Genomic DNA, 91,911 nt, shown 5'->3' with positions numbered 1-91,911 from the left:
CATCCGGCCGCGTAGCGGCCCCCATATCCCCCCGGGGGAGAAGAGACTGGCGCCGGGGCGGACGACCACCAAACCCCACGGGGGGAGGTGGGGGTGGACCCCAAAGACATTTGAAATATGCGGGGGCAGCAGGGGGGGGGGGGGGGGACCCGACGCCCCCATTGTCCTGCTTCTCGGGGGCGGCTGGGCGGGGGCCCCCCCACTTCGACATCGGCCTCATCACCCTCAATCCACGAAAATCAGCGCCGGTGTTTCCAGCAGCGTCTTTATCCGCTGGATGAACACCGCCGCGTCCCAGCCGTCGATGACGCGATGGTCGAAGCTCGACGACAGGTTCATCATCTTGCGCGGCATGAACTGGGTGCCGTCCCACACCGGCCGCACCATCATCTTGTTGACGCCGATGATCGCCACTTCCGGATGGTTGATCACCGGCGTCGTCGCCACGCCGCCCATGGCGCCGAGCGAGGTGATGGTGATGGTCGAGCCGGACAGCTCGTCGCGTGTCGCGGTGCCGGACTTGGCAGCCTCGGCCAACCTGATGACCTCAGTGCCGCATTCCCAGATGTCGCGCGCCTCGGCATGCCTGACCACCGGCACCACCAGCCCCGACGGCGTCTGCGCGGCAATGCCGATATGGATGCCGCCATGCTGGTGGATGATGCCGGCCTCGTCGTCGAACAGCGAATTGAGGTTGGGCTGGTCCGCTATCGCCTTGACCATCGCCCGCATCAGGAACGGCAGCAGCGTCAGCTTCGGCCGCTCCACGCCCGGGCGCTTCTCCTTGTTGAGCGCGGCGCGCAATTCCTCGAGTGCTGTAACGTCGATCTCCTCGACATAGGTGATGTGCGGGATGCGCGATTTGGACAGCGTCATCTTCTCGGCGATCTTGCGCCGCAGCCCGACCACCTTGATGTCCTGTATCGTATCGTTGCGGGCGAGACCGGATGTCCTGGCGACCTGCGGGCCGCGCGCCAGGAACGCCTCGATATCCTCATGGCCGATGCGCACGGCAGGGCCGCTCCCCGCAACCTGCCGGAGATCGATGCCCGCCTCTTTTGCCCGCAGACGGACGGCCGGAGAGGCCAACGGTCTTTCGCCCTCGGGACGGGGTGCGCCGGCGGGCGCGACAACTCCGGACGTCGGCGCTGTACCCCCACCCCTAGCCCCTCCCCACAAGGGGGAGGGGGATTCTGTCTGCGCTGCTCGCACGCTTTTCGCGGAGGACTCTGATGATGGCGAAGTAGATTTTGCTCCGCCCTTGGAGGCCGTGGCGCGTCCCCCTCCCCCTTGTGAGGGGCTAGGGGTGGGGGTACTCTCAGCCGTGACTTTTGCCGGCGTCGCACCACCCGCAACATTGCCCTCGCCCGCCACCTTCAGCCGCACGATGGGCGAGCCGATCGCCACCGTGTCGCCGATCTCGGCGCCCAGCCACAGGATTTCGCCGTCGACAGGCGACGGGATTTCGACCGTCGCCTTGTCGGTCATGACGGCGGCAAGCACGGTGTCCTCGCGCACCATGTCGCCGATCTTGACGTGCCATTCGACGAGCTCGGCTTCGGCGACACCTTCGCCGATATCGGGCAGCTTGATGATGTGTTCGCCCATCTCAGGCCCCCATGGTTTCAAGCAAAGCACGGCCTACCCGGGCGGGACCGGGGAAATAGTCCCATTCCTGCGCATGCGGATAGGGCGTGTCCCAGCCGGCAACGCGAGCGACCGGCGCTTCGAGGTGATAGAAGCAGTTTTCCTGCACCAGGGCCGACAGTTCGGCGCCGAAGCCCGACGTCAGCGTCGCCTCGTGCACGATGACGCAGCGCCCGGTCTTCTTGACCGAGGCGACGATCGTGTCGAGATCGAGCGGCAAAAGGGTCCTGAGATCGATGATCTCGGCATCGATGCCGGTTTCCTCGACCGCGGCCTGCGCGACATAGACCATGGTGCCGTAGGCGAGCACGGTGAGGGCCGAGCCTGCCCGGCGGATCGCCGCCTTGCCGAGCGGCACGGTGTAGTGGCCGTCGGCGACCTCTCCGAGCTCATGTTTCGACCACGGCGTCACCGGCCGGTCGTGATGGCCGTCGAAAGGGCCGTTGTAGAGCCGCTTCGGCTCCAAAAAAATCACCGGATCGGGGTCTTCGATCGCCGCGATGAGTAGCCCTTTGGCGTCATGTGGGTTGGACGGCACCACGGTCTTCAGTCCCGACACATGGGTGAACAGCGCTTCCGGGCTCTGGCTGTGCGTCTGGCCGCCAAAAATGCCGCCGCCGGTCGGCATGCGCACCACGATCGGACAGGTGAAATCGCCGTTGGAGCGGTAACGCAGCCGTGCCGCTTCCTGCGTCAGCTGGTCGTAGGCCGGATACATGTAGTCGGCAAACTGAATCTCCACGCACGGCTTCAGGCCATAGGCGGCCATGCCGATGGCCGAGCCGACAATGCCGGATTCGTTGATCGGCGCATCGAAGCAGCGGCTCTTGCCGTATTTGGCCTGCAGGCCTTGCGTGCAGCGGAATACGCCGCCGAAGAAGCCGACATCTTCGCCGAACACGACGACTTTGTCGTCGCGCCCCATCGACACGTCCATGGCATCGCGAATGGCCTCGATCATGGTCCGTCTCGGCATGGCTCAAACCCCCGCCTGCTGGCGCTGGCGTCTGAGATGCGGCGGCATCTCGGCATAGAGCCCTTCAAACATGTCGCGCGTCGACGGCTTGCCGCCGGCATGCAGAGTGCCGTGGCTTTCGGCTTCCTTCTGCGCCGCGATCACCGTGTCGAGGATTTCCGCCTCGGCCTGCGCGTGCCGTTCGTCCGACCAGACATCGAGCGCGATGAGATGGTTCTTCAGCCGCACGATCGGGTCGCCGAGCGGCCAGGCGTCGGATTCGGTCTTCGGCCGGTAGGCGGACGGGTCGTCCGAGCTCGAATGCGCGCCGGCGCGGTAGGTGACATATTCGACCAGCGTCGGCCCGAGATTGCTGCGCGCCCGCTCCGCCGCCCATTTGGCGACCGCATGGACGGCGAGATAGTCATTGCCGTCGACGCGCAGCGACGGGATGCCGAAGCCGAGGCCGCGGGCGGCAAACGTGCCCGAGCCGCCGCGCGCGATGCCCTGGAAAGTCGAGATCGCCCACTGGTTGTTGACGACGTTGAGCACGACAGGCGCCTTGTAGGTGGAGGCGAACACCAGTGCCGAATGGAAGTCGGACTCGGCCGTCGAGCCGTCGCCGATCCAGGCGGCTGCGATCTTCGAATCATTGCTGATTGCCGACGCCATCGCCCAGCCGACCGCCTGGATGTACTGCGTCGCCAGATTGCCGGAGATCGAGAAGAAGCCGTGCTCCTTCGACGAATACATGATCGGCAATTGCCGGCCCTTCAGCGGGTCGGCCTCGTTGGAATAAATCTGGTTCATCATCGTGACCATCGGGTAGCCGTCGGCGATGAGCAGGCCGGCCTGGCGATAGGTCGGAAAGTTCATGTCGCCGGGTTCAAGCGCCTTGCGGAAGGCGCAAGCCACCGCCTCTTCGCCCAGATGCTGCATGTAGAACGAGGTTTTGCCCTGCCGCTGCGCCATCTGCATGCGCGCGTCGAAGGCCCGCAGCGTCATCATGTGGCGCAGCCCGGCCAGCAGCTCGTCGCTGGAAAGCAGGCCGGCCCAGGGACCGACGGCCTCGCCATTGCGGTTCAGCACACGGATGATCGAGAAGGCATGATCGCGGATTGTTCGCGGATCGACATCGATCTCGGGGCGCGGCACCGAGCCGGCCTTGGGGATCGGCACATTGGAAAAGTCAGGCGTCCCGCCCGGCCGCACTTCCGGTTCCGGAACGTGGAAACGCAACATCCCAGCATCGGCCATGACCTTTGTCCTCCAATGTTGCCTGGTGCCGATATTTGCATATCTGCGCCGCCAGGCCAGTGCGAATTCGTCGGGGTAGCCTGCGGACGTCGGTCCCGGCCGCGCCGGCCGATCCAGCCTCCCCAGCACCAAGATGAAGATATGTCGACGAAATTTCTTGTCGATGTTGGGGGATGGCGCGCAATTAGGGAGAAGGTTGGGCTGGGTTTGCCGGAAGATAAGGTGATTGGCGAAGGCGGCGAAGCGTAATCTCCCTCCTTGAGGGGGAGATGGCCGGCAGGCCAGAGGGGGTCGGTTCGACTGGATGCGACCTCCTTGCGGCAGACGAAGGTTAGCGCTCCACGCGCAACGACCCCCTCTGTCGCCTTCGGCGACATCTCCCCTCAAGGGGGGAGATTACTCGCTCCGCCGCTTTTGCCAATCTTCCACGCTGCGAGAAAATCACGCGCATCATCCTTTGCCCCAATCACCAACCTCCATTCACCCCGCCCCCGCATCATGCTAACCAACCCGCCATGGCACAGAAGAAAGCATATGAGGTCGATGGGTGGTTGGCGCGGCCTGATGCGCGCATTTCCATCGTCCTGCTTTACGGCCCCGATCGCGGCCTCGTCTCCGAGCGGGCGAAGGCCTTTGCCGGCAAGACCGGCCTGCCTCTCGACGATCCCTTCTCCGTGGTCCGGCTGGAGGGTTCGGAGGTCGACCGCGACGAGGGCCGGCTGCTCGACGAAGCCCGCACCGTGCCAATGTTTTCCGACCGGCGGCTGCTGTGGGTGCGCAATGCCAGCGGCCAGAAGGCATTGGCCGACGACGTCAAGGCGCTGACGGCGGAGCCCGCGCGAGACGCGATCATTCTCATCGAGGCCGGCGATCTCAAGAAGGGCGTCGGCCTGCGCGCCATCGTCGAGGCGGCGGACAACGCCATGGCGCTGCCGTGCTATGCCGATGAGGCGCGCGACATCGACGCCGTCATCGACCACGAACTGGGCAAGGCTGGCATGTCGATGACCATGGAAGCGAGGCAGGCGCTGCGCCGCAATCTCGGCGGCGACCGGCTGGCCTCGCGCGGCGAGATCGAGAAGCTCGTGCTCTATGCCCATGGCCAGACCGAGATTGGGCTGGAGGAGGTCAAGGCGATGTCGGGCGACGTCTCCGGCGCCTCCTTCGATGACGCGGTCGACGCGCTTCTCGAAGGCAAGATCGGCGACTTCGACACCGCCTTCAGCCGGCATTGCCAGTCCGGCGGCCAGCCCTTCCTGGTGCTGTCCTCGGCAATGCGGCAGTTGCAGCAGATCCAGGTCATGCGCGGCCAGATGGAGTCCGGCAGCCGCAACGCCGCCTCGGTCGTCGCCGCCGCTCGCCCGCCGGTGTTTTTTTCGCGGCGCAAGCTGGTCGAGAAGGCGCTGGAGCGCTGGAGCACCGACGCGCTCGGCCGCGCGCTGACGCGGCTGCAGACAGCGGTCCTGCAGACGCGGCGAAGGCCGGATCTTTCCGTCGCGCTGGCAAGGCAGGCGCTGCTTGGTATTGCCGTGGAGAGCAGCCGGCTGGCGCAAAGGTAGGAGATTGGCGATCTCCCCCCTCGTGGGGGAGATGGCTGGCAAGCCAGAGGGGGGCGCTGTCCCGCCGACGTCTCTATTGGCTAGAATGCGCCACCTGACAGCTTGTCAGCTATCTAGAAGTGACCAAAGCTGGCGTTCCTTCACGCCCCCTCTGCCCTACCGGCATCTCCCCACAAGTGGCAGGGCTATCGCATATGGAATTCCTGAGATGTCTGCCCGGCACGGACCCCCACCCCTAACCCCTCCCCACAAGGGGAGCCAAACACAGGCGCCGCAAAGAGAAGGGCCGGCTACCGCCAGCCCTTTATGCTCTCAAGCCCGTGCCAACCAGCTCAGCTGGACCTTAAGCCAGGAGTTAATTTGCCGGCTAACTACCGATCCTGCTTCAGCCTGCGGCACAGCTCATCAAGCTGTTCCAGCGACCGGTACGAAACCCGCAGCACGCCGCCTCTGCCCTTGTGATCCACCGACACGATCATGCCGATCGTGTCGGTCAACAGTTTTTCCAGCGCCAGCGTGTCGGCGTCCTTTTCGTCAGGACTTGGCGCCGGCTTGGCTTCCCTGGCGCTGCTGGTGCCGGCCGGCATCTGCGCCAGCGCTTCGGCCTGGCGCACCGAAAGGCCCTCTTCGACGATGCGCTTGGCAAGGCCGGCCGGATCTTCCGCCGTCACCAGCGTGCGGGCATGGCCGGCAGACAGGGCGCCGTCGACCAGCATGTCGCGGATCACGTCCGGCAGCTTCAAGAGCCTGAGCGTGTTGGCGACATGGCTGCGGCTCTTGCCGATCACCTGGCCGAGATCGGCCTGGGTGTAGCCGTGCTCGTCGATCAGTTGCTGATAACCAAGCGCCTCCTCGACTGCATTGAGATCGGTGCGCTGGACGTTCTCGATAATCGCCAGTTCGAGCGCGGTGCGGTCGTTGACCTCGCGGATGATGACCGGGATCTCGGACAGCCCGGCGCGCTGCGCCGCGCGCCAGCGCCGCTCGCCGGCGATGATTTCGTAGCGGCCGGCCTGTGTCGGCGAAGGCCGCGCCACCACCGGCTGGACGACGCCGTGTTCGCGGATCGACTGGGCAAGATCGGTCAGCTCGGCGTCGCCGAAATGCCGGCGCGGATTTTTCGGATTGGGGGTCAGGAACTCGATCGGCACCTTGCCGTCGGCGCTCATGCCGGGCTTCTCAGGCGCTGCGGGGCGATCGATCTCGCCGATAAGCGCAGCCAGTCCACGCCCCAGTCTCTTTCTTGAAAGGTCTTCGCTCATCTTTATTCCAGTTGGCTATTCCAAATCGTTTCGGTATCGAATCGGCTTTTAGCTATGCATCCGGCCTAATCAAGCGGCGCGTAACTTGCGCTCGCGGCGGATCACTTCCGACGCCAGTTGCAGATAGGCCTGGCTGCCGGAGCACTTCAAATCATAGAGGATCGCCGGCTTGCCGTAGGACGGCGCCTCGGACACCCGCACATTGCGCGGAATGACGGTCTCGTAGACCTTGTCGCCCATATGCGCCCGCACATCCTGCACCACCTGGTTGGCGAGATTGTTGCGGCCGTCATACATGGTCAGCACGATGCCCTGGATGGTGAGATCCGGATTGATCGAGCGGCGCACCTGCTCGACCGTCTCCAGCAACTGGCTGAGACCTTCGAGCGCGAAAAACTCGCATTGCAGCGGTACAAGAACAGAATCGGCCGCGGCCATTGAATTCAAAGTCAAAAGGTTGAGCGATGGTGGGCAGTCGATCAGCACATAGCCGAATGGTGCGCCGCGCTCGGTCGCAGCGCGCAGCGCATTGCGCAGCTTGAGCACCCGGTCGGGCGCGGAGGCGATCTCCATTTCGATGCCGAGCAGGTCGAGCGTCGACGGCACGATCGACAGGCCGGGCACGGCTGTGGGGATGGCCGCGGCCTCCAGCTCAAGCTCGCCGGTCAGCACGTCATAGGAGGACACCGTGCGGTCCTTGCGATCGATGCCGAGGCCGGTGCTGGCATTTCCCTGCGGATCGAGATCGACGATCAGCACCTTTTCGCCGATCGCGGCCAGCGCGGTCGCCAGATTGATGGCGGTCGTTGTCTTGCCGACACCGCCCTTCTGGTTGGCTACGGTGATGATTCGGGGGCCATTCTTCATCATGGGTCTATGCCAGAAGTTCATTTTGGGATCGCCAAAGCGTCTGACACGTCGCGGATCAGACAGGTCGCAGGTTGGACAGTTCAAGGATGACCCCATGCGGGTCGGTCACACTTGGATGTTCTACCAGATCGAAGGACCATCGGTGAACGCTTTCTTCCACTTCGGCGCGGTAATCCCGGCCTTTGTGGAACAGGCCGCGCGCGCCTGACGTCAGCCATGGCGCCGACAGGTCCAGCAAGGTCGAAAGCGACGCCAAAGCCCGCGCCGTGACAACTTGCGGTGTCGAAACAAGCGCATGGCTGTCATCGATGCGGCGCGCCACGACTCGCGCCGGCAGCCTGAACTGCCCGACGACGGTCTGCAGGAAGGACGCCTTTTTGCGATTGCTTTCAACCAGGTCGATGCTGGCGCCGTCGCGCTCGGCAAGCAGGAAAGCCATGACAAGGCCCGGAAATCCGCCGCCCGAGCCGAGATCCACCCAGCGCGTGGCAACCGGTTCTATGCGTCCGAGTTGGGCGCTGTCCAGGATATGGCGCTGCCAGACATCGCCCGACGTCGATTGCGCCACCAGATTGATGCTGCGATTCCATTTCTGGAACATCTGCTCGAAGGCCACCAGCCGATCGAATGTTTCACGTGAAACCGGGCCTGCCGCGTCCTGCAGGCTCTCTAGGGAAATAGAACTCACGCAACTTCCTTTTGTGGGCGCTGGGTGCTTTCCGCGTGACGGACATGCGCGACGATGATCGCCAGCGCCGCCGGCGTCATGCCTTCCATGCGCTGGGCATCAGCGATGGAGCGCGGCCGCCGCGCCTGCATCTTCTGCTTCAGCTCGTTCGACAGACCCGGCACTCCGGCGAAATCGACCGTCTCGGGGATAAGCCGGCTCTCCTCATGCCGGATTTGCGCCACGTCAGTTTTCTGACGATCCAGATAGACAGAATACTTCGCTTCCGTCTCGAGGCGCTCCGCCGTCTTGCCGTCGATCGCCGCAAAGCGCGGATCGACGCCGGCCAGCCAAGCGACATCGACGTCAGGATAGGACAGCAATTCATAGCCGGACCGGCGCACGCCATCCCGGTTGATGTCCAGCCCGTGTCGCGCCGCCTCGTTCGGCGTCAGGGCGAGCGACTTCGCCAAGTCCCGCGCCTCATCCAGGCTTTGCATGACCTGCCCGTAGCGTTGCATGCGCTGTGCCGAAGCGATGCCCAGCTTCGCAGCCAGAGGCGTCAGTCGTTCATCCGCATTGTCGGCACGCAGCGACAGCCGGAATTCGGCCCGAGAGGTGAACATCCGGTAGGGTTCGCTGATGCCGCGGCTGGTCAGGTCGTCGACCATCACCCCAATATAGGCTTCGGTGCGGCTGAGCACGATCTGCTCGCTCCCCGCCGCCCGCCGCGCCGCATTGAGGCCTGCGAGCAAGCCTTGCCCGGCTGCTTCCTCATAGCCGGTCGTGCCGTTGATCTGCCCGGCGAGGAAAAGACCCCTGATGCGCTTCGTCTCCAGCGTCTGATGCAGTTCGCGCGGATCGACGTGATCATACTCGATGGCATAGCCGGGCTGCAGCATGGTTGCGCGCTCCAGCCCCGGAATGGTTTTCAATATATCGAGCTGTACGTCTTCGGGCAGCGAGGTCGAAATCCCATTGGGATAAACCGTGTTGTCATCGAGCCCTTCCGGCTCGAGGAAGATCTGGTGCCCGTCCCTGTCGCCGAACTTGACGATCTTGTCCTCGATCGACGGGCAGTAGCGCGGCCCAACGCCCTCGATCGAGCCGGAATACATGGCCGACCGGTCAAGATTGGCGCGGATCAGCTCATGCGTGGCCGTCGTCGTGCGGGTGATGCCGCACTCGATCTGCGGCGTGGTGATGCGGTCGGTCATCAGCGAGAACGGCACAGGATTCTCATCCGCCGCTTGGCTTTCCAGCGACGCCCAGTCGATGGTCCGGCCGTCGAGCCGTGGCGGCGTGCCGGTCTTCAGACGGCCGAGCTTGAAGCCCGCGCGATCCATCGTCGCCGAGAGCCCAAGGCTGGCCTGCTCGTTCATGCGGCCGGCAACAATCTTCTTCTCGCCGATATGGATAAGTCCGCGCAGGAAAGTTCCGGTCGTCAAAACGACAGCGCCACAGGCAAGCCGCCTTCCATCGGCCAGGAGAACGGCCACGATCTGCCCATCGTCGATTTCGAAGTCCAGAACCTCGCCTTCGACCACGTCGAGATCTTTCTGCTGCCGAATCGCTTCCTGCATGGCGAGGCGATAGAGCTTTCGGTCGGCCTGCGTGCGCGGCCCGCGTACTGCTGGGCCCTTGCGGCGGTTGAGCAGGCGGAACTGGATACCGGCAGCATCCGCCACCCGCCCCATCAAGCCGTCCATGGCATCGATCTCGCGGACCAGGTGACCCTTGCCGAGCCCGCCGATCGCCGGATTGCACGACATGACCCCGATCGTGTCGAAACGCAGCGTCACCAAAGCGGTCTTCGCACCGGCGCGCGCTGCAGCGCTGGCCGCCTCGCACCCGGCGTGGCCACCGCCCACCACAACCACATCATAGTGATTGGTCATTTCCAAACGTCCTAGACTCAAATGAATCAGGGACACATGTCCCCGTGAGGCTTTGCTGTCAAGAAAACTCCGCGGGTCGTTTCACGTGAAACAACCTTGCGGGCTGTCAGCTCCATGTTTCACGTGAGTCACCAAGGCCGCCTGACGCGTTTCACGTGAGTCACACAGGCAGCGCAGCGCGGTGGCCCAGACGAAGCCTCCCCGCCTTCGTCATCCACGAGCGGAGCGTCCGCGAATCGGCGTCGCGGAGACCCGAGGATCCATGCCGTGACCTTGGCCAAAGAGTACAGCGGAGCAGAATTCTGCATCGTGGCCGCTGCTTTGATGTCGCGGCATGGATCCTCGGGTCTGCGCTGCGTCGCTGCGCTCCTTGCTTCGCCCGTGGATGACGAAGCGATACACCGCACTGTTTCACGTGAGTCATTTCCCAATACAGAACTGTGAGAAAATCACATCCAGCATCTCCTCGACGTCGATGGCGCCGACAATACGGCCCAGGCGATCCGCGGCAAGCCGCAACTCTTCGGCGCGCAATTCCTGCCCGACAGTCTGGCCGTCGGTTGCACGAAGCAGGTGCCTATTCGCTGCGCCAAGCAATTCGACGTGGCGCAGGCGCGATGGCAAAACATCACCGACGCTCCCGGCTGCTTCGGCAGCTCGCCGGCCGATTTCCGCCAGCAGTCTCTCCACGCCCGTCCCGTTTTTTACCGAAATGACAAGGTTGTAGTCTTCCATCGCCCCGCTCGCCGCGCGGTCTTCCAGCAGATCGCGCTTGGTGCCAACGCGCAAGGTCGGCGCCGCGGTCGGCAATGAACGAATATCCCCAGGATTCGTAACATCCTGCAGCAACAGCAAGAGATCGGCGCCATGCGCCTTGGCCCTCGCCTTCTCGATGCCGATCGCCTCGACCTTCCCCGGCGCATCGCGCAGCCCGGCCGTATCGGTAAGCCGGACCCGCAGCCCCTGGAGATCAAGTGTCACTTCAAGCAGATCCCGCGTCGTGCCGGGTTCATCCGTTACTATAGCGGCATCCCGCCGGGCCAGGGCATTGAACAGACTCGACTTACCGGCGTTGGGCGCGCCAAGGATCACGACCTCGAAGCCGTCGCGAATGATCTCGGCGGCGCGAAACCCGGCGATGTGGCGATCGATCTCGCCGATCATCGTCCTGACATCGGACCAGACCGTATCCGAAACGGAACCGGGGACATCGTCCTCATCGGCGAAATCGATTTCCGCCTCGATCATGGCGCGGGCATGGATTAGTCTGCGGCGCCAGCCGAGATAGAGTTCGCTCTGAACGCCTTCGGCATTTTGAACGGCAAAACGCCGCTGCGCCTCGGTCTCGGCGTTGACGAGATCCGCCAGTGCCTCCGTCTCGACAAGGTCGACCTTGCCGTTGAGAAAGGCCCGGCGCGTGAATTCGCCGGGTTCCGCGTGCCTGACGCCGTCAAGGCCTGCGATCGTCTCCAGCATTTTTGCCACAACGGCACGACCGCCGTGAACATGGAATTCCGCAACGTCCTCGCCGGTGAAACTGGCCGGACCGCGAAAGAAAACGACCAGGCCGGTGTCGAGCAAGGTCCCGTCGGGTGCCCTGAATCGGCGCAGAACTGCCGAGCGGTCCTTAACCATGCTGCCGGCAATCGTTTCGACTACGAATCGAGTCTGCGGGCCGGAAATGCGGATGACGCCAACCCCGGCCGGAAGCCGGCCGCTCGACAGCGCTACGATGGAACCGCCTGAAATCATTTGCCCGCTCTACCGAACCGCCCTAGCTTTACGCCTATCCGACCCATCCGAGTTTGCCCATCGTGACGTTGCCCGCGCAAAACCTGCTCGCTGAAGAAGCAAGCCCCTATCTGCAGCAGCACAGCGGCAATCCCGTGCACTGGCGCGCCTGGTCGCCGGCTTCGCTCGAGGAGGCGAAGGCGCTGGACAGGCCGATCCTGCTCTCGGTCGGCTATGCCGCCTGCCACTGGTGCCACGTCATGGCGCATGAAAGCTTCGAGAACGATGGTGTCGCCGCCGTCATGAACCGTCTGTTCGTCAATATCAAGGTCGACCGCGAGGAGCGTCCCGACATCGACCAGATCTATATGGCTGCACTCTCCGCCATGGGCGAGCAAGGCGGCTGGCCGCTGACCATGTTCCTGACGCCGGACGGCAAGCCGTTCTGGGGCGGCACCTATTTTCCGCGCGAGCCACGCTATGGCCGCCCCGGTTTCATCCAGGTGATGGAGGCGGTGGACAAGGCCTGGCGCGAGAAGCGGGCGAGCCTCAACCAGAGTGCCGACGGCCTGACCTTACATGTCGAGGCGCGGCTTGCCGGCTCGCATGCGAAAACAGGGCTCGATCGCGGCACGCTGGCTGAGCTTGCCAAGGGTATAGACGGCATGATCGACCGCGATCTCGGCGGCCTGCGCGGCGCGCCGAAATTCCCCAATGCGCCGTTCATGCAAACGCTGTGGCTGTCCTGGCTGCGCGACGGCAACGCCAGCCACCGCGACGACGTCCTACTCAGTCTTGAGCAGATGGTGAGCGGCGGCATCTACGACCATATCGGCGGCGGGCTCAGCCGTTACTCGACCGACGCCGAATGGCTGGTGCCGCATTTCGAAAAGATGCTTTACGACAATGCCCAGCTGATCCGCTTCTGCAACTGGGCCTATGCCGCAAGCGGCAACGAGTTGTTCCGGGTCCGAATCGAAGAGACGATCGACTGGCTGCTGCGCGAAATGCGCGTCGACGGCGGCGCATTTGCCGCCAGTCTCGACGCCGACAGCGACGGCGAGGAAGGGCTGTTCTACACTTGGAGCAAAGACGAGGTCGAGGCCGCACTCGGTGACGATTCCGCCTTGTTTGTCAATCACTTCACGCTCTCCAGCCCGCACGGCTGGGAAGGCAAGCCGGTTGTTCACCAAACCCTGTCCCAGCAATCGCAATATGTGATCGATCGCGAAGAGATCAGCCCGCTCAAGGGGAAACTCCTTGCAGTCCGGGAAGAGCGGGTCAGGCCCGGCCTTGACGCAAAGACCCTCACCGACTGGAACGGCCAGATGATCGCGGCGATTGCAGAAGCCGGCCGGTCGCTGGCGCGGCCTGACTGGATCGATGCGGCGGCAAAAGCCTTTGCCCATATCCGCGCTGCCAGCCGCGACGGCCGCTTGCCGCATTCGATGCTCGGCGCCAGAAAACTGTTTCCTGCTTTGTCCAGCGACTATGCCGCCATGACCAACGCAGCCATCTCGCTGTTCGAGGCCACTGGGGATTGGAGCTATGTCGACCAGGCCGGCCAGTTTGTCGAGCAGCTCGACCATTGGCACGCCGATACCGAAAAGGCAGGTTATTACCTGACTGCCTCGGACAGCACCGACGTGCCGATCCGCATCCGCGGCGATGTCGACGAGGCCATTCCGTCCGCCACCGGCCAAATCATCGAAGCACTGGTCCGGCTCGCCTCCGTCACCGGCGATCTCGAGCTGCACGAGAAAGCCTGGGAGGTCGCCGAACATGCCGCCGGCCGTGCCGCAAACCAAGCCTATGGCCAGGCCGGCATCGTCAACGCCTGCGCGCTGGCGATCGAGCCGCTCAAACTGGTCATCGTCGATACGCTGGGCGATCCAAAGCTCGTTCCGGTTGCGAATCAAAACCCGGATCCAAGGCGGGTGGACATCATCGTGCCGATCGGTACGGATACGAATCGACCCTTGCTACCCGGCGGGATGCTGCCGCCGACCGATAAAGCGGGCGCCTGGCTCTGCACCGGCCAGGTTTGTCTTCCCGCCGTCACGGATCCCGAAGAGCTGGAACGCCTTCTCAACCACCAATAGGTCAGGCGCCTTGCGCCGGCTCGGAGAACGCCTCGGTCGAAGAACCAGCCGGCCGGCGCTTGAACAGCAAATCCTTGGCGGCGATCACCGCACCGATGGTGATCAGCACGCAGGCGAGCGCCACCGACCAGTGAAACACACCAAAGCCTGCCAGCAACAGCACGATGACCGACAACAGCGGCGCGGCGTAGGACAGGGCGCCAAGGATCATGATGTCACCGTGCTTGCAGCCAAAATCCCAGGCGTAGAAGCCGGCTCCCAGAGGAATCGTGCCCAGAATGACGATAGCCGTCCACTGCGTCGGCGTCTGCGGCCAGACCGTGGTCTCAAGCATCAGGTGCAGCGAGAAAGCGACCGCCGCCGTGATGAAGCAATAACCGGCCACGACATCCGTCGGCACCTGGCCGAAGCGGCGTGACAGGACGGAATAGCCAGCCCAGATGAAGGCGCAGAAGAGCGCGATGACATGGCCCTTCATCACCCCATTGGCTAGGCCGACATTGCCGCCCTTGGTGATCACCACGATGGCGCCGGCAAGCCCTAGAACGACGCCGACGATGTGATGAACCCGGAGCCTTTCGCCAGGCAGGAAGGCGGCGAAAACAACGATCAGCAGTGGCCAGAGATAGGCGATCAAGCTGACCTCGACCGGCGGCGCCGACTGGATCGCGAAAAAATAGGCGCAGTGGTAGATGCACAGTCCCGCCGTGCCGACCGCCCAGACCGGCCATGGCTGCCGCAGCGATCGGATCGCGCCTGGGCGAAAGATCCAGCTGCCGGCGCCAACCAGCCCTCCGAGCAGGAAGGTCATGGCTGCCAGCTGAAACGGCGGGATCGAGCCAGCGGCGGTCGAAAGCAGCGCCAGGAAAGACCAGGTCAGGATGGCCGAAAAGCCGATCAGGGTCGGGATTGTCTTCTTCACGTCGCTGCTTCCAGTTTGCAGACACGAGCTTTGCATGAACGCGAAATCGTCTGCCGCCACATACAGCCGCCCGATATCGGGAAAGCGACCTGCCGCCGGACAATGAAAAACCCCATCCCGGTTTCGCGGAATGGGGCTTCAATACACAGACCGGATGATTTCGGCCTGACCTTTACGTGTTCATCGAATCGAAGAAATCCGCATTGGTCTTGGTCTGCTTGAGCTTATCGATCAGGAACTCGATCGCGTCGGTGGTTCCCATCGGCGCCAGGATGCGGCGCAGCACAAAAATCTTCTGCAGATCCTGCTTGGAAACCAGCAGGTCTTCCTTGCGGGTGCCGGACTTCAAGATGTCCATGGCCGGATAGATGCGCTTGTCGGCCACCTTGCGGTCGAGCTGGATTTCGCAGTTGCCGGTGCCCTTGAACTCTTCGAAGATGACTTCGTCCATGCGGCTGCCGGTATCGATCAGCGCGGTGGCGATGATGGTCAGCGAGCCGCCTTCCTCGATGTTGCGGGCGGCGCCGAAGAAGCGCTTCGGCCGCTGCAGCGCGTTGGCGTCGACACCGCCGGTCAGCACCTTGCCGGATGACGGCACAACGGTGTTGTAGGCGCGGCCGAGACGAGTGATCGAATCGAGCAGGATGACGACGTCGCGGCCATGTTCGACCAGGCGCTTGGCCTTCTCGATGACCATTTCGGCGACCTGCACGTGGCGCACGGCCGGCTCGTCGAAGGTCGAGGAGATCACCTCGCCCTTCACCGAGCGCTGCATGTCGGTCACTTCTTCCGGCCGCTCGTCGATCAGAAGCACGATCAGATAGCATTCCGGATGGTTGGCGGTGATCGAGTGGGCGATGTTCTGCATCAGAACCGTCTTGCCGGTACGCGGCTGCGCGTTGATCAAAGCGCGCTGTCCCTTGCCGATCGGCGCGACCAGGTCGATCACACGGGCCGAGATGTCCTTGGTGGTCACATTCTCGATCTCCATCTTCAGCCGCTTGGTCGGATAGAGTGGCGTCAGATTGTCGAAGTGGATCTTGTGACGGATCTTCTCGGGATCGTCGAAATTGATGGTGTTGACCTTGAGCAGCGCGAAATAGCGCTCGCCCTCTTTCGGGCTGCGGATCGGCCCTTCGACCGTATCGCCGGTCTTCAGCGAAAAGCGCCGGATCTGCGACGGCGAAATATAGATGTCGTCGGGACCTGGCAGATAATTGGCGTTGGCGGAGCGCAGGAAGCCGAAACCGTCCTGCAGCACCTCGACCACGCCATCACCGATGATCTCGATCTCCTGGGCGGCCAGCTTCTTCAGGATCGCAAACATCAGCTCCTGCTTGCGCATGACGCTGGCGTTTTCGACCTCGAGCGATTCGGCATAAGCGATCAGCTCTGGCGGTTTCTTGTTCTTGAACTCAGCGAGTTTCATTTCTTGCATAGACGGACCTTGGTAGATTGAGTCTGGGAATAGATGGAGTCTGGGTAGGCTTTGGGAAAATATCGGCGGGATGCGACAAATGCCGGGCGCGGCCGAAAACAACGAGGGGCGGCGCATGACGGGAAGGAAGACCCGTCTTTTATCGTCGGTCGGGTGAAAGAGCAAGCTGCGTTTTGCGTGACCTATGAAGGCTTAAAGCGCATCAATGCCTGTCGTTGTCTCCTGGGCGTTCTTGAGCGGCATGCATCAGAACGGCTTGACGACCACCAGGATGACGATTGCGATCATCAGCAATGTGGGGATCTCGTTGACCATCCGCCAGTGCCTGGCGGGTTTTTCGTTGCGGTCCTCGGCGAATTTGCGCACCGCGCCCGAGAGATAGCCATGCATGGCCGACAGCAAAAGCACGGCTCCTATCTTGGCATGCAGCCAGCCGCCCTGGAAACCAAAACCCTTCCAGGCGAGCCACAGGCCGAACACCCAGGTGACGATCATCGCCGGGTTGATGATGCCGCGCAGCAGGCGCCGCTCCATCACCTTGAAGGTCTCCGATTGCACCGAGCCCTTCTCGGCATCCGCATGATAGACCAGCAGCCGCGGCAGATAGAGCATGCCCGCCATCCATGAGATGACGGCGAGGATATGGATCGCCTTTGCCCAGGGATAGAAACTGTCGGGTGCGGCGAAATACAAAAGCGCGGTGAGAACGACCAGCACGGCGATACCTGATATCATGCGCATCATCGCCTGGCCGGTGCTGTTCGTGTTGTTCATCTGAGCCATTAGCGTGTCGCGCTCCGCACCTGTTTCACCATCGCCTCGACATGGGCGATCGGCGTCTCCGGCGTGATGCCGTGACCGAGGTTGAAGATCAGCGGCCCGTCTCCCAGCGCCTTCAGGATCGCCTCGACACCATCCGACAGCGCCTTGCCGCCAGCCACGAGCCGCAAGGGATCGAGATTGCCCTGAACCGCACCTGAGCGCTGCAATTCCTTCGCCGCGACCAAGGGCACCGTCCAGTCGATCCCCAGCGCCGTTACGCCGGTCTTTTGCCGATAGGTCCGGTAGCGCGAACCGGCGCCCTTGGGAAAACCGATGATCGGAACATCGGGATGAACCGCCCGCACCCGGCCAACGATCTCGGCCATTGGCTGAACGCAGAACAGGTCGAAAGTTTCATCGTCCAGCACGCCGGACCAGGAATCGAAAATCTGCACCACATCCGCACCCGCCTCGATCTGGCGGATGAGATAGGCGGCCGAATGTTCGGCAAGCACCTTCAGCAGTCGTTGAAACGCCACCGGCTCGCGATAGGCAAAAAGCCGCGCCGGCGCCTGGTCGGGTGTGCCATGGCCGGCGATCATGTAGGTCGCCACCGTCCACGGCGCGCCGCAGAAGCCTATCAGGGTTGTCTCTTCGGGCAGTTTGGCCCGCAACCGGCGAACCGTCTCGTAGACCGGTTCGAGATTCACGTGAAACACCTTGCCTTCCAGAGCCAAGATCTCCGGCGCGGTGATCGGCGTCAGCAGCGGCCCTCTGCCCTCTTCGAAGCGAACGTCACGGCCAAGCGCATGCGGAACGACAAGGATATCGGAAAACAGGATCGAGGCATCGAAGCCGAAGCGCTCGATCGGCTGCAAGGTGACTTCGACCGCAAGATCGGGATCGTAGCAGAGATCGAGGAACGACCCCGCGCGTCTGCGTGTCTCCCGATACTCCGGCAGATAGCGCCCGGCCTGACGCATCATCCAGAGCGGAGGCGGAAAATGAGCCTTGCCCCTGAGGACATCCAGCATGATCCGGTTCTGGGGCATCGGGCGCTCGCTTCTCCCAGCCTCTTCTATAATCAAAGATTCTTATATCTAAGATTCTTCTGATTCTAAGAGTCTGTTGGTTCTGGTGGTTGTCACCTGTCCCGCTTTGCCCCGGAAAACACCAGCCAACATATTGTCGCGTGCTTCTTTTTCCCAGATGTAGGGTTCTGGGGATAGCTCCGAATCGGCCAATCGAGTCAAAGTGTTAGGCACAGCGGTGAAAGGCGGGTCCTGTGGACGGACCGTAGTCGAAAAAAGCCGTCCCCAAACTTGTCCCCAGTCGCCCGACGAAGCTGACAGCGCATCGAATTGTGGACAAACTGCCATCTGATACAGTCGCCTCCGACAGGCCCGTCTTTTCATCCCGCTTTATCCACAGAAGCCCACAGCCCCAGGTGACCCCTGTGAACAAACCCCAGAGCTTCTTCCACCTGCACCTGATTTCCGACGCGACCGGCGAAACGCTGCTTGCCGCCGGCCGGGCAGCTTCCGCGCAGTACAAGGACGCGCGCGCCATAGAGCATATCTATCCGCTGATCCGCACCGAAAAGCAGGTGGCGAAGGTGTTCGACGACATCGAGGAAGAGCCGGGCATCATCCTCTATACGGTCGTCGACCAGAAGCTGGCACGCGGCATCGACGAGCGCTGCGCGGCCATGGGCCTGCCCTGTGTATCGGTGCTGGAGCCGGTGCTGACCGTGTTCCAGTCCTATCTAGGCACCCCGGCCGGCCGCCGCGTCGGCGCCCAGCATGTCCTCGACGCCGAATATTTCCGCCGCATCGATGCGCTCAATTTCACCATGGACCATGATGACGGCCAATTGCCGCTCAATATGGACGATGCCGATGTCGTGCTGATCGGCATTTCTCGCACGTCGAAGACGCCGACCAGCATCTATCTCGCCAACCGCGGCATCAAGACCGCCAACATCCCGATCGTGCTCGGCGTGCCGGTGCCGGAAAGCCTGGTTGCCGCCAGCAAGCCGCTGATCGTCGGGCTGATCGCCACCGCCGAGCGCATCTCGCATGTCCGGCAAAACCGCATCCTCGGCAACAGCAGCTCGTATGAGGCATCGGATTATGTCGACCGCGCCGCAATCGCCGAGGAGCTCGCCTATGCCCGCAAGATCTGCACGCGCCATGGCTGGCCGATGATCGACGTCAGCCGCCGCTCGATCGAGGAAACGGCGGCGGCCATCGTTGCCCTGCGGGGGAAGACGCGCTAGGGCGTCGATATTCAGGTGATGCCGGCCTGCAAATGGCGGCTTCCTGCGCTTCCGGTGCTCACGTACTTTAAGTACGCTCCGCTCCGGTTCTCGGAAGCCACCATTTTCGACTCGGCCTGACCTGAATCTCAACACCCTAGTCGGTGCCAGAAAACCAGGCGTAAAAACCATGACCGAGAAAATCATCCTCGCTTCAGGCAGCCCGTTCCGCAAGGCGATGCTGGTCAATGCCGGCGTCGATGTCGAGGCGGTTCCCGCCGATGTCGACGAGCGCGCGCTCGAGGGGCCTTTGCAGGACAGCGGCGTCTCGCCCGAGGACGTCGCCCTGGTGCTGGCCGAGGCCAAGGCCACCGAAGTCAGCGAGCGCAGGCCGGGCGCCCTGGTTCTGGGCTGCGACCAGACGCTGTCGCTCGGCGACGAGGTGTTCCACAAGCCGGCCGACATGGAAGGCGCACGCCGGCATCTGTTGGCGCTGTCGGGCAAGACCCATCAGCTCAACAGCGCCGCGGTGCTGGTTCGCGACGGCAAGGTCTTGTGGCGGCATGTCGGCATCGCCTCGATGACCATGCGCAAGCTCGACCCAGCCTTCATCGGCCGCCATCTCGCCCGCGTCGGCGCCAAGGCGCTGCCCAGCGTCGGCGCCTACCAGGTAGAAGGCGAAGGCATTCAATTGTTCGAGAAAATCGAAGGCGACCATTTCACGATTGTCGGCTTGCCGCTGTTGCCGCTGCTGGCCGAACTGCGCACGCTGGGAGCGATCGATGGCTGAGGTGTCAAAGAAGGCCTTCGTCACCGGCCATCCGGTCAAGCATTCGCGCTCGCCGAAGATCCATGGCTACTGGCTGGCCAAACATGGCATCGACGGCAGCTACCAGGCCATCGATGTCGCGCCGCAAGACTTTGCCGAGTTCGTGAAGACGCTGCCGGCAAACAATTATCGCGGCGGCAACGTCACCATCCCGCACAAGGAGGCGGTCTTCGCGCTGTCCGAGCGCCGCGACCAGGCCGCTGAAGAGATCGGCGCCGTCAACACGCTGTGGTTCGAGGACGGCGTCTTGTGGGGCGGCAACACCGACGCGCACGGCTTTGCCGCCAATCTCGACGATCATGCGCCGGGCTGGGCGGGCAAGGGTCCGGCGGTCGTGCTTGGCGCCGGCGGTGCGTCGCGCGCGGTCATCCATGCGCTGAAGGAGCGCGGCGTGACCGACATCCGCATCGTCAACCGCACTGTGGCCCGAGCGCAGGAATTGCGCGATCGCTTCGGCGCCGGCGTGTCGGCGCATGGCATGGCGGCTACGGATGAACTGCTCGGCGATGCCGGCCTGCTGGTCAACACCACTGCGCTCGGCATGCATGGCAATGAAGGCCTGTCGGCCGATCCCGCCCGGCTGCCGGACCACGCCATCGTCACCGACATCGTCTATGTACCGCTGGAGACGCCCCTGCTTGCGGCGGCGCGCGCCAGGGGCCTGAAGACGGTCGACGGTCTCGGCATGCTGCTGCATCAGGCCGTGCCCGGCTTCGAGCGCTGGTTCGGCATCAGGCCGCGGGTGACGGCCGAACTCCGGGCGCTGATCGTCGCCGATCTGGTGCCGAAGCCATGATCGTGCTCGGCCTCACCGGCTCGATCGGCATGGGCAAGTCGACGACGGCAAAGATGTTCACTGACGCCGGCGTGCCGGTCCATGATTCCGACGAGACGGTGCATCGCCTCTATGCCGGCAAGGCAGCCCCCCTGGTCGAGGCCGCCTTTCCCGGCACCACATCTGCCGGGGCGGTCGACCGGACAAAGCTTGGCGCGCGTGTGCTCGGCGACGCCGCCGCGCTGAAGCGGCTCGAGGCGATCATCCATCCGCTGGTTCGCGCTGATGCCGATGCCTTTCTGGCCAGGCATCGTAGATCAGGCGCGCCGATCGCCGTCCTCGATATTCCCCTGCTGTTCGAAACCGGCGGCCGCAACCGCGTCGACAAGGTCGTCGTCGTCACCGCATCGGCCGAGACCCAGCGCGAGCGTGTGCTGGCGCGGCCAGGCATGACCGAGGAAAAACTGGCGTCGATCCTGGCCAAGCAGGTGCCGGATACGGAAAAGCGTCGTCAGGCCGATTTCGTGGTCGACACCGGCCAGGGGCTGGACGCCGCGCGGACTCAGGTAAATGCGATCATTGCGGAACTGATCGGGGTCGGCGAGCCGGGCCATTGACACTGGCTGCCGTCTGTTAACGTCAGCGCCGCCCCTCATCTGCCTGCCGGCATCATCTTCTCCCCGTGTAGTGACGTGGAGAAGGAGCTGGCCGCGACCTCGGCTACTCTCTTGCAAACGCAGGAGATTGGCGAATCCTTTGCGAAGGCGTCCTTCTCCCCGTCACTATAGGGGGAGAAGTGCCCGGCAGTGCGATGAGGGGCAGCGCAAACCTGTAGTGATTGCCCTGATCAGCTCGTTTCCCATTGCCATTTTGTTCCGGTCTCATGATTCTGCTCCTTTGGAGCGACTGATTCGATGCGTGAGATCATCTTCGACACGGAAACCACCGGCCTCGATTCGCGCGACGACCGCGTGATCGAGCTGGGCGGCGTCGAGCTGGTCAACCGCTTCCCGACCGGAAAGACCTTCCACCACTACATCAACCCGCAAGGGCGCGCGATCCATGCCGAGGCACAGGCGGTGCACGGCATCAGCGCGGCGGACCTCGCGGGCAAGCCGACCTTTGCCGAGATTGTGCAGGAATGGCTGGACTTCACCGACGGCGCCAAGCTGGTCGCCCACAACGCAACCTTCGACATCGGCTTCCTGAACGTTGAATTCGGCCGGCTCGGTCATCCCGTCATCGACAACGGCCTCGTCGTCGATACGCTGGCGCTGGCGCGCCGCAAGCACCCGATGGGGCCGAATTCGCTCGATGCGCTCTGCCGGCGTTACGGCATCGACAACACCAGGCGCACCAAGCACGGCGCCCTGCTCGATTCCGAATTGCTGGCCGAGGTCTATATCGAGCTGATCGGCGGCAAGCAGGCGGCCCTTATCCTCGACAGCGCCACCGCGCCGGCGCAAGGCAAAAATGTCCGCCAGATCGAGATCATCATCAGCCAGCGCCCGGCACCCCTGCGGCCCCGCCTCACCGAAGCCGAACGCGCCGCGCACGCCGGCATGGTCGGGACGTTGGGTGAGAAGGCGTTGTGGCTGAAGGTTGCTGCTGGCAGTTAGAGAAGCGATGGCGGCAAGGCTGGAAGGGCCGACCCTCAAGATTGGCAGCGGACCCGATAACTTCGTCATCCTAGGGCGAAGCAAGGAGCGAATGACGCGGCGCAGACCCTAGGATCCATGCCGTGACGGTGATGATATGTTCCGGCGGTGCAAGAAACCGAGCGTTACCACCCCGTCCCGCGAAACAGCTCGAACCACTCTGGATTGGCCTTTTCGATCAATTCGATCTTCCATTGGCGCGGCCAGCGCTTCAGGGACTTCTCACGTTGGATCGCATCGGTGATGTCGAAAAACTCCTCCTACCAGACCAACCGCTGAACACCGTAGCGGCTGGTGAAATTAGAGCCTTGGCCCGACTTGTGCTCCGGCATGCGGCGACCGAGGTCGTTGGTGACACCGATATAGAGGGTGCCACCTTCCTGGCTCGCAGTCATGTAGACATAACCGGTCATGGTTTTAGCGTAGCGAGCACAGGCGCGGGGACAAGCGCCATTCTGATCCGTTGCATTCTAAGGCGAATGTCACGGCATGGATCCTAGGGTCTGCGCTGCGTCGCTACGCTCCTTGCTCCGCCCTAGGATGACGAAGACGCTAGGGGCCTTCAGCCAACCTCAAAGGCGCGCTGCCCCGCCAGCGTTCCAAACAGAAAACCCGGCACAAGGCCGGGTTCTCAGAAACAACAACGATGACAGCAGGCCTCAGCTCACCTTGACCTTGGACGCCTCGTCCTCGGCCAGCTTCTGCTGGAACATCTGGGCGAAGTCGATCGGGTCGAGCATCAGCGGCGGGAAGCCGCCATTGCGGGTTGCCTCGGCGATGATCTGCCGGGCGAACGGGAACAAAAGGCGCGGGCATTCGATGAACAGGATCGGCAGCATGTGCTCCTGCGGAAAGCCTGCGATGGCGAACACGCCGCCATAGACCAGCTCGACATTGAACAGCACTTCCTGGTCGAAGGACGCCTTGGCGTTCAGCGTCAGATTGACGTCGAACTGCTTGTCGGAGAGCGGGTTGGCGTTGACGTTGACGTTGATGGCGATGCCCGGCGCCTTGTCGCGGCCGCGCAGCGAATTCGGCGCGCCGGGGCTTTCGAACGACAGGTCCTTCACATATTGCGCCAGAACGTTGAGCGACGGCTGCGCCGCATTGCCGTTTCCGTTGGCTGCGCCGACCGGCGCGTCATCCTTGCTGGCCATAAGCCTTGTCCTCTTGCCTGGGCAGCGTCGCTGACCGAATTGAAATCGGGCGTTCGCTACCATGGCGGGGATGACAAGACAAGGTTTGCCGCCTTGCTTCTCGGCTGCGGATATAGATGGGACGGCGCCCTAATCGTCCTTCAGGCGGCGCCACGGCGAGTTGTGATCCGGGCCGCGCTTCAGATCGTCCTCGCGCGAATAGTCGCCGTCTTCGAGGTCGATGACCCTGTCGCGCTGGCGGCTGCGAAAACCGCCGGTCGAGAAATCGGTGGCGACGACAATACGGCCCTTGAACCGGTTCCAGGCAAAGTCGCGCAACGGCGGCAGGAACAGCAGCAGGCCGATAATGTCTGATATGAAGCCGGGGATGATCAGGAGGACCGCCGCAACCACGATCATGGCGCCGTGCGCAAGGTGGCGGCTTGGGTTCTGGCCGGCGGCCATCTCGGTGCGGATGCGGGCCATCACGCCAAAGCCCTGGTACCGGAGCAAAAGCACGCCGGCGATGCTCGAGGCCAGCACGAGGCCGACCGTCGCCAGCGCGCCGACCTCACGGCCGACGATGACGAAACCGGCGATTTCCAGCAGCGGAAGCGCGAGGAGAAAGAAGGGAAGCAGCGAAATGCGCAAGTCTTGCCAACCTTTTTTCGATTGTTATGACGTTTCGATTGTTTTGGCCGCCAGTTGGCAATCGCCGCTGGCACTGAGGCTGTTAGATAGGTATGCCTGCCTTTGATTTGAATGATTGCGCCTTGCGTTCTATATGCTTTGAATGTTGAACGCTATGCGACCGTGGCCATTGGGCCTGACGGTCCGGCCACAGGGCAGGAATTGATTGGCGGAAGATATGGGATTCTTCGACTTCGGCACGATTTTCTTCCTGATTGCGGCGGTGGTCATCTTTTTCCAGCTGCGCAATGTGCTGGGCCGCCGCACCGGCAGCGAACGGCCGCCCTTCGATCCCTATTCGGCGGCTCGCACCGGCGACAAGGATGCCGCCCAGAAATCAGAAAATGTCGTCTCGCTGCCGCGCAAGCGCCCGCCAGGCGAGCCGGCTCCCGACACCTATGCCGCGATCGACGCATTCGCCAAGCCCGATACCGACCTCAACAAGGGCCTGCGCACGATCAAGGACAATGATCCGTCCTTCGAGCCGAAGGGTTTCGTCGACGGCGCCTAGATGGCTTACGAGATGATCGTCATGGCCTATGCCGACGGCGATCGCAAAACGCTGAAGAACCTGTTGTCGCGCGAGGTCTATGACGGCTTTGTCGCCGCCATCGGTGAGCGCGAGGCCAAGGCGGAAAAGATCCAGTCCTCCTTCGTCGGCATCGACAAGGCCGACATCGTCTCGGCCGAGATGAAGGGCGGCGAGGCGCATGTCACGCTGCGCATCATCAGCGAGCTGATTTCGGCGACCCGCGACAAGGCCGGCGCGGTCATCGACGGCGACCCGGAAACCGTCGCAGAGGTCAAGGATGTCTGGACCTTCGCCCGCGACACGCGCTCGCGCGACCCGAACTGGAAGCTCGTCGCCACCGAGGAAGAAGACTAGTTCGGAAACACGCGGCGAGGCTCCGGTGTCGCTATCGCCTCTTTTTGTCGAGAAAGCCTTCGGCAACCTGCCCGGCTGGGGAGATGACGACCATTCGGCGGCTTTCGCCGCCTTTCGCCGCTCGGCCTTCCATGTCCTGACCAAACCCTATCGCAGTGGTGCGCTCGGCATCGACTTCGACGCCTTTGCCGATGCCTACGCCAAGGCCCGGACCGTTTCGCCGGCGAATCGGTCGCCGACCCGCGGGGAAGCCCGCGCCTTCTTCGAGCGCCATTTCGTCCCGGCACTTATCCCCGCCGAACATGCCGGCGCCGGGCTCGTCACTGGTTTCTATGAGCCGCAGGTCGAGGCGTCACCGGTGCGCACGGATCGGTTTTCGGTGCCGTTGCTGTCGCGCCCGGCCGATCTCGTCGATATCGACGAGAGCAACCGGCCGCCCGGCCTGGATCCCTACCTCGCTTTCGCGCGCCAGACGCCGAGCGGGCCGGTCGAGTATCCCGACCGTGGCGAGATCGAGCGTGGCGCGCTCGACGGCAAGGGTCTGGAAATCGCCTGGCTGGCCGACAAGGTCGATGCCTTCTTCATTCACGTGCAAGGTGCCGCACGCCTCGCCATGACCGACGGCCGGCTTGTCCGCGTCACCTATGCCGCCAAATCCGGCCAGCGCTTCACCGGATCCGGCAAGATCTTGAGCGAGCTTGGCGAGATCCCGCTGGAGAAGGTGACGATGCAGTCGATCCGCGCCTGGTTCAAGGCGCATCCGGGCCGCGTCGACGAGATCCTGCGGCAGAACCGCTCTTACATCTTCTTCCGCGAGGCCGATGTCGAGGACGCGGCCCTTGGCCCGATCGCCGCCGCCAAGGTGCCGCTGACGCCGGGCCGCTCGATCGCCGTCGACCGCTTGCTGCATACATTCGGCACGCCTTTTTACATCGACGCACCGACGCTGACTGCTTTCGACGCAGAACCGTTCCGCCGGCTGATGATCGCGCAGGACACCGGCTCGGCCATCACCGGGTCCGCGCGGGGCGACCTGTTCGCCGGTTCGGGCGATGCCGCGGGCGAGATCGCCGGCGTGGTCCGCAATGCCGCGGATTTTTATGCGCTGATCCCGCGCGCGCTCGTTGCAGGTGCGGTCCGATGACCCGGCGCCCGGACAAGCTCAGCGAGGACGACCGGGTTCTGTGGAACCTGGTGGCGCGCACGGCCAAGCCGCTGAAGGGCAAATTTGCCGTCGACATCCCTGAAATCCCTGCCGAGGTCAGGCCAAGTCAGCCGCAACCGGTTCAGCCCATGGCCAATCCCGGGGCAGCCAAACCAAAGACGCAGCATGTCGCGCATGCGCTCGACGAACCGACCTTGGACAAGCTGTCGAAGGGCCGGCTGCCGATCGAGGGCCGCGTCGATCTGCACGGCCTGACCCAGGACGAGGCCTATTCGCTGCTGTTTTCATTCCTGCACCGGGCGCATGCCGGCGGCGTCCGCTATGTCCTGGTCATCACCGGCAAGGGCTCGTCCTCCGGCGGCGATGGCGTGTTGCGGCGCGCGGTACCGGCCTGGCTGTCGACGCCCGCCTTCCGGCCGCTGGTCTCCAGCCACGACCATGCCGCCCGCAATCATGGCGGTTCGGGTGCGCTCTATATCCGCCTGCGGCGGGCGCGCCTGTGAGGAGCTCTATCATGAGGGTGGGGACATGACCCCGTTCGGAGAGAAGCTGCGGACGCTTAGGAGCGAACGCGGTGTCCGCCAGAAGGACATGGCGGCGGCGATCGGCGTCAGCGCCGCCTATCTGTCGGCGCTCGAACATGGCAGGCGCGGTGCCCCGACCTGGACGCTGATCCAGAAGATCATCGGCTATTTCAACATCATCTGGGACGATGCCGAGGAACTGGCGCGGCTGGCCGAGGCCTCGCATCCGCGTGTAAAACTCGACACGTCGGGTCTTTCCCCCGCCGCCACCGAGCTTGCCAATCTGCTGGCGGAAAACATCGAAAAACTCGACGAAGCCGAGCTTCGCCGCATTACCGCATCGATCCGCGCGGCGTTAAACCAGCGGCCGTAGTCCGACGATCCGAGCGTGATGCAAGTTCGCCTGCTTCAGAAGGAAACTGCCCGCCGGCGGAGCGCCAGCGGGCACAGTGGTGAGATCACTTCTTGCCGGCCGTGCCGCCATTTCCGCCCCGGCCGTGATCGCCATTGCCGCCATGGCCATTGTTTCCGCCACCCAGGCAGTCCGACGCCCCGGCATCACCGCAACAGCGGCCGGCCCAGAGGTCGTTGAGGTTGGTTTTGGCACAGCTGGTGGTCTGATCGGCCATGGAGGATCCGGCCATGCTCGACACCGCGATAGCGGCAAGAAGGGTGTTTCGCAGAAAAGCAGTCATCTGAAGTCTCCATGGTTGGTTTCGGTTCACGGCTGTGTGTCGCAGGCCGGAGCGAAATGGTTCACGGAGAAATGCGAGATTATTAGAGGATGCGCGCGGCGTCGGGCCACGAGCGAGACGCTGGCGCCAAGGATCGCCGATGCCGCCCTGTTCGTGCAGAAGCTACTGCACCGCGCCGACCAGAACCTGCTGGCCACCGCGGATCGAGACCCAGCGGCCGGTGTTGTCGATCGCCTGCCGCTTGAGGAAGCGGTAACCGGTCGCGTCCCATGGTTTGACCTTGTCGGTCAGATTGTCGAGCACATAGTCGCCCTCGTCGGTGCGCACCGTCAGCACGGCGTGACCCTCGCCGTCGGGCTTGCGCACGACGGTGATCAGAAGATCGGCAAGCGAGATGCTCATGCGCGAAAGCTGGCGCCGCTTTTCCAGCACATAGTCCTCGCAATCGCCGACGCCCTTGTCGGGATAGGCCCAGACCTCGTCCTTGCCGTAGATATCCATGTCGCTCATCGGCTTGACGGCGGCGTTGACCCTGGCGGTGACATTGAGAAGCTTGCGCATCAGCCCGTCGCTCATCGGAGCCGGCGCCAGATTGGTCGGGCGGATCGAGCACTCGCCCGGATGCAGCTTGCAGAAATCATAGTGGCCGATCGGCTGCGAGGTGAGCCCCCCGGTCGCCATCGCTCCACCCGCCAAAGCCGGTGCCACCCAGCCCGCCGTCATTGCCAGCCCGGCCGCCACATACACGCGCAGCCGTCGCGCCATCGATGAGGAAATCATTGTCCCCGCTCACCCTTTGTTATTAACGAAAGGTTAAGGGGGATTTACAGTCCGTGTCAATTACGACGACGGTCGGATTGTCGGCATGGTTACCCGAGGGGCTGGACAGCGGCACTTGTGCAACAGAATCGGCCAGCCAGCCGGCTTTTACCGTCCAATTTCACGGTTTATCGCCGTTAAGCTTGGTTTATGCAGGTCATCTTCCCAAAACCCGCAATTTTGGGCGGCCTTGCATTATCTCTTGGCGGCGCGGACCAGCTTCGGTTTCACCGCGACACGCTCCTGGCGGCCATAGCTGGTGATGAAGTCGACGATGCGCGGCACGATTTCGGAACGGAAGCGCGAACCGTTGAACACGCCGTAATGGCCAACCGCCGGCTGCATGTAGTGGGCATGCCTGTCTGCCGGGATGTTGGGGCACAGATCATGCGCCGCCTTGGTCTGGCCAAGGCCCGATATGTCGTCGTTTTCGCCTTCGACCGTGAACAGCGCGACGTTGCGGATCGCCGACGGATCGATCCTGGTGCCGCGATGCGTCATCTCGCCCTTGGGCAAGGCCTGGCGCACGAAGACCGTGTCGACGGTCTGTAGATAAAACTCCGCCGTCAGGTCCATGACGGCAAGATACTCGTCGTAGAAATCGCGGTGCTTCTCGGCATTGTCGCCATCATGCTTCACCAGATGCATGAAGAAGTCCTTGTGGGCGATGATGTGGCGGTCGAGGTTCATGCTCATGAAGCCGGACAGCTGCAGGAAGCCTGGATAGACCTCGCGGCCGAAGCCCGGCACCGGCCAGGGCGCATGCATCACGACATTGTCGCGGAACCAGTCGATGCCCTTTTCCTGCGCCAGCAGATTGACCGCGGTCGGGTTGCTGCGGGTGTCGATCGGGCCGCCCATCAAGGTCATGGTCGAGGGCACGAAGGGGTCGCCCTTCGTTTCCATCAGCGCCACGGCGGCCAGCACCGGCACGGAAGGCTGGCACACCGCCATCACATGCGTGTCCGGCCCCAGCGTGTGCAGCATGTCGATGACATAGTCGATGTAGTCGTCGAGATCGAATTGGCCGTCGGCAAGCGGCACCATGCGGGCATCGACCCAGTCGGTGATGTGCACGTCGGCATAGGGTAGCATGGCTTCGACCGTGCCGCGCAGCAGCGTCGCATAATGGCCCGACATCGGCGCCACGATCAGAAGCTTCGGATCGGGCTTGCGTCCGGCGGGGACAGTGCGCTCGAAGCGGACGAGATTGCAGAACGGCTTCGACCAGACGGTCTTTTCAGTGACCTCGACGCTCTTCCAGTCGACCACGGTCTTGGTCAGGCCGAAGGCCGGCTTGCCGTAGCGGCGCGTGGTGCGCTCGAACAGTTCGGCCGTCGCCGCGATCGAACGGCCCCATTGCGTGTGGGAAAACGGATTGAGCGGATTGGAGTAAAACATCCGCACCGCGTCGGCATAGAGGCGCGCCGGCTGCAGGGCGGCGTGGTTCATCTCATAGAGCTGGTAGAACATCGAGAACCCCGCTGCTGCCTGCGACCGAAGGGACGGCGAGCCGCGCCGAGCCCTAGATGTCTCGCGGGGAAGTTAACAACTAATTGCTGCGATGCAATACGTCACGCGGCGTGACCAATGCTTCTTTGGTTCAAGGCCGTGGAAATCGGGGCCGAACGGTGCCAGCCGGCTCAGTGTGCGACTGCGAAATGTGTAGGCAATGTGTCCGGCCCTCTTGCCGGACACAGGAAGCTCTAGACGCGTGCCATGCACACGGACGTGTGGCCGGAGCCGATGAAGCCGAGCTGGCCGGCCGCGCCCTTCGACAGGTCGAGCACGCGCCCCTTGATGAACGGACCGCGATCGTTGATGCGCACGACGACGCTGCGGCCGTTGTTCTTGTTGGTCACCCGGAGCTTGGTGCCGAAAGGCAAGGTTCGGTGGGCAGCGGTCAGCGCCGAAGGGTTCATGCGCTCGCCCGATGCGGTCTTGGAGTGCAGCGCGTACCACGAGGCGCGGCCGCACTGGCTGGCCGCGGTCGCCGAAGAAGCGCCAACCATCAGGCCAGCAGCGATCGTTACCGCGATAAGCGCGGTCTGTTTAGAGTTCTTCATATTTGGGGGATGGCTCCGTTTTTGACAGACCCCAGCCGTTAGGTGCCAAATAAGGCGCGAAATGCGGCAGTCATCTGGCGGTTCCGTGGCAATGGCACACGTTTGGAGTCGTTGGGTAACAGTCTGTCAGGGATTTTGCGGCGCGCGATGATCATTCGATGATGATCTTTGTCCTGCTGCCAGGCATCCGTTTGACAAGATCGAACATTAATATCCAAGTAGAGTCTGGCGCGGTCGGACCACTTCCTTTGGCTCTTTTATCGCGGCCCCGATGCTGCAACCAATCGACTTGAAAAGGGAGATCCGGCAATGAGGATGAGCAAAAATCTGCTGGCCTTGATTGTGCTTGCCGTCGGCGCGCTGTGGTCGCTGCAAGGCATCGGCGCTGTCGGCGGCAGCTTCATGACCGGCCAGTCGCAATGGCTGTATGTCGGGCGTCGTTACCTTACTTGTCGGGCTGGCAGGGCTGGTGTGGGCGAACCGCTAGCGGGAAGCCGCTCACCAATTGCGCCGCCGCCCCCGACAGCCTACCCGAACAGCCGGTCCAGAATCTTGCCCTCCAGCCGGGCCAACTCGACCGAACCGCGCCGGCGCGGCCGTTCCACGGGCACATTCAGATCAAGCGCGATCCGGCCTTCGCTGATCACCACGACCCGGTCGGCCAGCGCAACCGCTTCGGCGACATCATGCGTGACCAGCACAGCCGTGAACTTCTGCGCGATCCAGATGCGTTCCAGAAGCTGCTGCATCTCGATGCGGGTCAGGGCGTCGAGTGCGCCGAGCGGCTCGTCGAGAGCCAGGATCTGCGGGTGGCCGACCAGCGCGCGGGCCAGCGCCACGCGCTGCTTCTGACCTCCGGACAGCACCGAAGGCCATTCGTCGGCCCGATCGGCAAGCCCGACCTCGCCGAGAATGTCGAGCGCGCGTTGCCTTGCTTCCGCGCCGGAAGCAATCCCGGTCAGCCCGACCTCGACGTTTTTCACCACGCTGGCCCAGGGCAGGAGCCGTGGCTCCTGGAACATGAAGCGCGTGCGGCTGTGTCCTTCCTCTGCCACGCCGAATGTCAGCGATCCCGATGTCGGCCGGTCGAGCCCGGCCAAAAGCCGCAAAAGCGTGCTCTTGCCGCAGCCGCTCTTGCCGATGACGGCAAGGAACTGCCCGGCCGGCACGTCCAGGTCGATGCCGTCGAGCACGGTCTTGTCGCCGAAGCGCTTGCCGGCTTGCCTGAAGGCAAAGGCCCGCTGCCCTTCGACGGAGCCGATCGGCCGCACCGGCGTGGCGACGAAGGAACGGGCTGCGGTCAGGCTGGCGGCGGTCATGGGCAATCTCTCATCCGTTCTGGAAGGCCGGATGCCAGCCGAGCGACAGCCGCTCGAGCAGGCGGGCGAGGCTGTCGGCGAGCTTGCCGAGCAGCGCGTAGATCAGGATCGACAGCACGACGACGTCGATCAGCAGGAATTCGCGCGCCTGCATGGCCATGTAGCCGAGGCCGGAGCTGGCCGAGATGGTCTCGGCGACGATCAGCGTCAGCCACATGATGCCCAGGGCATAGCGCAGGCCGACGAAGATCGCCGGCAGCGCGCCGGGCAGGATGACGCGGAAGAACAGGGCGCGCCGGTCCATGCCGTAGACGCGGCCCATCTCGACCAGCTGCGGGTCGACGCTCTGGATGCCGAGCAGCGTGTTGACGTAGATCGGAAAGAACACGCCAAGCGCCACCAGGAACAGTTTGGCTTCCTCGTCGATGCCGAACCACAGGATGACCAGCGGGATCAGCGCCAGGTGCGGGATGTTGCGGATCATCTGCAGCGTCGTGTCGGTCAGGCCGCGGCTGAGCGTAGACAGCCCGTTGGCAAGGCCAAGCGCAAAGCCGATCGAGCCGCCGACGGCAAAGCCGGCAAGGGCGCGCGCGGTCGAGACCCCGATGTTGCGGATCAGTTCGCCTGACAGCGTCAGCCGCCAGAAGGCTTCGGCGACCGCGCTCGGCGCCGGCAGCACGTTGGCGGGCATGACGCCCGCGCGGCTGGCAATCTCCCAGCCGGCAATAACCAGCGCCGGGAGCAGCCAGCCGATGCCATTGCCGCGCAGGCGCGTGGAAAAGCTCATGACGAAGCCTGCAGGCGGTTGGCGCCATGGAAGCCGACCGAGAATTCGTTGGCGATGTTCTCATGCGCCCGCTGCCGCCTGGTGCCGAGCCCGAGCTTTGGAAACAGAAGCTCGGCGACGCGGTAGGCCTCCTCGAGATGCGGATAGCCCGAGCCGATGATGGTATCGATGCCGATCGCCTGGTATTCCCGGATGCGCTCGGTGATCTGTTCCGGCGTGCCGACCAGCGCCGTGCCGGCGCCGCCGCGCACCAGCCCGACACCGGCCCACAGATTGGGCGAGACGACCAGCCTGTCACGGCGTCCGCCATGCAATTGCGCCATACGGCGCTGGCCGACTGAATCCATCTGGTTGAGGAAGCGCGCCTGCGCGTTTTCGATCTGCGCGTCGGTGACATGGCTGATCAGCCGGTCGGCGGCGCGCCACGCTTCGTCCTCGGTCTCGCGGACGATGAAATGCAGCCTGATGCCGAAACGTAGTTTTCTGCCGCGCCGTGCCGCTTTTGCGCGCGCCGCGGCCAGCTTCTCGGCAACCTGCGCCGGCGGCTCGCCCCAGGTCAGATACATGTCGACGAGGTCGGCGGCGAGGTCCTGGCCTGCGTCCGACGACCCGCCGAAATAGAGCGGCGGCCGCTCCTGGTGCGGCAGAAGGTCGAGGCGGCCACTCTCGACGCGGTAATATTTGCCGTCGAAATTAACCCGCTCGCCCGACACCAGGCCGCGCCAGATGGTCAGGAACTCATGCGCCTGGGCATAGCGCTCGTCATGCGGCAGGAAGACGCCGTCGCCGGCGAGCTCGGTCGGGTTGCCGCCGACCACGACATTGAGCAGCAGGCGGCCATTGCTCAAGCGATCGAGGGCGGCGGTCTGGCGCGCGGCGAAAGTCGGCAGCGTGACGCCCGGCCGCAGCGCAACGAGAAACTTCAGCTTTTCGGTCAGCGTCGCGAGACCTGTCGCGGTGATCCAGGAATCCTCGCAGTTCTGACCCGTGGGCAGCAGCACGCCGGGAAAGCCGAGCCGGTCGACCGCTTGCGCGATCTCCTTGAAGTAGCCGAATTCGGGCGGTCGCTGCTGCTCCTCGGAACCGAGATAAGAACCGTCGCCATGCGTCGGGATGAACCAGAAGAAATCGAGCGGTGCGGTGCTGGCAGGCGCGGTCATGTCTGGCACAGTCACGGGCGGATCTCCTGGAGATATGGGTGCAAACGCAAATGGCGCCGGGCGTTCTCACCCGGCGCCGTCAGGGGACAAGTTAGTTGCCGGGTGCTGTCCACACCGCGTCGGAGATGCGGACCGCTTTCGGGATCAGCCCGAGCTTGTAGAAGCGGTCGAAGCCAAGGAGCGAAGCGACGCGGCGCAGACCCTAGGATCCATGCCGTGACGGTGATGCTATGCTCCGGCGGTGCAAGGAACCGAGCGCCGACCAGCCGGTTCCACGAAAGAGCTCGAACCACTCCGGATTGGCCCTCTCGATCAGCTCGATCTTCCATTGTCGTGGCCAGCGCTTCAGTGATTTCTCACGTTGGATGGCGTCGGTAATGTCGAAATACTCTTCGTACCAGACAAGGCGTTGCACGCCGTAGCGACTGGTAAAGCCTGAGCCTTGGCCGGACTTGTGCTCGGGTACGCGGCGGCCGAGGTCGTTGGTGACACCGATGTAGATCGTACGGCGCTTCTGACTCGCGGTCATGTAGGCATAGCCGGTCATGGTTGAAGGGTAGCCCGCGTGAGTTGGCGTGCAAAGCGACATTTCTGATCCGCCGCATTCTACGACCACCGTCACGGCATGGATCCTAGGGCCTGCGCCGCGTCGCTTCGCTCCTTGCTTCGCCCTAGGATGACGAAGCTTAAGTTAAGCCGTCTTCGTGACACAAGTCGTGCCCCACGCCCTTCACTGCGACCAATACTGCCAGGCCCAGTAAAAACTCTCGTCGCGTGGCGGCAGGCGGTCGCGCTCGGCGTCCCAGCGGACCGGCGTTGGCGATTTCAGTTGCTGTTCTAGCGGCTGGCTTTCCCTGGTCCAGGCGAGAAGCCAGTTACCGGCTTGGGCGAACAGCACGGCGGTGGAATGGGTCATCGTCATTCTCTCCTGCTCTTCTGGTTTCCAATCATTCGCGTCCCGCCCACGGGACGAGGACGCGTTCGAGCCTGCGGATGGTGAATTCGAGCACGAAGGCGATGGCCGCGATCACCAATATGCCCATCACCACCACGTCGGTGACGAGGAACTGGGCGGCCGACTGGATCATGAAGCCAAGCCCGCGTGTCGCCGCCACCAGTTCGGCGGCGACCAGCGTCGACCAGCCGGCGCCGAGCGCGATGCGCAGTCCGGTCAGGATCGACGGCAGCGCGCTGGGCAGAATGACGTGGCGGACCACTTGGCGCTGGGTAGCACCCAGCGAGCGCGCCGCATTGATGCGCTCCTGCGAGACGCCGCGAACGCCGGACGCGGTCGACAGCGCCACCGGCGCCAGCATGGCAATGGCGATCACCAGGATCTTCGACGGCTCGCCGATGCCGAACCAGATGATGACCAGCGGCAGGTAGGCGAGCGGCGGGATCGGCCGCAGGAATTCCAGCAGCGGATCGAAGATGCCGCGCCCGATCGTGCTGATGCCGATGGCGAGCCCAACCGGCACGCCGATGAGGATGGCGGCGACCAGCGCGGCGAATATCCGCCACAGGCTGGCGACGGCATGCTGCAGCAGCGTCGCATCGACGAAGCCGTCACGAGCGACGGTGATGAACTTGTTCCACACGGCGGCAGGCGATGGCAGAAACACTGGCGACACCAGTTGCAGGCGGGCCGACAGCGCCCACAGCGCCAGCACCACCAGGATGGTGACAGCGCTGACCGCGCGGGCCGAAACGCCTTTACGCTTGGGGCTGGGTCGCGACCATGGCACCGACAGGCCGTCGGCCTCGTCGATCTTGTGTCCCGGTCGCTCCGTGTAGGAAGTAACGGTCATGCCGCTTCTCCTTCGAAGATCGCATCGGTCAAGTCCGCGCGGGCTTCGGAAAAAATCGGATCGGCCTTGATCGTGCGAATGGCTTCGCCAGACGCGTAGCGCCTGGAGAAGCCGGGTTCAAAAGTCCGCACCACGCGGCCCGGCCCGGGCGCCAGCACGACGATGCGGGTGGCCAGCACCAGCGCCTCCTCGATGCCATGCGTCACCATCAGCACGCCGACCTCGCTTGCCGTCCACAGATCGAGCAGCGTCGTCTGCATGCGTTCGCGCGTCAGCGCATCGAGCGCGCCGAGCGGTTCGTCGAGCAGCAGGAATTCGGGTTCGGCGGCGAGCGCCCGGGCCAGGCCGACGCGCTGGCGCATGCCGCCGGAAAGCTCCCAGATGCGCTTGTCGCCGGCGTCGGTGAGCTTCACCAGCGCCAGCAACTCATCGGCGCGCTGGGCTCGCTCGGCTGGCCTGACACCGCGCAGCCTGAGCGCGAAGGCAACGTTTTCGCGCGCCGTCAGCCATGGGAACAAAGCATCGTTCTGGAACACCACCGCCCGGTCCGAGCCCGGCGCGGTGATCGGCTTGCCGTCGATGGAAGCCGTACCTCGCGCCGGCGCGACAAGGCCGGCGGCGACGTTGAGCAGCGAGGTCTTGCCGCAGCCGGAACGGCCCACCAGCACGACGAAATCGCCCTTGGCGACATCGATCGACACCCGTTCGACGGCAGGCTCCGCTTGGCCGTCATAGTGGATCGAGACCTTGTCCAGTACGAGATGGGGGTCCAGTACAAGATGGGGGTCCAGTACGAGATGCGGCATGGATGCCTCGCGGTTCGTTGAAATCCGACTGCCCCGAAACCGCTCCTCGTCAGCGGTTCCGGGGCAGGCAGCACGCGGCGTCAGGGAAGAAGATCCGCGCGCGTTCGTTTGGCGTCAGGCGTTCAGTTCGAGGCAAGCGCCTCGGTGACGTATTTCGACGACACGTATTTGGAATAATCGGGAAGCACGGCGTCGATCTTGCCTTGCTCCTTGAGGAAGGCGGATGTCGCTTCCACCGCCTTGACCGTGCCGCCGCCGAGGAACTTGTCCGAAGCCTGCTCTTCGAGCGTCGGGAAGACATAGCCCTTGAGCAGCTGCGGCACCTCTTCCAGCTTGGCGCCGGTGATCTTGGCGATCGCGGCCGCCTGTGGCGACGACACCGACCAGGCGTCGGGCTTGGCGAGGAACTCGGCATAGGCGGTGCCCGTCACCTTGACGAAGTCGCGCACTGCCTCAGGGTTCTTTTCGGCGAAGTCGGTGCGCACGATCCAGGCGTCGAAGGTCGGCGCGCCCCAGGCGGCGACCTGCGAGGAATCCACCACCACCTTGCCGGTCGTCTTGATCTGGCCGAGCGCCGGATCCCAGACATAGGCCGCGTCGATATCGCCGCGGGAAAAGGCCGCCGCGATTTCCGGTGGCCGCAGATTGAGTATCTCGACCGACTTCGGATCGACGCCCTCGTGCTTCAGCGCGGCGAGCAGGCTGTAATGCGTCGTCGAGACGAAGGGCACGGCGACCTTCTTGCCGGCGAGGTCGGCGACCCCAGCGATGCCGGCGCCGTTGCGCGCCACCAGCGCCTCGGATTCGCCGATCAGGCCGACGATAAAGATGGTCTGGATCGGCAGCTCGCGGCTCGCCGCCGCCGCCAGCGGGCTCGAGCCGACATAGCCGATATCGACCGAACCGGAAGCGACCGCGGCGATGACATCGGCGCCGGAATCGAATTTGCGCCAGTCGATGGTGGCCTTCGTCGCCTCTTCATAGGCGCCGTCGGCCTGCGGCACTTTCGAAGGCTCGACTACTGTCTGGTAGCCGATGGTGATCTTGAGGTCGTCGGCAAGGGCAGGGCCGAGGAAGGCGGCGCCGGCCAGTGCGGCGGACGAGAGAAGAACAATGCGTCGCGAAATCGTGGACATGAAGGGCTCCTGAAAAGAGAAAAACCGGAATGCCCTATGATAGTCAGCTAATTCTATCATTCTTGTAGAGTTAAATCCTTCCAACCAAGGCGAGCTTGTTAGAAAAAAGCTGTCGATGGTGGGGTGGCGAGGCGGATAGGCCGGCTACAAGCGATCTCCTGGCTTGATCCAAGCCGTGACGTTGGGGGCTCGGCTACTGTCCGAAGTCTTCCGATGTCGGCGGGACAGCACCCCCCTCTGGCCTGCCGGCCATCTCCCCCGCAAGGAGGGAGATCGCTGTCATCCCGGCTTTCGCCAATCGCCATCGTTGCAGGTGTTGGACCTACGGTGGATCTGCCAATCTCCCCCCTTGCGGGGGAGATGCCCGGCAGGGCAGAGGGGGGTGCTGTCCTGCCAGCGTCCGGCAAGGTTCTGCACGCACCACTCGAAGGAATGGCATGATCTCGATCGCGAACGAGAATTCCTAGTCTTGCCCCTGTCAGGCAAATCCATACCCAAAAAAGCCATGGATTCGAAAACACCTTCCACAGTGCTCCAGCATAAGTATAGTATTCTTATCGACATGAGAGAGTTGGAGTCGGCAATGAGCGGCCACCACATCACCATGATCGCTCGCGGCATGGATCGGCTTTCGCCGTCGCGTCAGTCGATGCCGACCACATCCGGCCCTGGAGGACCATTTTGCCATCCCACTGCTCTTAAAGGGCATTTTTGTGCTTTCGAGGGCACAAGGTCGGGCTAAAATGGCCAAAGCGGCTTGAAAACGAAGCAAAATCAACAGTTCTCGGCTTGTACATCATGTCACTAGAATTTATGTGTCATGCGGGCTTGGACGCGGCGGCAACGCACGCCAGGCGTTTTGCAACCGATGGTTCCACGCCGTCGCATGACAGAGAAATTTTGATCTCATGCTCACGAAAAAGGGCAAGTACGGCCTCAAGGCGCTCGTCCATCTCTCGCGATTGCCGGCCGGGCAGCTCGCCTTCGTCAACGACGTCGCCACCGGCAACAACATCCCGAAGAAATTTCTCGACGCCATCCTGGGCGAGTTGCGCAATGCCGGCTTCGTCCAGAGCCGCAAGGGCAAGGATGGCGGCTATCGCCTGGCGCGCCCCGCCGACGAGATCAAGGTCGGACATGTCGTGCGCGTCCTCGACGGTCCGCTGGCGCCGATCCCCTGCGCCAGCCGCACCCAGTACCAGCGCTGTGAAGATTGCAACGAGGCGACATGCCAAGTCCGACATCTGATGCTCGAGGTCCGGCAAGCGATCGCCGAGGTGCTCGATCAGCGCAGCCTCGCGGAAATGCGCGACATCGTCCTCGACGACCTATCGGTCGCGAAGGGCATCGACGATCTGCCGGTTGCGGTGAAGGTCCAGGCCTGACACTGGCGCTGCGCAGAGCGAAGGCATGCCTATGACCGGGCGTGCCAACTCCATGATCATTGTCGGCGGCGGCGCCAGCGGCGTCGTGCTGGCCGCGCATCTCCTGAAGTCGCCCAATCCCGACCTGCGCGTCACGCTGATCGAAAGGCGCCCGCATTTCGGCCAGGGCATCGCCTATTCGACGCTGCTCTCGGCGCATGTCTTGAATGTCAGCGCCGCCGGCATGAGCGCCTATGCCGACGATCCCGGCAATTTCTGGCGCTGGCTGCAGGAGCGCGGCCTGGCAACGGCCGAGCAGGCGCCCTTCTATGCGCCGCGCAGCATCTATGCCCGTTACCTCGGCGAATTGCTCGACGAGCTGCAGGCGCGCGAAAAGCAGACCGGGCGGCTTCGGCTGATCCGCGAGGAAAGCCTCTCGATCACGCCCACCGCATCCGGTGTCGAAGTGGCGCTGGCCAACGGCACCAGCGTCGTTGCGCATCTCGCCGTGCTGGCCACCGGCCACGACGAGGAGCCGGCGCAAGGCCATGCCGTCAGGATGGGGTCGGAAGCCGACACAGCACTTCCCCCCGACGCCGGCGTCATGGTGCTGGGCACCGGCCTCAGCATGGTCGATGCCTTCCTGGCGCTCGAGCAGCGCGGCCATCGCGGCGACATCATAGCTGTGTCGCGGCGCGGCCTGCTGCCCTCGCCGCATCGTAAGGGCAATCCGATCAAGCTCGACGTCGCCGACATTCCGCTCGGCACGCAGCTCTCCTATTTCGTCGGCTGGTTCCGCGACCTGATCAAGGAAAACCAGAAGGCCGGCATCGACTGGCGCGACGTCGTCGACGGCCTGCGGCCGTTCAACCAGAAGATCTGGCAGAACTGGCCGGCTTCCGCCAAGCGCCGCTTCGTCGAGCACACCAAGGCCTGGTGGGACATCCACCGCCATCGCATGGCGCCCGAGGTCTACGCCCGCGTCACCGAAGCCGTGCGGTCCGGCCGCATCCGCCTGGTCGCCGGCCGCGTCGTCGACATCGCGCGCAACGGCGAATTCACCGTCCAGGTCCAGTCGCGCCACACGCAGCGCCTCGAGACCCTCGAGGTCGCCCGCATCTACGATTGCTCTGGTATCGTCAGGGACATCTCGACCTCGTCGAACAGCGTCGTGCGCTCGCTGGTCGACCGCGGCCTGGCACGGCCGGATCCGCTGCGCATCGGCCTCGATGTATCGGCCAAATGCGAGATCATCGCCGGCGACGGAACCGTCTCGGCCAAGATCCTCGCCGTCGGCCCGCTGACGCGCGGCACCTTCTTCGAGATCGACGCCATTCCGGATATCCGCGTGCAGTGTGCGAGGCTGAGCAAGCAGTTGTTGGGTTAGGCAGAACCTTTTGATGCCGGCGGGACAGCACCCCCCTCTGTCCTGCCGGACATCTCCCCCGCAGGGAGGGAGATTGGCAGCTTCGCCTGATGCACCCTCTTCTTCGACGTTGGAGATTGGCGAAACCGGCGGCGACATCCGATCTCCCCCCTTGCGGGGGAGATGGCCGGCAGGCCAGAGGGGGGTGTGACGGAGTGCTGCGGTAGCGTTTTGTTTGAGACCACAGCCACAACCCGGAATTTCATTCCGCATCTGGCCGGTTGATTGGCACGATCTATCTTCTTTCCGACTGCAAAGGGCTGGAGAAGAGGATACGCTGCCGCTCTGCCTTGAGGCGGTCGCTTGGTCATGGAGCATCGATATGAGCGAGCACGAGATCGCCGCAGCCGACGAATTGTCCCGCCTGCGTCCGCCCTATGCGTCGGTTCTCGACCTGATCGGCCAGACGCCGGTGGTCGAGCTGACCAAATTCGACACCGGCAAGTGCCGGCTGTTCATCAAGCTCGAAAGCCAGAACCCCGGCGGCTCGATCAAGGACCGCATCGCGCTGTCGATGATCGCCGCGGCTGAAAAGCAGGGCAGGCTCAGGCGCGGCGGCACCATCGTCGAGGCGACCGCCGGCAACACCGGGCTTGGCCTTGCCCAGGTCGGCATCCCAAAGGGCTATCGCATCGTGCTGGTCGTGCCCGACAAGATGTCGCGCGAAAAGATCCAGCATCTGCGCGCGCTCGGCGCCGAAGTGCGCATGACGCGCTCCGACGTCGGCAAGGGCCATGCCGAATATTACCAGGACATGGCCGAGAAGATCGCAGCGGAAACGCCCGGCGCCTTTTATGCCAACCAGTTCGCCAACCCGGCCAATCCGCTGGCGCATGAAACCACCACCGGCCCGGAGATCTTTTCGCAGCTCGACGGTGACGTCGATGCCGTGGTCGTCGGAGTCGGCTCGGGCGGTACGCTGACCGGGCTTGGCCGTTACTTTGCCAAGGTATCGCCGAAGACCGAAATGGTGCTGGCCGACCCGGTCGGCTCGGTGCTGGCGCCGCTGATCAAGACCGGCAAGATGGAAGAGGCCGGCAGCTGGACGGTCGAAGGCATCGGCGAGGATTTCGTGCCGCCCAACGCCGATCTGTCGCTGGTCAAGAAGGCCTATTCCATCCCCGACAAGCAGAGCATGCTGGCGGTCCGCGACCTCTTGTCGAAGGAAGGTATCCTCGCCGGTTCGTCCTCAGGCACGCTTTTGTCCGCCGCGCTGCGCTATTGCCGCGAGCAGACGGTGCCGAAACGCGTCGTCACCTTCGTCTGCGACAGCGGCAACAAGTATCTGTCGAAAGTGTTCGACGATTTCTGGCTGGCCGAGCAGGGGCTGGCCGAGCACGAGCAGCATGGCGATCTGCGCGATCTGGTGATGCGCTCGCACCGCACCGGCGACACCGTCTATGTCGGCCCGGACGAAAGCCTGCTCAACGCCTATGGCCGCATGCGCCGTTCCGATGTCTCGCAGCTGCCGGTGCTCGACAATGGCAAGCTCGTCGGCATCGTCGACGAAAGCGACATCCTGGCCAAGGTCGACGGCCCCTATGACGGTCGCTGGGAGCGCTTCAACGGCCCGGTGCGCACGGCCATGACCTCCAATCTGCACACGCTGCAGGCCAGCCAGACGCTGGATGCGCTGCTGCCGGTCTTCGACCGCAACGAGGTCGCCATCATCTTCGACGGCGAAGAGTTCGTCGGCCTGATAACCCGCATAGACCTGATCAACCATTTGAGGCGCGCACGATGACCAGCAATACTCCGCCAGCCGGCCCATCATCATCGGGCAAGAACCGTCTGGCTTTCTCGACGCGCACCATCCATGGCGGCCAGAGCCACGACCCGCTGACCGGCGCGGTGATGGTGCCGATCTACGCCACCTCGACCTTTGCCCAGCAGTCTCCCGGCGTGCACAAGGGCTTTGAATATGCCCGCAGCCAGAACCCGACGCGCTTTGCCTTCGAGCGCGCCGTGGCTGATCTCGAAAGCGGCTCGGCCGCCTTTGCCTTCGCGTCCGGCCTGGCGGCGATCGCCACCGTGCTGGAACTGCTCGATTCCGGCGCCCACATCGTCGCCACCGACGACATCTATGGCGGCTCGTTCCGGCTGATGGAGCGGGTGCGCAAGCGCTCGGCCAATCTGCAGGTCTCGTTCGTCGACTTCACCGATCTCGCTGCCGTCGAGGCGGCGATCCGGCCCGAGACGAAAATGCTGTGGGTCGAGACGCCGACCAACCCGCTGCTGCGCATCGTCGACCTCGAAGGCGTTGCGGCACTCGCCAAGCGCAAGGGGGTGCTCACGGTCGCCGACAACACGTTTTGCAGCCCCTATATCCAGCGGCCGCTGGAGCTCGGCATCGATATCGTCGTTCACTCGACGACCAAATATCTCAACGGCCATTCCGATATGGTCGGCGGTGTCGCCGTCGTCGGCGACAACAAGGAGCTCGCCGCCCAGCTGAAATTCTTGCAGAACGCCATCGGCGCCATTTCAGGCCCGTTCGACAGTTTTCTCGCCCTGCGCGGCCTCAAGACGCTGGCGCTCAGGATGGAGCGTCATTCCGCCAATGGCCTCAAGATCGCGCAATGGCTGGAAGCGCGCCGCGACGTCCGCCGCGTCATCTATCCCGGCCTCGCCAGCCACCCGCAGCACGCCGTCGCCGTCCAGCAGATGCACGCCTTCGGCGGCATGATCACAGCCGTGCTCGACCGCGACCTTGCCGGCACCAAACGCTTCCTCGAACGCACGCAACTGTTCACGCTGGCCGAAAGCCTCGGCGGGGTGGAGAGCCTGATCGAGCATCCCGCGCTGATGACGCATGGGTCCATACCAGCCGAGAAACGGGCCGAGATCGGGATTTCGGATTCGCTGGTAAGGCTGTCGGCGGGGATCGAGGATGGCGACGATCTGATCGCCGATCTGGATCAGGCGTTGGGGGGTTAGGCAGCGATCCTTCGCACCCCCCTCTGCCCTGCCGGGCATCTCCCCCGCAAGGGGGGAGATCACTATCACTACGGCTGTCGCCAATCTTCAAAGCTGCGAGAAAGCGGCGACATCGAAACTGCCAATCTCCCTCCTTGCGGGGGAGATGGCCGGCAGGCCAGAGGGGGGTGCTGTCCCGCCGACATCAGACAAAACTTCTTCGCCGCGGTGGCGGTGAAAGCAACCGCAGTCTTGCGCCGGTCATCGCCCCGTTGACCCCGAACCCCATCTGCCCGAAATGTAGCGCCCCATGGCTACACACGCCCCACCCAAACCCACCGACACCCCGCTCACCTTCGCAGTGCTGGTGTTTCCCGGCTTTCCGATGATGGCGTTCAGCTCGGTCATCGAGCCGCTGCGTGCGGCCAATGTCCTGGCGAAAAGAGAATGCTATCGCTGGATCATCGTCGGCGGCACGAAAGGCGCGGTCGAGGCCTCGAACGGCGTCGTCATCCAGCCGGGTTTTTACGCCGAGGACGCGCCGAAGGTCGACCGCATCGTCGTCTGCTCGGGCGGCGATGCCGATCACCTCGTCGCCGAGGACGCCGCAAGCTGGATCCGCAAGAGCCTGCGCAATGGCGCCCATATCGGCGCGGTGGCGGATGCGGCCTTCTTCCTGGCGCGCGCCGGCCTGCTCGACGGCCATGCCTGCACCTTGCACTGGACCAGCCAGGCGGCCTTCACCGAGGCCTTTCCCAACATCGAGCTCCGGCGCGATCTCTTTGTCATAGACCGTAAGCGCTTCACCTCGGCCGGCGGCGTCGGCAGCCTCGACATGATGCTGGAGATCATCACCCGCGATTACGGCGCCGAGCTCGCCGCCGGCGTCGCCGAATGGTTCGTGCACAGCCAGCTGCGCTCCAGCATCGACCGCAAGATGATGCCTTTGCGGCTGCGCACCGGCGTCCAGAATGAGCTGGTGCTGTCGGCCATCGCCATCATGGAGGACGCGGTCGAGGAGCGGCTCGGCATGGCCGAGCTGACCGCGAAGCTCGGCGTCTCCTCCGACAAGCTCGAGCGCAGTTTTAGGTCCGAACTCGCCATCTCGCCCAACGGCTACTACCGGCGCCTGAGGCTGAAACGCGCCGCCGACCTGCTGGCGCACTCGACGCTCGCCGTACGCGACGTGGCGCTCGCCTGCGGCTTCGCCTCGATGTCGAGTTTTGCCCGGGCGTTTCGCGAGGAGCACGGGCATCCGCCGAGATTGGCGAGGCGGCATTAGTTTGTCGATGTTGGCGGGACAGCACCCCCCTCTGTCCTGCCGGACATCTCCCCCGCAAGGGGGGAGATCAGCGGCTTTGGCCTCCCGCGCTTTCTTCAACGTTGAAAATTGGCGAAAGCGCTCGTGACAGCCAATCTCCCTCCTTGCGGGGGAGATGTCCGGCAGGACAGAGGGGGGTGCTGTCCCGCCAGCGTTCCGCATAAGGCATCAGCGGCATCCCGCACAACACCTGCGGTTTTCCGCACAATCCCCTCGCCCCTCTTACGCCATGCTCATCCCTCGCAACCCAGCCAAGGCCGTACCCCCATGAGCATCGTCGTATTCGACCCCGACAGCACCGAGGACGTGGACTTCAAGGACCGCATGCGCCACCCCGCGGCGGCCGATCCGGCCGGCGGCATGTGGCTGTCGGACACCGAGCCGTCCTTCATCGATGCCGATGCGCTGCGCAAGGGCCGGCTGGCAAAACTGCGCGGCTGGATGCGCGACGCCGGTTATGGCGGCGTCGTGTTGTTCGACCCCTACAACCAGCGCTACGCCACCGGCTCGCGCAACATGTTCGGCTATTTCCTGCGCAACTCGACCCGCTATTTCTTCATTCCGACCGACGGGCCGATCGTTCTGTTCGAATATCCGCAGAGCTACCATGTCTCCATGGTGCTCGACACGATCGACGAGGCGCGTCCTTCCAAGCTCGTCTGGTCGTCGGTGTCGGGCCGTGACGACGAGACCGCCGGGCCCTTCGCCGACGAGATCGCCGAACTCTTGAAGCAGCATGGCGGCGGCTCGATGAAGCTCGGCCTCGACCGCTGCAGCCATCTGCAGGCGCTGGCGCTCGAAAAGCGCGGCTGCGAGGTTCGCGACTGCCAGGGCGAGATCCTGGCGGTTCGCGCCGTCAAGACGCCCGAGGAAGTGAAATGCCTGCAGGTGTCGATGGCTGGCGCCGAGGCTGCCGTCTATGCGGTGCGCGAGGCGATCAAGCCCGGCGTTTCCGAAAACGACCTGTTCGCCATCATGTATGGCGAGGTCATCCGCCAAGGCGGCGAGTTCATCGAGACGCGGCTGCTTACCTCCGGACAGCGCACCAATCCGTGGTTCAACGAGGCCAGCGGCCGGAAGATCCGCCCCGGCGAGTTGCTGGCGCTCGATACCGACACGATCGGCTGCTACGGCTATTATTCGGATTTCTCGCGCACCTTCCGCTGCGGGCCGGGCAAGCCGACGCCCTACCAGAAATCGCTCTACCGCATGGCGCACGATCAGGTTCAGCACAACATCTCGATCGTCAAACCCGGCATGGCGTTCCGCGAGATTGCCGAAAAGGCCTGGAAAATCCCGGACCGTTTTGTCGACCAGCGCTACACTTCGGTCATGCACGGCGTCGGCATGCATGGCGAAACGCCGTTCATCGCGCATTCCATGGACTACGAGACCTATGGCCGCGACGGCCATATCGTGCCAGGCATGGTGGTGAGCGTCGAAAGCTATATCGGCGAGAAAGGCGGCCGCGAGGGCGTCAAGCTGGAGGACGAGATCCTGATCACCGAGACCGGCACGGAGCTTCTGTCGCGCTTTCCCTATGAGGATGAGTTTCTGGAGACGCAGGTTTGATACGCGCAACTAACGCTCACAACAAGCGCCTCATTCCGTCGCACCCCCCTCTGTCCTGCCGGACATCTCCCCCGCAAGGGGGGAGATTGGCAGCGTCGCCTGGAGCGCTTTTTCCTGCAACTCTGACGATTGGCGAGGGCATTCGCGACGGCCGATCTCCCCCCTTGCGGGGGAGATGCCCGGCAGGGCAGAGGGGGGTGCTGTCCCACCGGCACAGGCAAGAGTCTTGGACTGCTCCGCCCGTGGATAATGAAGCCGCATGAAAACCCCCATCGCCATCAAACCCGGCACAATGGCCGCGATCTTCATCGATCTGCAGGAAGAGCACCGGCAGGACCCGCGCTACCTCGTCGAGGGCTTCAGCAGCATCCTCGCCAACGTCCAGCGCCTGCAGGCGGCGGCGCGGCAGAACCATGTGCCGCTCTACCATTGGGCCTATATCGTCGATCTCGACAGCCAGGATCGGCCGTTTCATCCGCTCGGTGAGGACGGCAAGTCGGCCTTCTCCGACAAGAGCGATCCGCTGACCGAGATCTGCCGTGAGGTGGCGCCGATCAAGGGCGAGGCTCTGCTGATCAAGGCCGAGGCCAGCGCCTTTCGCACCGGGCCGGCGGCCCGCGACATCAAGTCCGCCGGCATCGAATGGCTGGTCGTATCAGGCGTCTGGACCGAGGCCTGCATCGACGCGTCGGTGAAGGATGCGGTGGCGAAAGGCTTTCGCGTGCTGCTGGTCAAGGATGCCTGCGGCAGCGGCAGCGCGGCCATGCACCAGACCGGCATTCTCAACCTCGCCAACCGGCTCTATGGCGGCGCCGTCACCGACACCGTCAGCGCCTGCCGGCTGCTGGCCGGCGAGACCGTCACCGCCTGGCAGGTCGAAGGCTCGGTGCCGCTGCGCTTCAGCTTCGACAACGCGGCCGCGCTCTACGCCGATCTATGACTGTCGAAAGCATGACCAGGGGCCCCTACGAAACCCGGCTCGCCCCAGAGCTCTGGGCCTATATCGACGCGGTCAACGCCTGGTATCCGCCCGAAATCATCGGCCTGCCGATCGGCAAGCAGCGCGCAGTATATGACCGGATGAGCCGGGCCTTCCACCAGGGCCGCCCGCCCGGCGTCAAGGCCAGCGATGGCCTGATCGCCGCCGCCGGCCGCGACATCCCCATCCGCCGTTACCGGTTTGCCGGCAAGGCCGCCCAGGCGATGGTGATCTACTACCACGGCGGCGGCTTCATCCTCGGCGGGCTGGAAAGCCATGACGACATCTGCGCCGAGCTCTGCGCCGGCACCGGCTTCGACGTGCTGTCGGTCGACTACCGGCTGGCGCCGGAGCATCTTCATCCCGCCGCCTTCGACGATGCGGTGGCCGCCTTCGAATGGGCGGCAGTGTCATCAGATCTGCCGCTGGTGCTGTGCGGCGAAAGCGCTGGCGGCAACCTCGCCGCCGCGGTGGCGCAGGCGACGCGCCGCCATATCAGAGCTGCGGTCGGGCAAGTGCTGATCTACCCCGAACTCGGCGGCGACGAGAGCGCCGGCTCCTACATCGAGCACACTGAGGCGCCGCTGCTGTCGGTGGCCGACATCGCCTTCTACCGCGACGTCCGCTCGGCCTGGCGGCAATCGCTTGACGATCCCACTTTCTCGCCGCTGCGCGACACCGATTTCACCGGCCTGCCGCCGACGGTGATCGTCACGGCGCAATGCGACCCGCTGTCGTCGGACGGCGAGGCTTATCGCGACCGTATTGCGGCTGCCGGCGGCAAGGCGTGGTGGCACGAGGAGCCGAGGCTGGTGCACAGCTTCCTGCGCGCCCGCACCACTGTGCCGGCAGCGGCGGAGGCGTTTGCGCGGATCGTGGCGGCGGTTGCCGCGCTGGGTAAGGGTGAGTGGCCGTATTGAGTGGCTGAGGAAGGAAGGCGCCGGCGGTGAGGCGCCAATCTCCCCCCTTGCGGGGGAGATGTCCGGCAGGACAGAGGGGGGTGCTGTCCCGCTGACCTTTCAGCTAATCAGCTAAGTCCAGCCGCGCTCTCAGACCGATTTTAAATGATCTGGGGATCGAAGGTTGGCGATCCTTCACACCCCCCTCTGTCCTGCCGGACATCTCCCCCGCAAGGGGGGGAGATTGGCTGTCACGTCACCCTTCGCCAATTTTCGAAGGGGGAGGCCCTCGCTTGGCACCCTGCGGAACCCCGCACAATCACTGCGGATTCCCGAACACTTCCCGGCGTCACCCCGCTCTATCATTCCCCTCAGGCAATGGCATCCCGGCGGTCGCGTCCGCCCCCGCGTCTGTCGATCGGCCGGGGCGATTTTTCTGTGCATGCCGTTGTCCCAAAACCGCTGGGCACTTTTGGGCGGCATGCATCAACAACAGGGGAACGACGATGAAATTCATGCTGACCGACCGCAAACTCCACCCCCAGGCCAAACCCGTCGCCGACGATTTCAGGACCGGCGGCATCAACCGCCGCGAATATCTGGCGCTGATGGCCGGGCTCGGCGTCAGCGCCGCCGGCGCGCTGGCGCTGGGCGGCCTCGCCCCCACGCCTGCCCGCGCGGCCGAGCCAAAAAAAGGCGGCGTCTTGCGCGTCGCCATGAACGTCAAGGGCTTCAAGGACCCGCGCACCTTCGACGGCGTGGAGATGTCGAATGTCGCCCGCCACTGCAACGAATATCTGGTGCGCTGGAACACCGACTTCTCCTTCGAGCCCTGGCTGCTCGAAAGCTGGGAGGCGAGCGACGACGCCAGGACGCTGACCCTGCATGTGCGCAAGGGCATCTCCTGGTCCAACGGCGATGCCTTCAACGCCGACGATGTCATCCACAACCTCACCCGCTGGTGCGACGCCTCGGTGCCCGGCAATTCGGTCGCAGCGCGCATGGGCGCGCTGGTCAATGCCGACACCAAGAAGGTCGTCGACGGCGGCATCGCCAAGGTCGACGACTTCACCATCAAGCTCAATTTGCCGAAACCCGACATTTCGCTGATCGCCGGTATGGCCGACTATCCCGCACTGATCATGCATCGCTCCTATGAGGGCGACGGCGACCCGCTGAAGGCGCTTGCCATCACCACCGGCCCCTGCGAGCTGGTCAGCTGGGATGCCGAGACGGGCGCCGAGGTGAAGCGCAAGGATAAGCCCTGGTGGAAGGGCGAATTCCACCTCGACGGCATCAAATGGGTCGACTACGGCTCCGACCCCAACGCCATGCTGTCGGCCTTCGAATCCGGCGAGATCGACACCGACCACGAAACCGCTTCCGACGCCGTCTCGCAGACCGAGCAGATGGGGCTGATGAATTCCGAGATCGCCACCGGCTCCACCATCGTCGCCCGCTTCAATGTCGCCAACGCTCCCTATGACGACGCTAGGGTGCGCCGCGCCGCCCAGCTCGCCGTCGACAATTCCGCCGTGCTGGCGCTCGGCCTCGGCGGCCGCGGCAAGCCCGCCGACAACCACCATGTCGGCCCCATGCACCCCGAATATGCCGATATCGGCCCGGCCAGGCGCGACGTCGAGCAGTCGAAGAAGCTGCTCGCCGAAGCCGGCAAGGCCGACCACGAATTCGAGCTCATCTCCGTCGATGTCGAATGGCAAAAGAGCACCGGCGACGCCATCGGTGCGCAGATGCGCGAGGCCGGCCTGAAGATCAAGCGCACCGTGCTGCCGGCCGCCACCTTCTGGAACGACTGGAGCAAATACCCCTTCTCCTGCACCGAATGGCTCGGCCGCCCGCTCGGCGTCCAGGTGCTGGCGCTGGCGTATAAATCCGGCGCCGCCTGGAACGAAAGCGCCTACGCCAACAAGGAGTTCGACGAGCTGCTCGACAAGGCGCTGGCGACCCCGGACGCCAAGGCGCGCAAGGAGATCATGGCCAAGATCGAGCAGAATCTGCGCGACTCAGGCATCATCATCCAACCCTACTGGCGCTCGGTCTACCGGACGTATCGCAAAGGCGTCGAAGGCTGCGAACAGCACCAGGCGCTCGAGCAGCATTTTGAGAAGGTTTGGATTGAGAGTTGAGGCTTTCCATCCTTGGGTTCCTCGCCCCCACGGGAGTGGGGGAGAGGTGGGCCGGCGAAGCCGGGACGGAGCGGGGGACGCCCTTCGCGAAACCAAAACCGTATCAAGAATGAGAGCTGGCTGACACGACAGCAACCCTTGAGAAACTACCTCCCAACGCCGCGCTGGCCCCTCTCCGTCCCGGCTTCGCCGGGCCACCTCTCCCCACTTCGTGGGGCGAGGAACCAAGGCCGCGCCATCCCCGGCGCCTCCATTGCAAGGTTGGCGACTAGCGAAATCATCGACCACCGCGTCCTTCGCCCCGTTTACGGGGAGAAGATGGCGGCAGATGAGGGGCGGCGCCAACGTTGGCCGAATTGCAACTGGGAAATGGCCGGCGCGAATGCCGGTGAGGCAGTTGCCTGAGCCCGCGCCGGCCACTGGCGAACCTGGGTCCGCCGCCCGGATTTTTTACCGTTCCGGCGATGCTCGATCAACTAGGCCGGACGTTTGGTACGGAAGCAGACAAAGGCTCACCGCGCCGGCCTCGGCAGCGTCCAGATCCAGCCGATAAAAGTCAGCACCAGGAAGGGATAGCCGGCGGCGGGCAGCGGCGGCGAGGTGCAAGGGCGCACCCCAGATGATCATGCAAGCCGAGACGACAAACAGCACGGCGGCCACCAGCGCGGTGAGCCGCATCCACACGGCGAAAGTCTTCGGCGCGCTGACCATGACCGCGCCCAAAGCGAGATGCCGCCGACATAGGAGGGAACGCTGGCCTCCAGCCCCGCCGCATTGCCGGCGAGCAGCAGGCTCTCGCCGGCAAGGAAGGTCAGGAATCCGGCAGCGACGCAGTCATTGCCAGCCGCTGATATTTCATCGTCAGCAGCGCGGTTGCCACCACGAGAGCCACGCCGTCGATCGTCCACAGCGTTTCGCGCAGCGGAGCGCTGGCGAAGGTGCCGGCAAGGCCGAAGGCGCCACCGATGGCGAGGCCGATCGCGGCGACGGTGTCCGAGGTGGAACGCATGTGATGTCTCCGCAAGCCGGCCCAAGCCGGGGGGAGGATACTCCCAGGCGGGGCGATCTAAAAGCCGTTGTCGAAGGGCAGTCGCGAAACGGAAGCGGCAGAGGTGTCGAAAGGTCGCCACCTGCTTCGGTGATTGCCACCCACCCCGCACCGTCCGGGGAAATGGCCGGCGCGAATGCCGGCGAGACAATTGCCTGAGCCGCGCGCCGGCCACAGGCGAACTGATTGAGGTCCGCCGCGCGATTTTTTAGTCCCGCATTGCGGCACGATCAACCAAGCTTGGCGGTCTGTAGATGGCCCGGATTGCGAGAGGGCCGCCGCAGATGCAATAACCCACGCAGACAAAAACACCGGGGGATTGGACGTTGGGCGCGCTTAGAATTCTGATTATCGTTTTGAGCCTCGCAGGCATGGGGTTCATGCTCTACATTTTCTCAAATGAACCGCAGTCCCGGCTTCTAACGGGTAGCTACGCCGCAGGGCTGGCTTTGAATGCCTGGTATGTCTTTTCGATAGGGCGGCAGACCAATAAGCCGAGCCGCGTTTTTGGCCTGGTTCGCCTTTGGTTTGAAGCGAAAGAGGCCGAGCTTAAGAAGCGAGCGGCCAAGGCCGATGCTACCCAGCCGTAGAGGAATGGCTGGGGACTTGTATCGGCCGCTCCCACAAGGCGGGCCGTTTGCGTTTTGGCCGGTATCTCTTGAATATGTATCGCCCCGGCCATAACTCCATCGTAACGTCTGGGTACGATCATACACAGGCTAGGCTGGGCGGATGGGCGTTGCGGCTTTCTTACCGTTTGTATAACGTCCTCTCCAATCTCAGAGGGGACGTTCGACCTGATTCGAACGGAGATTTAAATGCCAAAGGGACCGAACTGATGTCCACTTTGAAGGCAGCTAAGACAATTTGGGATCTTCTGGATGGGAAGGTAAGCAATCTCAAACTGCAGAAATTGCTATATCTGGCCCACATGTTCGAACTTGCAAAAGGGAATGGCCCTCTTGCGGGACGCGAATTCGAGGCATGGGATTACGGTCCCGTCGAGCCTGATCTTTACCATAAGCTGAAAGCTTATGGCGGGGGGGCCGTTCCGGACATTTTCTATAGCGAGCCCTATGTCGAGGGCACAAGTGAGCTTGACTCGATTAGGCAGGTGGTCAACCAAGTTGGACGTGCATCGCCAGCTAGACTGGTTGCCATTACTCATTGGAACGGGGGCGCATGGAGCAAGAACTATGTTCCTGATGCGCGTCGAATTCGAATTCCCGACGAAGATATTATAGAAGAGTATAAAGCTATTGCAGCCCGAAATGCCCAAAAACGCGGAACTGCTGCTGCCTGAAGATGCGCCGTCCAAAAAGGACGAGCTAATTCAGTCTCTTCAGGAGTCGCTTGACCGGGAAGTAGATGCCCGACGGGAAGAGCGATTCATCTGGCTGGTCGCATTAATGCTTATGTTCGATGCGTTTACATTTCAGCCAATGACGACCTGGACCGGGCCGCTTCTTATAGGGCTGATTCAATTCATAATTGTGATTGCTCTCGGCCGAAGGTGGCAGATGGATCACATCTGGACCCTCACTGAAAAAGCTGGTCGACAAATGGGACGGAAAGATAAAATGAAGGCAATGCACGGGTAGGCAGGCAAGCAGTCATGCGCCTTCCCCTAGATGTCTCGTGGTGCTACCTATCCGCGAGTAAATTCTTGGGGGGAATCAAATGCCTTACCGTTATATGCCTGTTGTCCGCACTAAAGCCGGAGAAGCCGACGCGCTCGGGAACTTGTCGCCAGCAGCAAGAGCGAGAGTCTTCCCGCTAATAAGACTTGGTGGCACAGTTCCAGCTACGTTTCTGCCGAAGATGATTGCGAGCGCTGCTGGTTTCCCAATCGCTCTTGATGGTATCCACAACTTCACAGTCACAGGCAGCGCTACCGCTTACAACGCCTTATTCAATGGCCTTGGCGCGGGTGGGGTGCCCGTAGTTCCAACTTTGTCGCTTCGGGCACAGCCAGCCTACAACACTGCGGCAGCTGCACTGGTCGGCACATATGGGCCAGGTTTTGTCTTGCATGTGCCTTTGGCTGATTTGCCGCATCTTGCACCGTGGGTGGCCAGCCTTCCCGCATGGAACCCGAACCAAATTGATGTTCTGATCGATGTTTCAGGTGTGGCCGAACACGCCCCTATTCCGTATGCAAATTATGTTGCGCACACGATAAGTGCTTCGTTGGCCGTTAATCACCCTTGGAGATCGGTGACACTTCACTCTTGGAGCGCCCCAAAAGATCATGGGCCTTTGAATCCGGGTCGCAATGATGTCCCGCGTCTAGATTGGCAGACATGGCGACTGGTTAGAGGACTTGTCCCATTCCAGTTGGACTATTCAGATTCAGCGCACGTTCACCCCTCGCTGGATGAGGTGCCCGGATATGCAATGGCCAACGCTACGGTAAGCGTTCGGTACGCAATTGACGACCTATGGGTTATTCACAAAGGCGTCCGCACCAGCGGCGCCAACGGAATTGACATGGCAACGCAGTACAGGGGCCACGCCCAAACACTAGTGGCAGACCCTGCCTTTGGCGGCCTAGGCGTAGCGTGTTGGGGTGACGGGCGCATTCAGCATTACGCTGTCACGCCCGGCGGCGCAGGGGGCCGGGGCCAATGGGCGGCTTTGCTGTTGAACCGGCATATCTCGCATGTTGCTGACAGGTTGCCGTAACCACGCAACTCTCGACTTCAGAGCTTGCCGAACTTCGTCGCTCAGGTCTGAAAAGGATAACTCTTCGGCGAGTCTCTGGTGGAGAGCTTTTGCAGGCTTGCTTCGCCAACCGGCAGCAAGCCCATGCTCCTCCAGCACGATAAGGGCCTCCTCTTTCCAGAGGAGGCCAGCTATCAGAATCGGATCAGGAGAGGGGTTTCTAGACCCGCATTTGTGGTAATCTAAAACGACGCCAGCATCCGTTTGCTCGGCAACCATCACTCCCCACCAGCTCGGAATGATGTCGGTCGCTTTCTCAGCGTGCCGTCGCCCGACGACAAGCGTTACCTGATCAAATACGCGACTATAGATACCTGCCTGCATCGGCAGGCGCTGTAGCGTATCGCTATCACTCTTCAGTTCGAAGCCAGATAGTTCGCCGTTAATGACGGCAAGATCGACACGAACGGAACCCGACCACACGCCCATCTCTTCAACAATGCGGGTGTTTACGTCGTCTTTGTGCAAGGCTTCTAGGTGGTTTCTAACCGCCAGCCTGACATCCTTGTCGCGCATTTTGCTCCGTAGATGCTACTTCGTTTCGGCAGCGTAACGTCAAGAAATTAACAGGGCTTTTATCAAGTAGTCAATGAATTGAATTCTGCTGCCTCCGGCAGCTCCCCCGCTTTCGAAGCCTGCCATCGATCCACCGGATCGATGACTTGGCGCGCTTTGCGCGCCAACCGGCTTCTTAATCCCCCATCTTAAGCGCCTGAATAAACGCTTCCTGCGGGATATCCACCTTGCCGAACTGCCGCATCCGCTTCTTGCCTTCTTTCTGCTTGTCCAGCAGCTTGCGTTTGCGCGAGACGTCGCCGCCGTAGCATTTGGCGGTGACATCCTTGCGCAGCGCCGAGATGGTTTCGCGGGCGATGACCTTGCCGCCTATTGCCGCCTGGATCGGGATCTTGAACAGATGGTTCGGGATCAGCTCCTTCAGCTTCTCGCACATCTGCCGGCCGCGCTTTTCCGCCGCCGTGCGGTGCACCAGCATGGAAAGCGCATCGACCGGCTCCTCATTGACCAGGATCGACATCTTCACGAGGTCGCCTTCCCGGTAGTCGGTGAGGTGATAGTCGAAGGAGGCGTAGCCCTTGGAGATCGACTTCAGCCGGTCGTAGAAATCGAAGACGACTTCATTGAGCGGCAGATCGTAGATCAGCATGGCGCGCTTGCCGACATAGGACAGGTCGGCCTGGATGCCGCGCCGGTCCTGGCAGAGTTTTAGAATACCGCCGAGATAGTCGTCGGGGGTCAAAATGGTGGCGCGGATCCACGGCTCCTCGATGGCCGAGATTTTCACCACGTCGGGCATGTCGGCCGGGTTGTGCAACTCCTTCATCGAGCCGTCGGTCAGAGCCAGCCGGTAGACGACGCTCGGTGCCGTGGCGATGAGGTCGAGGTTGAACTCGCGCTCCAGCCGCTCCTGGATGATTTCGAGATGCAAGAGGCCAAGGAAGCCGCAGCGATAGCCGAAGCCGAGCGCCGCGCTGGTTTCCATTTCAAAAGAGAAGGAGGCGTCGTTGAGGCGCAGCTTGCCGACCGCGGCGCGCAGATCCTCGAAATCGGCGGCGTCGACCGGGAACAGGCCGCAGAACACCACCGGCTGCGCCGGCTTGAAGCCGGGCAGCGCCTTGGCGGTGGCGCGCTTGTCCTCGGTGATGGTGTCGCCGACGCGGGTGTCGGCCACTTCCTTGATCGAGCCGGTGAAGAAGCCGAATTCGCCGGGGCCAAGCTCGTCGACATTGATGCGGGCCGGCGTGAACACGCCGGTGCGCTCGACCAGGTGCTTGGCGCCGGTGCCCATCATGCGGATGGTCTGGCCCTTTTTCAGCACGCCGTCGATGACGCGCACCAGCACGATGACGCCGAGATAGGCGTCGTACCAGCTGTCGACCAGCATCGCCTTCAAGGGGGCTGTGGCGTCGCCTTCGCGCGGCGGCGGCAATTGGTGGACGATGGCCTCCAGCACGTCGGGAATGCCGAGGCCGGTCTTGGCCGAGATCAGCACGGCGTTGGAGGCGTCGATGCCGATCACCTCCTCGACCTGCTCGCGGATGCGCTCGGGCTCGGCGGCCGGCAGGTCGACCTTGTTCAGCACCACGACGATCTCGTGGTTGTTGTCGATCGCCTGGTAGACATTGGCCAGCGTCTGCGCCTCGACGCCCTGGGAGGCGTCGACCACCAGCAGCGAACCCTCGCAGGCGGCCAGCGAGCGCGACACTTCATAGGCGAAGTCGACGTGTCCGGGGGTGTCGATCAGGTTGAGGATATAGTCCTCGCCATTGTTGGCGTGGTACTTCAGCCGCACCGTCTGCGCCTTGATGGTGATGCCGCGCTCGCGCTCGATGTCCATCGAGTCCAGCACCTGCTCCTTCATGTCGCGCAGCTCCAGCCCGCCGGTCAGCTGGATCAGCCTGTCGGCAAGCGTGGATTTGCCATGGTCGATATGGGCGACGATGGAGAAATTGCGGATGTGGTCGAGGGGCGTGCTCATGGCGCGCGTTTAGCAGGGGTGGCTTGCCCGAGCAAGCGGCAGGCTGCCGCCGCATATGTGGCGCGGCCCGTTGCCTGGCAAGCCGTACAGCCGTTGCCGGGAAGGCAGAGCAGGCCGCTGCCGGGGCAAGCGGTGCGGGCGCTTGTCGCCTTTTCCCCCGGATTCCTCGAAAAATCGATAAATTTTAACCACGCGCGTTAGAGCATAATTTGTGATCGGCATGTTAGCGGGGGGAAATATCTGATGTAAGGACGAAGGCATGCGGGGGCTTGCAGGCAGTTTTATCGAGTCGCGGAGCGGCTCGTTCGCACCGATACTTGTTCTCGCCATGATACCGCTGATCACCGCGGTCGGCTTTTCCGTCGACTACACCTCCGCGGTCCAGACCAGGTCGACCGAGCAGGCGGCACTCGACGCCGCGATCCTGTCGATCACCACGATGGAAACGGCCTCGACGAAGCCGCAGCGCCAGGTGGTGCTCCAGGATACCTACAGAGAAAACGGCGGACAGGGCACAGCGACGCTGAACAGCTTCGACGTCAGCGCCAACGGCACCGCCACAGCGCGGGCCTCGGCAAGCTACGCCATGCCGACCGTGTTCATGCAGATCGCCCGGATCACCACGGTGCCGGTTGGCGTCTCATCGGCGGTGAGCAAGACGCCCGCACTGGTGGAGGCCACATTCAACGTCGATCACGTTTCAGGCTACTGGAACAAGACCATGACCTTGTACGGCCTTCCCTACGGTTGGACCTCCACGACCACACCGACGGCCATGATGAAGGCCAACTATAACTACAAAGCGTATAGTTATTCCTATACGAGCGGGGGTAAGACCTATACGGCTACCGAGCCGAAAGGTTACGGCACGACAACTATTACCACGGGACCAACCAATACGCTGGTTCAGACCCAAGTGTGCACGACAGTAGGATCGGCAACCGATTTCACTGCCACTGCGGGAGTTTACAAAAGCACCGCGGTGGCAAAAAGCGGAAAGACGAGCGCCACCATCTATTTCAAGACGACGTGCGCGACCACGAATTCCGCCGGAAACAGCAGTGGCGCAACAGTCAATGTGAGCACGGTGGACAAGCTCTATCTGCAGATGGATGTGCCGTCCGGACCGGTCAACCCGCTCAGGTCGAACAATACAGAGACGTCGAACCGGCTCTACCTCGGCGCCGGGTACAGCACCGCGGCACAAAAGGCACTGGACCCTTCCAAATACCTCCCCGTCGAGGTTGCCAGCAACACGGACGTCGACATCTTCAAAGTGGTGCCTTGCAGCCAGACCAGCGACCAGGCATGGGAAGACGGCGGCAACAATCCTCCGCTGCCAGATGTCACGAACGCCGACTTCTTCTACAGCGTGACCGGCAAGTGCGACTTCAACAAGCGGCCCTCCAACACGGTGCTGACGCAGTAGACGCTGCCCCAGGCTAAACGCCCTATGGGCTTGTGAGGCTTGGCGATCCTTCACACCCCCCTCTGTCCTGCCGGACATCTCCCCCGCAAGGGGGGAGATTGGCAGCTTCGTCGGCCGCGCTCCTGTTGCGAAGCTAGTGATAGGCGAAAGCCGTGATGAGGGTCGATCTCCCTCCTTGCGGGGGAGATGGCCGGCAGGCCAGAGGGGGGTGCTGTCCCTCCGGCTTTCCCTGCGATCTCCCGAACCTTCATCACAAACCAGTGAGCGCTGTAACGAAGCAGCAAGCAGCGGCGAAGTGGGGGTATCAGCGGTGCTTCCAGGCGCCGCCGCCCACGGAGCAAGCCGATGTCCCGCAAGTTCGTCACAGTGTCCAGCCTCTGCGCGCTCGCGCTGGCGGCGTCGCTCGGTGCGGCCGCGGCCCAGCCGCTCACCGTGGTTGAGCTGTTCACCAGCCAGGGCTGCTCGTCCTGCCCGCCGGCCAATGCCAATCTGATCAAGGTCAAGGACCAGCCCGGCGTGCTGGCGCTGTCGTTCAACGTCACCTACTGGGACTATCTCGGCTGGAAGGATATTTTCGGAAAACAGGAATTCACCCGGCGCCAGGTCAGTTACGAGCCGGCGCTCGGCCATGACGGGCCGTTCACGCCGCAAGTGGTGGTCAACGGCCATGCCGATGTCGTCGGCGCCGCACCCGGCGAGATCGAAAAGCTGATCTCGGCGAGCGGCCGGACGGGCGGCCCGGCATTGTCGCTCGATGGCGGCAAGATCAGCATCGGCGCCGGCGCCGCACCTGGCGGCCACGCCGATGTTTGGCTGGTGCGCTATGCCAAGGGCGTCGTCGAGGTGCCGGTGGCGCGCGGCGAAAATACCGGCCGCACCTTGCCGCACGCCAATGTCGTGCATGCGCTCAAAAACCTCGGCAGCTGGACCGGCGCGGCCACGACGTATCCGCTGCCCGCCGCATCCGGCGGCCTGAGCACCGCCGTGCTCGTGCAGTCGCCCGGTGGCGGGCTGATCCTGGCTGCCGCGACCGACTAGATCGGGCTTCGGCAAGACATTGCGCAACGCCGCATGGAGCGGCGCCGCATAGCACGGCCGCCAAGAGGGCGCGCCTTCACGACCAACCCCAAGGAGATCATTATGACCACTTCCCGCCTGACGCTGCCGGCGCTCGCTCTCGCTTTGTGCTCGACGGCGCTGTTTGCCGGCGGCATCGCCCGCGCCGACGACGCGACCAACGCGATGAAGCCGGCTGCAAATGCCATGAAACCGGCCGCGGATGCGATGAAGCCTGCAACCGAGGCGATGAAGCCGGCCGACCCGATGGACACCAATTCCATGAAGCCGGCAACCGATGCCATGAAGCCGGCAACGGATGCGATGGCGCCGGCCAAGTAAAGGTGGTGCTGTTTCCGGCTTCGGTCCCGCGGGTCCGTATCCGGATGCACGTGAAAGTGAGGCTTCGGCCGCAACTCGCCCGTCGCATGATCGTATCTTATCCAATAGACTCCACATGATGGACGTCACAGGAGCTCAAGCCATGACCGACATTCAAAAACCAGTCACCAGACAATCGTCGAACGTCTTCCGCAGCGCGCTCGCCGCCCTGGCACTTGCCGCAGCGGGCGCCGCCTTCTGGCTGACGCCGGCGGTTTCGGCCGAGGACGCGGTGAAGATCCCGCCGCCGGCAATCGACGAGAAGGCGGCCACCGGCACTGAAAAGGCAATCTTCGCCGGCGGCTGCTTCTGGGGCGTGCAGGGCGTCTTCCAGCACGTCAAGGGCGTCACCAAGGCCGTCTCCGGCTACACCGGCGGCGACAAGGACACCGCCGTCTACGAGACGGTCGGCTCAGGCCGCACCGGGCATGCCGAATCCGTCGAGATCACCTACGATCCGTCGAAGGTGACCTATGGCCAGCTGCTGCAGGTCTATTTCTCGGTCGCCCACAACCCGACCCAGCTGAATTTCCAGGGTCCGGACTCCGGCACGCAATACCGCTCGACGATCTTCGCCGAAAACGATGCACAGAAGAAGATCGCGCAAAGCTACATCGCCCAGCTCGACCAGGCCAAGGTGTTCCCGGAGCCGATCGTCACCACGCTGGAAACCGGCAAGACCTTCTATCCGGCCGAGAATTACCATCAGGATTTCCTGACGCTGAACCCGACCTATCCCTACATCGTCTACAACGACCTGCCCAAGGTGGCGAACTTGAAGGCACTGTTCCCGACGCTCTACAGCGAAAAGCCCGTGCTGGTGCTGTCGGCGAGCAATTGAGTCGAGCGCGAGAAGCGGGGGCGGGTGTGCGAAGGGCGGCGACGCCCTCCTTTCCGTCGTCATCCTAGGGCGGAGCAAGGAGCGAAGCGACGCAGCGCAGACCCTAGGATCCATGCCGCGACGTTGGGCGTAGAATGCAACGGGGCGGGATGGCTGCCCGGCAGATCGCCAGCTATCTTCGCGCGATGACAGGCTACGTTTACATGACCGCTAGCCAAAAGCGTGGCACGATCTGCATCGGTGTCACCAATGACCTCGGCCGCCGCATGCCGGAACACAAATCCGGCCAAGGCGCAGGGTTCACCAGCCGCTGCGGCGTGCAGCGGCTGGTCTGGTATGAGGAATTTTTCGACATCACTGATGCCATCCAGCGCGAGAAATCACTGAAGCGCTGGCCTCGCCAATGGAAGATCGACCTGATCGAAAAAGCGAATCCGGAGTGGTTCGAGCTTTTTCGCGGGACGGGGTGGTAGGTGCACCGTTTCTTGCACCGTCGGAGCACTGCACCACCGTCACGGCATGGATCCTAGGGTCTGCGCTGCGTCGCTTCGCTCCTTGCTTCGCCCTAGGATGACGAAGGCACGGTAGCTGCTGCCACCTTCACCCCCACCTGACCCGCTCAATCATACGTCAGATCCGTCGCCTTGCCGCCGAACACCCGGTAGGCATAGAACGAATAGAAGATGATGACCGGCAGCACGACCACGGTGCCGGCCAGAATGATGGCCAGGCTCTCCGGCGCGGAAGCTGCCTGCCAGATGGTCAGGCGATCCGGCACCACGAACGGGTAGAACGACCAGGCGAGGCCGGCAAAGCCGAGCGCGAAGATGGCGGCCAGCGTCAGGAACGGCATCACCGAATGGCGGTCGTCGGGCTTCGGCAGATGGAAGGTCTGCCGCCACAGCCACAGGAACAAAAGCGCCGACAGGATCGGCAGCGGCGACAGATAAAGCATCTCCGGCCAGACGAACCATTTGTCGAAGATGCGCGGGCTGGCGATGGGCGTCGCCAGCGACACCGCCGCCATGCCGAGCGCGGTCAGCACCAGTGCGGTGCGCAGCCAGCGCACCGCTTTCTTCTGCAGCTCGCCTTCGGTCTTGTAGATCACCCAGGCCGCGCCCATCGCGGCGTAGGCGGCGGCAAGGCATAACGCCACCAGCACGCCGAACGCCATGCCCCCGAGGCCGACATCGAGGCCCAGCACATAGACGCCCAGCATGTAGCCCTGCGCCAGCGAGGCGATGAGCGAGCCGAGGAAGAAAATACGGTTCCAGCGGTGCTTGCGCTCGGTCGGCACCTTGGCGCGGAAATCGAAGGCGACGCCGCGCAGGATCAGCCCGATCAAAAGCACGAAGACCGGAATGTAGAGCGCGGTCAGGATGACGCCGTGCGCCAGCGGGAAGGCGACCAGCAACAGGCCGACGGCCAGCACCAGCCAGGTCTCGTTGGCGTCCCAGAACGGGCCGATGGCAGCGATCATCGTGTCCTGTTCGGCGTCTTCAGCGGCGGCAAACAGGATGCCGATGCCGAGATCGAAACCGTCGAGAATGACGTAGATCAGGATGGCGAGGCCCATCAGGCCGGCGAAGATCAAGGGGAGCGCGGTTGGCCAGTCGAAGCTCATTTTCTTCTCCTACTCGCCAGCCGCCGGCTGCGACATGGCGGCGTTCATGACGCCTGGCAGCGGCGATGAATCGCCGTCCTTCGCCGCCTTCAGCGCCAGGTGCACCAGCACGCCGAGATAGGCGATCAGCAACAGCACATAGAGAACGAGGTATATGGCGAGCGTCAGCGCGACATGGCTGCCGGCCACCGGGCCGACCGCGTCGGCGGTCCTCAGCACGCCGGTCACCAGCCAGGGCTGGCGGCCGATTTCGGTGGTGTACCAGCCGGCCAGCGTTGCCAGCCAGCCCGACAGCGCCATCGGCACCATCAGCATGGCCAGCGGCTTAGGCAGGCTGTGCCGGCGCTTGAGGAAGAAGGCCGCCGACCATGAGACGAGCAGCATCAATATGCCCGTGCCGACCATGATGCGGAAACCCCAGAACACCGGAAAGACCGGCGGATGATTGCCGGGATAGTCGTTCAACCCCGGCACCACGCCGCTGGTCGAGTGCCGCAGCACCAGGCTGGCCCCATTGGGAATGGCGATCTCGAATTTGTTCTCCCTGGCTGCCTCGTCGGGCAGCGCGAAGAGCACCAGCGGCACGTTGGGGCCGGTGTTCCAGTTGGCCTCCATGGCGGCGATCTTCTGCGGCTGATGCTCCAGCGTGTTCAGCCCATGCTGGTCGCCGGCGAAGATCTGGATCGGGATCAGGGTCGCCGCCGTGAAGACGCCGGTGCGCAGCGCCTTCCACATCGATTCCGAGCGGTCGCCGGTGAGATAGCGCAGCGCCGACAGGCCAGCGATCAGGAACGACACCGTCAGCCCCGACGCCAGCAGCATGTGGGTCAGCCTGTAAGGCATCGACGGGTTGAAGATGATTGCCCACCAGTCGACCGCATGCGCCACGCCGTCGCGCATCTCGAAGCCGGCCGGCGTCTGCATCCAGGAATTGAGCGCGATGATCCAGAATGCCGAGACGGTGGTGCCGCCGGCGACCAGCACCGTCGCCAGCGTGTGGATGCGGTTGGAGACGCGGCGGAAGCCGAACAGCATGATGCCGAGGAAGGCCGCTTCGAGGAAGAAGGCGGTGAGGATTTCGTAGGCCAGCAGCGGCCCGGCGATGTTGCCGACCTTTTCCATGTAGCCCGGCCAGTTGGTGCCGAACTGGAAGCTCATGGTGACGCCCGAAACCACGCCCATGGCAAAGGACAGCGCGAAAACCTTCACCCAGGTGAAATAGGCGCGCATCCAGGCGGAATCGTTGGTCGCGTTGTAGCGCAGCTTGAAGAACAGCAGCACCCAACCCAGCGCAATGGTGATCGTCGGAAATAGAATATGGAATGAAATATTCGTGCCGAACTGGATACGCGAAAGTATGAGCGGGTCCATGATGGGCTCCGGCTGCTGCAAATACTCGCGAAGGATAGGCCCGAAGCGAGTTCACGTCAAAGCGGCGTCCTGCCGCGAGGCTGAACGCCACAGGACAATTTTGCCGGTTGCGTGCCGCGCAACTCCGGGCCTGTGCGCCGCACCTGCAACGGCCGACCGGCACGATTGTCGAGAACTGTCAGCAGGGCATTGACTTGCGGTTGCAAGCACCGACATTCGGCCTATATCAGGGGACCTCTTTCAAGCAGCCGTTTTCATCCATGCCTTCCATCCTGTCCATTTCCGGGGTCTCCAAGACCTACGCAACCGGTTTCACCGCGCTCAAGGAAGTCAATCTCGACATTCAGCGCGGCGAGATCTTCGCGCTGCTTGGACCCAATGGCGCCGGCAAGACGACGCTGATCTCGATCGTCTGCGGCATCGTCAACCGTTCGTCGGGCACGGTCACCGTCGACGGCCACGACATCAACAAGGATTATCGCGCCGCGCGCGGTCTGATCGGGCTGGTGCCGCAGGAACTGACCATCGACGCCTTCGAGAGCGTCTGGGCGACGGTCAATTACAGCCGTGGCCTGTTCGGCAAGCCAGCCAACCCCGGCTTTGTCGAGAAGGTGCTGCGCGACCTGTCGCTGTGGGACAAGAAGGACGCCAAGGCGATCACCCTGTCGGGCGGCATGAAGCGCCGGCTGATGATCGCCAAGGCGCTGTCGCATGAGCCGCGCATCCTGTTCCTCGACGAGCCGACCGCCGGCGTCGACGTCGAGCTGCGCCAGGACATGTGGGCGATGGTGCGCCGGCTGCGCGAGGACGGCGTCACCATCATCCTCACCACGCACTATATCGAGGAAGCCGAGGCGATGGCCGACCGCGTCGGCGTCATCAATCGCGGCGAGATCATCCTGGTCGAGAACAAGGCCGAACTGATGCGCAAGCTCGGCCGCAAGCGGCTGGTGCTGGAACTGCGCAATCCGCTGACGGCCATTCCCGAGGCGCTCTCGCGCTATGCGCTCGAATTGTCGCCCGATGGCGGGCAGCTGACCTACACCTATGACAACCAGGCCGAGCGGCCCGGCGTCGCCTCGTTGATGCGCGACCTCGAGGCCGGCGGCATCCAGTTCCGCGATATCGACACGCAAAACTCTTCGCTCGAGGAGATCTTCGTCAATCTGGTGAGGAGGGAGCCATGAACCTTCGCGCAGTATGGGCGATCTACCGGATGGAAATGGCGCGTGCTTTCCGCACCGTGCTGCAGAGCATCGTCTCGCCGGTCATCTCGACATCGCTGTATTTCGTCGTCTTCGGCTCGGCCATCGGCTCGCGCATCACCGAGATCGACGGCATCAGCTACGGCGCCTTCATCGTGCCGGGTCTGATCATGCTGTCGCTGTTGACGCAGTCGATCTCCAACGCCTCCTTTGCCATCTATTTCCCGAAATTCGTCGGCTCGATCTACGAGCTTCTGTCGGCGCCGGTCTCCTATCTGGAGATCGTCATCGCCTATGTCGGCGGCGCCGCGACCAAATCGATCATCCTCGGCCTGATCATCCTGGCCACCGCCTCGCTGTTCGTACCGCTCACCATCCTGCATCCGTTCTGGATGCTCGCTTTCCTGGTGCTGACGGCGGTGACCTTCAGCCTGTTCGGCTTCATCATCGGCATCTGGGCGAAGAGTTTCGAGCAGCTGCAGCTGGTGCCGCTGTTGATCATCACGCCGCTGACCTTCCTCGGCGGCAGCTTCTATTCGATCAACATGCTGCCCGAGATCTGGCGCACGGTGACGCTGTTCAACCCGGTCGTCTATTTGATCAGCGGCTTCCGCTGGAGCTTCTACGGCAAGTCCGACGTTTCGGTCGGCGTCAGCCTCGGCATGACGGTCGTCTTCCTGCTGGTCTGCATAAGCATCGTCGCCTGGATCTTCAGGACCGGTTATCGGCTGAGGAATTGAGCGGCGAAAGTACAGGTCTGTTGAGATTCAGGTCAGGCCGAGACGAAAATGGTGGATTCCGAGAACCGGAGCGGAGCGTACTTTTCGTACGTGAGCACCGGAAGCGCAGGAAGCCGCCATTTGCAGGCCGGCATCACCTGAATATCAGCAGACCTAGATCGCCTTGACCAGCCGCAGCAGCCCCAGCATCTCGACATACGTTCCCTTGCGGAAGGCGATATAGACCGGCTCTTCGACGCCGTGGAAGCGGCGCTTGAAGGCCGCCTGGCCCTGCAGGTTGAACCTGCGGCGGTTGACCCAGGGCGAAGAATAGGCGCGCTGGAAGGCATTGCGCCAGAAATCGCTTTCGGCAAATCCGCTCGGACCCACATCGACGAGCGGCGACAGGCCGAGCGTGACCACCGAGATGCCCTCTTCGCGAAAACGGTCGACGGCGAATTTGGTCAGGCCGACCTCGGCATGCGGTGAAGCGTCGAGATGCTTGCGCTTGAAGGCGGTGGTGTAGCCGATGACCTTGCCGTCGGCAAACAACGGGTCGAAGTCGAGCAAAGCGACCAGTTCGCCATCGGGACCGTGCAGGACGAAACGGCGCATGTCGGTGCCGAGATGGTCGGCGAAATGGCGGTTGAGAAAGCCCATCTCCCAGCGCTTGACGATGCGGTCGCCGCGCCAGTTTTCCGAAAGCCGGGCGATCTCGTCGAGGTAGATGGTGCGCTTGTCCTCTTCGAACGAAAAGCCTTTCTTCAGCAGCCAGCGCTCGGAGTAGCGCACGGTCTCGTTGCGCTTCCCGGAAAAATCATGCTCGGGCAGGGCGAGGCGGGTGTCGATGCCGAGGCGATTGACCTTGTAGCCAAGCCCGGCCAGCACGCGTGCGGTGTCCTCGCCCACCTGCACGAACCATGGGCTGCCGGCGGTCTCGACGAAGCGCTTGATGTAATCGGCCCGACGCGCCGGAGCCGCCACCGGGTCGCCGAGCGCGAAATGGTGCTTCATCTTGGTACCGAAGGCGATGTAGCCGTCGGCGTCGCCGAAATAGGAAAGCTTGCCTTGCACGGCGGTGGAATAGGCGAGCGAGAAGTCGCCATAGCGGCGCACCAGTGCCAGGCGTTCGACATGGGTCAGCGCCTGCCGCTCGACCTCGGGCGCGGCAGCCTCAAGGATCTTGTCGAAATGGAACCGCAAGGAGGGCATGGTCGAGATTCCGCGTGCCGCCTACAGCGCCGGCCGTCCAGGACGCGCCAAGGTGCTGTAACACTTTGATTCTGCGCATGACTCGAAAATCGGACTCGATTTCGGACATGCGCGTGGGGGATAACCGAGACCCGCCAGCCACCCAAGGCCTCGAATCAATCACATTGCCGCGACCTGATTACCGTTGATATCGCGCATATGCCATATAGAGCGCAACCGCGGCCCGGCGTGTGGCTCTAAATCGCATCGCTCGAAATTCGGCCGCGGTTTGCTGCAGGGATCCTGCGCGCGATCAAACGGTTACAGCGTCCTGCGAGCCTTGCGGCGGGACGTCCAATGGGATTCGAGTGAATGACGGATACGACAATCAGATCGGTTGCGGATCTGCCGGCCATGGTCGAGCCGGCAATCGTCGTCGGCGCCGGTGCTGCTGGGCTGGCCGCCGCGCATGCCTTGATGAACGCCGGCGTGCCGACGGCGATCCTGGAAAAGGAAAGCCGGCTGGCCGAGCCCTGGCACCGGCGCCACCAGCAATTGCATCTCAACACCCATCGCGATCTTTCTTCGCTGCCTGGTCTCGCCTTTCCCCCTGGCACGCCCGCCTTTCCGCAAAGGATGGTCGTCATCCGCCACATGAACGATTTCCAGAAGGAGAACCGGCTGCCGGTGCAGTTTGGCGTCGCGGTCGAAGAGATCACCTTCAAGGGCGATCACTGGGCATTGCGCACCAGCGCCGGACTGCGCTTCGCCCGCAATGTCGTCATCGCCACCGGCCGCGACAGGCAGCCATTCACCCCCGAATGGAAAGGCATGAAGGATTTCGTCGGGCGCATCATCCATTCGGCGGATTTCGGTGACGCGCAAGCCTATGCGGGCCAAAGAGTGCTGGTCGTCGGCGCCGGCAATTCGGGTTTCGACGCGCTCAATCATCTGGCCGGCATAGACACGGCCGCCATCTGGCTGTCGGCCCGCAGCGGCCCCGCTTTGCTGCCCAAGCGGATTGCCAAGATCGCCGTGCATAGGCTTTCGCCGCTCATGGCGCGCCTGCCTTTGCGGATCGCCGATGCCGTGATGGCGGCAACGCAGCGGCTGGTTTTCGGCGACCTGACCAAATTCGGCCTGCCGCCCGCGCCTGCGGGCGGCGCCAGCCGCCTGACCTCGGACTATACCGCGATCGCCGCCGATGACGGCGCCGTCGGCGCCATCAAGGCCGGCAAGATCACCGTCGTGCCGGGCATACGGGAATTCACCCGCGATGGCGTGATCCTGGCCAATGGCAGCCTGATCTATCCCGACATCGTCATTGCCGCGACAGGCTACCGCACCGGGCTGGAGCCCATGGTCGGCAAGCTCGGCGTGCTCGACGCCAAGGGCGTTCCGCTCTTCAACGGTGGCCAAGCCGATCCAAAATTGCCCGGTCTGTGGTTCACCGGCATGCGGCCAAGCATTCGCGGCTGCTTCGCCAATGCCGGCATCCTGGCCAAGGCGATCGCCAAACGAATTGCAAGGTCGGCCCCGCACCAATCCAGCGCATCACGCTGATTTCGGTTCCAGCCGCCGGAAACCGACGGCTTCCATCAGCATGTCTTCTTCCACCATGCCGGCATTGTGCAGGGCGAGCAGGTTAAGCGCGATTTCCCGCGCGTCGGCGGAATCGGGATGTGCCTCGCGCCGCCGGCAGGCCTCGTCGAACACGCGCTGCAGCTTGGCGATATCGGCTGGCTTGAGCAAGCCACGGTCATAGACAGACTTCGACATGGCGATCTCCTGATAAAGACCTAGAGCGCCACGTTTAAATTGCCAATCTTTCCCGAGGCTTGACCGACTTCCCCCGTCGCCTCGTCATCCTGGGGCGGAGCAAGGAGCGAAGCGACGCGGCGCAGACCTCTGGAGCTGCTCCGCAGCCCAAGGGATACATGCCGCGGCTTCAAGGCGCAGCAGCGGCGCAAATTCTGCTCCGCTGCTGCCCATGCGAGTGGGCAATCAGACCGCGATCTTGCCGCCGCCTTGTCTGGTGATGGCGACCACCGACGGCCGCACCGGCATGTCGGGCTTGAAGTCGGGCCAGCGCGTCGACAGGTCCTCATAGTAAGAGGGGCGCCCGAACGCTTCCCAGTCCTCTCCGCCGTCGCCCGGATGCTGGACGGCGACGAAGGCGGTCTGGTCGTCGGGCGCAAACAGCGGACCGCACATCTCGGCGCCGATCGGCACGCGGAAGAACAGTTTCGAGGTCGCCCGCGCCGCCCCCTCGGTGTCCACTGCCCACAGGCCATCGGTGCGGCCGGTGGCTTTCGGCCCCTGTCCGTCGGTCGCGACCCAGAGACGCCCGGCCGAATCGACCGCGCAATTGTCGGGCATGCCGAACCAGCCATTGGCCGTCGTTGCTGTCGAGAAGGTGGCGCCGACATCGGCGACCGCCGGATCGCCGCATTTCAGCAGCACTTCCCACTTGCCCTTGGCGGCGGTGAAATCGCCGCCGTCCTCGGCGATTTCGATGATGTGGCCGAAGGCGTTTTCGGCGCGCGGGTTGGCAGCGTCGACCTGGTCGGCCTTGCGCTTCGAATTGTTGGTCAGCATGACATAGACCTTGCCGTTGACGCCATTGGGCTGGACGTCTTCCGGGCGGTCCATCTTGGTGGCGCCGAGCAGGTCGGCGGCGCGGCGCGTCTCGATCAGCACGTCGGCCTGGCTGGCAAAACCGTTTTCAGCCGTCAGCGGCCCCTGGCCGAAGACGATCGGCAGCCATTCGACCGTGCCGTCTTCGGCGAACTTGGCGACATGCAGCGTGCCATCGTCGAGCAGGTCCTTGTTGGCGGCACGATCGTTCGGATTGAACGCGGCCCTGGTCACGAACTTGTAGACATAGTCGAAGCGCTCGTCGTCACCGAGATAGAAGACGACGCGGCCGTCCTTGGCGACGATCGATTCGGCGCCCTCATGCTTGAAGCGGCCCATGGCGGTGCGCTTCCTCGGCGTCGAGGTCGGGTCGTTGACATCGACCTCGACGATCCAGCCGAAGCGGTTGGCTTCGCTGGGTTCCTTGGCGAGGTCGAAACGCTCGTAATGCGCCGCCCATTCATAGGCGCCTTCGGGAATGCCGAGACGCTTGTAGTTCGCGGCTTCCTTGTGGCCTTCCGGCAGCTCGCCGGAAAAATAGCCATGGATGTTCTCCTCGGCCATCACATAGGTGCCCCAGGGCGTGACGCCGCCGGCGCAATTGTTGAACGTGCCGAACACCTTGGTGCCGGACGGATCGGCATTGGTCTTGACGCGGTCATGGCCGGCAACCGGGCCGGACAGCGCCATTTCGGTGTTGGAGGTGATGCGGCGGTTGAGCTTGCCGTCGCGCACCACCTGCCATTTGCCACCGTCCTTGCGGATCTCGACGATGGTGCCGCCATGGGCGGCCATCTCGACATCGACCTGCTCCTTCGAGAGGGGTGCGACTTCTGCCGACTTCTTGCCGTCCTTTTCGACGATCTTCACGATGCCCGGGAACATCAGATGCGGATTGGTGTATTCGTGGTTGACCACCAGCAGGCCATGTTCGGCCGAGCCGTCGATCGGGATGTAGCCGACATAGTCATTGTTGTAGCCGAACTGTTTCGCCTGGGCCTCGGCCGACTGTTTCGTCGGGTCGAAGTCGGGCGAATCGGCAAACAACGGATCGCCCCAGCGCAGCAGGACATCGGCATCGTAACCCGACGCGACATGGTGCTTGTCGTCGATGCCGGCCTCGAGTTCGTCGAACGCGAAGGCCGAGCCTCCCGCTGCCCTGGCCTCGTCGGCGCTGATCAGCGCCAGCGGGCTGACGGTGGCGGCGATGGCCGAGACGGCCAGCGAGCCCTTGAGGAAGCCGCGGCGCGAGAACCGCGCGGCGATGATCTCGCCCATGGTGCGGTTGTCGGAGGCGTTGATCGCCGGGCCGTCGTTTTCCTCGAGCAGGCTGGTGCGGAATCGGGTGTCGGGGGAGCGAAGGTCAGTCATCGTGGCTTGCCTCTGGCTGTCGGGTGGCTGGAGCGTGGGGTACCTGTTGACCCCCTTATAATCGCCGGGTCACATTTTCGTGACATCGGGAGACGTTTCAGACGCGACAGGCATTGCGCGCAGCGCTGGCTCAGCATTCCCGAAGGCCGTGAGCTGCTCCGGAATCGTCTTTCGAGAGGAAGGAGACCTTCGGCGGCATGTTTCGCGCGCATCTTACAACGGCGCATGACGTCAGTCGTTGCCAACGGATCAACGGACAAAGCCGGCTCGACAAGTCACCTCCGCCGCCCCCGGCGGAGGTGACTTGATGTTCGGCGTCTGCCGTCGTCAGGCGTCGGGAAAGCGAGTCTCCCGTTTAGCGATGGCGGTCGCGGCGCCGTTCATGCAAAGCTAATGTAGCATAGGCTTGGGACTTTAGTCCAATCTTGCGCTTGCAAAGGTCCTAGTTGACAACCGCAACGGTCGGAGGTCGCTTCCGGGCGCCGCGTCTTTCGGCAATGTTGTTGCACTGCAACGTTGGGGTGGGGCGCGCCGGGCTCAGTCGTCGGAGATCAAAATGCACAGATCGGTCACGACCCGTTGTTGCCGGCTGGCGCTCAAATCGGCAGCGGCGCTGGCGTTGACGATTGCTCCCTACCAAATTGTCCTGGACGGCTCCGTTTCCGGCATCCAGACCGCCAGCGCATACGCCGGCAAAGGTGGCGACGGCAACGGTGGTGGTGGGGGCGGAGGCAACAGTGGGGGCGGCAACGGCGGCAATTCCGGCGGAGGCAATAGCGGGAACAGCGGCAATAGCGGCAACGGCAATGGGAATGGCAACAGCGGCAAATCAGGATCCAATCAGGGTAAGAGCGGGAGCCATGTCAATGCAAAGACCGGTGACAAGGTCGACGTGACCGGCAACAAGATCACGGTCCGGCACCCCGACGGCATAACGGAAAAGCTCGAGAACGGTCGTTTCAGCATGAAGGACGCGCTCGGTCGCACGATCATCGACCGCCAGGCTACCCCGGCCGATGCCAATCGTCTCAAGGCCTTGTGAAGCTGGCCAACAGGCAACGGTCAGCTTTGCACGTCACCTCCGCCGCCCCCCGGCGGAGGTGACCTCGTTTTTGGCCAGCGTCCCGGTTTTCGGCACCGCAATGGCTGCAGTCCCGAGGCGCGACGTGCTTTTGCGCAATCCGGGACGGGAAACCGCTGCGCATTTCTCCGTACCTGGCCTGGAGCAATTCTAGGAAAAGTGTGAAGCGGTTTTCCGTCTAGAATCGCGTCAAAACAAAGAATTAGAGCAGCTCGCCGTTTCCGTGAAACGGTGAAATGCTCTAAGAAGGCCTGTCGCGGTCGCGCAACTCACGCATCATCAAGGCCGCTTCGGTGCGGTTTCGCACATTGAGCTTCGACAGCACCCCGGTCATGTGATGCTTGACGGTCTTCTCCTGCAGCTCAAGCCGCAAGGCGACTTCCTTGTTGCTCAGCCCCTCCGCCACCAGCCGCAGGATTTCCGTCTGCCGATCGGTGAGCTGCCGCAGCCGTTCCGCAATGCCGTCGGTCGGCTGCTGGGACTGGAGATCCGAAAGCAGCCGGGCCGACAGCGTCGGCGACAGATAGCTTTCGCCGGCTGCAACATTGCGCAGGATGTCGGCGAGCCCGCGCGACCCGACGCCTTTGAGGACATAGCCATTCACCCCTGCGTTCAGCGCCTTTGTCACATCGGCATTGGCCTCCGAAACGGTCAGCATGACGATCTTCTGGGCGGGATGGCTGGCGAGGATGCTTGCGACCGCGGTCAGCCCGCCGCCCGGCATGGAGATATCGAGCAGCAAGATGTCGGGCCGCACCGTCGTGGCGAGGCGTTCGGCATCCTGCGCCGTGGCGCCCTCGCCAACCATCTCGAAGCCCCCGATCTCCGACAGGCTGCGCGTCACACCTTCGCGAAAGAGGGGATGATCGTCGACAATGGCGATGCGGATGGTACCAGTCATGCTTGCTCCTCGACCGACAGACGGATCACCAAACGCGTACCTTGCGGCCCGGTCAAGGTTTCGAACTGTCCGCCAATGCTTTCGACCCGCTCCCTGAGGCCGGCGAGGCCGAGACCCTCGACCCGTGCCGCCGGATCGAAACCCGGCCCGCCGTCCGACACTTCGACAAAAAGCCTGCCACCTTTCATCCCGGCGCTCACCGCCTGATCCTTGCCTAGCCCGTGGCGATAGGCGTTGTTCAGCCCTTCCTGAACGAAACGATAGATGCTGATCTTCTCGGAAGCGCCGGGTTCCGGCAACTGTCCGGCCAGCGTCAGCGTCACCGACGTTCCCGTCCTCTGCTCGTGTTCCTTGACGGCCAGCCGCAGAATGTCGTTTGCGGCAGCCGTCTCGATCTGCGGAAGGACAAGGCCGGTGCAGATGCCGCGTATTTCGCGCATCGCATCCTCCAGTGTCTTGCGGATCATCGCGACCTCGGTCGAACGGCTTACGCCCGAATGGCCATCGCTGGAAAATATCGGGCTGTCCATGCGCAGCGCCGCCAGGGCCACGAGTTGGGCCGGGCCGTCATGGAGGTCGGCGCCGATGCGGCGCAGATATCTTTCGTTGAGCGCGGTGGCGCGGCGAGAGGCCCGTTGCACGCGCAGTCGCAAGGCACTGTTTTGCGCCACCAAATCCTGCAGCTCCGACACCTGGCGGCGTAGCGCCCCACGCTGGTCGTCGATGGTGCGGCTGCCGCGCAGGACGATGCCCGACAGGAGCAGGAATGCCGCCAGGGTCGCGCCGGCCACGATCAGCCAGCTCGACCACAGAGCGGACGCCAGGGTGGCCTGGAAATCGTCGGCGATCTCATAGAACTCGGTGACCGCCACCACCTCGCCCGACCAGGGCTCGCGCACGGGATTGTAGATCTCCAGCAAGGGCAAGCGGGTAGCCTTCTCCTCGCGTTCATCATCATCGAATGTATTGAATTCAGCGACGACGTTGCCTTCGAAGGCGGAACGCAGATTGTCGCTCGGACCGAAGCGGCGGCCGATCAGGGCCGTCTCCTTGGCGTAGAGAACCGTCCCGTCGCGGCGCCAGAGCACGAACGATTCGAGGCGCTTGCCAAGCGCGCCCTGGCCAAGCGTCTCGTCCAGCGCCTGCTTGACGGACTCGCTGAGCTCCTGCTCCTTGCGCAAGTCGGGAAGCAGCGGCGCAATCACGCTGTCGACATAGAGCGCCGTCGTGGCGGCCGAATTGCGGATGACGCCGTCCCGGATCTGCGCCGTCACCCAGGTGCCCACCACCAACATGACAGCCAGCAGGCCAAAGCCGCCGGCAATGACGAATTGCAGGGCAAGGGAAAGCTCGCTCCAGCGCCGCACCAGGTTTTGAAAACTGCGAATCATGAGCCCCTGACCGCCCTTCGAACCGACAGATTGGGCGATGGTAGTACTTTGAGCTTCCGGCTTGCCATTGCCAAGAGCTTCGTTTGGTCGAGGTCGCTTGACGTCCCGGCGCGCTTGGGAAACAACGTCCGCGACACACGCGGCGGGAGCCGCTTCGAGAGGGGACGGAGCGTTGAGTTTTTCAGGATTGCTGCAGCTCGGCTTTTCGACGGTCATTTTCCTGCTGGCGGCGACAGCCGCCAAGCAATGGGGCCTGGCGCCGAGCCTTGGCAAGATCGCGCTGACGCTGGCACTCTATTCGCTGGGCAATCTGATCATGCTGCGGCTGATCCGCGAATTCGGCATGTCGGTGTCGTTCAGCCTTTCCGCCGTCATCCAGCTGGTCTCGGTGAACGTCGTGGCACTGGTCTTCTTCGGCGAGCGCGTCAATGCGCTGCAGGCGACCGGGATCATGCTGGCGATCGCAGCGGTGGCGCTGATCACGCTCGGACCCTATCTGCAAGGCCGGCTGTAACGGGCGAATTGCCGATGAAGAACGCCGCGAACGCTTTGCTCAACCGGGTTGAATTCCCGGTGCTGCTGGCCGGCCTGGTCATCGCCGCCGGCCTGTGGGGATTCGAGGAGCTGATGGAGATGGCGCGCGCCACCACGCCGCACGCCTTCGATACCGAAATCCTGCTCGCCTTCCGCCAGGCGGGCCGCCCCGACAGCCCGGTCGGCCCGCTGTGGCTGCAAGGGGCGATGCGCGACATCACCAGCCTCGGCAGCGGCAGCGTGCTGGTGCTGATCGTGACGGCGGTCATCGTGTATCTCCTGCTTATCCGCAGGCCGGCGACCGCCCTTTTCATCTTCGTGGCGGTGGCCGGCGGTCAGGTGCTGTCGAGCCTGCTGAAAGCCGGCATCGACCGGCCGCGCCCCGAACTCGTCTCGCATCTCGTCAACGAAACGACGCTGTCTTTTCCGAGCGGCCACGCCATGCTGTCGGCGGTGACCTACCTGACGCTCGGCGCGCTGGCGGCACGCTTCCTGCCCGGTCGAACGACGAAGATCTATGTGCTGTCGCTGGCGGTGCTGACGACGCTGCTGGTTGGCATCAGCCGCATCTATCTTGGCGTCCACTGGCCATCGGACGTGCTTGCCGGCTGGTGCGCGGGCTTCGTCTGGGCGATGCTTTGCTGGCTCGCTGCCCGGGCGTGGCAGCGATGGCGTGGGCAGCACCCGGACGGCGAGACTGGAGACTAGATCAGCCGGTTGATCAGCCCGGGAAAGTATCTGAAAAAATGGTCAGTCAATGCGCCGCGCCTTACGTCCCAGACGTTCATACTAATGCTTGAAACATCACAATGATGGTATTATACCTCATTTCTGCAGACTCAGACGGGGATTCCGGTCGATGATCACTGCCGCGCAGATGCGTGCCGCAAGGGCGCTGGCCGGCATCGATCAGAAGACGCTCGCCGAGCGCGCCGGCGTTTCGCTTCCGACCATCCAGCGCATGGAGGCGAGCGATGGCGTGGTCAGGGGCGTGGTCGACACGCTGATGAAGGTCATCCAGGCTCTCGACGAGGCCGGGGTGGAGCTGATCGGCGAGAACCAGACCAGCGAGCGCGGCGGCCGGGGCGTGCGCCTCAAGCCTGCCGTGCCGCGGGGTCCCAAGGCTGAGCCGGCATAAAGTCGCGACGGCGACCGCCGACAGCCCTGCCGACGATCCCGCCGCCTTTCAGGGTGCGAAAGGCAGTCCATGGATCAGACGCAGCGGGCAGTGCATGAACCGGCCCACAGGTCGGTAAAGCCGACATTTTCCGAATTGTTCACACCGAAGCTGGTGACGGTCTGGCGCGAGGGCTACACGTTCGCCGACTTCAAGGCGGACGCCATTGCCGGGCTGACGGTCGCCATCGTCGCGCTGCCCTTGTCGATGGCGATCGCGATCGCTTCGGGGGTCGCTCCCGAGCGCGGCCTCTACACCTCGATCGTCGGCGGCTTCATCATTTCTGCGCTCGGCGGCAGCCGCTTCCAGATCGGCGGTCCGGCCGGCGCCTTCATTGTGCTGGTGGCAGCGACGGTTGCCCGCGTCGGCATCGATGGGCTGCTTTTGGCAACGATGATGGCAGGGGTCTTCCTGCTCGCCATCGGCTATCTTCGTCTCGGCACCTACATCAAATTCATTCCCTATCCGGTGACGGTCGGCTTCACCGCCGGCATCGCCGTCATCATCTTTTCAGGACAGATCGTCGAACTGTTCGGGCTGAAGCTTGCCGGCAAGGAGCCGGGACCGCTGGTGCCGAAGCTGATCGCGGTCGCCGAGGCGGCCGGCACCATCAACCCGGCGGCGACCTTGGTGGCGGTGTTGACCATCGTCACCATCGCCGGCCTGAAACGCTGGCGGCCGACATCGCCCGCAATGCTCATCGCCATCGGGCTGGCATCGCTGGTCGTGGCGCTTCTCTCGCTGCCCGCCGAGACGATCGGCACCCGCTTTGGCGGCATCCAGCGCAGCCTGCAAATGCCCGCTCTGCCACCGGTCAGCCTGGACAGGATGATTGACGTGCTGCCGGATGCCATCGCCTTCGCCTTGCTGGGCGCCATCGAATCGCTGCTGTCGGCGGTGGTCGCCGATGGAATGACGGGCCGACGGCATCGTTCCAACTGCGAACTGGTGGCGCAAGGCTTCGCCAACATCGCGTCCGCCCTGTTCGGCGGCATCTGCGCCACAGGCACCATCGCCCGCACGGCGACCAATGTGCGGGCCGGCGCCCACGGACCGGTTTCGGGCATCGTCCACTCAGCCATCCTGCTCGCTTTGATGCTGGTGGCGGCGCCGCTCGCCAGCTACATCCCGCTCGCCGCCCTTGCCGGCGTGCTGGCGGTCGTGTGCTGGAACATGTTCGAGAAACAGGCCTTCGCCACCTTGCTGCGTGCCTCACGCGGCGACGCGCTGGTGCTGATGGCGACCTTCCTGCTCGTCATCTTCCGCGATCTCACTGAAGGCATCGTCGTCGGCTTCGTGCTGGGGTCGATCCTGTTCATCGACCGCATGGCCAAATCGATTGCGGTCGAGGCCGATCAGCCGCTGGTGCAGGAGGATGTCGCCGACAGCACCAACGCCTACGATGCCAGCGAGGCGACCGACGCCGACACCGTGGTCTACCGCATCTCCGGCGCTTTCTTCTTCGGCGCCGCGTCGACCGTCGGCACCGTGCTCGACCGCATCGCCGACCAGCGCAAAAACTTCATCCTCGATTGCTCGGCCGTACCGTTCTTCGATTCGACGGCGGCCAACGTCATCGAGGGCGCCGCCCACAAGGCGAAACGCGCCGGCGTCCGCTTCATCATATCAGGTGCCGCGCCGCAGATCCGGCGTATGCTGATCAACCACGGCGTCAAGCGCCCGCTGGTGACCTATGCCGCCTCGATCAAGGATGCGCGGGCGCAGCTGAAAGGGAAGCTGGAGGCAGAGTAGAAATCGGGATTTGCCGGTCGGCGGGCCACACGGGTGTCCGCCGGTTGAACGCAAACGTTTTGGCCCTGGGTTGACTCACGCACGGCGCGACGTGAACGGCCGCTTTGCGCCCTCGTTTCCGCCATTCAGACTATCGTTGCAGCTTCCCGAAAGCTGACGGTCTGCTAAGCCAGCACTAAGGCCTCGAATGGGGTGGTAGCAGGTTACGCCGCCGGTCAGCCCGCTGCCCAACGATAATAGTCGCGTTGATGTCAATGCGAGCCCCAAATATCATGCAAGTACTCCTGGGCTATCCGCCCGGGTGGTCGTGCCACCGTGCGCGGCGATGAACATGGCGACGGCCGACCGGCAATAGGATTCGATTTCGTTGTCGTCCTCTGCTCTCGCCTCATCGAAGCGTGCGATAATCAGGAGATCGGATCCTTTGATAAGCGCGGCAAACAGGCGGGCGGACCGGAGAGGATCGGTCACGTTCAGAACCGCCTTCGCGTGCAACTGACGCAACAGGGCCTCGATTTGGGCGATGACATGGGCGGGGCCGGCTTCGTAATGGAGCTTGCTTAACGACTTTTGATTCGTCTTGTCGGCCATGATCATGGCTTCGACACTGCGGACGTCCGGGTTCAACAGCGTGCGAAGCAGGGATGATCCCACCACCATGAGCTGATCTTCGGCCGAACCGTCGACGCCTTCAAAAAGGGCCTGTGGTGCAAACTGATGGCAGCGGGCCGCGATGGCCGCGCTGAACAGCGCCTCCTTGTTCTCGAAGTGCCGATAGATGCTGAGCTTGGATATCTTCGCTCTCTGGGCGACCTTGTCCAATGTCGTCGCATGAAAACCCAATTCCTCAAAGAGTTCGCACGCGGCGTCGACTATCGTTTGGCCAAGCGCCTCATTGGCGGGCCGGCCGCGCCGGCCCTGGCTGTTTTCGGTCACGACAATTCCAGTCCTTGACAGTATCATAATTCTTGAATTACGATACCACGCAGTGTCAAAAATGTGCAAGCCAGGCCAAGCCATCCCTCATCCACACACGGAGCCCATCACCATGGATGACGTCATCATCATCGGCGGCAGCTTTGCCGGTCTCGCCGCCGCCCTGCAGCTCGGACGTGCCCGCCGCAAGGTCACCGTTCTCGATACCGGCCTGCCGCGCAACCGCTTCGCCGGCCACTCGCATGGTCTGCTCGGCCACGATCACAAGCCACCGCTGGACATCCTGGCCGAAGCGCGGAAGCAACTGGCGCGTTATCCCACGATCAGGCTGGTCAATGGCCGGGCCGACAGCATCTCCGGCACCATCGACGATTTCTCGGTCCTCACTGGCGATGGCGAACGCCTTGGGGCGCGCCGCCTGATCCTGAGTTATGGCGTCGCCGACCAGATGCCGGATGTTCCGGGCTTTGCCGAAAGCTGGGGCACATCCATTGTGCCCTGCCCCTATTGCGATGGCTTTGAAGTCGCCGACCAGCATTGGGGCCTCGTCTGGTCCGGCCCGCCGTCGCACAATTATGTCAGGCTGTACCACGACTGGACCGAAACATTGACGGTCTTCGCCGATGGTCACGACATTTCACCCGATGTTCGGGCCGATCTGGCGCGCCGCAACATACCTGTCGTTGATGGCCGGATCGCCGAAATCGCCCATCACCGGGGCCATATCACCACCGTTAATCTCGAGAGCGGCCGCAATGCCGCGGTCGACATCCTGTTCGCGCATCCGCGCAACAAGCCGTCCGCAAGCCTGCATGAATTAGTGGGCCTCGCCATGGTCAATACGCCCCTCGGCATCGCCATCAAGGTCGATGAGCGCCGCGAAACCAGCACAGCCGGCATCTATGCTGCCGGCGATCTTGCGAACCCGGCCATGGCCTCGGTCACCACGGCAATATCGCAAGGCGCGACGGCGGGTATCTCCGCCCAGCAGTCGATGCTGGTTTGAGAACACAGATTCCCCTCTCCGCACCGGTCTCCCTACGTCGTCGCCACCGTCGGCTGCCCGACAATACCAGCCAGTCTGCTGCCGGCCCCAATTGAGCCGTCGGTACGCCCGCAACCCGATGTCCGCTTTCGATGCCTCTCCACTAGAAGCTGACGGACTGCTACCGGCCCAAAGGCGACATCAAAATATCTGCTTGGCAATGTACGCTATTGGCGCTTGGCGGGCCGATCCGGGCGACGTCGTTTACTAGCCACAATAAGAGTTCGAGTTGGCGATCCTCGCCGATGAACGACAGGGGCTGTTGGCGAACGTCTCAGAGATCGGCCCTGAGGCACCGATCATGGCTCTCAGTCGAGCTTCAGCGCAGCCACTTCGCCCTCGTTCATCAACGGCACATAGAGGATCGACTTGCCGTCGGTGCCGATGTCGGCGCTGCCCGGTTTGAAATGCGCCAACGCTTCCGGCGCGCCGCCGGCTTGATAGCGGTAGAGCGTGCCGGTCATGTAGGCGGTGGCGTAGATGGTGTCGCCGATGGCTATGACGCCATCGAGATCGGCGAATTTCTGCGCGCCCGGCAAGGGCGAAACCACCTTGCTGGCGATGTCGACCGACAGCAGCCCACCCGGCTCCGCCGTGCTGAAGTCGGGCTTGATGCCCTTGCCCCAGGAGGCGACGATCAGCCTGTCGCCATCGGCGAAGACGCCGTTGGGCGAAGCCAGCATCGCATCCCTAGCGAACAGTTCCGGTTGTTCGCCGTCGATGCGATAGATCGTGTCGGCCAGCATGTCGGTGACATAGATCTTGCCTGATTGGTCCGATGTCATGTCGTTCAGGAAAACAGCGTTCGGTACCGTGATGCTGGCGACGAGCTTGCCGCTGGCGAGGTCGACGACGCGAACCTTGGTGATGTCGGCGACATAGAGCTTGCCGCCCGCTATCGCCATGCCCTTGGGCGCGTCCATGCCGTCGGTCCAGTGCCGGGTGACCGTCCTGCCGTCCACGGACAGCACGCTGAGATAGCCGTTGCCGTCGGCCTCGCCGGGATTGCCTGATATGTTGGAAACGATAAGGCGATTGTTGGCTGCGTCGAACAGTGCCGATTCCGGTTGTTCGAGGCCGGTGGCGCGCCAGAGTTCTCCAGCCTCGGCGGCAGGCGCGGCTGCGATGCCGATGACGGCGAGAAAGGCTGATGTGACGAGGGTGTTCATGGCTGCTCTCCTGTGATGACGGCGGAGAGCTATGATTTTCGATACTTTCCGGAAAGGCCGATAACCGCTAGTATCGAAATTCGATACGAAACCCACGGCAAGAGGTGCATTCCATGAACGGCCTTATCTTCGACGCGTTGAAGCGGACGCTGAAGGCGAAGGGCGTCACCTATCGCGAGCTTGCCGAACGCATGGGGGTTTCCGAGCCGACGGTGAAGCGCATCTTCCACGAGCGCAACTGCAAGCTCGACCGGCTGGTGGAGATCTGCGCTGCCGCCGGTGTCGAGCTGGAGAACGTGCTCGGCTCGATGAACCGGGGGCCTGGGCCGGTCAACCACATCGCGCCGGAGATCGAACGCAGGCTCGCCGGCCGGCCGGCACTGCTGTTCATCTTCGTCATGCTGTCGGAAAAATTCACGCCCGAGGGCATCATGCGCTCGCAAGGCCTGAGCGAAGCCTCGATGTTCCTCTATCTGCGCGATCTCGAGGAGCTCGGCCTGATCGCGCTCGGCCGCGGGCTCACGGCGAGATTGCTTGTCGAGACGCCGATCCAGTGGAATTTCGAAGGGCCGCTGCGGCCGCTGTTCGAGATGACCAACAAGAACTTCATCGGCTGGGCGATCACCCATATCGACAAGGAAGCGACCTTCGTCAGCTTTAGCAGGCGGATGCGGCCGGAGACGGCGGAGATGGTGCGACGCGAGGCGCAGGACCTCGCCGATCGCGCCAAACTGCTGGCCCATCACGATCAGCACACGACGCCGGAAGACGGGCTGGTCGGCTACAAATGGACGTTTGCCTTTGGCGCGACGCCATTCCCGGCGATCATGCCGATCGAGCCGCACGCGCGAGATGCCGGTGCGAGAGCAACGGACCCGGCCGCCAAGACACGGCGGCCGCTGCCGGCCTGATCGGCCAATCGTCTCAGCATGATTGCATCTGGCGGCTGAGCTTGCCGCGCACGGCCCTGGCGGTGCCGATGGCCACCATTTTCGCCGCTGTCTTGCCGCCTGGGCCTGCCATGCGGCCGGCGATGCCGACCGCGCCATTGACCGCGCCCATCATCTTCATCTGCCCGGCCGTCTCGTTCATGCTGGCCCTGCAGTCCTGCATTTTCCTGGTCGCCTCGACTGCAGCCAGGGCCTCGCCAAGGCCCTCAGGCGAGTCCGGGCCGGCCGCCAGCTCCGCCAATTGCGCATGCTGCTCTGGCGTGATCGGCGGGCTGGCGGCCGTCTGGCTGCAGCTGGACGCCAGCAGGCAGATAAGCATCGCGATCGGGCTGCCCCGCCTGACACGTGCCGTGGTTGGAAAAATGCCGCGATGTTCGGCCTCGAGGCTCCCGCTCGGAGTTGCTTTTCCCGCCACCCGTTTCCTGTTGCCCAACATCCTATCGCCCCATCGCCGGGCCGAGGATGAGGCTGCGGATTTTTGGCGTCAGCGGCCTGACGACATCGGCGAAGGGGTCGCCCTCGGCCCGCAAAGCCATCAACCCTTCGACCTCTTCGTCGATGGCGTCGATGGTCTCTGTCTTCTGTGCGTCGGTCAGCTCCTTCATGCCGGATATGGCATTCCTGAGCTTGGCGAAAATGGCATCGAGTTCTGCGACCGGCATCGTCGCCAGGAACCCGCGCATGGTCTCGCCAAGCGCGATCTTCCAGCTATCGGCGGTGAAACCGGCTGTGCCGATCAAGCCCTTGTCCGCGGCATCGCGCTCGTACCAGTCGGCGGCGATCTCCTCGTCATAGGCGAATTGACCGAATTCGGGTTGCAAGGCCTCGATCAGGCCGACGACCGCCGACGCATCCCGCGCTGTCAGCGCCAAGGCCTGCGGGCTGTCGAAGATCATGCAGGCAAGTGCGAGCGCGCCGGCCAGCCGGCGCATGGCTGCGAAACGCCGCTCAGCCATAACAATCCTCCGCAATGCCGGCCCGGGCACTGCTCGTCGCCTGGGACTGCAGAACCGAGCCGCCGATCGAGGCGGCCTGGCCGGCAATGACCCCACCATTGCCAGCCAGACCGCCAAGACCCCCCGCCATCGACAGGACACCGCCGAGCAGAGCCGCATTGGTCTGCGCCTTCGCCGCCTTCTTGGCGGCATCGGCGCAGGCCGTTTCCGTCGTCGGTTCGTTCTGGGCCTTCTTGCTGCCGGCCGCGCTCGCGATCGATGCCGGGTTGTTGTCGGCCTGGCCCGTTTGGCAGCCCGCCAGGGCAAGGGTCAGGGCCAGGAAAATGATCCTTTTCATGGTGCTGCTCATCATCGGGCAGCGCGCGGCGGCAGCTTGGCCTCGCGATGATCGGTCACCGCGTTGCCCAAGGCGATCGACAGCAGATAGACGCGCGGATTGAAGCCCGCCGCGGCCAGTGCCGACAGCGTCTTGAACAATTGCAAATGAAACATCGTGCCCCCTTGGATTGCCGCCAATGCGGTTCCGGTTTTGGAATCGCGCCGCAAACTAGGGGCATCGAAGGGGGTCAGCTTGGACAGAACGGCACTGAAAGCGGCCAAAACGGCCCGGGATTGACGTTTTGCAGGCCGCGGCGCATATGACCGCGCTCTTGGGCATGGGGGTGTCGATGACTGCGACGATGGGGCCGTCAGCTTCGTTCAGGCTGGCGACGGAGATGTTTCCGGAGCGGGATCGCGTCGAGATTACGCGCGAGGTTTACGGCCGCACCGTTCTGAGGGTGGACCTCGATCCGCTGGCGCCGGCGCAGATCGACATGCGGGTGCGCGCGTTGCCGGGCCTCGGCATCGCCACCGGCAGCTCATCGGAATTCCGGGTGCATCATACGTCGTCGCTGATCGACAACGACGACTTCGTTCTTCTGGCGGCCCTCGACGGGGGCAGTGTGATGAAGCATCGCGGCCGCGAGGAGGCGGTCGGCAACGGCCAGGCGCTCATGATGAGCGGTGAAGAGGTTGGCCTCAACCTGATCGGCGCCGGCGGGTTCCGCTTCGTCAATCTCAGTTTTTCGCGCAAGCAGCTTTCGCCTCTGATCGGCGATCCGGCCGCGGTCCTTATGCGGCCCTTGCCGACCCAGAGCGGGGCGATGCGGCTGTTGCTCGACTATATCAGCTCGATCCAGGAGGTCGGAGACGAGTTGACCGCGGAGGCCTGCCACCTTGCGGCGACGCATGTCTTCGACCTTGCCGCACTCGCCATGGGCGCGACCAGGGATGCGGCCCAGATCGCACGCGGCCGCGGCGTCAGCGTTGCCCGCTTGCGCGCCATCAAGGCCGATATCGTAGCGCATGGTGGCCATGTCGACCTGTCGGCGCAGGACGTCGCCGCCCGCCACGGACTGTCGGCCCGCTACGTCCGCAAGCTGTTCGAGAGCGATGGCACATCCTTGATTGATTTCATGATGAACCAGCGGCTGGCGCGCGCCCATCGCATGCTCGGCGATCCACGCCATGCCGGACGCAGCATCACCGCGATCGCCTACGAGGCCGGCTTCAACGACCTTTCCTATTTCAACCGGGCGTTCCGTCGGCGTTATGACGCTACTCCCTCGGACGTGCGGGCCGCGGCTTGCAAGCACTGACGCCAAAGCGCCGTCGGCCGGCGCGCTCCCGGGCCGTCCACGCGGTTGGACTCATTTGATCGCGTCTATTCGGCGGCCTTCGCCCCGGGATCGGCAATCTTGTCGTCCCAGACCATCTGCCGGTAGTCGAAACCATATTCCAGCGTCGGCTTGACGATGCGGAAATAGGGCGACAGGTCGAAATCGCGCGGCGTGTAGAGCGAGTGGTGGCGGATGTGCAGGATTTCCTTGCGCGAATAGTTCGACTGCGCGGAGGCTCGGCCGGGCGCACGGGTGATCTCGGGCAGGATCGGATAGCGGATCTGGCCATAGGCCTCGGCGATCAGCGTCGAGCAGATCGCCCGCGTCGGATCGCCGGAGCCGAAGGCCAGCATGCGGCGCCGCCAGCGCACCGGCACCGGCGGTGTCGGGAAGAAAAAACGCAGCATGTCGAAAATGTTCTTGAGGTCGTATTTCAGGCCGAGCCTGCCGATCATGAACGCGACGACCTTGTCGCGATCCTCCGGCGCCAGCCCGCTCGCCCGGCAGATGCGGGTGTTGTAGGTGCGGTAGCGCGACAATGGCACGGCGACGCAGCCTTCGCCGATCGTGACCTCGATCAGCCGCGGCCGCTCCGAGCCGTCTTGCGGCTCTGGCAAGGCGTCGCCGACATGGAAGGCCGCATGCGACCAGGTCGACTGGGTCAGGTATTTGATCGCCGCCGAGATCTTCTGGTTGCCCTCGATCAGCAGGATGTCGCCGGGCTCAAGCGTGCGGCGCAGCGTTTCGGCATCGGACGGTGTGTAGGGCTCGTAGCCGGACGATTCTTCCTGCAGCCGGCCGGCAAGCCAGCGGCCAAGTCGATCCAGAAGCGTGTCGCCGGGCTCGGTCATGCCCCATGGCGATTAGCATGGGCGGGTAATGAGGGCTAGCGCACGCCTTTCCTCCCCCTGTCCGGACCGAGAGGAAAGGCGCCAAGTCAGCTTGCCGTCGCAGCGGCCTCTTCCGGCGGCGCAGCCAGATCGTCACGCGCCTTGCGGGCCAGTTTGCGTGTCGAGCGTTTGGGACTGTCGCTGAACAGTTCGGCCGCCTCAGCAAGGCAGCTCTTCTTCAGCTGCTTCTCCGACCGTTTCAACAGCTTGCCCAGAAGTTTCGTGTCCTCGGGCAGCCCGAGCGGCTGGTCGTCGGCCTCGAGCAGCGCGCGCATCACCAGCACATCGTGCAGGTCGCCCAGCCGCTCGCCCAGTTCGTCGACCGCCTTGCGCCGGGCCTTGATCGGTGTCGGCCACAGCCTGCCGAGCAGCGACAGATGCATGCCGTGGGTCTTGGCCGCCTTGCGCAAATCGTGGAAATCATCGGCCGCGCCCCGCGATCCGGCCTTGTCGAGCGCCTTCCTGGCACGGCGCAGCGTGACGCGGGCACCTTCGGCAAGCACGTCGGCCGCCTGTTCCGGCTGGTCGGGCAAGGCCAGCGCTTCGATGCGTTTGAGGCCATCCTCGCAAGCGGTGGTCGCCGCGCCGATCGCCGCTTCGAGCCCGCTGCCTTCGTGCAGTTCATGCTGGCGCGCGATCAGCCTGTCGCGCGCAGCAGTAAGCCCATCGTCGGCGCTCTCCTTGGGAAAGTTTGCCGCCAGCCGGTCGATGGTTTCGATCAGCGCTGTCGCCTCGCGCGGACCGGCAAGCAGGCCGGCCACGTTGCGATAGCATTGGTTCTCGGTCTCACAAAACGTTTCGTTGCCGGAACGAACAAGCCGCAGCAAGGCACGAGTGCTCTTCAGCCGCTTGCGGCATTTGTGCAGCGCCTGTTCCGGCCGGCTCCGTGCGGCGTCAAGGTGATGCAGCGCCTTGCCGATTTCCTCGGCAAGGATACGTCTGACCTCGCCGGTCAGCGGCAGGCGCGGATCGATACGAAAGCTCATGCGGCGATCTCCGGTATCCCCCCAAGGGCGAGCGACGCGTTGTAGAATTTTGACTCGCCGGTGACTTCGCGGCCGAGCCAGTCAGGCAGCATTTCGTCCGGCACGTCCTCCGGCGTCTCAAGTTCGGCGATCACAAGTCCCGCGAGCGGACCGCCAAAGACATCGATTTCGTAGAGATAGCCACGGTGCCTAACATGGTGACGTGTCTTCTCGATGACACGTCCGATGGCGAAGTCCAGCATCTCCACCGCCTCCGACAGCGGGATCGAATATTCGAATTCGTCGCGTTCGCGCGCCTTGCTGCCGAATTTGAGCGTCAGCCTAGCGGAAGTGCCATCGCTGATGCGGATGCGCACCGTGCGCCCGGGGCCGGCAGCGAGATAGAACTGAAGAATGCGGATATTGGCCTCGGCCAACTCCCGCCATGCGGTGCTGGTGACCAGGAATTTTCGTTCGACTTCCTTGCCCATGGCCGCGCACTAAAGCGGTTGCCGCTGCCCATGGCAAGACGGTGACATACACGGATCGACGTTCGTGAATTGACTTTAATCAATCGATTGATTAAACTCGCGAGATGATCGAGCAGCCCGATGCCAAAAACCTTCGCCGCGAAGCATCTCCCGCCGAGATGACGCGTGCGGCGCTTGTCCGCGCGGCGCTGAAACTGTTCGGGCGTCAGGGTTTCGACGGCACCTCGACGCGCGAGATCGCCGCCGAGGCGCGAGCCAATATCGGCTCGATCGCCTATCATTTCGGCGGCAAGGAGGGCCTTCGTGCCGCTGCCGCAGACTTTATCGTCGAGACCATCCAGGGTGTGGCCGGCCAGGCGCTCGGCAATGCGCAGGCGCCGATGCCAGGCGGTCCGGAGGCGGCGCAAGCACAGCTCTTCGCGGCGCTGGAGCGGATGGTCGGCTTTGTCGTGGCCAGCCCGCAGGCCGGCGAGATCGTGCAGTTCGTTTTGCGCGAGCTTTCGCATCCGACGGCAGCCCTCGACCGCATCTATGACGGCGTCTTCGAGCCGACGCATCGCCGGCTGTGCCAGCTCTGGGAACAGGCGACCGGCGAGCCGGCCGAAAGCGAGGCCACAAGGCTCACCGTGTTCACGCTGATCGGCCAGGTCATCTATTTCCGCATCGGCCGCGAGGCGGTGATGCGCCGCATGGGCTGGCCCGATATCGGCGCCGCGGAGGCCGCCAAGGTGGTGGCGGTCACATCGGGCAATCTCAAGGCCATATTGGCCGCCAGAAAAGGGGCAAAGACAAAGGGGCAAAGACCATGAGTTTTCTGTGTTCGCTGCCGCTCGCCGCGCAGCTCTTCTCGGCCTGTGCCCCGGCAGCCCCGCTGGCCGTCGGCTATGTCGAGGGCGACTACGTGCTGCTGGCGCCGATCGAGGTGGCGCAGGTCGAGACCGTCGCTGTGAAGCGCGGCGACCGTGTGGTGCCCGGCACGACCGTGGTGACGCTGGAAAGTGCCGACGCAAAAATCGCGGTGGCGCAGGCGCAGGCCGGCCTTGCCCAGGCCCAGGCGCAATTGGCCGACCTGCAGATCGGCAAGCGGCCGGAAGAGATCGCCGTGCTGAAGGCCGAGGTCGACATGGCCAGCGCCCAGGCCGCCGACGCCAAGCGCAAATACGACCGCGCCGCCGATCTGTTCAAGCGCGGCGCCGGCACGCAAGCCGACTTCGACACCGCGTCGGCCTCGCTCGAAACGGCCAATGCGCAGGTCGGCCAGGCCAATGCCAATCTCGCCGTCGGCGGCCTGCCGGCACGCCCCGAGACGATCAAGGCCGCCGACAATCAGGTCAAGCAGGCGCAGGCGGCCCTGGAGCAGGCGCAATGGCGGCTGTCGAAGCGGGTGCTGGCAGCGCCTTCTCCGGGCCGCGTCAACGATGTCATCCGCAATCCGGGCGATACATCAGGTCCGACGGCGCCTGTCATCTCGATCCTGCCCGACGGCGCGGTCAAGCTCAGCGTCTACATCCCGGAGAACGCTTTCTCCTCGGTCAAGGTCGGCACCTTGCTCGGCGTCCATTGCGACGGCTGCGGCCCGGATGTGAAGGCGCGCGTCAGCTATGTCTCGCCGGATCCCGAGTTCACGCCACCGGTGATCTATTCGCTCGAGAACCGGCAGAAGCTGGTCTATCTGGTCGAAGCGCGGCCGGAGGGCGATGCCGGGCCGCTGCAGCCCGGCCAGATCGTCGATGTTGATCTCGCGGACAGTGCAAAATGAACGCCATCGACGTCCATGGCTTGGTCAAGCGTTTTGGCGACAAGACCGTCGTCGACCATGTGACGATGTCGGTCGCCGAGGGCGAGATCGTCGGCTTTCTCGGGCCCAACGGTTCGGGCAAGACCACCACCATCCGCATCATGTGTGGCCTGCTGACGCCGGACGAAGGCGAAGGCACGGTGCTCGGCTTCAACATCCGCACCGAGAGCCTGCGCATCAAGCGTGAAGTCGGCTACATGACGCAGAAATTCTCGTTCTACGAGGATTTGACGATCGGCGAGAATCTCGAATTCGTGGCGCGGCTCTACCGGTTGAAGCCGGTCGAGGAGCATGTGGCGCGCACGTTGGAGGACCTCGGCCTGGCGTCGCGCCGCAACCAGCTGGCCGGCACCTTGTCGGGCGGCTGGAAGCAGCGGCTGGCGCTGGCCGCCTGCATCATGCACAAGCCGAAATTGCTGCTGCTTGACGAGCCTACGGCCGGTGTCGATCCGAAGGCGCGGCGCGAATTCTGGGACGAGATCCATCGCCTCGCCAGCGGCGGGCTGACCGTGCTGGTCTCCACCCACTACATGGACGAAGCCGAGCGCTGCCACCGCATCAGCTATATCTCCTACGGCAAGATGCTGGCCACCGGCACCGTCGCCGAAGTGGTGAAAAATGCCGGGCTGACCACGTTTGTCCTGCAGGGCCCGCGGCTCGATCAGGTCGCCGAAGCGCTTCAGGGCCGCCCCGGCGTCGACCAGGTGGCGCCTTTCGGCGCGACGCTGCATGTCGTCGGCTCCGACAGGAAGAAGCTCGAAGCCGCACTCGCCGACGTCGAGAAAGAGCATAAGGGCGTGAAAGTTTCGCCCGGCGAAACCAGCCTCGAGGACGTCTTCATCCAGTTCATGTCCGGCTCGAAGGACAACATGGCATGAACAGCGTCTTTTCCTTCGCCCGGCTTGGCGCGCTGCTGATCAAGGAATTCATCCAGATGCGGCGCGACCGCATCACCTTCGCCATGATGCTGGGCGTGCCGCTGATACAGTTGGTGCTTTTCGGTTACGCCATCAACAACGATCCGAAGAGCCTGCCGGCGGCACTCGTGGCGACGAGCAACGATCCCTACACGCGTGCCATTGTCGCGGCGCTGCAGACCACCGGCTACTATCGTTTCGACCATGTCGCGCAAAGTGCCGCCGAGGCCGAGTTCCTGATATCGCGCGGCGACGTCGCCTTCGTCGTCACCATCCCCGCCGATTTCGCCAGGAGGGTGGAGAGCGGCAACAACCCGCAGATACTCATCGAAGCGGATGCCACCGACCCGGCTGTGGCCAGCGGCGCCATCTCGACGCTTGGCACCGTCGCCAGCCAGGCGCTGCTGAGGGCGCAAGGCACGCAGGAAGCCGCCGCCGAGGCCGCCAAGGGTCAGCTCGATGTCGTCGTACACCGGCGCTACAATCCCGAAGGCATCTCGCAATACAACATCGTGCCCGGCCTGCTCGGCGTCATCCTGCAGATGACCATGGTGATGATGACCTCGATCGCGCTGACGCGCGAGACCGAGCGCGGCACGATGGAGAACCTTCTGGCCATGCCGTCGAGCCCGCTCGAGATCATGATGGGCAAGGTGCTGCCCTATCTGGCGGTCGGCGGCGTGCAGGTGGTGGTGGTGCTGGCGGCGGCGAAGCTGCTGTTCGCAATCCCCTTCACCGGGTCGATGTCGCTGCTGTTGACCGCCGTGCTGATCTTCGTGCTGGCGCTGGTGCTGCTCGGCTACACGATTTCGACCGTCGCCCGCACGCAGATGCAGGCGCTCCAGCTCACCTTCTTCTTCTTCCTGCCGTCGATCATGCTGTCGGGTTTCATGTTCCCCTATCGCGGTATGCCGGACTGGGCGCAAATCTTCGGCGAGATATTCCCGCTGACGCATTTCCTGCGCATCACCCGCGCCGTGATGCTGAAGGGCGCTGAACTGCCCGCAGTGGCAGGCGAGATCGGCTGGCTGGTGGTGTTCGTGGCCTTGTTTGCCGGTGTGGCATTGGTGCGGTTCAGGCGGACGCTGGATTAGGGTCAAGGCCAATCAGCGGCCATCGCTTAACCGTTGAGCGAAGCTGGACCGCTGACGAACGGGTTCCCTTTGACATAGAACCGCAGCAGGCGGTCCGCATCCTTCGAGATGCCGATCCTGACACTCTTCCCGATTTCGCCGGGTTCGCCACCATCATGTCCGAGCCATAGCGGGCCTTCGCGGCAGAGATCGAGCCCGTCGAGCGAACGATCGATCCGCAACGCCTGGGCGAGCCTTCCCGGTCCCCGCGCCAGGTCGCGCAAACGCTCGATGCCGCGATTGAGCCGCATGATCGCGATGCCTTCGAGCGGCTCCAGCGCCCTGATCAGCACGCCGGTTCCGGTCCCCACCATCTCGCTCGAAACGTTGAGCATGTAGGAGATGCCGTAGGCGAGATAGACATAGGCGTGCCCAGGCTCGAGAAACAGCGAACGGTTGCGCGGCGTCATGCCCCGGTAGCCGTGCCCGGCGGCGTCGCCGGTCACATAGGCCTCGGTCTCGACAATGCGGCCGCTGACGACGCCTTCAGGAAGCTCGCGCACCACGATCTTGCCGATGAGAGTGCGGGCCAGCGATGCCGTATCACCAAGCAGTTCCGAGCGCGCGAGCGGGCGGTGGATGGCCATGCTCAGCGCTGCCGGATTTCAGGGTATCCGCTCGACCCGCCTGTCACCGCTCTAAGCCGCCGCCATGATCTCGGCATAAGTCCCGAAATCGACATTGCCGCCGGACAGCACCACTGCAATGCATTTGCCGGACAGTTCGATCTCGCCCGACGACAGTGCCGCCAGCGCCACGCAGCCGCCGGGCTCGACCACCAGCTTGAGATAGGCCATGGCGTCGCGCATCGCCTGAGCCGCCGCCTGGTCCGAGACGGCGATGCCACCGGTGAGGTTCCTGCGGTTGATCTCGAAGGTGATCAGGCCGGGCTCGGCGGCCAGGAGCGCGTCGCAGATGGAGCTATGGCCGGGCTCGTTCGAAACCCTGGCGCCTGCGGCCAGCGACCGGCGGGTGTCATCAAAATGCTCGGGCTCCACCGCCCAGACCGCAGTGTCCGGCGAGGCATCCTTGACAGCAACGGAGATGCCACTCGACAAGCCGCCGCCTCCACAGGGGACGATCACCGCATCGAGGTCAACGCCAAGCACTTTTGCCTGGCGCATCAATTCGAGGCCGATCGTGCCCTGGCCGGCAATGATGGCCGGGTCGTCGAAAGGCGGCACCAGCACCATGCCTCTTTCGATGTAAGGGCGAACCACGGTCATGCGATCGTCGCGAAAGCGGTCGAACGGCACCACCTCCGCCCCCATCTTGCGGACGTTAGCGATCTTCATCGCCGGCGCGTCTGAAGGCATGGCGATGACCGCCTCGACGCCGAACATCGCCGCCGACGCCGCGACGCCCTGCGCATGATTGCCCGACGAGAAGGCGACGACGCCTCGGCTGCGCTCCTCCTCGCTGAGCGACGACAGCTTGTTATAGGCGCCACGGAATTTGAACGAGCCGGTGCGCTGCAGCGTCTCCGGCTTGAACAGGATGCGGCCGCCGAAGCGCTTGTTCAGCTCCTGCGATTCGATCAACGGGGTTTCGACGATCAGGCCGGAGAGACGCGCGGCGGCGGCGTGGATGTCGGCGATGCCGGGAGGGGTGGTGGCGGTCATGTGAGGTCCAGTGGACAGAGGTCTTTCCATGATGCCCGCAAACAGATGTGGCGCACCAATGAAAAAATGTGACCGTTACAAAGTTTGGCGGGGCGGTCGGCAACGGCACGGCTGCACACCCCCCTCTGGCCTGCCGGCCATCTCCCCCTCAAGGGGCCTGTTGCAAAATTGTGTGGATGTGATTCCCTGTTTTTGAAACGGGGATCTTGCGATGACGACGAAGCCGAGCGGTCAGTTC

Annotated in this window: 89 protein-coding genes and 4 pseudogenes; 44 read left to right on the top strand and 49 right to left on the bottom strand. The window is 63.6% G+C overall.

Annotated features, from left to right (window positions below; translation table 11 throughout):
• Positions 1-225: 225 nt before the first annotated feature.
• The 3 genes from NKJ04_RS26325 to NKJ04_RS26315 are packed head-to-tail and all read right to left on the bottom strand — an operon-like array spanning position 226 to position 3,859.
• Entirely contained in the window at positions 226-1,608 is a 1,383-nt protein-coding gene (locus NKJ04_RS26325; RefSeq protein ID WP_352678030.1) for a dihydrolipoamide acetyltransferase family protein, read from the bottom strand.
• Between the two features lies 1 nt (position 1,609).
• A complete protein-coding gene (locus NKJ04_RS26320; RefSeq protein WP_027162844.1) occupies positions 1,610-2,623 on the bottom strand; it encodes an alpha-ketoacid dehydrogenase subunit beta in 1,014 nt (337 codons plus the stop codon).
• A gap of 3 nt (positions 2,624-2,626) precedes the next feature.
• Positions 2,627-3,859 carry a 3-methyl-2-oxobutanoate dehydrogenase (2-methylpropanoyl-transferring) subunit alpha gene (locus NKJ04_RS26315; protein ID WP_352678027.1) on the bottom strand — a complete coding sequence of 411 codons (1,233 nt, stop codon included), beginning with the start codon at positions 3,857-3,859 and terminating at the stop codon, positions 2,627-2,629.
• A 515-nt stretch (positions 3,860-4,374) separates the two neighbouring features.
• On the opposite strand from NKJ04_RS26315, the gene holA reads away from it, so the two are divergent.
• On the top strand, positions 4,375-5,418 hold the full coding sequence (gene holA / locus NKJ04_RS26310) for a DNA polymerase III subunit delta (RefSeq protein ID WP_352678024.1): 1,044 nt from the start codon (positions 4,375-4,377) through the stop codon (positions 5,416-5,418).
• Positions 5,419-5,789: 371 nt separating this feature from the next.
• Here holA and NKJ04_RS26305 read toward each other — a convergent pair whose 3' ends face one another.
• From NKJ04_RS26305 to mnmE, 5 genes are all read right to left on the bottom strand, one after another.
• Positions 5,790-6,680, bottom strand: coding sequence for a ParB/RepB/Spo0J family partition protein (locus NKJ04_RS26305; RefSeq protein ID WP_352555682.1), 891 nt, complete (start codon positions 6,678-6,680; stop codon positions 5,790-5,792).
• A gap of 69 nt (positions 6,681-6,749) precedes the next feature.
• Positions 6,750-7,550 carry a ParA family protein gene (locus NKJ04_RS26300; RefSeq protein ID WP_013528736.1) on the bottom strand — a complete coding sequence of 267 codons (801 nt, stop codon included), beginning with the start codon at positions 7,548-7,550 and terminating at the stop codon, positions 6,750-6,752.
• A gap of 55 nt (positions 7,551-7,605) precedes the next feature.
• Positions 7,606-8,238, bottom strand: a complete 633-nt coding sequence (gene rsmG, locus NKJ04_RS26295) for a 16S rRNA (guanine(527)-N(7))-methyltransferase RsmG (protein ID WP_031213658.1) — start codon at positions 8,236-8,238, stop codon at positions 7,606-7,608.
• Complete coding sequence (gene mnmG, locus NKJ04_RS26290) at positions 8,235-10,115, bottom strand: tRNA uridine-5-carboxymethylaminomethyl(34) synthesis enzyme MnmG (RefSeq protein ID WP_352678019.1); 1,881 nt, start codon at positions 10,113-10,115, stop codon at positions 8,235-8,237. The genes rsmG and mnmG overlap by 4 nt, the downstream gene beginning before the upstream one ends.
• Before the next feature lie 420 nt (positions 10,116-10,535).
• Positions 10,536-11,867, bottom strand: coding sequence for a tRNA uridine-5-carboxymethylaminomethyl(34) synthesis GTPase MnmE (gene mnmE / locus NKJ04_RS26285; protein WP_128305993.1), 1,332 nt, complete (start codon positions 11,865-11,867; stop codon positions 10,536-10,538).
• Between the two features lie 62 nt (positions 11,868-11,929).
• Here mnmE and NKJ04_RS26280 point away from each other — a divergent pair, with 62 nt between their 5' ends.
• Positions 11,930-13,948 carry a thioredoxin domain-containing protein gene (locus NKJ04_RS26280; RefSeq protein WP_352678017.1) on the top strand — a complete coding sequence of 673 codons (2,019 nt, stop codon included), beginning with the start codon at positions 11,930-11,932 and terminating at the stop codon, positions 13,946-13,948.
• A gap of 1 nt (position 13,949) precedes the next feature.
• Here NKJ04_RS26280 and yddG read toward each other — a convergent pair whose 3' ends face one another.
• The 4 genes from yddG to hemE form a co-directional block, all read right to left on the bottom strand.
• Positions 13,950-14,870, bottom strand: a complete 921-nt coding sequence (yddG, locus tag NKJ04_RS26275; protein ID WP_031213659.1) for an aromatic amino acid exporter YddG — start codon at positions 14,868-14,870, stop codon at positions 13,950-13,952.
• A 172-nt stretch (positions 14,871-15,042) separates the two neighbouring features.
• Positions 15,043-16,308 carry a transcription termination factor Rho gene (gene rho, locus NKJ04_RS26270; RefSeq protein WP_013528732.1) on the bottom strand — a complete coding sequence of 422 codons (1,266 nt, stop codon included), beginning with the start codon at positions 16,306-16,308 and terminating at the stop codon, positions 15,043-15,045.
• Positions 16,309-16,554: 246 nt separating this feature from the next.
• Positions 16,555-17,091, bottom strand: coding sequence for a protoporphyrinogen oxidase HemJ (gene hemJ / locus NKJ04_RS26265; RefSeq protein ID WP_352678013.1), 537 nt, complete (start codon positions 17,089-17,091; stop codon positions 16,555-16,557).
• Positions 17,091-18,122 carry a uroporphyrinogen decarboxylase gene (gene hemE / locus NKJ04_RS26260; RefSeq protein ID WP_352555693.1) on the bottom strand — a complete coding sequence of 344 codons (1,032 nt, stop codon included), beginning with the start codon at positions 18,120-18,122 and terminating at the stop codon, positions 17,091-17,093. Before hemE ends, hemJ begins: the two co-directional genes overlap by 1 nt.
• Before the next feature lie 311 nt (positions 18,123-18,433).
• On the opposite strand from hemE, the gene NKJ04_RS26255 reads away from it, so the two are divergent.
• From NKJ04_RS26255 to dnaQ, 5 genes are all read left to right on the top strand, one after another.
• Positions 18,434-19,348 carry a pyruvate, water dikinase regulatory protein gene (locus tag NKJ04_RS26255; RefSeq protein WP_502897971.1) on the top strand — a complete coding sequence of 305 codons (915 nt, stop codon included), beginning with the start codon at positions 18,434-18,436 and terminating at the stop codon, positions 19,346-19,348.
• A 169-nt stretch (positions 19,349-19,517) separates the two neighbouring features.
• Positions 19,518-20,117, top strand: a complete 600-nt coding sequence (locus tag NKJ04_RS26250) for a Maf-like protein (RefSeq protein ID WP_352678009.1) — start codon at positions 19,518-19,520, stop codon at positions 20,115-20,117.
• Positions 20,110-20,952 carry a shikimate dehydrogenase gene (locus NKJ04_RS26245; RefSeq protein WP_352678007.1) on the top strand — a complete coding sequence of 281 codons (843 nt, stop codon included), beginning with the start codon at positions 20,110-20,112 and terminating at the stop codon, positions 20,950-20,952. The genes NKJ04_RS26250 and NKJ04_RS26245 overlap by 8 nt, the downstream gene beginning before the upstream one ends.
• Positions 20,949-21,548 (top strand): dephospho-CoA kinase, encoded by a 600-nt coding sequence (gene coaE, locus NKJ04_RS26240; RefSeq protein ID WP_352678005.1) that lies wholly within the window; start codon positions 20,949-20,951, stop codon positions 21,546-21,548. Before NKJ04_RS26245 ends, coaE begins: the two co-directional genes overlap by 4 nt.
• 297 nt (positions 21,549-21,845) lie before the next feature.
• Positions 21,846-22,550, top strand: a complete 705-nt coding sequence (dnaQ, locus tag NKJ04_RS26235; protein WP_352678003.1) for a DNA polymerase III subunit epsilon — start codon at positions 21,846-21,848, stop codon at positions 22,548-22,550.
• Positions 22,551-22,714: 164 nt separating this feature from the next.
• On the opposite strand, the pseudogene NKJ04_RS26230 reads toward dnaQ, so the two are convergent.
• The 3 genes and pseudogenes from NKJ04_RS26230 to NKJ04_RS26220 form a co-directional block, all read right to left on the bottom strand.
• Positions 22,715-23,002 (bottom strand): annotated as a pseudogene (locus NKJ04_RS26230) (GIY-YIG nuclease family protein).
• Between the two features lie 246 nt (positions 23,003-23,248).
• Positions 23,249-23,746, bottom strand: a complete 498-nt coding sequence (gene secB, locus NKJ04_RS26225) for a protein-export chaperone SecB (protein WP_023813420.1) — start codon at positions 23,744-23,746, stop codon at positions 23,249-23,251.
• A gap of 129 nt (positions 23,747-23,875) precedes the next feature.
• Positions 23,876-24,376, bottom strand: coding sequence for an FxsA family protein (locus NKJ04_RS26220; protein WP_352612576.1), 501 nt, complete (start codon positions 24,374-24,376; stop codon positions 23,876-23,878).
• A 217-nt stretch (positions 24,377-24,593) separates the two neighbouring features.
• Between NKJ04_RS26220 and NKJ04_RS26215 the strand changes: the two are divergent.
• From NKJ04_RS26215 to NKJ04_RS26200, 4 genes and pseudogenes are all read left to right on the top strand, one after another.
• Positions 24,594-25,301, top strand: a pseudogene (locus tag NKJ04_RS26215) (Tim44/TimA family putative adaptor protein).
• A 25-nt stretch (positions 25,302-25,326) separates the two neighbouring features.
• Positions 25,327-26,445, top strand: a complete 1,119-nt coding sequence (gene mltA, locus NKJ04_RS26210) for a murein transglycosylase A (protein ID WP_352678000.1) — start codon at positions 25,327-25,329, stop codon at positions 26,443-26,445.
• Positions 26,442-26,969, top strand: coding sequence for a Smr/MutS family protein (locus NKJ04_RS26205; protein ID WP_023813424.1), 528 nt, complete (start codon positions 26,442-26,444; stop codon positions 26,967-26,969). The genes mltA and NKJ04_RS26205 overlap by 4 nt, the downstream gene beginning before the upstream one ends.
• Before the next feature lie 25 nt (positions 26,970-26,994).
• On the top strand, positions 26,995-27,363 hold the full coding sequence (locus NKJ04_RS26200) for a helix-turn-helix domain-containing protein (RefSeq protein ID WP_352612580.1): 369 nt from the start codon (positions 26,995-26,997) through the stop codon (positions 27,361-27,363).
• A gap of 85 nt (positions 27,364-27,448) precedes the next feature.
• On the opposite strand, the gene NKJ04_RS26195 is transcribed toward NKJ04_RS26200, so the two are convergent.
• The 12 genes and pseudogenes from NKJ04_RS26195 to tauA all read right to left on the bottom strand — a co-directional run bounded on the left by NKJ04_RS26195 (position 27,449) and on the right by tauA (position 37,586).
• Positions 27,449-27,685, bottom strand: coding sequence for a hypothetical protein (locus NKJ04_RS26195; protein ID WP_352677996.1), 237 nt, complete (start codon positions 27,683-27,685; stop codon positions 27,449-27,451).
• A 162-nt stretch (positions 27,686-27,847) separates the two neighbouring features.
• Positions 27,848-28,465, bottom strand: coding sequence for a transglutaminase-like cysteine peptidase (locus tag NKJ04_RS26190; RefSeq protein ID WP_128305613.1), 618 nt, complete (start codon positions 28,463-28,465; stop codon positions 27,848-27,850).
• Between the two features lie 234 nt (positions 28,466-28,699).
• On the bottom strand, positions 28,700-29,977 hold the full coding sequence (locus NKJ04_RS26185; RefSeq protein WP_352677993.1) for a polyhydroxyalkanoate depolymerase: 1,278 nt from the start codon (positions 29,975-29,977) through the stop codon (positions 28,700-28,702).
• Between the two features lie 233 nt (positions 29,978-30,210).
• The gene (locus NKJ04_RS26180; protein WP_352677991.1) at positions 30,211-30,570 is read right to left on the bottom strand and encodes a septal ring lytic transglycosylase RlpA family protein; all 360 of its coding nucleotides are present in this window, start codon (positions 30,568-30,570) and stop codon (positions 30,211-30,213) included.
• Positions 30,571-31,097: 527 nt separating this feature from the next.
• Positions 31,098-31,889 carry an ATP-binding cassette domain-containing protein gene (locus NKJ04_RS26175; RefSeq protein WP_352677988.1) on the bottom strand — a complete coding sequence of 264 codons (792 nt, stop codon included), beginning with the start codon at positions 31,887-31,889 and terminating at the stop codon, positions 31,098-31,100.
• 10 nt (positions 31,890-31,899) lie between these two features.
• Positions 31,900-32,676: an ABC transporter permease subunit gene (locus NKJ04_RS26170; protein WP_352677986.1), complete on the bottom strand. Its 777-nt coding sequence runs from the start codon at positions 32,674-32,676 to the stop codon at positions 31,900-31,902.
• Complete coding sequence (gene ssuD, locus NKJ04_RS26165; RefSeq protein WP_352678036.1) at positions 32,673-33,836, bottom strand: FMNH2-dependent alkanesulfonate monooxygenase; 1,164 nt, start codon at positions 33,834-33,836, stop codon at positions 32,673-32,675. The genes NKJ04_RS26170 and ssuD overlap by 4 nt, the downstream gene beginning before the upstream one ends.
• Positions 33,837-34,098: 262 nt before the next feature.
• Positions 34,099-34,383: pseudogene (locus NKJ04_RS26160) on the bottom strand (GIY-YIG nuclease family protein); the annotation flags it as partial.
• A gap of 183 nt (positions 34,384-34,566) precedes the next feature.
• Positions 34,567-34,752: a hypothetical protein gene (locus NKJ04_RS26155; protein ID WP_031213663.1), complete on the bottom strand. Its 186-nt coding sequence runs from the start codon at positions 34,750-34,752 to the stop codon at positions 34,567-34,569.
• Positions 34,753-34,783: 31 nt separating this feature from the next.
• On the bottom strand, positions 34,784-35,644 hold the full coding sequence (locus NKJ04_RS26150) for an ABC transporter permease subunit (RefSeq protein ID WP_352555716.1): 861 nt from the start codon (positions 35,642-35,644) through the stop codon (positions 34,784-34,786).
• Positions 35,641-36,450: a taurine ABC transporter ATP-binding protein gene (locus tag NKJ04_RS26145; RefSeq protein WP_352677981.1), complete on the bottom strand. Its 810-nt coding sequence runs from the start codon at positions 36,448-36,450 to the stop codon at positions 35,641-35,643. Before NKJ04_RS26145 ends, NKJ04_RS26150 begins: the two co-directional genes overlap by 4 nt.
• 122 nt (positions 36,451-36,572) lie before the next feature.
• Positions 36,573-37,586 (bottom strand): taurine ABC transporter substrate-binding protein, encoded by a 1,014-nt coding sequence (gene tauA / locus NKJ04_RS26140; protein ID WP_352442345.1) that lies wholly within the window; start codon positions 37,584-37,586, stop codon positions 36,573-36,575.
• Positions 37,587-38,494: 908 nt separating this feature from the next.
• Here tauA and NKJ04_RS26135 point away from each other — a divergent pair.
• The 9 genes from NKJ04_RS26135 (at position 38,495) to NKJ04_RS26095 (ending at position 50,210) form a co-directional block, all read left to right on the top strand.
• On the top strand, positions 38,495-38,971 hold the full coding sequence (locus tag NKJ04_RS26135) for an RrF2 family transcriptional regulator (RefSeq protein ID WP_352677977.1): 477 nt from the start codon (positions 38,495-38,497) through the stop codon (positions 38,969-38,971).
• A 31-nt stretch (positions 38,972-39,002) separates the two neighbouring features.
• A complete protein-coding gene (locus NKJ04_RS26130; protein WP_352677974.1) occupies positions 39,003-40,337 on the top strand; it encodes an FAD/NAD(P)-binding protein in 1,335 nt (444 codons plus the stop codon).
• 361 nt (positions 40,338-40,698) lie between these two features.
• Complete coding sequence (locus tag NKJ04_RS26125) at positions 40,699-42,120, top strand: pyridoxal-phosphate dependent enzyme (protein WP_352677971.1); 1,422 nt, start codon at positions 40,699-40,701, stop codon at positions 42,118-42,120.
• Complete coding sequence (locus tag NKJ04_RS26120) at positions 42,117-43,313, top strand: trans-sulfuration enzyme family protein (RefSeq protein WP_352677968.1); 1,197 nt, start codon at positions 42,117-42,119, stop codon at positions 43,311-43,313. Before NKJ04_RS26125 ends, NKJ04_RS26120 begins: the two co-directional genes overlap by 4 nt.
• A 289-nt stretch (positions 43,314-43,602) precedes the next feature.
• Positions 43,603-44,574, top strand: a complete 972-nt coding sequence (locus NKJ04_RS26115) for a GlxA family transcriptional regulator (RefSeq protein ID WP_352677965.1) — start codon at positions 43,603-43,605, stop codon at positions 44,572-44,574.
• Positions 44,575-44,880: 306 nt separating this feature from the next.
• Entirely contained in the window at positions 44,881-46,185 is a 1,305-nt protein-coding gene (locus NKJ04_RS26110; protein WP_352677963.1) for a M24 family metallopeptidase, read from the top strand.
• Between the two features lie 259 nt (positions 46,186-46,444).
• Positions 46,445-47,125 carry an isochorismatase family protein gene (locus tag NKJ04_RS26105; RefSeq protein ID WP_352677960.1) on the top strand — a complete coding sequence of 227 codons (681 nt, stop codon included), beginning with the start codon at positions 46,445-46,447 and terminating at the stop codon, positions 47,123-47,125.
• Positions 47,126-47,136: 11 nt separating this feature from the next.
• On the top strand, positions 47,137-48,084 hold the full coding sequence (locus tag NKJ04_RS26100) for an alpha/beta hydrolase (RefSeq protein WP_352677958.1): 948 nt from the start codon (positions 47,137-47,139) through the stop codon (positions 48,082-48,084).
• Positions 48,085-48,569: 485 nt separating this feature from the next.
• Complete coding sequence (locus NKJ04_RS26095; protein ID WP_352677955.1) at positions 48,570-50,210, top strand: ABC transporter substrate-binding protein; 1,641 nt, start codon at positions 48,570-48,572, stop codon at positions 50,208-50,210.
• A gap of 450 nt (positions 50,211-50,660) precedes the next feature.
• Here the strand turns inward: NKJ04_RS26095 and NKJ04_RS26090 are convergent, their stop codons facing one another.
• Entirely contained in the window at positions 50,661-50,921 is a 261-nt protein-coding gene (locus NKJ04_RS26090) for a hypothetical protein (RefSeq protein ID WP_352677952.1), read from the bottom strand.
• A 100-nt stretch (positions 50,922-51,021) separates the two neighbouring features.
• Positions 51,022-51,219, bottom strand: coding sequence for a hypothetical protein (locus tag NKJ04_RS26085; RefSeq protein WP_352677950.1), 198 nt, complete (start codon positions 51,217-51,219; stop codon positions 51,022-51,024).
• Between the two features lie 365 nt (positions 51,220-51,584).
• On the opposite strand from NKJ04_RS26085, the gene NKJ04_RS26080 reads away from it, so the two are divergent.
• The 4 genes and pseudogenes from NKJ04_RS26080 to NKJ04_RS26065 all read left to right on the top strand — a co-directional run.
• Positions 51,585-51,848, top strand: a complete 264-nt coding sequence (locus NKJ04_RS26080) for a hypothetical protein (protein ID WP_352677948.1) — start codon at positions 51,585-51,587, stop codon at positions 51,846-51,848.
• A gap of 248 nt (positions 51,849-52,096) precedes the next feature.
• Entirely contained in the window at positions 52,097-52,561 is a 465-nt protein-coding gene (locus NKJ04_RS26075) for a Panacea domain-containing protein (RefSeq protein ID WP_352677946.1), read from the top strand.
• Positions 52,530-52,859 carry a hypothetical protein gene (locus tag NKJ04_RS26070; protein ID WP_352677943.1) on the top strand — a complete coding sequence of 110 codons (330 nt, stop codon included), beginning with the start codon at positions 52,530-52,532 and terminating at the stop codon, positions 52,857-52,859. The genes NKJ04_RS26075 and NKJ04_RS26070 overlap by 32 nt, the downstream gene beginning before the upstream one ends.
• A gap of 79 nt (positions 52,860-52,938) precedes the next feature.
• Positions 52,939-53,868 (top strand): annotated as a pseudogene (locus tag NKJ04_RS26065) (beta family protein); the annotation flags it as partial.
• Here NKJ04_RS26065 and NKJ04_RS26060 read toward each other — a convergent pair.
• Together NKJ04_RS26060 and lepA are read right to left on the bottom strand one after the other, a co-directional pair.
• Positions 53,809-54,498, bottom strand: a complete 690-nt coding sequence (locus NKJ04_RS26060) for a sce7726 family protein (RefSeq protein WP_352677941.1) — start codon at positions 54,496-54,498, stop codon at positions 53,809-53,811. The pseudogene NKJ04_RS26065 and the gene NKJ04_RS26060 overlap by 60 nt on opposite strands.
• A gap of 175 nt (positions 54,499-54,673) precedes the next feature.
• Entirely contained in the window at positions 54,674-56,479 is a 1,806-nt protein-coding gene (gene lepA / locus NKJ04_RS26055) for a translation elongation factor 4 (RefSeq protein ID WP_352677939.1), read from the bottom strand.
• Between the two features lie 259 nt (positions 56,480-56,738).
• Between lepA and NKJ04_RS26050 the strand changes: the two genes are divergently transcribed.
• The 5 genes from NKJ04_RS26050 to NKJ04_RS26030 all read left to right on the top strand — a co-directional run bounded on the left by NKJ04_RS26050 (position 56,739) and on the right by NKJ04_RS26030 (position 60,659).
• The gene (locus tag NKJ04_RS26050) at positions 56,739-57,908 is read left to right on the top strand and encodes a TadE/TadG family type IV pilus assembly protein (RefSeq protein WP_352677937.1); all 1,170 of its coding nucleotides are present in this window, start codon (positions 56,739-56,741) and stop codon (positions 57,906-57,908) included.
• Between the two features lie 345 nt (positions 57,909-58,253).
• Positions 58,254-58,946, top strand: coding sequence for a DUF1223 domain-containing protein (locus tag NKJ04_RS26045; RefSeq protein WP_352677936.1), 693 nt, complete (start codon positions 58,254-58,256; stop codon positions 58,944-58,946).
• A 102-nt stretch (positions 58,947-59,048) separates the two neighbouring features.
• Positions 59,049-59,306 carry a hypothetical protein gene (locus tag NKJ04_RS26040; protein ID WP_352677934.1) on the top strand — a complete coding sequence of 86 codons (258 nt, stop codon included), beginning with the start codon at positions 59,049-59,051 and terminating at the stop codon, positions 59,304-59,306.
• A 142-nt stretch (positions 59,307-59,448) separates the two neighbouring features.
• Positions 59,449-60,186, top strand: coding sequence for a peptide-methionine (S)-S-oxide reductase MsrA (msrA, locus tag NKJ04_RS26035; protein ID WP_352677932.1), 738 nt, complete (start codon positions 59,449-59,451; stop codon positions 60,184-60,186).
• A 185-nt stretch (positions 60,187-60,371) separates the two neighbouring features.
• Complete coding sequence (locus NKJ04_RS26030; protein WP_352678033.1) at positions 60,372-60,659, top strand: GIY-YIG nuclease family protein; 288 nt, start codon at positions 60,372-60,374, stop codon at positions 60,657-60,659.
• A gap of 146 nt (positions 60,660-60,805) precedes the next feature.
• Here the strand turns inward: NKJ04_RS26030 and NKJ04_RS26025 are convergent, their stop codons facing one another.
• On the bottom strand, positions 60,806-61,810 hold the full coding sequence (locus tag NKJ04_RS26025; protein WP_352677930.1) for a cytochrome d ubiquinol oxidase subunit II: 1,005 nt from the start codon (positions 61,808-61,810) through the stop codon (positions 60,806-60,808).
• A 9-nt stretch (positions 61,811-61,819) separates the two neighbouring features.
• Entirely contained in the window at positions 61,820-63,181 is a 1,362-nt protein-coding gene (locus tag NKJ04_RS26020; RefSeq protein ID WP_128305638.1) for a cytochrome ubiquinol oxidase subunit I, read from the bottom strand.
• Positions 63,182-63,441: 260 nt separating this feature from the next.
• On the opposite strand from NKJ04_RS26020, the gene NKJ04_RS26015 reads away from it, so the two are divergent.
• On the top strand, positions 63,442-64,368 hold the full coding sequence (locus NKJ04_RS26015) for an ABC transporter ATP-binding protein (RefSeq protein WP_127268578.1): 927 nt from the start codon (positions 63,442-63,444) through the stop codon (positions 64,366-64,368).
• Positions 64,365-65,126 (top strand): ABC transporter permease, encoded by a 762-nt coding sequence (locus NKJ04_RS26010; RefSeq protein ID WP_128305642.1) that lies wholly within the window; start codon positions 64,365-64,367, stop codon positions 65,124-65,126. Before NKJ04_RS26015 ends, NKJ04_RS26010 begins: the two co-directional genes overlap by 4 nt.
• 153 nt (positions 65,127-65,279) lie before the next feature.
• On the opposite strand, the gene NKJ04_RS26005 is transcribed toward NKJ04_RS26010, so the two are convergent.
• Positions 65,280-66,317: a phosphatidylglycerol lysyltransferase domain-containing protein gene (locus NKJ04_RS26005; protein WP_352677928.1), complete on the bottom strand. Its 1,038-nt coding sequence runs from the start codon at positions 66,315-66,317 to the stop codon at positions 65,280-65,282.
• A gap of 351 nt (positions 66,318-66,668) precedes the next feature.
• On the opposite strand from NKJ04_RS26005, the gene NKJ04_RS26000 reads away from it, so the two are divergent.
• Positions 66,669-67,859, top strand: a complete 1,191-nt coding sequence (locus NKJ04_RS26000; protein ID WP_023813465.1) for a flavin-containing monooxygenase — start codon at positions 66,669-66,671, stop codon at positions 67,857-67,859.
• Here the strand turns inward: NKJ04_RS26000 and NKJ04_RS25995 are convergent.
• Complete coding sequence (locus tag NKJ04_RS25995; RefSeq protein WP_013528677.1) at positions 67,851-68,075, bottom strand: hypothetical protein; 225 nt, start codon at positions 68,073-68,075, stop codon at positions 67,851-67,853. The genes NKJ04_RS26000 and NKJ04_RS25995 overlap by 9 nt on opposite strands.
• Positions 68,076-68,300: 225 nt before the next feature.
• A complete protein-coding gene (locus tag NKJ04_RS25990) occupies positions 68,301-70,304 on the bottom strand; it encodes a PhoX family protein (RefSeq protein ID WP_352677925.1) in 2,004 nt (667 codons plus the stop codon).
• A gap of 556 nt (positions 70,305-70,860) precedes the next feature.
• On the opposite strand from NKJ04_RS25990, the gene NKJ04_RS25985 reads away from it, so the two are divergent.
• The gene (locus NKJ04_RS25985; RefSeq protein WP_352677923.1) at positions 70,861-71,346 is read left to right on the top strand and encodes a hypothetical protein; all 486 of its coding nucleotides are present in this window, start codon (positions 70,861-70,863) and stop codon (positions 71,344-71,346) included.
• Between the two features lie 280 nt (positions 71,347-71,626).
• Here the strand turns inward: NKJ04_RS25985 and NKJ04_RS25980 are convergent, their stop codons facing one another.
• Both NKJ04_RS25980 and NKJ04_RS25975 read right to left on the bottom strand, forming a co-directional pair.
• A complete protein-coding gene (locus NKJ04_RS25980; protein WP_023813468.1) occupies positions 71,627-72,286 on the bottom strand; it encodes a response regulator in 660 nt (219 codons plus the stop codon).
• Positions 72,283-73,677, bottom strand: a complete 1,395-nt coding sequence (locus NKJ04_RS25975) for a sensor histidine kinase (RefSeq protein WP_128305315.1) — start codon at positions 73,675-73,677, stop codon at positions 72,283-72,285. Before NKJ04_RS25975 ends, NKJ04_RS25980 begins: the two co-directional genes overlap by 4 nt.
• A 172-nt stretch (positions 73,678-73,849) precedes the next feature.
• Here NKJ04_RS25975 and NKJ04_RS25970 point away from each other — a divergent pair, with 172 nt between their 5' ends.
• The 4 genes from NKJ04_RS25970 (at position 73,850) to NKJ04_RS25955 (ending at position 77,140) form a co-directional block, all read left to right on the top strand.
• Positions 73,850-74,191 carry a hypothetical protein gene (locus tag NKJ04_RS25970; protein ID WP_013528672.1) on the top strand — a complete coding sequence of 114 codons (342 nt, stop codon included), beginning with the start codon at positions 73,850-73,852 and terminating at the stop codon, positions 74,189-74,191.
• A 14-nt stretch (positions 74,192-74,205) separates the two neighbouring features.
• Positions 74,206-74,919 (top strand): phosphatase PAP2 family protein, encoded by a 714-nt coding sequence (locus NKJ04_RS25965; RefSeq protein ID WP_128305314.1) that lies wholly within the window; start codon positions 74,206-74,208, stop codon positions 74,917-74,919.
• A gap of 151 nt (positions 74,920-75,070) precedes the next feature.
• On the top strand, positions 75,071-75,349 hold the full coding sequence (locus NKJ04_RS25960; protein ID WP_023813472.1) for a helix-turn-helix domain-containing protein: 279 nt from the start codon (positions 75,071-75,073) through the stop codon (positions 75,347-75,349).
• 69 nt (positions 75,350-75,418) lie between these two features.
• Positions 75,419-77,140 (top strand): SulP family inorganic anion transporter, encoded by a 1,722-nt coding sequence (locus NKJ04_RS25955; protein ID WP_023813473.1) that lies wholly within the window; start codon positions 75,419-75,421, stop codon positions 77,138-77,140.
• A gap of 270 nt (positions 77,141-77,410) precedes the next feature.
• Here the strand turns inward: NKJ04_RS25955 and NKJ04_RS25950 are convergent, their stop codons facing one another.
• Positions 77,411-78,082: a TetR/AcrR family transcriptional regulator gene (locus tag NKJ04_RS25950; RefSeq protein WP_502895366.1), complete on the bottom strand. Its 672-nt coding sequence runs from the start codon at positions 78,080-78,082 to the stop codon at positions 77,411-77,413.
• A 106-nt stretch (positions 78,083-78,188) separates the two neighbouring features.
• Here NKJ04_RS25950 and NKJ04_RS25945 point away from each other — a divergent pair, with 106 nt between their 5' ends.
• Positions 78,189-79,082, top strand: a complete 894-nt coding sequence (locus NKJ04_RS25945) for an NAD(P)/FAD-dependent oxidoreductase (RefSeq protein WP_352677919.1) — start codon at positions 78,189-78,191, stop codon at positions 79,080-79,082.
• A 347-nt stretch (positions 79,083-79,429) separates the two neighbouring features.
• Here NKJ04_RS25945 and NKJ04_RS25940 read toward each other — a convergent pair whose 3' ends face one another.
• Positions 79,430-80,290 carry an SMP-30/gluconolactonase/LRE family protein gene (locus NKJ04_RS25940; RefSeq protein WP_352613134.1) on the bottom strand — a complete coding sequence of 287 codons (861 nt, stop codon included), beginning with the start codon at positions 80,288-80,290 and terminating at the stop codon, positions 79,430-79,432.
• Positions 80,291-80,403: 113 nt separating this feature from the next.
• Between NKJ04_RS25940 and NKJ04_RS25935 the strand changes: the two genes are divergently transcribed.
• A complete protein-coding gene (locus NKJ04_RS25935) occupies positions 80,404-81,201 on the top strand; it encodes a helix-turn-helix domain-containing protein (RefSeq protein ID WP_352628845.1) in 798 nt (265 codons plus the stop codon).
• A gap of 13 nt (positions 81,202-81,214) precedes the next feature.
• On the opposite strand, the gene NKJ04_RS25930 is transcribed toward NKJ04_RS25935, so the two are convergent.
• The 4 genes from NKJ04_RS25930 to NKJ04_RS25915 are packed head-to-tail and all read right to left on the bottom strand — an operon-like array spanning position 81,215 to position 82,688.
• Positions 81,215-81,655: a hypothetical protein gene (locus tag NKJ04_RS25930; RefSeq protein ID WP_164893054.1), complete on the bottom strand. Its 441-nt coding sequence runs from the start codon at positions 81,653-81,655 to the stop codon at positions 81,215-81,217.
• A gap of 22 nt (positions 81,656-81,677) precedes the next feature.
• Positions 81,678-82,196, bottom strand: a complete 519-nt coding sequence (locus NKJ04_RS25925; RefSeq protein ID WP_352677917.1) for a hypothetical protein — start codon at positions 82,194-82,196, stop codon at positions 81,678-81,680.
• Positions 82,189-82,533 carry a hypothetical protein gene (locus NKJ04_RS25920; protein ID WP_128305307.1) on the bottom strand — a complete coding sequence of 115 codons (345 nt, stop codon included), beginning with the start codon at positions 82,531-82,533 and terminating at the stop codon, positions 82,189-82,191. Before NKJ04_RS25920 ends, NKJ04_RS25925 begins: the two co-directional genes overlap by 8 nt.
• Before the next feature lie 11 nt (positions 82,534-82,544).
• Entirely contained in the window at positions 82,545-82,688 is a 144-nt protein-coding gene (locus NKJ04_RS25915; protein ID WP_023813481.1) for a hypothetical protein, read from the bottom strand.
• A gap of 146 nt (positions 82,689-82,834) precedes the next feature.
• On the opposite strand from NKJ04_RS25915, the gene NKJ04_RS25910 reads away from it, so the two are divergent.
• Positions 82,835-83,836 (top strand): helix-turn-helix transcriptional regulator, encoded by a 1,002-nt coding sequence (locus tag NKJ04_RS25910; RefSeq protein ID WP_245486339.1) that lies wholly within the window; start codon positions 82,835-82,837, stop codon positions 83,834-83,836.
• Between the two features lie 65 nt (positions 83,837-83,901).
• Here the strand turns inward: NKJ04_RS25910 and NKJ04_RS25905 are convergent, their stop codons facing one another.
• The 3 genes from NKJ04_RS25905 to NKJ04_RS25895 all read right to left on the bottom strand — a co-directional run bounded on the left by NKJ04_RS25905 (position 83,902) and on the right by NKJ04_RS25895 (position 86,203).
• Entirely contained in the window at positions 83,902-84,708 is an 807-nt protein-coding gene (locus NKJ04_RS25905; RefSeq protein WP_352677914.1) for a C40 family peptidase, read from the bottom strand.
• A gap of 86 nt (positions 84,709-84,794) precedes the next feature.
• The gene (locus NKJ04_RS25900) at positions 84,795-85,733 is read right to left on the bottom strand and encodes a CHAD domain-containing protein (protein WP_352677912.1); all 939 of its coding nucleotides are present in this window, start codon (positions 85,731-85,733) and stop codon (positions 84,795-84,797) included.
• Positions 85,730-86,203 (bottom strand): CYTH domain-containing protein, encoded by a 474-nt coding sequence (locus tag NKJ04_RS25895; protein ID WP_023813485.1) that lies wholly within the window; start codon positions 86,201-86,203, stop codon positions 85,730-85,732. The genes NKJ04_RS25900 and NKJ04_RS25895 overlap by 4 nt, the downstream gene beginning before the upstream one ends.
• A 104-nt stretch (positions 86,204-86,307) precedes the next feature.
• Here NKJ04_RS25895 and NKJ04_RS25890 point away from each other — a divergent pair, with 104 nt between their 5' ends.
• Genes NKJ04_RS25890 through NKJ04_RS25875 form a run of 4 tightly spaced genes read left to right on the top strand, consistent with a single transcriptional unit; the run spans position 86,308 to position 90,012 of the window.
• Positions 86,308-87,012, top strand: coding sequence for a CerR family C-terminal domain-containing protein (locus tag NKJ04_RS25890; RefSeq protein ID WP_352677910.1), 705 nt, complete (start codon positions 86,308-86,310; stop codon positions 87,010-87,012).
• On the top strand, positions 87,009-87,962 hold the full coding sequence (locus tag NKJ04_RS25885; protein WP_352677908.1) for an HlyD family secretion protein: 954 nt from the start codon (positions 87,009-87,011) through the stop codon (positions 87,960-87,962). The genes NKJ04_RS25890 and NKJ04_RS25885 overlap by 4 nt, the downstream gene beginning before the upstream one ends.
• On the top strand, positions 87,959-88,879 hold the full coding sequence (locus tag NKJ04_RS25880; RefSeq protein WP_352677906.1) for an ABC transporter ATP-binding protein: 921 nt from the start codon (positions 87,959-87,961) through the stop codon (positions 88,877-88,879). Before NKJ04_RS25885 ends, NKJ04_RS25880 begins: the two co-directional genes overlap by 4 nt.
• The gene (locus NKJ04_RS25875; protein WP_352613459.1) at positions 88,876-90,012 is read left to right on the top strand and encodes an ABC transporter permease; all 1,137 of its coding nucleotides are present in this window, start codon (positions 88,876-88,878) and stop codon (positions 90,010-90,012) included. The genes NKJ04_RS25880 and NKJ04_RS25875 overlap by 4 nt, the downstream gene beginning before the upstream one ends.
• Positions 90,013-90,038: 26 nt before the next feature.
• Here NKJ04_RS25875 and NKJ04_RS25870 read toward each other — a convergent pair whose 3' ends face one another.
• Together NKJ04_RS25870 and NKJ04_RS25865 are read right to left on the bottom strand one after the other, a co-directional pair.
• A complete protein-coding gene (locus tag NKJ04_RS25870) occupies positions 90,039-90,638 on the bottom strand; it encodes a DNA-3-methyladenine glycosylase (protein ID WP_352613457.1) in 600 nt (199 codons plus the stop codon).
• Between the two features lie 51 nt (positions 90,639-90,689).
• Positions 90,690-91,673 carry a threonine/serine dehydratase family protein gene (locus NKJ04_RS25865; protein ID WP_352677903.1) on the bottom strand — a complete coding sequence of 328 codons (984 nt, stop codon included), beginning with the start codon at positions 91,671-91,673 and terminating at the stop codon, positions 90,690-90,692.
• Positions 91,674-91,911 lie beyond the last annotated feature (238 nt).

Origin of the sequence: Mesorhizobium sp. M0618, from assembly GCF_040320765.1 — a bacterium.
GTDB lineage: Bacteria > Pseudomonadota > Alphaproteobacteria > Rhizobiales > Rhizobiaceae > Mesorhizobium.
The sequence above is the reverse complement of the archived record's forward strand: the minus strand, read 5'-3'. Positions and strand labels throughout refer to the sequence as shown.

What these genes read in the sequence shown, in the direction of transcription:
- NKJ04_RS26325 (WP_352678030.1), bottom strand. Translation starts at nt 1,608, where the DNA reads ATGGGCGAACACATCATCAAGCTGCCCGATATCGGCGAAGGTGTCGCC.
- NKJ04_RS26320 (WP_027162844.1), bottom strand. Translation starts at nt 2,623, where the DNA reads ATGCCGAGACGGACCATGATCGAGGCCATTCGCGATGCCATGGACGTG.
- NKJ04_RS26315 (WP_352678027.1), bottom strand. Translation starts at nt 3,859, where the DNA reads ATGGCCGATGCTGGGATGTTGCGTTTCCACGTTCCGGAACCGGAAGTG.
- holA (WP_352678024.1), top strand. Translation starts at nt 4,375, where the DNA reads ATGGCACAGAAGAAAGCATATGAGGTCGATGGGTGGTTGGCGCGGCCT.
- NKJ04_RS26305 (WP_352555682.1), bottom strand. Translation starts at nt 6,680, where the DNA reads ATGAGCGAAGACCTTTCAAGAAAGAGACTGGGGCGTGGACTGGCTGCG.
- NKJ04_RS26300 (WP_013528736.1), bottom strand. Translation starts at nt 7,550, where the DNA reads ATGATGAAGAATGGCCCCCGAATCATCACCGTAGCCAACCAGAAGGGC.
- mnmG (WP_352678019.1), bottom strand. Translation starts at nt 10,115, where the DNA reads ATGACCAATCACTATGATGTGGTTGTGGTGGGCGGTGGCCACGCCGGG.
- mnmE (WP_128305993.1), bottom strand. Translation starts at nt 11,867, where the DNA reads ATGATTTCAGGCGGTTCCATCGTAGCGCTGTCGAGCGGCCGGCTTCCG.
- rho (WP_013528732.1), bottom strand. Translation starts at nt 16,308, where the DNA reads ATGCAAGAAATGAAACTCGCTGAGTTCAAGAACAAGAAACCGCCAGAG.
- hemJ (WP_352678013.1), bottom strand. Translation starts at nt 17,091, where the DNA reads ATGGCTCAGATGAACAACACGAACAGCACCGGCCAGGCGATGATGCGC.
- hemE (WP_352555693.1), bottom strand. Translation starts at nt 18,122, where the DNA reads ATGCCCCAGAACCGGATCATGCTGGATGTCCTCAGGGGCAAGGCTCAT.
- NKJ04_RS26250 (WP_352678009.1), top strand. Translation starts at nt 19,518, where the DNA reads ATGACCGAGAAAATCATCCTCGCTTCAGGCAGCCCGTTCCGCAAGGCG.
- NKJ04_RS26245 (WP_352678007.1), top strand. Translation starts at nt 20,110, where the DNA reads ATGGCTGAGGTGTCAAAGAAGGCCTTCGTCACCGGCCATCCGGTCAAG.
- coaE (WP_352678005.1), top strand. Translation starts at nt 20,949, where the DNA reads ATGATCGTGCTCGGCCTCACCGGCTCGATCGGCATGGGCAAGTCGACG.
- dnaQ (WP_352678003.1), top strand. Translation starts at nt 21,846, where the DNA reads ATGCGTGAGATCATCTTCGACACGGAAACCACCGGCCTCGATTCGCGC.
- secB (WP_023813420.1), bottom strand. Translation starts at nt 23,746, where the DNA reads ATGGCCAGCAAGGATGACGCGCCGGTCGGCGCAGCCAACGGAAACGGC.
- NKJ04_RS26205 (WP_023813424.1), top strand. Translation starts at nt 26,442, where the DNA reads ATGACCCGGCGCCCGGACAAGCTCAGCGAGGACGACCGGGTTCTGTGG.
- NKJ04_RS26200 (WP_352612580.1), top strand. Translation starts at nt 26,995, where the DNA reads ATGACCCCGTTCGGAGAGAAGCTGCGGACGCTTAGGAGCGAACGCGGT.
- NKJ04_RS26195 (WP_352677996.1), bottom strand. Translation starts at nt 27,685, where the DNA reads ATGACTGCTTTTCTGCGAAACACCCTTCTTGCCGCTATCGCGGTGTCG.
- NKJ04_RS26190 (WP_128305613.1), bottom strand. Translation starts at nt 28,465, where the DNA reads ATGATTTCCTCATCGATGGCGCGACGGCTGCGCGTGTATGTGGCGGCC.
- NKJ04_RS26185 (WP_352677993.1), bottom strand. Translation starts at nt 29,977, where the DNA reads ATGTTCTACCAGCTCTATGAGATGAACCACGCCGCCCTGCAGCCGGCG.
- NKJ04_RS26180 (WP_352677991.1), bottom strand. Translation starts at nt 30,570, where the DNA reads ATGAAGAACTCTAAACAGACCGCGCTTATCGCGGTAACGATCGCTGCT.
- NKJ04_RS26175 (WP_352677988.1), bottom strand. Translation starts at nt 31,889, where the DNA reads ATGACCGCCGCCAGCCTGACCGCAGCCCGTTCCTTCGTCGCCACGCCG.
- NKJ04_RS26170 (WP_352677986.1), bottom strand. Translation starts at nt 32,676, where the DNA reads ATGAGCTTTTCCACGCGCCTGCGCGGCAATGGCATCGGCTGGCTGCTC.
- ssuD (WP_352678036.1), bottom strand. Translation starts at nt 33,836, where the DNA reads ATGACCGCGCCTGCCAGCACCGCACCGCTCGATTTCTTCTGGTTCATC.
- NKJ04_RS26155 (WP_031213663.1), bottom strand. Translation starts at nt 34,752, where the DNA reads ATGACCCATTCCACCGCCGTGCTGTTCGCCCAAGCCGGTAACTGGCTT.
- NKJ04_RS26150 (WP_352555716.1), bottom strand. Translation starts at nt 35,644, where the DNA reads ATGACCGTTACTTCCTACACGGAGCGACCGGGACACAAGATCGACGAG.
- NKJ04_RS26145 (WP_352677981.1), bottom strand. Translation starts at nt 36,450, where the DNA reads ATGCCGCATCTCGTACTGGACCCCCATCTTGTACTGGACCCCCATCTC.
- tauA (WP_352442345.1), bottom strand. Translation starts at nt 37,586, where the DNA reads ATGTCCACGATTTCGCGACGCATTGTTCTTCTCTCGTCCGCCGCACTG.
- NKJ04_RS26135 (WP_352677977.1), top strand. Translation starts at nt 38,495, where the DNA reads ATGCTCACGAAAAAGGGCAAGTACGGCCTCAAGGCGCTCGTCCATCTC.
- NKJ04_RS26130 (WP_352677974.1), top strand. Translation starts at nt 39,003, where the DNA reads ATGACCGGGCGTGCCAACTCCATGATCATTGTCGGCGGCGGCGCCAGC.
- NKJ04_RS26125 (WP_352677971.1), top strand. Translation starts at nt 40,699, where the DNA reads ATGAGCGAGCACGAGATCGCCGCAGCCGACGAATTGTCCCGCCTGCGT.
- NKJ04_RS26120 (WP_352677968.1), top strand. Translation starts at nt 42,117, where the DNA reads ATGACCAGCAATACTCCGCCAGCCGGCCCATCATCATCGGGCAAGAAC.
- NKJ04_RS26115 (WP_352677965.1), top strand. Translation starts at nt 43,603, where the DNA reads ATGGCTACACACGCCCCACCCAAACCCACCGACACCCCGCTCACCTTC.
- NKJ04_RS26110 (WP_352677963.1), top strand. Translation starts at nt 44,881, where the DNA reads ATGAGCATCGTCGTATTCGACCCCGACAGCACCGAGGACGTGGACTTC.
- NKJ04_RS26105 (WP_352677960.1), top strand. Translation starts at nt 46,445, where the DNA reads ATGAAAACCCCCATCGCCATCAAACCCGGCACAATGGCCGCGATCTTC.
- NKJ04_RS26100 (WP_352677958.1), top strand. Translation starts at nt 47,137, where the DNA reads ATGACCAGGGGCCCCTACGAAACCCGGCTCGCCCCAGAGCTCTGGGCC.
- NKJ04_RS26095 (WP_352677955.1), top strand. Translation starts at nt 48,570, where the DNA reads ATGAAATTCATGCTGACCGACCGCAAACTCCACCCCCAGGCCAAACCC.
- NKJ04_RS26090 (WP_352677952.1), bottom strand. Translation starts at nt 50,921, where the DNA reads ATGGTCAGCGCGCCGAAGACTTTCGCCGTGTGGATGCGGCTCACCGCG.
- NKJ04_RS26085 (WP_352677950.1), bottom strand. Translation starts at nt 51,219, where the DNA reads ATGCGTTCCACCTCGGACACCGTCGCCGCGATCGGCCTCGCCATCGGT.
- NKJ04_RS26075 (WP_352677946.1), top strand. Translation starts at nt 52,097, where the DNA reads ATGTCCACTTTGAAGGCAGCTAAGACAATTTGGGATCTTCTGGATGGG.
- NKJ04_RS26070 (WP_352677943.1), top strand. Translation starts at nt 52,530, where the DNA reads ATGCCCAAAAACGCGGAACTGCTGCTGCCTGAAGATGCGCCGTCCAAA.
- NKJ04_RS26060 (WP_352677941.1), bottom strand. Translation starts at nt 54,498, where the DNA reads ATGCGCGACAAGGATGTCAGGCTGGCGGTTAGAAACCACCTAGAAGCC.
- lepA (WP_352677939.1), bottom strand. Translation starts at nt 56,479, where the DNA reads ATGAGCACGCCCCTCGACCACATCCGCAATTTCTCCATCGTCGCCCAT.
- NKJ04_RS26050 (WP_352677937.1), top strand. Translation starts at nt 56,739, where the DNA reads ATGCGGGGGCTTGCAGGCAGTTTTATCGAGTCGCGGAGCGGCTCGTTC.
- NKJ04_RS26045 (WP_352677936.1), top strand. Translation starts at nt 58,254, where the DNA reads ATGTCCCGCAAGTTCGTCACAGTGTCCAGCCTCTGCGCGCTCGCGCTG.
- NKJ04_RS26040 (WP_352677934.1), top strand. Translation starts at nt 59,049, where the DNA reads ATGACCACTTCCCGCCTGACGCTGCCGGCGCTCGCTCTCGCTTTGTGC.
- msrA (WP_352677932.1), top strand. Translation starts at nt 59,449, where the DNA reads ATGACCGACATTCAAAAACCAGTCACCAGACAATCGTCGAACGTCTTC.
- NKJ04_RS26030 (WP_352678033.1), top strand. Translation starts at nt 60,372, where the DNA reads ATGACAGGCTACGTTTACATGACCGCTAGCCAAAAGCGTGGCACGATC.
- NKJ04_RS26025 (WP_352677930.1), bottom strand. Translation starts at nt 61,810, where the DNA reads ATGAGCTTCGACTGGCCAACCGCGCTCCCCTTGATCTTCGCCGGCCTG.
- NKJ04_RS26020 (WP_128305638.1), bottom strand. Translation starts at nt 63,181, where the DNA reads ATGGACCCGCTCATACTTTCGCGTATCCAGTTCGGCACGAATATTTCA.
- NKJ04_RS26015 (WP_127268578.1), top strand. Translation starts at nt 63,442, where the DNA reads ATGCCTTCCATCCTGTCCATTTCCGGGGTCTCCAAGACCTACGCAACC.
- NKJ04_RS26010 (WP_128305642.1), top strand. Translation starts at nt 64,365, where the DNA reads ATGAACCTTCGCGCAGTATGGGCGATCTACCGGATGGAAATGGCGCGT.
- NKJ04_RS26005 (WP_352677928.1), bottom strand. Translation starts at nt 66,317, where the DNA reads ATGCCCTCCTTGCGGTTCCATTTCGACAAGATCCTTGAGGCTGCCGCG.
- NKJ04_RS26000 (WP_023813465.1), top strand. Translation starts at nt 66,669, where the DNA reads ATGACGGATACGACAATCAGATCGGTTGCGGATCTGCCGGCCATGGTC.
- NKJ04_RS25995 (WP_013528677.1), bottom strand. Translation starts at nt 68,075, where the DNA reads ATGTCGAAGTCTGTCTATGACCGTGGCTTGCTCAAGCCAGCCGATATC.
- NKJ04_RS25990 (WP_352677925.1), bottom strand. Translation starts at nt 70,304, where the DNA reads ATGACTGACCTTCGCTCCCCCGACACCCGATTCCGCACCAGCCTGCTC.
- NKJ04_RS25985 (WP_352677923.1), top strand. Translation starts at nt 70,861, where the DNA reads ATGCACAGATCGGTCACGACCCGTTGTTGCCGGCTGGCGCTCAAATCG.
- NKJ04_RS25980 (WP_023813468.1), bottom strand. Translation starts at nt 72,286, where the DNA reads ATGACTGGTACCATCCGCATCGCCATTGTCGACGATCATCCCCTCTTT.
- NKJ04_RS25975 (WP_128305315.1), bottom strand. Translation starts at nt 73,677, where the DNA reads ATGATTCGCAGTTTTCAAAACCTGGTGCGGCGCTGGAGCGAGCTTTCC.
- NKJ04_RS25965 (WP_128305314.1), top strand. Translation starts at nt 74,206, where the DNA reads ATGAAGAACGCCGCGAACGCTTTGCTCAACCGGGTTGAATTCCCGGTG.
- NKJ04_RS25960 (WP_023813472.1), top strand. Translation starts at nt 75,071, where the DNA reads ATGATCACTGCCGCGCAGATGCGTGCCGCAAGGGCGCTGGCCGGCATC.
- NKJ04_RS25955 (WP_023813473.1), top strand. Translation starts at nt 75,419, where the DNA reads ATGGATCAGACGCAGCGGGCAGTGCATGAACCGGCCCACAGGTCGGTA.
- NKJ04_RS25945 (WP_352677919.1), top strand. Translation starts at nt 78,189, where the DNA reads ATGGATGACGTCATCATCATCGGCGGCAGCTTTGCCGGTCTCGCCGCC.
- NKJ04_RS25940 (WP_352613134.1), bottom strand. Translation starts at nt 80,290, where the DNA reads ATGAACACCCTCGTCACATCAGCCTTTCTCGCCGTCATCGGCATCGCA.
- NKJ04_RS25935 (WP_352628845.1), top strand. Translation starts at nt 80,404, where the DNA reads ATGAACGGCCTTATCTTCGACGCGTTGAAGCGGACGCTGAAGGCGAAG.
- NKJ04_RS25925 (WP_352677917.1), bottom strand. Translation starts at nt 82,196, where the DNA reads ATGGCTGAGCGGCGTTTCGCAGCCATGCGCCGGCTGGCCGGCGCGCTC.
- NKJ04_RS25920 (WP_128305307.1), bottom strand. Translation starts at nt 82,533, where the DNA reads ATGAAAAGGATCATTTTCCTGGCCCTGACCCTTGCCCTGGCGGGCTGC.
- NKJ04_RS25915 (WP_023813481.1), bottom strand. Translation starts at nt 82,688, where the DNA reads ATGTTTCATTTGCAATTGTTCAAGACGCTGTCGGCACTGGCCGCGGCG.
- NKJ04_RS25910 (WP_245486339.1), top strand. Translation starts at nt 82,835, where the DNA reads ATGACCGCGCTCTTGGGCATGGGGGTGTCGATGACTGCGACGATGGGG.
- NKJ04_RS25905 (WP_352677914.1), bottom strand. Translation starts at nt 84,708, where the DNA reads ATGACCGAGCCCGGCGACACGCTTCTGGATCGACTTGGCCGCTGGCTT.
- NKJ04_RS25900 (WP_352677912.1), bottom strand. Translation starts at nt 85,733, where the DNA reads ATGAGCTTTCGTATCGATCCGCGCCTGCCGCTGACCGGCGAGGTCAGA.
- NKJ04_RS25895 (WP_023813485.1), bottom strand. Translation starts at nt 86,203, where the DNA reads ATGGGCAAGGAAGTCGAACGAAAATTCCTGGTCACCAGCACCGCATGG.
- NKJ04_RS25890 (WP_352677910.1), top strand. Translation starts at nt 86,308, where the DNA reads ATGATCGAGCAGCCCGATGCCAAAAACCTTCGCCGCGAAGCATCTCCC.
- NKJ04_RS25885 (WP_352677908.1), top strand. Translation starts at nt 87,009, where the DNA reads ATGAGTTTTCTGTGTTCGCTGCCGCTCGCCGCGCAGCTCTTCTCGGCC.
- NKJ04_RS25880 (WP_352677906.1), top strand. Translation starts at nt 87,959, where the DNA reads ATGAACGCCATCGACGTCCATGGCTTGGTCAAGCGTTTTGGCGACAAG.
- NKJ04_RS25875 (WP_352613459.1), top strand. Translation starts at nt 88,876, where the DNA reads ATGAACAGCGTCTTTTCCTTCGCCCGGCTTGGCGCGCTGCTGATCAAG.
- NKJ04_RS25870 (WP_352613457.1), bottom strand. Translation starts at nt 90,638, where the DNA reads ATGGCCATCCACCGCCCGCTCGCGCGCTCGGAACTGCTTGGTGATACG.
- NKJ04_RS25865 (WP_352677903.1), bottom strand. Translation starts at nt 91,673, where the DNA reads ATGACCGCCACCACCCCTCCCGGCATCGCCGACATCCACGCCGCCGCC.